Raw genomic sequence first — 115,343 nt, 5'->3', positions numbered from 1 at the left:
TATAATGGCAGCGAAAATATATTACAAATCGTTTTATTTGGACACAGTAATCTATGGGAAAATTTATTTTCAGGTGTACTTTGTGTAGGACTTATTGCTGCGGCTTATATCGCTGAAATTATTCGCTCTGGTATTGATACTATTAGCAAAGGCCAGTGGGAAGCTGCTGATTCATTAGGCTTATCAACATATAGTCGGTTTCGATTTGTAATATTTCCACAAGCCCTAACTGCGATCATACCGACACTTGCGGGACAGTTTATATCCATTGTAAAAGACTCTTCTATTATTTCATTGATTTCTATACAAGAAATGACCTTTACTGGTTCTGAAATCGCTAATTCCTCAGGGTTTATCTTTGAGATATGGCTTATTGTTGGAGCGGTCTACTTTATCTTATGCTTTAGTTTATCGTTACTCTTTAGAAAGCTAGAAAAATACAGTTCACGTCATTTACAACATTCATAAATATCATATGTAAAACCCAAAAATAATAAATATTCTTGGGTTTTATTTTTTGATATTCCATCTTCTCTATCTTCATACCTTGATATTAATAAATAAAATTATAACTGCGTATACAATAATTATATTATTTGTAAATATTATGTATTTGTTTACTACTTACTATTTTTATATATGCTGTAATTAACCTCTTAAGTTTATTCTTCATGATATCCCCCATGACTACCAATGAATATAAGTTAATTATAGTCAATATTTATACTGTAGGATGGAAATATTATTAATTGTTTGTGCAACGGTTCACTATTAACCATCGTAAGATACTTGGGTCTTCACACAAATCACTGATACACTCATGACAAACATTTAATAATGAGCACGAGCATGCAAGGTACACTCAGTAAAATGAAATCATCACTTGGAGACGTTGTTGATTACTATCTCCCTGTTGGCGATCAACAACTTCATCTTAATCCATTTATTGGTAAGCAATTAACCCTTACTCATACGGGTAATATTTTCTGCTGTTCATGTGGCAAGAAAACCAAAAAAAGTTATTCTCAAGGGCATTGCTTTCCTTGTATGAAAAAACTGGCTAGCTGTGATATGTGTATTCTGAAGCCAGAAACTTGCCATTATGCAAAAGGAACCTGCCGAGAGCCGCAATGGGGCGAAGATAATTGCATGGTGCCACACTATGTTTACCTTTCTAATACTTCAGCTCTTAAAGTTGGTATTACCCGCCACACTCAACTCCCTACTCGTTGGATTGATCAAGGTGCAACTCAAGCGCTTGCCGTATTAAAAGTAAAAACGCGCCAAATATCAGGCTTAGTTGAAGTTGCCATTGCTGAAATGGTGGCAGATAAAACCAATTGGCGCACAATGCTAAAAGGTAATAATGCAGATATCGATCTCCAGCAACAAGCTCAATTGTTATTACCAGAAGTAAAACAAAAGCTTGCTGAGATAACTGCAGAGTTTGGTGAAGATGCTATCGAGTATTTAGATAATGACATTGTTGATATTCATTATCCCGTTGATCACTTTCCAACCAAAATAGCGTCTCATAATTTTGATAAAGAGCCCGTTGTAAGCGGTATTCTTGAAGGAATTAAAGGTCAATATTTACTGTTCGATACTGGCGTCATTAACATCCGTAAATTTAGCAGCTATGAAATCATCGTAGCTGAATAATCTTTACTCATAAAAACAAAAACGGCATTCCTCTTTAATAAGGGGAATACCGTTTCTTATATCGTAATCGTAATAGAAGAAAATATTTATTTAGCTTGAGGTTGAATATATTTACGCTGACTATTTTGTACAGCAACATCACGCATAAAATTCTCACCTAAAACAACACCATTACCACCATCAATAAGTTGATATGCGACTTCATCATTACGATCACCCAATTTTGTCCGTAATAAAACGACGGGTAATCGCTTTTGATCATCCGATTTTTCCCATGCTTTTACTGGGTATTTATATTCTTTCGCTTGAAAAATAAATTTCACCCAATTATCACCATCACGCTCAAATTCCACGAGATCTTTAACACCAATTCGAGATGTTGATGATTTAGGATCGATATAAGCAGAAATATGTTGGGTACCTGATAATACTAGCACCCATTCATGATGTCCTAAAATTAGCATGCCATCTTTGGTGGTCTTTTTTGTAGTCGCCTTTTGCTTATGATTAACAGCCGCTAACTTTGCAGATGCGGTTGAAGCCGTGATTTTATCAGTTGTCACGTTTGTAGGCGCGAAGACCTGTTTTTTTATTTTAATTACTTTTTTTTCCGCCGCTTCTGTTTGTTCTTTTGCCGCCGCTTTTATTTCAGCAGCAGTCACCATTGAAATAAATGTCAATGGCTTAGTTATTGGTTTTATTGCTGGTACTGCCAGTTGTTGATCATCATTTGCAGCTAATTGCTGAGCACAACCAAAAAGAAACAAGGCTAATAAACCGACTGCAGTTTTCTTCATAAATTATATCGTCCTTTACATTTTCACAGATCATAACTAACCATAATACGTAGATTCATATTCTGCCAAATAATTCTATGCCATCAGATACATCGTTATTGTATAACTGACTCATATTGTGAAAATTTATTGGTTAGCCATTGTTCATTGTACCAACCCATATTACGGCTATGTTTAGCATCATCCCATAAACTAAAAAAATGACGACGCTCTTCAAAACCATCATCTAAATGACTTTTTTCTAGATAACGTTCAGCGATATGTAAATCACTTCGAACATCAAATAAATGAATTACATCCAATTCTCGATGTTTAAAACCGCTATCACAAGGATCCAATAATCCCGCGACTTTAAACGTTGTTGGATCAAAAAGTACATTGGCGATATGACAATCATCATGTACAAAAGATGATGACTCATGGGCAATCGGGGCTAAAATTTTGGTTCTATTTTCCCAAAGATCAGTGAATTTTTCTTTTAACTTCGAGCTAAAGGGTGAACCTGCACTCATTAAATAGTGATACACACTGCCCATCCAATCATCAAATGCTGAACCTAAATGTTGACTAAACTCACCATTTGAAAGTTCAAACCCTTGTGGATGCTGATGCTCATGCAGTGCTAATAAAATATCAGTATAGTCCTCTCTAAATATCATCACAGCTTTAGAATCATCAGGTAATTGATGTGCAGAGACCCCATCTAACCAATCTAAAACAATATAATCATATCCAGCTTCTCGGCCAAAAAAATAAATTTCAGGCACTGGGCATGATACAATTTTACGCAGCTGCTCTAAACTCGCGACTTCTTTTCCAATACGACCAATTTCACGCGAAAACTTAACCACAATTTTCGACTTCCCTGAGGCAAGAAAAACTACCCAACCATAAAAGGTTTCCTGAATATCACACACATCAGTTTTACGACGAAACATTGTAAAAAAAGCATTTTCAGCAATAGTTTTAAGTTGGGGTTTATTCATCTTTGTTACCTTGATTATCATGGTCACACAATACAGATGATTTATACCTATGTGGAATAAACCATTGGTTTTAAGTGACTTTTCGTTATTTTATGTTTTAAGAATGCATCATAACAGCGAAGATAACCAGTATTGACGAATAGAAAAGATGAAAATAGTTTACTTTTACTTACAATTTCATTTTTAGTGATAATAATCACTTTTTTTACTGATAATTTAGAATTCTAAACTATTTAATTTGTTTATATAAAAACAACCAATCTATAACATCAAAAAACAACTAAAAAACATATAGATAAAAGGTATAAATATGCTTTTTTGGTATGTATTCTATTGCAAATCTCTTGTGCGCTTAATTTGTGACAAAAAAACGTCTTGTTTTGTAATCATTCAATAAGAACTTCTTTTTTTTACTTACATAAAATAACTTTACATTTTCATTGTTCTCCTTGCTTAAAGTTGATCGTTATCTAGCTGTTTTTTGTGACCTAGATAAAGTTTTCATGCTAAAAGTCAGTGTTTAGTGTAATATCCAGCGACCAGAGCCAACCTCATTATGCGCTCTGTATTTAATAACGAACGATATCGGGGCGATATGCAATTACTCGAAGCCAAACTCCATAAAATTGACCGTCATAACTACCGCAGCTATTCAAGTATGCGCGGTGAATATCACTTTGTTGATTTCGACTTTTTTATCGATACCGTTCAGTCGGATCCCTTTGCGCCAGCTTCTCGCGTTCGTGCTCGTCGCGCTTGGTCATTAACTGACCTCGAATGGCTACGTGAAAAATCGACTGATTATCAACGTGCAGCTCGTGATTTTATTGCACGTTTCTTTGCTGAATTATCACAGCAAGACAATGCAGTCTTAATTGATATGCCAGGACAAACCATTCTTGATCGCACTTCAGTTGTGTTTGATGAAGAAGGTATTGAATTACGTTTCCGCATTAATATGCCTGCCGATGGCCGTACTATTATTGCGAAAAAAACCCTTAACCTATTGACGTTCTATTTACCAAAGATGATTCGTCGTGCCACTATCGCACGTGAATTGCCAATGGATGAGTTACAACGTCACTGTGAAGCGGTTGAAGATCAAGTTGCACTACGTAGCCAGCTTAAACAACATAAGCTGTTAGCCTTTGTTGCAGATGGCAGCTTATTACCTCGTATTGCAGGTAATAGTGATTTACCGTTAACAGACGCAATTCCATTTCTGAGTCCTGATAACTTAGCGGTAGAATTAGAAGCGCCTCATAAAGGTAAAATCCGCGGAATGGGTATTCCAGAAGGTATTACGCTTATCGTTGGTGGTGGTTTCCACGGTAAATCAACCTTATTGAGTGCCATTGAACGTTCAGTGTATGATCATGTTCCTGGTGATGGTCGTGAATATGTAGTGACTAATGATGCGGCGGCTAAAATTCGCGCTGAAGATGGTCGTTGTGTACACAATGTTGATCTATCACCTTACATCAGTAATTTGCCGATGGGTAAAGATACCACTGCGTTTAGTAGCCAAAATGCTTCTGGCTCAACCTCTCAAGCATCATGGTTACAAGAATCCATTGAATCTGGCGCTGAAGCCTTATTGATTGATGAAGATACATCAGCCTCTAACTTCATGATCCGTGATGAGCGTATGCAAGCACTGATCTGTAAAGAAGATGAGCCAATTACGCCATTAGTTGACCGCATTGCACTGTTACGCGATCAACACAACATCTCAGTAATGTTAGTAATGGGTGGTTCTGGTGACTATCTTGATGTGGCAGATACTGTTATTCAAATGCATAACTATGATGCCGTTGATGTAACAGAAAAAGCACGTGCAGTGGTTGCGTCTCATCCAACACGTCGTAAGCAAGAAGGAACAGAAGTTATTGTTCATCCTCGCACACGTCAAATCAACCGCAGTGCATTACAAGCAATGTTAGAAGAAGGCAAGTTCCGTATTCAAGTTAAAGACAAAACATCACTACGTTTTGGTCGTGAATACATAGACTTAAAAGCCTTAGAGCAAATTGCTCACTCTAGCCAACTATTAGCCATTGGTTACCTATGGTTCCAACTTGCGCAAACTAAGGGCTGGGAAAAAAATCCTACTCATGCGTTTGCCAATATGTTGCACGATAATTGGGCTGATATGATGCCTAAATATGGTGAAATGGCTAAACCTCGCGTTATTGAGGTTATGGCTGTATTGAACCGAATGCGAAAAGCTGAATTTAAGTAAGCTTTAAGCTGACCTCAGTTATTCTTTAAACCCCGCATAATGCGGGGTTTATGTTAACTCAGGATACGGTAGCGCAATAACTTACAATCAACTATAATATGCGGTCATTTTATTCGCAGATTACATTCATAAGCTTACCTTAATCATTAGTTTATGAATGTAATCGGCATAGGCCGACAGTTTAGGAACACAGCATGTCATTTTTATCTCAAGGTTTTTCTCCAGAACTTGTTAAAGCGTTAACCGAAATTGGTTACGAGAAATTAACCCCAATTCAGCAACAAGCAATGCCTCAAGCACGACGTGGTGCTGATATTTTAGCATTGGCACAAACAGGTACAGGCAAAACAGCCGCTTTTGCATTGCCTATTATTCAAAAGTTGTTGGACAAACCTGCAACAAAAAGTCGTTTTAACGTTCGTGCATTAATTCTTGCGCCAACCCGTGAGCTTGCAGAACAGATCTCAGTTAACATCAACGATTACGCTAAGTACACTAATATTAACTGTACCGCGGTGTTTGGTGGCAAAAAAATGTCATCTCAAGAAAGATGCCTAGAAAAAGGTGTTGATATTCTTGTTGCAACACCTGGTCGTTTAATTGAGCACATAGAACAAAAGAACGTTTCATTAGCGAACCTAGAATTTCTAGTGTTTGATGAAGCTGACCGCATGCTTGATATGGGCTTTATCGGTGCTATCCGCGTTATTCTAGAAGACATTCGTACCAAGCCACAAACAATGTTGTTCTCTGCAACCTCTTCTGCGCAGATGAATGCATTAGCCGCTGATATTCTACGTAAACCACAGCGTATTACTGTAACACCAGAAAACAGCACAGCCGCGACGGTTTCTCACGTAGTGTATCCTGTTGATCAAGACCGTAAACGTGAAATGCTGTCTGAATTAATTGGTAAGAAAAACTGGCCACAAGTATTGGTTTTTGTTAACTACAAAGAAACCGCTAACCAGTTAGTGAAAGAACTAAAACTTGATGGCATTAAAGCGGTTCTTTGTCATGGTGATAAAGCACAAAGTGCGCGTCGTCGTGCATTAGAAGAGTTTAAAGAAGGTAAAGCACGTGTAATGATTGCGACGGAAGTTGCGGCGCGTGGTTTAGACATTCAAAACTTACCGTATGTTGTTAACTACGACATGCCATTCCTTGCTGAAGACTATGTTCACCGTATTGGTCGTACTGGTCGTGCAGGACAAAAAGGCAATGCAATCTCATTTGTTAGCCGTGAAGAAGAACTGACATTAGTGCAGATCGAACGTTTGATTAACCAACGTATTCACCGCGTACAATTGGAAGGTTACGAGCCAAAGAGCCGTGAAGCGCTAGTCGTGCGTATGAATACTAAAGCCGCTTACCGTGATCGTGCAGGTCGTCAAAACAACCCGACTCAAGATCAATCAGCCGCTGAACGTCGCGCACGTTTACGTAACGCAATTAGCAGCAAAGCAACCAAGATCACTCGCTTGAAAAAGTAAGTTAAGTACATTCTTTAATGTATTAACACGAAAAAGCCGAGCTAAGATTTTATCTTACTCGGCTTTTTTATTTCATCTTTACCAATGCATATTAGCAATGTCGATTAGTCGTAACCATTAATAACAAATAATAGCGTATTAGCACTAGCACGGTATTACATCGCTAAAATCTAACTATAATGTTCGACGTTCAGCTTTAGTGGGGAAAATTTGACACCAATCTTTCTTCATATCAACCACTTGCCACTGATGCTGTTTTGCTGCTTGCATCAATGCAGGGGTAAATTTACCTTCAAAAGAATCAGCACCATATTGCCATTCCCGTGCGCTATCAGTGTGATGAATCAACATGCCTAAACTCGCGCCTTTTTGAGAGGTTGTCCATGACAACATCGCTTTATCACCCGTCGAATTACCAACCGCTAGAATAGGACGCTTACCAATGATCGTTGCAATATTGATCGCCTTTTGTGGGCCGTCATCAATGTATACCAACTTATCATTCTTAATTAATCCACCGTCTTTATAAGTATAACCAAACGCAGTACCAATCACATTTTCAGCAGGAATATGATAAATAGCCTCACTCCATGGCTTGATAAATGCACCACCAGCACCGGTTACAATAAATACTTTAAACTGATGTGCGTGAAGATAGTCAATCAACTCAATCATCGGTTGATAAACTAAATCTGTATATGGACGTTTAAAGCGTGGTGATTGGGCTGTTGAGAGCCAGTCTAAAACATCTTTACTATATTGCTCGGGCGTTAGTCCTGCTTGTGACGTAGCTAAAATAGGCAATAATGCCCCCCAGCCTTTCGCGAAAATAGCTTTAGTATTGTTATCGAGTACCCACTTATACGGTGTTTCTGTTTTCCACTCAGGATGCTGCGCACTTTCATGCTTAATTTGACTAAAAGCAAACAAGAACTGCGTATAAGTTGGCTTTTCAGGCCATAAAGTTCCGTCATTATCTAACACCGCAATACGTGCGCTGGGCTTCACGAAATCAGGATTTCCAACGGTTGTCACTTCATTAACAAACTGAGTGATCGCACTACGACTAGCACCATTGTTCCATAATGGCAGCACATCACCATTATTTAAACATGTTGCACTATAAGCAGACGTTGATACAGCAAGTAAGCTGGCAACACCAATCCAGATTGCTGCTATTTTTTGTCTAGTCACAAACCTATGATCCTTATTCTTCGTTTTTATCGTAATAAAAAGCAGGCCATAAATAACCTGCTTTTTTATTTCTTATTTTCTATTTCTTATTTGATTCTAGTTGTAATCTGCGTAAGGATTAACACTACTTAATGTAATTGCATGTTCAAACGCAGACAATTTAATCGCATCAGGTGTAATAGTAACTGAATGCTCATCCATTACCGCTTCACCAAACTGATAACGAATAGTTTCTTGCCCTTGGCATGCGTTAGTATCGTTACGTATTGTAACCGCTTTAACAGCCTGATTACGCACCTGATAAGCGGCTATTGCATCACTACCGTATTTCGCCGTTAACATTGCAACGGTTTGTTGCGGTGATAACACAAGTCCGGATGCATTGTTACCACCAAAGCCTTTCGCATTAAGAATAACAGCTTTGTAAGCTTGGCCGCAATCACCCGCGAAAGTGTGCTCGGTAAGAATATTCAGATTTGAACAATGAACATCATCAGCAATATGATCAATGGTATTAATCGCAGGTAGCCAACCGTATTGCCATACACCTAATGAAGCGACAAGCTGATCCCCAGCGGCTGCACTCATTGAATGACCTACATACGATTTAATCGCTGCGACAGGCCAGCTTTCAATACCAAATGTTTTAGCGACTTCATTAAGAATATGGCTTTCAGTCACGCGGTTTTGCGGTGTGCCTGTACCGTGAGCTTGGACAAATGTTTGCTTTACGCCCTCTTCACCAAGAATCGCTTTTGCCAATGCCGCAGCTTTCGCGACGGTGACATAGTTACCAACACCAGGCGCTGAAATTGACTTTTTATTCGCATCAGCATTCACAAACACATCAGCCACAGAACCATAAATATTAGCCCCTAGCTCAAGTGCTAATTCGTCATCCATTAGCACCACAAATTGCGCAGATTCCGCCATGGTAAAACCTGCGTTTGATGAAAATGGACGACAAGCACGACGATTATCAACACGATCACAGCCATCAAGTGCTTTTAATTGCTCATCTTCAGCCAATGCGCCCATCACCCGGAAGCCTTCCATGATTTCAGGAACAACAGGTGCTTCAGCATTACCGACAATCACAACTTTCGCTTTGCCATGTTGAATATCGTGCATACCTTGACGTAGATTATATAAGAACGTTGCACATGCCCCCATGTTTGTACCCGTTGCGCCAATACTGTTAATCACATAGCCATTAATAAAGTCAGCGGGCATTTGCGCTAATGATAACGCCATCATCTTAGAACTTACACGACCGCCAGTAAGATGCGCCGCAATCATGCCACCTAGCGAGTTATCATCAATTTGCGCTAAACCACTGCCCGCATAGACTGACACTTCGTCGGGTTTGATGTGGCGTAAAACTTCATCCCACTCAAAACCTAACGAGTTAAGTGCATCTGAAGCACCATATATTGTGAGCGACAAACCACGCGGATGAAAACGAGAATTATATAATTTACTAGGATCAAAACCGGCAGGAATATTACCGCCACTAGAAACAGGAAAAGCAACTCGCCCCTCAACTAAGGCATCAAAATCACCATTAACAGTAATAACGGCTTTTGCACCTTGAATATCAACCTGCCAGTTGCTTGGAATATGATTAGGTAATTTAGATTTACGTAAGGTAAATGTGATTTGATCATCTGCTGAATTGAGATTCGCTTTATATTGATATAACAGATTATCAGGATCAAACGAATCAATACGGCGTACACACGTACCCGCTTTAATTGCAGTAATAATATCTTCAGTAATAGCGCCATCATCACTCAATCCCATTCGACGAGCGAGATCTTGCCATGTTGATTGCATTGTATCTTCAGATAGCACATCAGCAATCATAAGTTTATAACTATGAAAGCCAGAACTGCGACCAGCGGCATTGATGCCACCCAAACCAACAATTAGCGGTAATTTTGCCATTTTAATATCCTGAGATCGATTTAATACATCGTTTGAATCAGAATATCAGTATTAATCTGTGATTCACTCTATATTTATGCCAAAATCACTGCCATTACAGCCAAAGATGCGAAAACATTACAATGATGTGTGTTTTATGCACAATTATTGTCAGAGGTAGAATAATGAAAGTAGGTTTTATACTTTTTCATAGAGCATTAATTACGGGCATTTCATTAAGTGCTGAAATGTTAACCAGTGCCGCCAGCCTTCGTGATCGTAAAACTCAACGACAGTCACCCTTTGATATTAAGCTTATTGCTCCAACACTCACATCGCCAAACTTAACCGCAGGTATTCGCATTCAGCCTGATATTACATTTGAAGACCCCGCAAATTTTGACATTATTATTGTGCCACCAATGTGGGGCAACCCAATATCTGCACTGTCAAAACACCCCGAAATCCCCCCTTGGTTAATTAAGCAATATCATAATGGTGCTCAAATTATTGCAACAGGAACTGGCGTGACTTGGCTGGCTGAAACGGGGTTACTAAACCATCAAACTGCCACTACCCATTGGTATTTTTATGACAAATTCTCGCAACGTTATCCACAAATAAAACTTAACCGTAAAGCCTCTATTACTTCAGCGAATGGGCTTTACTGCACCGAAAGTATTAACTCACAAACCGAAATGGTGTTGTATTTAATCTCTAAATATTATGGGCAGAAAATCGCCAACACCATTGAAACCCATTATGGTCATGAAATCAGTAAATCGGGTCATCAACCTTTTTATGAAATTGGCGGCCAAGTGCAATTTGATGAATCAATCGCCCAAGCACAAGATTGGATGCAACGCTATATGTCGCAGCCATTAACCACCCAACAAATAGCACTGCATTGTGAATTACCATTACGCAGCTTTAATCGTAAATTTAAAGATCAAGTCGGCCAAGCACCCCATCAATATCTACAAAAAATAAGAATGGAAACAGCCAAAGAATTATTACGGGATTTTGGAATGTCATTGTCTGATGTATCAGAACAGGTGGGATATAAAGATGCTTACCATTTTTCAACACGATTTCAAAAAGAATTTGATATTACACCGTCACAATACCGCAATATGGTAAAAGCCAAAGCGTACAATGTTCAATAACCACAATTAAATAATAAAACAAAAACGCCTAACAATAATTGCTAGGCGTTCTTAGTATAATAAGTGCTTTTATGACAGCGATTAAAATTTTCGACTGGTCACATCTTCGTACTCACCATCAATCACGTTTGCTGTCGTTTGACGCTGCTGACGAAACACATTGTTCATAGTTTCATCTTGCCCAGCAAAACCTTCTGTGAAATTATTTTCTTTAAATTGCATACCTTCGGCAGCAAGTTTACGTTTAATAAATGGCTTCGCAATCATTGCTGCAAGGCCAAGAAACAATGCCATAATGGTAGCAAAAGAAACTGCAAATAAACCGATTACAACAGCAAAAAAACCAGTAAGTAAATTTCTCATGGACACGCCTCTCTAAATCATATCAATCAGGCTATTAGGTTATCCTAATGTTTATTTCATACCTGATAAGTTCGCTTATTTTAACATCAATTCAATACTTTTATTATCTATGTAGATAATAGCTTTTTATAAATGAACCAATCATGAACACAAGCATTAATTTGTTATATAAAGTATGTTTTATTATACTTTACAGTGAAAGGAAAGATAATTTTTATTCATCGATAAAATGTTACTATTCGTTTGCTGTAATAATGGCTTAAACGGCTAACGTCATTTCACTATAAATATCGCACTGAATACGACTAATTTTATCATTAGCCAATAAGAAGTAAGCATCTTGAGGTAAATCTTGAGAAAACACCTCACTATAAGTCATCCCTGCATATACGCCGCGAAATACAGCACCGGTTAAACCATGAGAGATAATAATTATATTCTCAGGCACTGAAACATCGGCTAAAAAATCTTCAATACGATCTTTAACGCCATAGTATGACTCCGCATTTGGCGCCATTAAATACCAATCACGTTGTTCGCAAAGCCGTGGTTGCTGGGCTTTAAGATCAGGAATATATGCTTTTTCCCAATCGCCTAAACAAAATTCTTGTAAGCGTATATCTTGCACTATCTTATCTGAATCAATACCTATTTGTTCTGCAACGATTGCAGCAGTTTGCATCGCACGACCTAATGGACTTGAATAAATAGTCCACTGCCGTTTGTTTGCTAATTTATTTTTTAAAGATAAACCGATCGTCGTTGCTTGTTGTTGTCCTAAATCTGTTAGACTAGAATTACAATGTCCTTGTAAGCGTTGTTGTGCATTAAAAACTGTTTGACCATGACGTAATAAAAATATGCTTTTTGACATTATGCCCCCTTGTGTAGCGCTTTAGATTATACTATCAAGGCATCACCAACAATATAAAAACCAAAAACAAACACTAACGCCTGTTTTTATTTTTAACTCATTCTTGTCATCAAAAATAAAATAAACAAACCAACGCAAACGATTACCTTAGCTAAGATATTGATCTTAAATAAAAAAATAAAATAATCACAGACAATAGCACTCTTTATACCCATAAAGCATCATGTTATGATGCCGTCCCTATTTAGCCAATGAACATATAACAGACAATTTAATACGTCTAACCTCTGCTTTGTTATAAGCAATTCGCATCTTTGGCTTATACGGATATAGCCTTTAAGTAATTCATAAAATAATTAAAAATCACTGAGAAACACTAACGATATCAATACAAATTTGTTCTCAGTAGATAAAAAGAATAGAGACTATTAATGGTAAATATCATTATTAACGGTAACACATTCAAGGTAAATCAAAGTCTAACCTTGCTCAACGCTGCAGAAGAATGTGGCATTACTATTCCATCGCTATGTGGTATCGATGGTTTTCATCATAACTGTGATTTATGTGACGTTGAAGTTGAACATCATGGCACGGTGAAAGCGTGCCGCACGTATCCTACCGAAGGGATGATCGTTACAACAACGTCAACAGCATTAATTCAACGGCGCAAACACGCATTAGAGCAGATATTATCCGCCCATAATATCAGTTGCAGTGTGCCACCATGCCAAGTCGCTTGCCCAGCAGATGTTGATATTCAATCTTATCTCTATTTTATTGCGACTAATCAGCCTCAAAAAGCCATTGAAGTCATCAAAAAAACACTACCAATGCCACTGTCTATTGGTCGAGTATGCCCCGCTTTTTGTGAAGCTAAATGTCAGCGTAAATTAGTGGATGGTTCAATTGCGATTCGACAGATAAAACGCTATGCCGCAGATATTGATCTAGCATCATTACATGCTTACACCCCAACAAAAAAATCCACTAAAGCACAGAATATTGCCATTGTTGGTGCCGGTCCTGGTGGATTAAGTTGTGGTTATTTCTTAAGTAATGAAGGTTACAACGTCACTGTGTTTGAATCTATGCCTCAAGCTGGCGGTTGGTTACGCTACGGCATTCCAGAATACCGCTTACCTAAAGCTATTTTAGATCAAGAAATTGACATCATGTGCCGTAATGGTATGACGATTGAAACCGATAAAAAGTTGGGTACTGATTTTACGTTATCGTCATTACAACACAACTATGATGCCGTCTGTTTAGCGGTTGGTGCTTCACTCGCCAGTGAAATGAATTATCAAGGTACCGATCTTAATGGGCATTATCTTGGTGTCGACTTTTTAAAAGATCAGATGCTAGATCAACACTATACCATCGGTAAAAAAGTAGCGGTTATCGGGGGGGGGAATACAGCAATTGATTGCGCACGAACAGCATTACGTTTAGGGGCACATACCACCCTTATCTATCGTCGTACCCGTGATGAAATGCCGGCTGAATTATATGAAATTGAAGAAGCAGAACACGAAGGGGTTAACTTCTTATTTTTAACTAATCCGGTGGAAAATATTGCCGATGAAAATGGTCATATTTGCCAAGTAAAATTAGAAACTATGGCGCTTGGTGAACCTGATGCGACAGGTCGCTGTTCTCCGAAGGCGACCGGTGAATATGTTTATGCTGAATTTGACACAGTGATTGCTGCTGTCTCACAGAAAACAGATACGCGATTTTTAGATAACGATACTGTTCAATTGCCTATCAACCATAGGAATACACTCGATACCGATGAACAAACAATGTATTCAGGTGTCGATAAGATTTTTGGTATTGGTGATTTTCGTCGAGGTCCAGCAACGGCTATTGAAGCGATTGCTGATGGACGTAAAGCTGCCCAAGCGATTGATGCGCAATTTGGTGGCAACATGGAAAAACTCTACACCGAGTCATTCCGTGAACGCAATGTGGCGCGTGGACATTTAATTCGACCCGACCATGTCAATAAGCTCAAAAATGTAATGCGTTCATTACTTTCAAATTCAGATAATAATGCAACTGATATTGAAGCTCAGCTTGAACATGTATTAAAACAAGTCATGCGCAATAAAATGTCAGAGTTGAATGTTGATGATCGCCATTTGAGTTTTAATGAAGTTGAAACAGGCTATAGCCATCAAGCTGCTATTGATGAAGCAAAACGTTGTCTAAGCTGTGGTTGTCACGATGGTAATGACTGTAAATTACGTCATTACGCGACCGATTATCATGTTGATAAGCAATTGATCATCAGTGGATTACGTCCTATTAGTGCTTAATCAAATTTAACCCATAAACAAAGTACAAATAAAAAAGCCACACTCATATTGATAATAATCATAAACGAGCGTGGCTTTTGTTTACATTAATACTTTCGTCGTTATTATCTTAACAAATGACGTTAACGAGTTACTTTAACGGTACTGGATTTTCAGCAAAGTAACGTTCAACAATATTTATATCTGATGCGGGACGAGGTACACGCATATTGTGCGCAATACCATTGTAAAGATCTTCTCTTGGCGTTTTATAAAAACTATTAATATTATCATCTAAATATGGCAATTCTTGGCGACGAATCATCATTTGTTGGATATCTTGTGACATCCGTTGCATCCCAGTGGAATATGACGAAAAACTACTCGAATGGCTGCCCCAATGATGACCGAACTCGTGGCCTACAACGCCTATACCTGATTTGTAGTAATGAGCATAATAGTTCCAAGTATCAATACCTAAAACATCGCCACCACCCAAACCACCACCGATGGTTGTAACACCTAATCGAATACCACCACGTTCCATAAACTCTTTGAATATACGTTGGTAATCATCACTACTAAAATAGCCACCTGGCGCATAAACAGGACCTGCATTACCGTAAAACTCATGCTCACCGCCACCAATACTTTGCTTATAATTAAACCATAAATGTTCAAACTCAGGGCTGTTAATCACATAAGCAAAGTTAGCCATGATAATCATCCACTCACGCGCATAAACAGGCGTTATTTTCTCCCAATGGCCATCTGCTCGAGAATATTTACCAAAACTTAAACTCCACTTCATACGGAAATCAGTGATCTTTTTAACAAACTCATCAGTTTCAGATGTTAAACGAATATCAAATAAGTCACTTGGTAGATAACTAACATCGCCAATACCATAGAAAGTCACTGATTGCGTGCCATCAGAAGTAGGATAAGCATAATTATCAACTACTTTTTGTTCTATCTTATATTGGTTAAAAGCAGGTAATTGCTCGACAGAACCCAATGTTAACCAAGTATCACTGCCTTTAAACTGTGCTTCCACATTAAGATTTGATGTTTCTTGAGCGGCATAACTTGTCAGTGCCAAATGGGTCTTATCTTGTTTACCTGATAGTAAACGATTAATTCGTACGGAGTGATTTTCAGTGAGGCTTTCCCAACGCTCTCCATCAAATAATAATGGCGTTCTAACGACATTTTCAGCCATAAGATCAATAGCCGTCGGCGTTTCGCCAACAGTATTCGACAAATGCATTTTTATTAATTCAATATCAGCCAATAATATTGTATTACCTTGTAGCATTGCTAATGTTTGATCTTCTGCTGCTAAATCAAAAGATGCTGTTAACGTCTTTTCTTTATTTTCAATTTGATCAAAATACTTAACCATATTTTGATCTGCTACTGCGATATTTTCAGGATCATTAAAATGTAATTTACCCTTTGAATATACATTTAATTGACCATTTTTATCTGCTGTATAAACATCACCATTCTTTGTTTCATAAACATTACGTTTAAAATGTGTTGTATATTTTGGCTCAACTAATTCAGTACTCTTTTCAAGATTCGCAATGTCATAAACATAAGTTGCTGTATTATCAAATGAAGCAATGAGTTCATTACCAACAACTTCTAATTTTATATTGCGTAATATATTATTACTTTCAGGCAAACTTAAAAAAGCATATTTTGACGCACGTTTATGATTACTTTCCGTTACATCACTTTGATTATAAACAGAAATCTTACCTGTAATGTCTGCAACAAAAACATAATTATCATTTGCTGCGACAGCATAAGGATGCGTTAATGTCGTGTTGAATGTATTACCAGACCATGTCCCTGTACCTAATGACATAATAATTTGGTCGTCATTCTGTGTATCATAAATATCAACACGGTTTGACGATAATGACGCAACATATAATCGATTTTTATGCTCTGTAATATCACTGACTATACGGTATGTTTCCGCAACACCATTTTTAGTAAACCCGGTAATTGGCGTTAATGGTTGCTGAGTTTTTAAATCAAAACGATCAACACGAGAAAATGTACTATTTGTATTACCAACATACACTTTATCATTAATCACCGCGATCGATTCAGGCACAAAGTCGCGGGCTTGTTGATAACCAAAACTAGAGAAGTCGAGTTTTTTTGCCGAGCCTAAAAATTGGGTAATAGATAATTTTTCATTATCTTCAATAGCACATGATGCAGTCTCAATAACAAGGTGACTATCCCCGACTGGCGTGGCAATTAGATTATTAGGTGAATATTCAATTAAACAGCCATTACCATAATCATAATTACCAAATGTTTTATTAACCATCACGATACCAAGATCGTACCAAGTCAATTCCCAGTCTGATCCTATAAAGTCAAACACATTTCTAAAACGCGTTTCATCAGTAAAAGTAGGAGTCGGAAAATCAAACTGAATATAATTATCATTATTAAGATGATAGTTTATACCGTTAATGCTGATATTACGCTGACCATCAATAATAACTATATTATTTTCATCTTGAGCTAATAAACGAATTTCTTCTATTTTATCATTAACTTTATTATAAATAGTTTGAGATTCAGATTTAATATATTCGTCAGAAGTAATATAGTTAGACGCAGATACATTAATACTTAATAATGCTGCTGCAATGGATAATACAATCACTTTTTTTTTCATATGCCTAGCCTCGATGTAATATTTGGCCAGTATGCATGCTACTTTTTACTTTGTAATGTGATTTTTCTTCTTCATTGAAAGTAGTTTTAATTCGTATATCTTTTTTATAATTAATACCTTACAAGTATACATGCGACAATTAAAATAACCAAAGAGAATGGTTCAGGTTAGACCTATATGATAAATTTATTCAATTAATAAGATAAAATCATAGGTAGTATATGTATCATTAATATTTTCTAGCCATAATAAAACTTAAACTATTACGTAATATTATGGGGAAAATAACGATCATCATATATGGATATGGATATGGATATGGATATGGATATATTACAGTATGTTTTATAAAAAAATTGCCAGTAACTATTACATATACTGGCAATTATAAAAAATTAACCTACCAAATTCATTGGACGTAATTTTACATATTCAAACAATTTGTATTCTTCAGCTGTCGTTAAAAAATTCTGAAAATGTGTACTTGCTAAATGCTCATCAAGGTGGGCTTGAGAAAGCCACACTTCTTGCATCACAAATAAACCCTCTACATTTTGATCAGTGAACAACTGATAACTCTCACAGCCTTTTTCTAAATGCGTCGGCGCAATCAGTGATTCTAATAGTGCTTGTGCTTTTTCAAGACAGTTAGGATTTGCTTTAATTTCTGCTAATAAATAGATCATGGGTTAACACTCCGTAAAAATTTTTTCATCCGACCAACGTGATTTCGGCACATTAGCATTAAAATCATCAGTACTATGATAGCCAACAGGCACTATCACTAAACTGGTAAAACCTTGCGCGCTTAGATTAAATTCTTTATCTAAAACATCACAATCAAAACCTTCAATAGGCACAGCATCAATGCCCATGGCAGCAACGCCTAATAATAATGAACCAATGTTAAGATAGACTTGTTTTTGCATCCAATGATCAGCATCACCTAGGGTTTTTCGATGTAAATCAACAAAGAAATTACGTCCATCAAACATGCGTTGTTTTGATTGTTCATTAGAGAAACGGCCATCTTGCTGTTCAGATGTTAATAAATCCTTTAGATAATCATCATCAATTGTCGTTTTTGAGCAAAAAACTAACACATGTGATGCATCCAATATTTTAGGCTCATTAAAAACATAAGGGCCTTCAGTCGCTTTTGCTATACGCTGCTTGGCATCATCAGTTGCAGCAACGATAACATGCCAAGGTTGTGAATTCACACTAGAAGCACTTAGCCGAATCAACGCTTTAATTTGTTGTAATTGATCATCAGTTAACTTACGAGAAGGATCAAAAACTTTGGTTGAATAGCGTTTGTTGGCAGCATCAACAATACTCATATTATTTTCCTAGTGCGGTATATTCGTTAAGTAGACACCATACTCTTTCATGATAAAAAGGAAAACCTATCTAACGACTCGATTTTCCAAACTCATATTTAATATCATGTAGCAATACGACTATTGATTAACTCTGCTTTAAATCATCATTAATCATCTTAAATCCAGCTTGACGCCCTAATTCATAGCCTATATTTAGTTTATTTACATCGCGCGTTAATCGCTTAATCAGAAAGTGTTTATTCGGTACAATCGCAGTAATGCGACAATCAGCAGGAGGATTACGGATAAAATACAATGCCTTGTTATAACGCGATTCTTTGGTGAGAAATTCTTGACCAAATACTGGTGTTGTTTTGAATATTTTATGTGTTAGCCAAGGAACTTGATGGCTATGAACAAAATTAGCCTGTGCATGCGATAAAATAACCGTAATATCACGCGCGCCACGACGATAAGCTTCAATAACCGGAATAGGATCAGCGATACCACCATCACTCATGGCAATACCATCCACTTTAGGGAAATTACGGTAAACAATCGGTAATGCACATGTTGCTGTCATCAAACTTTGTAAGTTATCGCGCTTAACTTCAATATAATCAGCATCACCCGTGACAATATTTGTCGTTGTGGCAAATAAAGGGATACCTTGGCTTTCATATTTATCGATTTCTAGTGGCAGATTATTAATACTTTCAGACCATAGCCAATCAATATCGATAAGATTGCCGCCTTTGGCAAAACGAAAATAATTAATAAATGACTTACTACGTGCATACTCGGTAATTACTTGATAATTGCGCTTATGATTTTTACACAAGTAACCCATTAACACCATTGAACCCGCAGAAACACCAATCGTAAAGTCGAACGGGTTATAATCTTTTTCAAGGAAAGCATCTAAAACACCCGTAGCAAAAATACCACGCATTGCTCCACCTTCAACAACTAAAGCACGTTTAGGTGTATCATTCATAAACATTGATCCTTATAAGTCATGAACTGAATAATATTCAATTATGTATGGGATTAGAATATCAATATAAGACTAATATTACTGCACACAACTATAGAAAAAATCAAAAAAAACGCCATACAGTCTCTATAATAGAAAATAGATGACGTTTTCATTTACTTATTAGTCCTATTTTTGACGACCAAAAACTTTAACACCAGCACGCGTACCGTCAGAATTACCATACACTTCTAGCTTCTTCACACAACGTTTATATGAGAATTTACGCCAGCTTGTTTCTTGATTTTTTTTCAGATCACGATAGAAAGATATATTACGTGTTTCGCCATTTCTAAATGTTACTTTAATGCGTTCAAGACGTAAGTTACGTTCTGCCTTTACTTTAATCGCATCGGTATTACGACACACTATTAACGGAATTTTTGCGCCATGATTGCCGATTTCAAGTAAAATAGTACGACCAAGTGTAATTTGATCATAAGCGTGAGCTGCTGATATACTACCGAAAAAACTTAGGCCAACAAATAGGTAAGGAAGCGCTTTTTTTATATTCATGATCTATTAAATAAATGAGCTAAAAATAGCCGCTATCGTAGCGTATATTCATAAAAAAACGAGCAAATAATCACAATTTCATTCCGTATATATCTTAAATACGGCAATATTAACAACTAAAGCGAATAAATATCTGTCTCCATCATTAACACATCAGAATAAAAACAATTCGCCCACTTATTTAACGAATAGATCACAGGTTGATCGTTACCAAATAAAATCAGCAATACGTTCATCTGCAATGTAATAAACAATATCACCCGCTTTAATTATCGTCGCTAAACTTGGGTTAATTTCACAGGCTTTATCGTGCTGATGTACCGCAATAATGATCGCTTCATGCCGTTTTTTAAACGTATAATAAATGGACTCCAATGTCATATTTTCAATATTTTCAGGTACTTTAATTGAGTATTGTGTTTGCCCTTTATGTGCACTCACCAATTCAGAATGAATAAAACTTGAACCTTTATCTATTACAGATTTAGCGACTAACTCTGTTGATAATGAAGAAATACATTCTGAATTAGGACAATATTTATGCAATAAATCACGCTTAATTGAGTCATCAAAATGAGCAACCAAATGTGCATCACTATTTTGTTCTGCAATAAATAAGCTTACCGTTAATGTTGCGTCATCTAAATCAGTATCAACAATCACAGCACTTGCCATTGAAAGGCTCGCTCGCTCCATTTCTATCGCATCAGTAAAAGAGTTAACTCGGACAAAATAGATGTCAGTATCAAATGGTGATTCTTCATACTCACACGATACCACCACAATTTCACGTCGACCTTGTTCTTCTCTTCTTAACATTTCCAACAAATGCGGTGTACGACGACTATTGATACCAATAATAATAATATGATTTTTTAATTTCAAATGTTGTTTCCCCCTTCGATTTGCACGCCAAAAATCTGTAAAAAAGACTGCTATTTTACCAATCAATAATGCAAATAAACCCACACCACACGGAATAATAAATAAAGCACTAAAGAGTTGTCCGTATATTGTTGTTGGGCTTAAATCACCATAGCCAACGGTGCTGCTGGTCGTTACTATATAGTAAATAAAACTCACAACGTTATTCGTTAAATGACGCTCATTGGCAAGAACCAAGCCCACCCAACTCGATATCACATAACCACTGATAAGTAATATCAACGTATACCTATTAATTGCCATAAAATGCTTATTAATGACTTGTTTTATGACTTTTAATAGTGCATGCATGTCGTTTCCTTTTGATTTACATCAGATTAACAGTTTAACGAATCCTTACTATATTGTATGTATAATCAGTAAAATAATGCTAACTAGATCTAAAAATGTTTTTTCATCAAATTTAGATTTAAGTTTATTAATTTTCATATATAAGCAACTTACAAAGCTATTATGAATTTATTTCTAAGTTAATATGAATATTAAAAATAATAAATTTATATAATATATTTACAATAAAAAAGAGCAGTAGAATTATAATAATGCCTATGTTATCTTTATATTAAATTCAATAATAAATATTAATCATGTACTTTATAGTTAAGAATTTAAATAACACATCAGATATTGAACTTAAATTCCCAGTTAATAATAACTTTATCGGTTTATCTGCAATTGAGCGTTCTAATTGTATTCGTTTAATACTCGCTATTTTTGAATCTGCAACAGAAGTGATTAATGATATTATATTTGATGAAGTTTCATTATTCATAAATAAAGAGAATACTATCTATCAAATAACATATACAAAGAAAAAAAACAACTTATCTTATTATGTACACATTAGTAATAATAAAGACCACCCTTCACTACATAAATTCATAGAATAAAAAGCATGCCGATAATCATTAATAATTATCGGCATGCTTTTATTTTACACAATCCAAAATATTACCCATACACTTCTACCTTCTCTGAATAATAAGATTCGCCCTTTTCATCATAACTTTGGCGTTCAGAACAAATAGAAACAGTTCTAAAAGATATATTTTTACAGATAACGCACTGGATTGTTTGGTTTTTACAATTCCAATATATATCTTCATCTACGCTAGTTGTACCAAATTGTTCAATTGACGATAATACATAATGATCGGTTATTTTCTGACACTCATTACAATTTATTTGATGTTTATTTTTATCACACTCTATAATATTAGTATCATATGTTATTTTCATATTTCTATACCCTAGATACTTTTTATTATTACTCTTTGATTACTAAATAAAAAATTTAATTCTAATCATCCTTCTTGTTTTGGCTTTTTTGTTAAGCATCTGATTTTTATGTCTAAATTTTTAAATAACCACCATTAAAATTCTGCAACACTTCAACTGGCACCTACTTAATAAACAATTTCAATATTATACAATATAAATGATTAATTTGTTAGATATTAACTTTGATTACAACACGGATGATTTTAATATATAAATTTAATAATCTATATTGCTGTTATTTATAAAACACAACGACAATTATCTTAATAATAATTACATCATTAATCATTTGTTGTAAACACTCTTAACCAATACAATAATCCCGCTATACACCAAGATAATAATATAGGTATGATTAATGCGTAACTTATTGATAATACCATCAATTGACTACCAACAATCGCGCCAATGAAAATAGATAACCATAAACAGAACTGTTTAATCAAGACGTTTTTATCACCTTGTCCCAATAACAACATAGCCAACTCTCGTCCTGTATTTGCTAGGAAAGCCGTTGCAAATGTTAATGGCATCGCTTTACTTATCGTGATCCTTAATGCAATATTTTGTAACCCCATAGCAAAAGCTAGTACAAAATTAGTTGCCATCGGGATAGTAATTTGTTCAATAAAAACAGCGCTGCATAACAATATAGAAACTGCACTCATCACCAGCCAACGATAGTTTTTTTTCTGCAATACTGCAATCATTTCACCGACAGTGATCCCTGAAACAAATAGCAAGATCACACCAATATAAGATATTGATTGACTATATTGATGGCTAGAAAGCAGCATCGCTACATGTGTTGTATTACCACTCATAAAAGAGACAAACAGACCATTTTTAAGATGAATAAAACCAATCGCATCAATAATACCTGCGACGAATAACAACATAAATGGCATTGCGGTAAGAATAGCTGGCTTAATTACGGATAGATTCAATGGGTCATAACATAGGTAGTAATAACAATATGTTATGTATTACATTAAATTTTGGTATTTAACAAGGTATGAGCAGTCAAACTTCTGTTTAAAAACATAAACTGCTCATCATTAAAGATAAATAGATTTACCTGATTACCACTATTTAACAGCTACTGTTAAATTATCTCCTATACTTCAATATATTGAAGTATAGGAGTAACGTTATACTTAAGAATTCAATCCAATTTCAGAAAGGCTTTTCTATACCCGAATTTATGCAAATGTACGGGACAGAAATGCAATGTAGGGAACGTTTATTTCATCTTCGATGGGAAAATGGTTACGTTTGTCCCGACTGTGGGTCTAAAAGCTATTGTAAACTTAAATCACGACCATTATATCAATGCAATAAGTGTCACTATCAGACGTCTTTGACAGCTGGTACTCTATTTTCGCATTCAAAATTACCGTTAACCACATGGTTTTTAGCTATTTATCTCATCACTCAAGATAAAAATAGTATTTCAGCATTAGAACTAAAACGTAAATTAGGGATTTCTTACAACGCAGGATGGCGAATAAAACATAAGCTCATGCAAGTGATGAAAGAACATGATGATAATCGAAAGTTAAGCAATATCGTGCAATTGGATGATTCATATATTGGAGGTAAACAAAAAGGCAAGCGAGGACGTGGTGCCGAAGGCAAAACACCCTTCGTATCAGCGATCTCTTTGAATGGAGAAGGTCATCCTATTTATATGCGGCTAAGTGTTGTTTCTTGTTTTAAAAAACAAGAAATTACAGATTGGGCCAAAAAGCATTTAAAAGAAAAAAATTAGTTATATCAGATGGTTTACCCTGCTTTAATGGCCTGGTAGCAGCAGATATTATTCATGGTTCCTTATCAAAAAATGGTAAGGAACTTCATCAATATGAAGCTGCATTTCATTGGGTCGATACCATGATTGGTAACGTTAAAAATTCAATAAAAGGGACGTATCACGCAATTAGAGAAAAACACATTCCTCGTTATTTTGGTGAATTCTGTTTTCGATTTAATTATCGCTTCCGAATTGAAGATATATTCAATACGCTGATTAAATGTGGTACAAAATCACCACCGATGCCAGAGAAGTTATTAACATTGGCTGAAGCTCGGTGGTAATCAGGTAAATTTATAATTCATTATATAATCTCGAATTAAGGATATGATATATAATAGGGATTATAAATAGCACTATATTAAAATATTTATTAAGAATAATAATGTCAATTTTCATCGACATTATTATTCTATTAAAAGACATAATTACATATTTGAAAATACATTCATAATTACACCACCAGAAATAATTAACACCATAGCTATAATTGCTGGTAAATCCGGTTTTTGTTTATATAGGATCATTGACATAAAAGTAACACCAACGATACCAAAACCACACCATAATGAATATGCTATACCTACAGGTATATATCCCATTGCTTTTGTTAAAGCAAAATAACAGATAGAATAAGCACAAATAACAAGAACTGAAGGACCTAGTTTACGAAAACTATTTGTTTTCTTAATAAATGAAGTACCTGTTATTTCTGAACAAATCGACAAACCTAACCATAAGAAACCAGTACTTAACATTTTACATCTCCATCTTTATGCGTTAATTTTATATCATTTTCAACTTCGGGGACTTCTTCACCCATCTTTGAAAATAAATTCATTATAATAATACCGCTTGCAATAATGACCATTCCAATTACTGCTGCCATATCAGGATGTTGACCATAAAAGATCATTCCTAATGTAGATACAAGCAAAATACCCGTACCCGACCATGTCGCATATGCTAAGCCAACAGGTAAATATTTCACTGCTTGTGAAAGCGAGTAATAACAAACAATATAGAGTAAGACAATAACAGCTAATAATACTGTTTTTGTCATACCAACACTTGTATCAAACATTTTTAAAGTTGAAGTAGCTGACGTTTCTGATGCTATAACTAACACCATCCATAACCATTTTTTTATAGACTCAGGCATTTTAAGATCCTTGCTTAATTAAAGTTTGTTTAATGATTGGATAAATAAATTACTGTAATTGTTGTTCTTTAATATATTCCGCAGCAAGATCTGTTAGATTATCTTGTAGCGTATACGCACTTACTCCTTTATTTTTTACCTCATTGAGAGTTATATATCCAGATGGCATTGAAGACACTAATACTGAATCACGTTGTTCAGGTATTCCCAACATGTAAGCCTTAATAGTTAATAACGAACCTATTTTCGCACCAAGCTTCGTTATATTACTAAGTTGTAACGCTGTACGTTTACGCATGGCTACATTACTAGAAAGTCCTAATAATTGATTTAACTCGTTATTTAAATCACATTGATAGTCCAAAGCATATGTTGGTATTCCTTTCATTAACGCATATTGAAATAATTGGCTAGCAGGCGTTAAATACAAGCCATTACTCACTTCACCTAACGTGGCAAAATCCAAAAATGGAAACAATATCTGCTCATAGTGATTTAACCATTGAGATGGATTAACACCATCCCAATGAACTTGATTACCAAGATGATGAACTGCGGCTAGTTCACCAGTTGATAGTTGGTTAGCTAAAATATGCCACTGTATTCCTGGCCAAATTTCAAGTTGAGTAGCGATTTCTTGGTGATAACCATTCGCGGTAGTAAGAACTATCAACGTTGACTTACCCATTTTGGCTAACACTTGTTCAACAATAATATCAATATCTTCTTGGTTAAGATTTTGTCCGTTCATATTTTACTCCGTCAGTCAACGAGATAAACTGAATCACCAGAACGAATACCTGCCGCATTAGCTTCATCAGTATCAATATGAAATTCAAGGACATAACGATCATCAATGCGAACCACAACCTGCTCAAAGACTAAACCACATTGCTGACCAGCACTCACCCGAACCTTTTGACCGTGTTCAACCCCTAATAACTGCGCATCTTGTGGTGACATATGAATATGTCGCTGTGCACAAATAACTTTAGATTGTAGGTTGACGTGTCCTACAGTACCGACAAGCAATGCATCTGCTGATTGGAATAAATCCCCCGATTCACGTACTGGAGCTTTAATCCCCAAGGCGTAACAATCAGCTTTTGATACTTCAAGTTGTGTTTCAGATCTTGCAGGCCCCAGCACGCGAACATTATTAATACTACCTTTAGATCCTACAACCATAACGCACTCTTTCGCAGCAAACTGACCAGGTTGACTAAGCTCTTTTAAGGGCTGAAGTTGATACCCCTCTCCAAAAAGTGCCTCAATATCAGTTTGAGAAAGATGAACATGACGGTTTGATACCCCTGTAGGGATCCCAACGGTTACACCGGGTAACAAAGTAGGCAGCACAACAGGAGTCCATAACCTTGATGCGGGTAGTCGATCCTGAATATGAGTCATTAATAGGGTATTGATCATTTTTTACTTCCCTGCGATTTTGATGTACTACCTCGTTTATTACACGTAATCGTAGGCTTTTGATTAGGTACCATTAATGCCGGTATCACTGCTACTAATGATGTATTTTCACCGTCAAATTGATCTGAGATCACTGGAACTTCTGTAACTGATTCTGAAGTTGAAATATTACCATCAGACATATCCTCTTTTTCTACATCATGTAAATGAGGAACCTTAGATAGACAACCCTGCGTCAGCATTGTCAGTACACTCGTATCTGGTCTTGCCATAACCAATGACATGCAAAGTTCAGCACTATCACGGATAGCATCAACACCACTATCAACAGCTACCATTACAGCACTGATCTCGCCTTCAAAATAAACTGAAACCAAGCCCGAACCTGCTTTACGATAGCCTGTTAAGTGTACACCAGCGGCTTTACATGCAGCATCTGCAGCATGGATAGCCGCCGTTAAGCCGATCGTTTCTATTACCCCAAGACTTACAGTCATATTACGTCCTTAATGTCGAACCAACCGGATATCAAAATCAAACTGAGTAAAGAAATCACTCAACTTATTTAATTCTTCATCGCTATAGCCAAGGTTTTGAGTGATAGGATAAATCATGTCGAGCTTTTCATATTTAGTCTTACCAAACTGATGATAAGGCAAAACATCAATCCGCTGGATATTACTATTATCCCGTTTGGCTAATTTCATAACGTATTCAAAAGCCCCTGTGATTGAGTCAAACGAATCGTTATAACCTCGGATTAGTGGCATTCGAATAACAATATTGGCACCAAGTTCAACTAATCGCTCAAGATTACGTTTTATATCTTCATTACCAATACCGAATAAGTTTTGATGCTGATTTGTATTTATTTGTTTAATATCAAATAAAAATAAATCAGTACATTTGGCCAGCTTTTCATAATTAGCAAGACTTGTTGTCCCTTGCGTCTCGATAGCTGTATTTATCATCTGCTTTTTACAGTCAGTCAGTAATGCCACTGCAAAATCTGTTTGTAAACTCAGTTCTCCACCACCTAAAGTAACACCACCACCAGATGACATGTAAAAGTCATAATCTTGCATAACAACCGCCATCAACTCAGGTACTGTTACATCTTTACCCATAATGTCTAACGCGTTACCCATACAAACGTCTTCACACTTTCGACAACCAATGCAATCTACATTGCGATCAATAGTATGTACTGCGTTACCATCTGTATCGACTGACATAAGATGTACACCAGCAGGACAAACCTCGGCGCATTTCCCACAAGCAATACATTTATCATGGCTAAACATAACTTGAAACTTACTACTCAATCCTTCAGGATTTGCACACCAATCACAACGAAGATTGCACCCTTTAAAGAAGATAAGCGTACGAATCCCTTCACCATCGTAAATTGAGTACTTTTGAATATTAAAAATACGTCCTTTCAATTCGGTTTTTTTATTCACTTCAGCTATTCCAGTCATTATTATTTATCCTCACCTTACCTGTATATATTTGCCATTACTTAGGCATAGTGATGTTTTAAATTAAGGAGGCTTTTACCTCCTTAATTACTGGATTAGAATTTTTCGATAACTGTACGGCTAATAATTTCATCCTGAACTTCTTTACAAAGTTCAACGAAATAGGCACTGTAACCAGCAACACGCACAATTAAATCACGATATTTTTCAGGCTCAAGTTGCGCTTTCTTCAACACTTCGTTATCAACATAGCTAAACTGCATTTGACCATTACCAAGAATTGAAGCCGTACGTAATAAAGTAATTAGACCGTTTTTACCTTCAGGGGTATCCAACAAACCCTTCAAGAATTTAAAATTGTGAACCATACCAATATTCATAGTTTCAACATTCATCTTACTAACAGATTTAATAATGGCTGTTGGACCATGTTTATCGGCACCCTGCGTTGGGCTAATACCATCAGACAATGGCATCCATGCTAAACGGCCGTTCGGTGTTGCATTAGTTAATTCTCCGATTGGTGTATTATTAGAAATTGATAACGTGCCATGGCTCATGGTTGAATACAGCATTTTGTAATCACGACATTCACGCTCAGTCCACTCAGTAATATCTAACGCAAATTCATCAGCATAATTATCATCGTTACCGAACTTAGGCGCGTTAAGACAATCACGACGAAGTTCTTCAAAGCCTTCAAAGTTCGCCAACATCGCATCGCGCATTTGTACTAAAGTATATTTCTTATCATCAAAGACTAATTTTCGAATTGCAGCCATTGAATCAACATACGTTGCCAAACCAGAAAAAATCAAACCTGGACCGTTGTTAATAACCGCACCACCAGCAGCAACGTCTTTCCCTTGTTCCATACAACCTTCAACCATCAAAGACATCAGAGGCTTAGGTGCAACATCACGGTGAACTCGTTGACTAATAACAGTACCAATTGCAGATAATTTAATAATATGAGCCACTTGCGTTTTTACAGCTTTATCAAACTGCTCAAAGGTGTAGATACTATTAAGATCGCCAGTATCAATACCTTGGTAACTATCAAACAACACCATTCGACCACGATTTAATACAAACTCAATAGCAATTGGCCATTGGGTATAACCTGTTGATGTCCATTGGTAAATACGCCCCGATTTTTGAGGTTCCACACAGCCCATTAAGCAATAATCACGTGCATCTTCGAAATCATAGCCTTTACGTAACATCATCTTGATGTGTGAATCATCAAAGTGACAAGCAGGGAAGCCCATACCCGCCTTTACCACATCAACTATTTTCTCAAGATAATGTTGAGGTGATTGATTGTGAATACGACAAGCGAGTGACGGTTGATATACTTTTACATAGCGTACGGCATCCATAATCATGAGAGTTAACTCATTAGTAGCATCACCTCCTTGGCGCTTTTGGCCACCAACGGTTAAATTAATGAATGGTTGGTAACCCGCGAAGTACTTTGCTCCTAATTCACTCGACATCCACATCAATTCAGCACACTTGATGATAAAAGCTTGCATCATTTCAAGTGCTTGTTCTTCTGTTAGTCGGCCTGAGTCAATATCTGCACGGTACATTGGGTAGCAGTACTGGTCTAAACGCCCTAAAGATAGACCAGTTTGGTTTTCTTCTACCTCAAATAGCGATTCAATGGTCCAGACACTTTGCAATGCTTCCTGCAGTGTTTTTGGTGGATTTGCGGGTACATTCTCATTGGTTTTTGCAATAGTCAACAGCTCAGTTCGGCGTGTTGGATCCGTTTCTTTCTCGGCTAATTCCATTGCAAGAGCAGCAATACGATGAGAGTAAGACACCACGCCTTCACAGGTTTCAATCGCTGCTTTATAAAAATAAATCTTATCAATATCGTCTGGATTTTCCATGCTTAGCGATGCAAGTTTTTCCTCTGCATCTGCTTTAATACCATTCATACCTTTAGTAAATAAAAGGATGTCGTATCCTGGACACGTATCACCACCACCATTAATTTGATGATAAGACAAATCACTAACAAAAGTTTCACCACTAAAAGCCCAAAGACCGGCTTCACGATATTGTGCTTCACAAATCTCATCCAATGAGTGGCCTTCCCAAAATGGTACAAGCTCTTCACGGATAATGCGTTTGTCTTCTTCTGAAATTTCAAATGGGTCTTGTGCACGAGTACTCATAGTATCAAGCTCATCACGAACCCAGCGCCATGCGATATCTGGCGAGAATGCACCTGCACGTGGTTTGCCACATGGATGACCAACGATCAACTCTTCATTTTGGATCAGTAATGGTGCTGTTTCACAAGCATAGCGGAATGCTTTTGCTCGCAGAAGAATAAGCGGTAAACCTTGATGCTTCTTCGTCACTTCAGTGAAAGCTTGCGCACGGTAGATGGACATACTTGGACGCGCTTTTAGGTAATTGCTACGCAGACGTTGCATACGTGGCGTTAAGCCTTCCATTTCTTTCTCATCACAATCAGCAACGGTAGTGAAACATGACGCTTCCGTTGTCGGTGACATTGTAGTTACACTACCTTGATATAAGCGCATTTGTAGTACACTATTAAAACTCGCTAGATTGTTGCGGGCCGCTAATAGCATCGTTGAAAGTTCATTTTGCACTAACTGATCATCAGTCATGTTTCCGCCGTGTACTAACCAATCAAACATTGGGTAGCCAGCACCTGAAACATTTGCTCGTACTTCAGACAGCTCAACTAATTTCAACCATAAACATTCAACGATTTCGTAAGCTTGCTCTGGAGTGATCACCCCTGCGTTAATGTCACGTTGATAGTAACCATATAACGCCTTATCAAATCCGATATGGCCAATAGCATAGCCACCGTTATCAAGGTGCATCATCAATTGGATCAAATAAAACGCTTGACATGCTTCTTTAAACGTTCTAGCTGGCTGACCCAATATATGACGTAATGTTGTTGCGGTCTCTTGCAACTCAACTTTACGATACGGATGATTTTCTATATTCGTTTTCGCTTCTAGTTCCTCCGCTAAACGTTGTGTAAAAGTATCTGCGCCTTTACATGCTAATAACATGGATTTGCCTTGATTAACTTCATCCATACCATTACGACTGATCGCACTACCAATATTTTTTAGCCGTGATTCCATATGCTGTTCTAGTACATTAAGACCAACACTGATCATTGCCATATAATCTGGTGTATGCGTTATTTCACTATTTAAAAAGCCAAATACAGAAGGGCTATTTAGTTCATCTTCAGTATGAAAAATTGCACCACGCAATGCCGATGACTGGCTACCTACAATCAATTCATCTTGACCGATATAAAGTGGTAGATCCGACATCAATTGGCTAAAATGTTGTGCTTTTTTTACCAATGGTGGCATACCTGCAATTTCTTCACCGATCGATGCCAAAATGGTTGCACGTTCTGAATTAATGGAGCTGTTTTTTGCGAGTAACTTTTCTGCCAGCATTTTCACGCGTGGCGTTAAAGAATAATGGGCCATCGTTAGCCTCTCCTACTATATTGTTTCACTATGGTCAACCTTGACTGACCATCTGAATATTGGAAAATTAATACTGTATAATTACGTTAAAGATGCCGTTAGAAAACTCTTTCTATACAAGGTTTCTAGCTCTATTACACTTACTGTTCGTGGGTTGGTAAGGGTGCAATTATCATGTATAGCTAACGTCACCATCGCAGTTATTGCGATGTTAAAATCTGACGCGGTAATACCACATGCTTGAATATTCGCAACCTGACCTAATTGCTCACGCAATACATCAATTGCCACCAGCAAACTACGTACTCCTTCACGATAATCCGTAGCCGGTAACCCAAGCAGAGTCGCTAAACGAGTATATTTTTTCGCTGCAAAGGTATTACATCCACCAGAAAAATCAGCATTAAATGCGACAACATGGCTCATCAGTAATGCATTTGCACGTCCATGCGGCACACCAAAATTTCCACCTAGCGCATGTGCTAAACTATGTGTAATTCCTAAAGATGCATTAGTAAATGCCATACCCGCAATACATGATGCGTTATGCATTTTTTCGCGCGCTAATAAGTTATTACCTTCCAAGTAGCAATCTAACAAATGAGCAAAAACAAGTTGAACCGCTTTTTCTGCTAACGCATCACTAAAGTCCGATGCCTGATTAGATACATATGCTTCTAATGCATGACACAACACATCCATTCCTGTGTCTGCAGTGATAGAAGCAGGTACTGACGTCACCAATGCAGGGTCGAGAATTGCTAGATCTGGCAACATATATTCATCTACCACTACCCATTTTTCAGTTTTTGATTTAATAACTGAAAACGCTGTCACTTCTGAACCAGTACCACTCGTTGTCGGGATTGCCACAAAATACGGTTTATCCGCTAACTGACCACCTTGTGACAACGTATAGATAACCCCTTTTGCGGCATCAATAACGGATCCACCACCCACAGCAATCACTATATCTGGTTTTGCTGTGATAAAAGCTTTCATACCATTAGCAATCACAGATACATCAGGATCTGGGGTAACATCAGCAAACAATTCAACTGTCATGTGATTAGCTTGCAAGTGTTGGCTTACCATCTCAGCAATACCGAACTTAACCATGGATTGATCGGTAATAATTAATACGCGCTGTCCAGTTAAGGTTCTCAGCTTATTTAGCGCATTAGCTCCAAATTGAATAGTGGGCTTGATCTGAAATTTATTCATCTTTCTGCCTTTCCTATTGTTCCTGCAAGATTTTCTCAACGATGGCAATTATCGACATTGCCTTGTATTGCTGCTTATGTAATGCAAAGTATTCTTCTACTAATACTTGATCGTGAATTCCAGCCCCAACACAATCAACAGCTACATACGTACGATCTTTGAGGGGTTCCAAGTCATCACCAAGTGCGGTTACTAGTAATAAATTTGATCCGCGTAATTCATCACTTTTTTGGGTAGCGACAACCCGCCCAGTTACTGTTGCAAGAAGCATATTTTCACCACCTTCATTATGTATACTATGACGCGAGACGGCCCATGACTTGCTTAATAATACGCTCAACTTGCGCAGCATTAATTTCATCATTCTCTGGCGTAACTACTGAAGAAAAGCGATCATCACTCAGAATTGAGGACACAGTATTTACCGTAGCAACTGAAGTTGTTGGTGCCGCCCCAATGAAACGTGTATCTTCGAAAATACTAACAGATTGATCTAACACGACAGGTGCGGCTAATGTAGGCTCAGCATACGAAACGTAAGCAGGCTGACAGGCAGGTGCCAACATTAATACAGCAACTGATTGACGAAGATCTTCAATTGAACGCACACCATAACCCACTCGTCTTACATTCAGTAAGTTCATTGGTCCAACATTATCAGAGCTAGAACCACCACCGAGTGCACCACATCCTAAGGTCAAAGCTGGTGAAATATTGGTTGTAGCACCAATGCCACCTAATGCTGCGGGAGTATTCACCAATATTCGGTATACTGGCTTTTCTAGCGCGAATTCACGTACAATGTCAGGATTCTGTGTATGAATAACGAGGGTATGACCCATACCTTCATTTGTGAGCAATTCTAAAACGCGTTCACAAGCTGCATGCCAATCATCTTCAATATACAAGCCTAATACTGGGCACAGTTTTTCACGCGAGTATGGGTTTTGAGAAGAAACCGTTGTTTGTAAAGATACCAGTACCGTTGTTATTTCCGGAACAGTAAAGCCTGCTTTCTGAGCGAGTGTTAACGCACACTGACCAACAATAGCAGGGTTAATCATGCCATTAGGGCGTAGTAAGATAGCAGCAAGTTTGTCTGATTCTTGCTCATTCATTAGATATGCACCTTGACGTAATAGCTCATAATGCACTTGTTCATAAATACAACGTTCAGCAATAATCGACTGCTCAGAAGCACAAATCACACCATTATCAAATGTTTTACTAGTGATAATATCTTTCACTGCTTGTGGGATGTTAGCACTGCGTTCAATAAATGCAGGTCCATTACCCGGACCACCACTTATTGTAGGCGTACCTGATGCATATGCAGCACGTACCATTCCTTCACCACCTGTCGCTAAAATCAAAGAGATATCTTTACTCTTCATCAGCGTTTCAGTCGCCTGCATTGTCAACAAGGTTACTCCGTCAATAATTCCTTCTGGGGCACCTGCTTCGAGTGCTGCACGTTTCACAACATCAATTGCTTGTTGACTACACTCTTTCGCATTTGGATGCGGAGAAAAAATAATAGCGTTACCTGCTTTTAAGGCAATTAACGTTTTGTAGAAAATAGTCGACGTTGGATTCGTCGATGGAACAAGTGCAATTATCACACCCAATGGCACACCAACTTCCATAATCTTATTCACTGAGTCATCAGTAATAATGCCTACGGTTTTAATATCACGGATATGTTCATGTACTTGTGTTGAGGCGAAAATATTTTTAAGCACTTTATCTTGCCAGCGTCCAAAACCCGTCTCTTGATGCGCTAACTTTGCCAAGACTTCAGCATGTCGTGCAGCTTCAATGGCAATATGTGCAACAATTTTATCAACTTGTTCCTGAGAAAATTTAGCAAACTGATGCTGGGCCTTTTTCGCATTCATTACCAACTCACGAGCTGACTGAATGGACTGTAAATCTTTATCTAATATCATGACCAATAATCCTTCACCTTATTTCTTACTAGTGAGGTATTGCCTCACTAGCAAGATCATGTTTATGCTTTATGCTTTATGCTTTATGCTGAGAGGCTATTTTTTCAATATCATTATGTGGACGAGCAATTATACGATGAGAGATCACGACGCCAATTTTCTGAGCCGCTTCAATACCAGATTCCACAGCAGCATTCACTGCTCCTACATCACCTTTCACCATGACAGTAACTAAACCAGAACCTACATTTTCATAACCAATCAGTTCGATATTAGCTGCTTTACACATAGCATCAGCAGCTTCAATTGCAGGAACAAGTCCTTTTGTTTCAATAAGACCTAATGCATCTTTCATCGAATATTCCTCTATTCAGTCATCGTATATTGAGAAACAATTTTCTCAATATCAGTATGTGGACGTGCAATCACTAATGATGTAACAACTTCGCCAACTCGTTGTGCAGATTCAACGCCAGAGTCAACGGCAGCTTTTACTGCACCCACATCACCACGAACCATTGCGGTAACTAAGCCTGAACCTACATTTTCATATCCAATTAAATCAACATTTGCTGCTTTACACATAGCATCAGCAGCTTCAATACAAGCCACTAATCCTTTAGTTTCAATAAGACCTAATGCATCTTTCATATTGACTTCCTTATTAACCTTTATGCCTTATGTTTAATAATGATTTTGTCTATATCATTATGAGGACGTGCAATTACAAGAGAAGTCACGACTTCACCAACGCGTTTCGCTGATTCAACACCAGAGTCAACGGCAGCTTTTACTGCTCCAACATCACCTTTCACCATTGCTGTTACTAAGCCTGAACCAACATTTTCATAACCAATTAGCTCAACATTCGCTGCTTTACACATAGCATCAGCAGCTTCAATACACGCTACAAGACCTTTTGTTTCAATCAAACCTAATGCATCACCCATGTTTGATTCCTCCGTTATTCATATTAAATGTTGTTATTAGAAAGCTACCAGAACGAGGCAACTTACTTACTCAAGAACGTTGTAAAACAAGTTACTAGCAACCACGAAACAACCATAACGGTAAAAAAAACAAAATGGCATATTACTCCTAAAAAAATCCATATTTAGATGATTACTCTAAAATTAGTCCTGATTAATACTTATATTCACGAAATTCATCTGCTTTTTATATTTTTACAATATTTAGAGAATAGAAAATTCAACATTCATCCTATTACTTAATAGAATCATCACAATTTTAAAGTAATTGTTATTTATCAATAAATTAAAGGTAATAAGTGTGAACTAGGACAATAGCTATTTAGATAAGGATGCGGACAAAAGCAGTCATTGATGAAAAACAGATATACTATTTTCAAATAGCAGAGATGCCTGTAAACACATCTCAACTCGATATAATAGTTTAAAGGGTAATCCCAGCATTGAGGCATTGAGAAAGTAAAGAGGTACATAACAAGCAGGAAACAAATAATATACTCTGAAACAGAATTATCTACTGCAAATATGAGTAGATAGATAACAAAGACAATGAAAGAACAATCACTAAAATATAAGAAAATAGGTAGACCAAGAATATTGGAACGCTATATAGAAAAAGCATAGTGGATTAACTTCAAATAAAGTTAATCTTTGTAAGTACAGGAATTTAGATTGAAAATATAAAAGCAATATACTTAATGAAATAAAAAAGAAGTTAAGCTAAAAAAAGAGATGTCATCTCCACGCTTAGTTAACTTAAATATAATCTGCTGGTGGCAAACTACAGCGCAGAGAAATAACAGATAAAGATGGTTCTATTCAGATAACGAACAGATGAATAAAGGAGAGTTAATTGAGCTTAATAATACTGTACTATGATTTAATTTTTTAACATGAATTTGTAACGCATGATTACTATCGGACATTTCACGCATGAAATAATCAAAAATAACATCCGGTGCTTCATCTATAGATGATTTACTAGATGACCACTTTTTTACCTTATACATGCGTTCTAAATTAGATATTTGTTGACTATCATATTCAAATTTCACATAACGCTGAAGATATAACCATCCAGCTTTTGAGTCAGAATAACCTTCCACAACCATAGATCCTTGTCCTTTAGATGCAAAATGGAAGTGGATATTAGCATTTACCGTTTCTATATTAGGATCCTCAAAGTGCATAATTGCACGCGCAATACACTTCATTTCTCCCCTATTTTCTAAAAGAACTTTAGAAAAAAAAGGTAATGTACAAAGAAAAAAAAGAATCAACATATAAAAGAAAAATATTTTACCGTTTTTTTTAGATTTCATTCTTATTTCCAAGAGTAGTAAAAATAATTATCGCAATAGGCATAAGGATTATTTTCATTCTTTGCACAATGAGCCATAAAAGTACGCCCTAAACCTTTATTCTTGAATTTATCACTATAATAAAAAACAAATCGTCGATCTTCATTACATTCTAAATTCAGTTTTTCACGTACCACGTTAAAGCTATTTCGATAACTTTTACTCATTTCAGAGTTAATCATATTTTCATTAGAAAATAATTCACAAATACCCGCTGATACTTGATTTAATTTGACAACATTGATGGAGTGTTCAGAAACAATTGCCGTCCACAATAATATTAATGCTGCCGTAAATAAAACGGCACAAGCTATCATCCAATTACGCTCTTGTCTTTGGCCTTTATCTATTACTACCTGATCTACATCTAGTTTATAATCATTATTTTTAGTTTTTATATTTTTATCTAACTGTTTTTCTTGATTAAAAAAAAGCGGATGTAATTTATTATTATCAATAATTTCAATACATATATCTTTATTTATTTCTAATCGCCCACGCGCAATAGTAATAATTATATTTTCTATTTGATAATTACGAAATGATTTTCTTAACAAACTTAAATATTGATTAAGATTTCCATTTGATGATGTTAACCCATTATCATCCCATACTCTTTTCATTATTTCATCACGAGTAATGATGCTATCATGCTGTAATAAAAAATATAACAATGCATTAGCAGTAATTGAAAGATGAGTGTCAGAAATACCGTTATCATGAAGACTCAACGTTGCATCAACAGCATCATAATAGAGGAAATTATTTATTATATATTTCATCAACGTCTAACGATCTCAATTAGGTATTAATACTTATAATAATACCTAACTAGGAGTAAAATAGTGATGCAGATCAATTCATATTAGTCTATATTTTATCATTATGTAAAGTAAATCACATTTATAATTAATAAATCAACATTATTACCACGATTTAACAATAACTGTTAAATAATATCCTATATTACAACATTTTGAAGTATACAAATATGAAATAGCCAAATAAAACTGAGCACACAATAAACTATATATATATCACTATTAATGTTTTAGATTAGTATTACTAACTATTGAACTAACCTTGTAATCCGCTGTACCTAAAAAGCATACATTAGAAAGGCTGACTTCCTACTCAGTTTTAAAAATTAGCCATTAAACATTTATATTTTATACCTAGGAATTACACCCTTATTAATTCTGCTCATAGCAGAAAATTTCATTCAACCACTACCACTCAGAAACCAATAAGCGACTTTTCACGCCTTTAACTTGTAAACCCATTGCCTCAAATACGGCTTCAAAGTCACTACATTGTGCAGGTAAGTTTGGTAAAGAAAGCGAGGCTTCGGTAAAGAAACGTTGCTGATTAGCGCCCCAAGCTAACTGCCACCAATCAATAATTCGTCGCTTCGAATCATATAACCGTTTAGCCGTTGGTAATTTATCGCTTTTGGAAAGGTTTTCCTTGGCTGTCGTCGGCAATAAATTCCATTTATCATTATTAGGCCAATAAGCAAATGGTAAACAATGATCAACATGATATTGATGCTTTAATGCGCAACCACTCCAAACACTATGTATCTCTTGCCCTGCATTTTTTAACTCATCAACACGTTGACGAACATCACGAGTATTATGTAAAGCATCAATCCACACTAAACAGTCATAGTAAGTTTGAAGGGATATTTGTCGTTCACGGTTTAACTTAAAACGCTGCATTTCTTTGATCCACTGATTAACCACCAGCGGTTCTATCCAAGAATGATATATTCGAAAACAATCCCAAAGCTTCTCACTTAAAACAAAGTGGCCATAACTTGTAAAAAATTCATTATCTAATATAACTGCTTCAGCTTTATTTCTACGTAACGTTGGTGGTACAACCTCAAATAAATGGTTGTTTTTATCACCTTGATAAGTAAAGGTAACAGGCCCTACTTTTATAGTACTTATGGTATGAGAAAATAGCTTCTGCAACGCAATCGCATCATCTGCAACAAACATAGCGCCAATAGAAAAGTCATCAGCAGAAAGGTGTTTTAATTGATTCCAACCATCTGGTTTTACAAAACCAAGTCCTTTCGTTGTATTAACACTTTGTTGAATACCAGCGCCTTCAATATCAACATCTATTAGCCGTTTAAATTGGCGGATCCAATATAAAGCGACTAATCCCATAGAAATCGCGATCTTACCATTTTGACGATCCAGTACAGCACCAGGATGAACGTCGGCAATACGAAGCAATGTTCTCAATAAAGCCAGTTTGTAAGTGGCTGATTTACTATCATTAACAATAATTCGACGCACAGTATTAAGATTACCAGAACTATCATCAGGTAAGCTTAAAACCACCGTCTGCCAATAAACATCATTACGGTTTAAATGATCGGGACTATCTGACACTAACTGGATTTGTAATGCATGATCTTTAGCAAGCTTTTCTAGTTCCTCTACCGAAACAGGATAACCTTCACGTCCATCAGTAAATGATCCATGCCGTAAACTAATCACTAATTTACCATTTGGGGCTAATAAATTAGAAAGCTTACGAAACGCACGTTCGCGCTGGCTCATTGCAAGGTGCATCCAGACGGCACTAACGAGAATAAGGTTAAAACGCATACCCAGGCTTAATGTCGCTTTTAATTCAGGTAAGTAATCATTAAGCCAAGTTACGCTGGCATCTGTATAATGCTTTCCTAGTTGCCGTAAAGCATCATTAGGCTCAACAGCTATAACATCACAACCTTGATGACTCATCCATTTAGCATCACGGCCAGAACCAGCACCAATATCTAAAACATTATCACCCTGTTTAGGCCAATAATCTTGCCAAGATTGATGTACAGACTCAAAATCAAGTGCATTATATTGTTGCGCTAATTCTTCGGCATGCTGACTATAAAATGTTGAGGTGAGATTCATATGATTTGCCATAAATCAGCTAATTAAGACCCAATAAAGTCTACTCTAATTTAAAGGTTTCAAAATGGCTTATTTTTATTCTCTTAAATTATGAGCTTGATATTTGTAATTATCTAAGAACTCATTAACACTGACGACACGCCACCCATTTTTGGTTGCATCCTCAATATCATTTACCGATATAGCAATACCAAAATTATGCTTAGACCATGCAAGTTCAAGACGCGCAGCGAAATCACCAAAATCATCTTCTACAAAGTAATTAATCTCAGGACGTTTTAAATAAGCTTGTTGGCAAGCGTGTAATACACCATGAACGCCAGGATCTGAATAATCAAATAGCTCTTTCCATTCACCCAATACACTTAATAACCCTTGTTGCTTACGTAAATCATTAACGATTTGTCGCTCTCTATGGCTAAGAGCCATATGCTCATGCTTAGCCTGCTTACTATGGCAATCAATGCATAGTGCTTTTAAATTAAATGGTCGGTTATCCGATTTAACACCACTGACATGATGAACGTGTAACAACGCTCGGTGAGACCGCATATTCACGCTACACGCTTCACACTCAAAGTTTTTTTCTACTCTGTAATGAGATGATATTTTAGACCAATTATCGCTATACCCACTCTTTGCAGTCTCTGCTAGTCGAGATGGCATATGAGGAAAGAAAGAACTATATGTAGCGAAAAACTCAGCCATATTGAAATTCTGCACTATAGGATGAATTTGAGTCGCCGTATTACACCCTCTATAATTAAGCTTACGCAAACAATTCTGGCAAACCTTTAATCTTGCTTTGGTCTCACCGTAGTTAGTATCAATAATAAATTCGCCTGATATATTGTTTGTTACAACATAACGTTCAAATCGACCACTAGAGCGCATACTTTGCAAAGTTGAACAATCCGATACATGGAATCTCGCATTAGATCCATTCGCTTTTATATATAACGAGACATGCCGTCCTTGATAACTTAATAAACCCGATTCAATCTCAATATCTTTAAGTTCAACATCCTTTCCTTGCTCTAGCTCAGCAGAAATTTTATCAATATGACTTTCCTGAAGCGCCAAAGTAAATTTACCTTTTTTCTCTGGCTCCATTATTTCAATAGCATGCATTAAAGAATGAAGGCTAAACAGCAATTTCATTATGACCCCAAGATCTTTAATATTTGCTCTTCAGCATTTGTTATTACTCGGAACGATACACGACGAGAACGTTCTTCATCTTCTACACCGTCATTAGATACAGCCTTGGATGACGCATACCCTACAGCTGCCACGTTATTTTTTACCCATCTGTAATGTTCCATACGTACTTGTTCTAATTGCATTACATACCCAAGAACAGCGCGAGTTCGTGATTGCGACAAGCTCATATTATTAAAATATGCTTCATAATCACTAGAATCCTGACTCCAACGACTAGAGGTATCCCCTTCAATTTTAATTTCTTGAATAATAAGCTTATATTGCTCTAATACCTGAAGGTAACGAGGAAAAAAATCATTAAGGATAGTCTGAAATTTTCGAGTTAATCTTGCTTCTCCATTAGCAAAAAGTACATCTGGAGCTGTAAAATTCACACTCAATGTATTTCTATCAATTTCAGCACCCCACTTATCAAGATCCTTCGCAAACTCCTCTAATAATGAGATATAAATCGCTTGCTGCGTTTTTTGATATGTCTCTGCAACCTCTTTAATTTTGTCACGCTCAACTACCGCATCACGCATCAGAGCGACAGATATAAATAAAAACACCATCATCAGTCCTGCCATAAGATCTGAGACAGACATCCAATGCTCACCGCTATCACTCGTTGAGTTAGTCTTACCAAATAACTTTTCCATTCTTAGGCTGCAACTTTACTATTAACAACATTAGACATTTGAACAAACCAAAAAGCTAGAAGCTCGTAAACAGCAAGCAGACACCTTTCTAACCATCGCTGAATTATGGTTTGAGCGCAAAAAAGACAACATCACGCCAGAACACGCTTACCGTGAATGGCGAACATTAGATAAATATATCTTCCCTCACCTTGGCAAAACGCCAATCACGGCAATTAATGCTATTGGTACTATTGCGGTATTACGCCCTTACGCCCATTAGAAAAAGACGGTAAATATTCAACCGTTAAAAGAATATGCCAGAGTGTTAATCAGATAATGGATTTTGCGGTTAACCACGGCTTAATACATGCCAACCCACTCGCAAAGATCATTAAAGTATTTCGCAAAAATACCGTATTACACATGCCAACAATACGGCCAGAACAACTGCCAGACTTTTTAGAGCGCTTAAACGCCTGCGCAAGAGTTCAAACGAAAACCAAATTACTCATTCTGTGGCAATTGCACACAATGACGAGACCTAAAGAAGCTGCTACAACACGTTGGGCTGATATTGATTTAGAAAATCGAGTATGGACGATTCCAGCTGAAAATATGAAGCGTCGAAAAGCGCATCGTATACCGTTAACGCCACAGGCTATCGAGATTTTAGATCAGATACGTCCGCAGAGTGAGCAGTACGATTATGTCTTCCCTGGTGAGCGTGATACAACAAGCCATGTAAGCCTGTTTACAGCGAATGCCGCTATTAAACGTAGTCTAGGGTTAAAAGATAAATTAGTCGCTCATGGACTGCGCTCAGTCGCATCTACCGCCCTTCATGAACAAGGTTTTGATAGTTTGCTTATTGAAGCGTGCTTATCACATGCCGATCAAAATGAAGCAAGAGCAAGTTACAACCGCTCTGATTACTTAGAGCAGCGTAAAGAAATCATGAGCTGGTGGAGTGCATATATAGAAAACACTTAATATAAGTAGAAAAGAGGTCTAGTAAAGCACCTCTTATACTATGAAAAATAACCAAATGATTATTAGTAGTATCTATTACATTGTAACTCCAAATATACTTAATAATTATTCATACTTTTACAAAATACATTAAGAGTTAAACTTGTATCAGTTTTCTTTAATATCTTCCTTAATAGATAAACTAGAAAAACAATCAGAAAAAAACTGTTTATCGGCCCAAATGAAAGAATCTCCAACAACAAATACATTTTTCTTAGCTCGTGTAAGAGCTACATTGAGAAGATTTGGTTTCGATGATGCCCAAATAGCCCCACCTTGATTATTTCTATCACACCCTAATGCAAGTATAACAGTATCACTTTCTTTTCCTTGAAATGTATGAACTGTTCCCACATTATTTTTTAAAAATGAATTTAGATTTTTATCTTTTTCTAATTCTTTACCATTTTGTCGAATAAAGTTTTTCAGCTCACTTTTAACCGCTTTAAACGGTGAAATGATATAAACATTTTTAAGTACCCCACCGTTATCAACAATATCAATCAATAACTCTAAAACTTTCTCTCCAAGCTGTTTACTATATTGCTTATAAGTACAATTTCCCGTCACTTCGACCCATCGATTAAGTTTAAGTTGAGGGTGCTGAACAACAGGAACATCTTTATTAGATTTGTAATTACCATGAATCATTCGTTCTTCATAAGCGATCTTATTTGCTATATCAAACATTGGATTTATACAACGACGGTGTACCCATAACGGAATACCTATCCATTTTTCTTCATCTTGTACTTTTAACATACATCCATATGGATTTACTCTATCTGCAAGCTCTTGTACAGACCAAGATGCAGGACTCCACTTATCTTTATCGCTACCCAATACTGACTCCATAACAAAATCAACTAAAGCAGGAGAAGAGGTAAAAACAGGTTCAATCTGTAGAGGATCACCAACAACAATCGTTCTTTTCGCTCGTAATAAACCGCCAATAGCTGCTTGAGGTACTGCTTGCCCAGCCTCATCTATCATCAACCAACCAATTGAATTATCATTAAGTTTTGAAAACATTCGACCTAATGAAGCAAATGTTGTTGAAATTACAGGAACAAACATAAAAATAATTTGCCATAATTTTTCATCATTAAGCCCATCTTTCGTTGCTTTTAAACAATCTACTAATTGAAACATTTTTGATTTAAAAGATGCAATCGTTCTAACCTCATATAACCATGCTTGATGTAACTTAAGAGCAGAAATGAAGACTTTAGATCGCAAGTCATTAATATTCTTATCTTGCCAATAAGCATTTTGCTGCAATTTAGCATCACTTATCATAGCTGTAGCATCAGGTAATATACATTCTCCCATAGCCTCTGCTAATAATGAAAGTTCTTGTTCTTTTGATGCTTTTTCAGCTGTAATCTCAACAATTTTACTCAACGAAACTTGTCGCTTTTTTTTAAGTCTCAATAAGTAATGATTCAGCTCTTCTGAATGTGAATCAGCAATTAACAATTCTTTTTTTATTAATTCCAGAGATGATATTTTTTGATGTAAATTAGATGTGTATAGTTTATTTTTCTTCGTATTAAATAATTTTGATAAAAATCCTGGTGGGTACAATTTTAATTTATCCAGAGCTAATTCTGAAATTTTTTCCTTCTTATTAAAAACATTAATAGAAGTACATGTATCTTTTAAATCTAAATTTGCTAGATCTATTTTTTGATCATCACTAATAATGTTTTTCTTAAGAATAAGTATCTTTTGTTCATATTTTTCAGCACAGAAATTCGTACGTAGATTATCAAATTGAATATAAATAGAGTTTATATTATCAAAATCTTGAATTGAGGATAAAAAATCCTTCTTTGCCTCATAAAAAGAAATACTTTTAACATTTGAAAATTGTTGCCAAATAGGTAGAAAATTTATTTCTTCTGCTCTATCTTTAGGTACGTCATTACCAAAATGTTTATGGAAAAAAAATCGATTAGAAAAGTCATCTCTTTTCTTTTTTGCTCCCATTACTGCAGATATAGTACCCCAGCATTGTTTTTTTTCTTCTTTTATTGGAAGAAGCTTTTCTTTATATTTTTTTGCATTCAATTGATTTGCTACTGATTTTAAATATTCACAATCAGTATATCCATCCCATAAAGAGTCTTTTTGCGGTAGTTCTTTAGAAATATTTTCTACTGCTGCATTATTTGATGACGCAACAACCATCTCATAACCTGAAAGTGATTCAATTAAAAATCCATCTTTATCAATACCTTCACTAGCTTTATTCAAGCATGCTAATACCTTAGCCCGCTCTACAATATTTTGAGCAATTACATCTCTAAGTAAGGTGGTTTTCCCCGTTCCTGGAGGACCATTAACTGAAATTATACCTCCTGCTGATAATTCTTTATAAGCCGTATTAACAGCGAATTGTTGCATAAGTGACATATTATATTGAGGATCACTAGGCCAACGTCCTTGTGGAGTATTTATGGGGTGCAAATTTTTCGCAATAAGAGAAATGGCTTTATCGCTATATAAATCAGTATGACGTTTACCAGGACTACTTAAGTATTGCAATAAGCCTTTGCTTGCCGTTCCAGCTTTAACACTATTAATTGCATTTTCAAGATCACGAATATAAAAACTATTTAAAATCGGTAACTTAGTTTCATCAAGTTTAGCGGTTTCATCCTCATTTTCATCATGCAAATCTTTAATTATACTTCCTAATTGTTTCCGCTCTCTTTGATAATATGCAAGCCTAAAGCAGAAGATATCTTCTTCAGTCGAAAGTGAAAGATCGTTAAATTTTAATCCAGCCCAACTATAGATTTGTTTAACCAACGCAGCAATAATCTCAGAATTAAGTATATTGTTTTCTTGATTTCCTATAGAGATTCGATCAAATGCTTCCATCAACATTACACTATGACCATCAAAATTAGATAGCGTAACTTTGTCTATTGAATTATTTAGTAAATGTCCCAAAGCCCATGGTAATGTACTAATTGAAAAAGAATGCCAATCAGGTTTACCAAACTCATTGAGTCTCAACTTAGCAAAACAACTATCACCCTCACTATCTAATCGTTGTTCAATTTCTTCATCCATGATGTTATGATTATAATGAGATAAACTATAACATTTTTCCGCAACACGAGATAAAACAGCTTTATCAAACAAACCAAGATAAAGTGTATATGTTGTCTCTTTTGAAGGATCTAATCCTAGTTGACGTTGAGTATAAACATTTAACCATGGTAATAACGTATCACCACATCTTTTTATTTCATTAAAACTAATATCTATAGGTATAAGCTCTTCATCTTTCTTATCAGGTAATGAATAAGTTTGAAAAAATTCAACTCGATGCCAAGCACCTAAAACTTTTATCGCCTGTTCTTTGTCAATCATCTCATCATAACCTATTAATAAATAATGTAATTATTCTTTTATATTTAACTAACTCTAGTATCCGCATATACAAACTTATGGATAGTCAAAAATGTAGTAATATAATAAACTGTCTTAATCTTTCTGTTAAACAATGAGTTAAAATTAGATATATGAATATTTAGTAACTAGCTAATGACGTACTTTTTCGTCCATTAGACAGTTCTAATCTGTGAAAGACTTGTTCTATTGATAATCTTATAAAAATACAGTTGCATAATACCGTAACTCAAATCACTTGCCATTTAAATTCAACAAAAACATTAGTTACGACTCGTTTTATCTGCACTACATTCTATTATGTAGTTCTTTCCGCCACTTTCTCTGTTATCCATAGCTTAATATCACTCTCTATCCAAGTCACATCTCTGACACCTAATGGTATTGTTTTAGGAAATATAAACTGAAAAGAATTCGGAGCTATAGCGGTATTGTGGCATTCCATGAAAAAGAAAAAGATACTTTTAATAAAACTTTGCTGGTATTTTTGCTTTCTTCGGCCACTGAATCCCTTTCTCATCATCTTTATCACTAATAACAAATGGAACGACCCACAGCTTTAAGGTTTTCTCACCTTGAATCGGAAAATCAAAGCTATGTGGTATAGCTTGCTGAAAACCTGAATGAGAGGGATATACCAAGAACATTTCTGGATTTTCTATTTCAGTATCAAAGTAGTGATGACCGTATGCCAACATCTGATAAAAATCACTTTGTGATAAGCCATATTTATCAGTGCCATTGGCTTTTGCTAAATCGAGTAATTTCCACTTAGTATCTAATACAGTCACAACTTTACTATTATGCTCAATTACCATATCGGGCTTAAGCTTGAACCAGCTTGAACCATTGTGGGTAACTAAACTCTTACTCTGTATCTGTGCTTTCAAACGATGAGTTTGCTTCAAAGTTTTACTGAGTGATTGAGCAACATAGTCCTCAAATACACGCTCCATTGGAAACAATAATGAAGCAGCATGATGATCACCTTTCATCGTTTGCGGTGACAACCCATCTAAAATTAACTTCGCCCACGCTAACGGCAATTCATAATGGTTCATTCCCCTACCTAGCGCCACCAGCGAGAAATCATGCTTATGATTATGACTGACTGGTATATCAAGAAAGACGAACATCAACTCTTGTAATAGCTTTTGATTTACTGCACTTCGCACAACGTCATTCACTTTCGCTAGTGCGGCATGAATTAATCGATTTGCTGGGCGATCTAACAAAAACTCATCATATTCACAGTAGAATTTATGCTTATTAATCACATTATGACGAAGTTGCTTACCAACATTGAGCTTACCTTTTAAAAAGGCAAGGTTATTCTCCTGACGCACATAATCACTACGTAAACCACGTTTAATAAGGACTTTAACCGACTCTAAAAACTGACTAATGAACACTTCAAGCAGTGGCATTTTACGACTGACAATATTAGCGTTAGAGGTTTGAATATGCTGAAAACCTTTTAACGTCTTTAACATGATCAATAACGACTGACGAGCATCCTCTGCAGCTTTTTGACTCGCTGATTGGTTTTTACCAATTTTAGGTAAGATCTCAAGTTGCGTACCGTCAGGGGTAAATAATACCCCTGCATAGTTTTGTACTTGTAGCACTTCCATACCATAAACGCTTTTTAGTTTAAGTAAGTTACGCTCCCGCTCATCACTTAAGCACATACCTTTGAAGTACAAGTAAGCGTTATCTGAAATAACCTGAATATGATCATGTTCGTTCGCTTTACGATCGTTGGTAATATAGCCAAACTCAAATAACGTAACGATGTTTTTCACTTTCATGCTCAACCATTAGCCCTTGGTATAAATGGCAATATAAGCTTCAGGTTGATCCCATACAGAATCATCACCACAAAAAGACGCAAGCTGGAAAGTTACTTTTGTATCTTCATATGTATTAAGCCCGTGATCAGCACCAAATAAAGATTCATAGCTATCTTCTTGTTTGGTCACAAAACATAACGCTTCTTCTTTTTGATTATCCCCCAGTACAAGACGGATCTTGTTCCAGTCATCAAAGAAGTACTCTTCTAACAATGGAATAATTTTGTTTTTAAATGCAGCTTTTAGCAGTCCAAAGGCATTATCTTCGTCTTGCTCATTGTACACAGGAAATAAAAAGGCATGACCAAGGGTATGCTCGCGATCATAAAGCACTTCAATACGTTTATTGAGTATGGTTAATAGTTGAGTCAAATCGATATTTTTAATTTTTCTATTCTCGAATAACTCAGGCTTTGGCATCATTTCAACAAAATCAAAACGACGACGCAGTGCCGTATCCATTAGCGCCAAAGAGCGGTCAGCCGTATTCATGGTACCGATAATGTATAAGTTATCGGGTACCGAGAATACATCACCTGAGTATGGCAACGTAACTTCTAACGCTTCCTCTGCCCCTTTACGTTTAGATGGCTCAATTAGAGTAATCAATTCGCCGAAAATCTTAGATATATTACCGCGGTTTATTTCATCAATAACTAACACATAGTTCTTAATTTCTTCTAACTCTTGCTTGGACTCATTTAAAAGGTGAGACAATTTCTCCCGTGAGATCACAGAATCTTTTAGATTATATAGCGTCATTTGAGAAAGCGACGATGAGAATAATTCATCAACTGGACGAGCTTCATCAAAAATCATTAACCACTTTACATCTCTCTTTTGGAAGTACCAATCTCTATCATCATCAATAAATGAGTAATTAGAAGTAATTTCAGCAATCGCTTTAAACTTATGATTCCCATCTGAAATGATAACAATATCGCCCACTGACATCTTATTAACTAAGGTATTTACTGACGTTACGTTGTAATCTTGAGGTTTCAATTGATAACCCGCTTCAATAAACTTTTCTTTAATTTTTGATGTTGAATTACAACCTTCAAAATTAATATTTCCACCATAGCCTAAAAGAAGGTAATTATTTTCAATGCACTCATTAAATACCATTTCACCTTCATCAGTTTGCGTATTACCTAATGACATCTTCCAAATTTTACGTTTGGATAAATCATAGTGAGACGATAAATCCAACTGGCTGACACGCTTCGCACGTGCACTTTCAACTGCTTTTTTAAATACACCAGATTCAATCTTGTAATTAATTTCTCCGTCAACAGTCTCAGCTTTTACGCCCTCAACAAACTCTTCATAACCGTAACTTTGGTGGAAAGTCACAAAGCGGACACGTTTCTCTTTAACTAATCGCTCGTACTCAGCTTTTAACTGATCACGATTAGCCCACTTAAAATAAGGCTCAGCAGCTTTAACTGCCGCATCCATAGTATGAAAAGTTTTACCTGTACCTGGAGGGCCATAAAGAATTTGATTTAATGGTGATAATTGCGTCATCGTATAGATCTCTCCTTGTTCAGCCACTTCGTAGTCATCATCTGTAATATCAGCATCACTATCATCGAAGTAGCTCTCCGGCCAAAAAGGTTTACGTGTTATTGGGTACTGTTGTGAAAACTCAGCCAGTTTTTTTGATTTACGAGTATGTAAATAAAGTTCGTTGGTAACTGTGGAACACTCATACCCATCACGATGTTGGTAACGAAGTTCATAATTAATTTTATGCAGTATTGGCTCAAAGGTTGCGAATACCTCTTCTGCTCGAAATGCGCCTAGCTCTTTTCTACCAATACGGATCATTGCACCTGTATCCATCGCAGTAGTAAAAACATCGAGCTTGTTATCGTAAGCATTCTGAATCAAATCACAGAAAGTGGTTACTGTCTCAGATGACCACTGTTCAACGCCTCGATTAAAAGCATCAATATGAGAAAATTTATCTAAGATACTTTGCTGATGAATATCTTTACTTTTTTGAGCCGCTTTATTCCAACATTCAGCACCGAACTGTAATAAATTCAGCTCACCCTTTTCAGCTATCAATTGCTGATACATGCAAGGAGATGATGTTTTACTATTACTACTTGTCAGCACTTCTAACATCGACTTAGAAAATGTATTGATCAGTACAGGGCTATCTTGGTTCTGATAAAGAAAAGCAATCTTCCATTTAATCAAAGGCGCAAAATTAATCTTGTCGATTTCAGCTAAGTTACCTTCATATGCGGCTTGTGATATTTGGATTAATACACTTTTTACATAATTAAAGACTTCGGACTCATTATTCCCGTAGCGTGTACGCCATGTATAAACATCACCATGACCAATACCACTCTGCTCTTTTCCATCCCCATTACGCTTATAAATACCAAACTTCGCAGACGTATTACCTTGAATAGAGCCCAATTCCCTCGTCTTAGTTTCTAACCAATAAGTAAAAGTATCTTGGTCATTAACAGATACATATTGTTCTAACGTTAATTGATTAAGATTTTCACGAGGCCAACGACGAAGGAAGTCATTCCATAGCTGCTGATGTTTATTTACGAAGCTTTTCTGCAAGGGCTGGTCTAATGCCATTGTGATATACATCCAAAATTAAAATCTGAATAAGCATATCTACTCAGGTTTATAATTTCTTTGACCTAAATAACAGATTAAAAAACTTAATGAACAATAATCATCATATTTTGTACTTAAATATTGATAGATTACTTTTATAAAACAAAAAAATACAACGTCTAAACATCATTAAGAAATATTACTTTCCTCCTATCTCATGTGGCATTTATCGTTATCCACCAACCCAAGCCACCGCACAATAACTAACCATGCTACAGCTCAGCAACGTCTAAATACATTAACGGGCAAGCATCCCCTAGCAGTTATGGTAAACTCTATGCTAAGTATTTGTATGTAAGCGATCACAGCATCGGTGTTGTTGATAACAAACGTAAACCACCGCTATCGTTTACAGTAATTTTTAGTGGCCAAGATAATAATATTTAGGCTAACTAAGAAAAATAAAGAGTATAAAAATCAAATGACTAGTCAAACAATTCAGTGGTTCCCGGGGCATATGCATAAAGCCCGTAAAGAAATTGAAGAGGCAATGCCAAAAGTCGATGTGATCATCGAAGTGTTAGATGCCCGTATTCCTTTTAGTAGTGAAAACCCACTGATCAAGTCGTTCCGTGAAACTAATGATGGTAAACCTGTTGTTAAAGTACTGAACAAGCGTGATTTAGCTGATCCGGAAATGACCCAATTATGGATCAATCACCTCGAAAAAGAACAAGGTGTAAAAGCAATTGCGATTACGACAGAAAACTTGAACGAAGTTAATCAGATTCTGGATCTCTGCCGTAAGCTTGCACCACAACGTGAAGATGCGGGTAAGAAAATTCGTACGATGATCATGGGGATTCCTAACGTAGGTAAATCAACCATTATCAATGCCCTTGCGGGTCGTTCTGTTGCAATTACAGGTAACCAACCTGCCGTTACTCGTCAGCAACAACGTATTAATTTAGATAATGGTATTTTACTGTCTGATACTCCAGGGATTTTGTGGCCAAAAGTAGAAAACCCGCACAGTGGTTTTCGTTTAGCGGCAACAGGTGCGATTAAAGATACTGCCATGGATTATATCGATGTTGGCTTCTTTGCTATTGAATACCTGATTAAAGCCTACCCTGATTTGATCAAAGCACGTTACAACCTTGACGATGACTTACCTGAATCTGCAATTGAATTAATCGAAGAGATCGGTCGTAAGCGTGGTTGTTTAAAAGGCGGTGGTCGTGTTGATTTACACAAAGCCTCTGTTATTTTGATTAATGAATTACGTAATGGCACCTTGGGTCACATCACGCTTGAACATCCAGACATGATCACTGAAGAATTGATCAATGTTGCGATTGCATCTGAACGTAAAATAGAAGAAAAGATTAAGAAAAAAGAAGAGCGTCGTAAGCGTTACCTTAAAAATAAACGCTAAGTAATAAAACAATATTTTTTTACACAAGTTTTAATAGTCACTTCTATCTGTTTATTAATTTATATCTGATAGAGTGACTTTTTTTATGCTTTTAATAAACCCAGATATAAAAGAAAACTTTTTATTGGTCAGCATTAATTTTTTTCGTATTAAATCTGAAATCACGACACCTCAAACTCAATTACAACACTAATGATTTTATTGTTATTTATTGATTTACCCACCCAATAAACAAATATAACCCATTAAATAATAAGTTCTTTTGTTAATTAATTATTCTATTAAAAGCATGTGATTAAATTCACCTCTAAGCATTTTTTCTATACCGATACGATTATAAATAAAAGCATCATTTCGGATTAGTTTTTCTCATTTTACTCGCGTCGCCGTTGCGTGAATAATCGCTCCGCTTTCAGTCGGAAGCAAACTTAAACAGCACTGTCTCTTCCTCCCTCCTACCTTTTTCGGTCGGCGGGTTTTTGACTACTCTTTACAGGGTTACTCCTTTATATAAAGAGACAGATTATCTAAACCGAATTTAATGTGGAGAGTACGGTAGTGCAACACACCACTACTTGTCATAAAAGTAACGGCATGCTTGTGCCCGTTGCTGGACTAACTGTATTTGCAATCGCTTCAGGCTACTTAATGAGCTTGATCCCACTATCATTAGCAAATTTTAATATTGATAGTAGTTATGCCAGTTGGTTAGCGAGTATCTATTATCTTGGCTTATTAATAGGGTCATTAATGATCGAACCTATTATTGCTAAAATAGGTCACCGCATTGCCTTTATTAGCTTTCTTACATTATTAGCGTCAACGGTTGCTGTATTACCTTTGTTTCCACATAAAGAACTATGGCTATTTTCACGTTTAATTGCAGGTATGGCTGTAGCCGGTATTTTTGTTGTTGTTGAATCATGGTTATTGATTGGCGACAGTGCAAAAGAGCGAGCTAAACGTCTTGGGTTTTACATGACGTCATTGTATGGCGGTACGACTATCGGTCAGCTTGCTGTGGGTTACTTTGGTGTACAAGGTTTTGTACCTTTTATCGTGATCTTAGTCCTATTATTTATTGCCGTTTTGCCCCCCTTGTTTATTAAGCAAGGTCAGCCAGACAGCCATGGACACCAAGTGCTTTCTCTTAAACAAATTTCACGTTTAAGTAAGCCAGCAATTATTGGTTGCATCACATCTGGTGTGGTGATGGGAAGTATTTATGGTTTGATGCCATTAGCGCTTAAAGCCAGCTCACTTTCTACCAATCAAGTTGGTGTATTAATGGCGGCGATTATTCTTGGCGGCATGGTTATTCAGCCAATTATTAGCAAGCTTTCTATTGTAATGAGCAAGACGTTATTACTTGCGTTAATGTCATTACTTGGTGTGTTTGCAATGGGTTTAACCTATTTATCGTCAGATTACATCATGCTGGTTAGTGCATTAGCGTTATTAGGTATGTCAGCATTTGCGTTGTACCCAATTGCGATTACGCTAGCATGTGATAATTTAGATTCGTCTTACATTGTTGCTGCCACCCAAGTAATGCTATTTAGTTACAGCATTGGTTCAGCATTAGGTCCTATTGGTGCGAATAGCTTCATGGCGGAGCAAAATGGTTTGATGGATTTCTTCTTTATCGTGCTACTAGCAACCGCTATTTATATGCTATTTGCAAGTTTACAACGCAAGCCTCAAGTATTGGCAAGCTGATACACAGTATGCGTAAAAAAGGGCACAATGGTTAATACCATTGTGCCCTTTTTGTTATGTTGTTAGTTAGTTTGGTCGATCTTATTTTACCAATGCCGCAGCACCAAAGACACCTGCACTATCACCTAAATCTGGCTTCACAATCTGAGTGTTTAACTCACCATTAAATAAATGTGGCAATATGGCTTGCTGTGCTTGTTGGTATAAAACATCGATATTACCCACACCGCCGCCAATAACAATTACATCAGGATCAAGCACATTGATAATCTGTGCAGCAGCAATACCAAAATAATGCGACATTCTGGCCAATGTTGCTTGAGCATGAAGATCATTTCCAGCGGCACGCTCCACTATTTCTGGTAATGATAATTCGACGCCAGATTGTTCAAAGTAGAACCGTTCTAAGCCTTTACCTGAAATGACGGTTTCTAAACATCCTGATTGACCGCAATAACAAGGTGCACCATCAGGATCTATAACATTATGTCCCCACTCTCCGGCAATGCCATGACAACCATATAGACATTTACCATTAACGACCACACCAGAACCAACACCAGTACCCATGATGATACCAAACACGACTTCAGCATTAGGCTTTACTCGCTTTGCTGCACCAAAATGTGCTTCAGCGAGAGCAAAGCAATTCGCATCATTGGCTAATACAACTTGTGCATCTAATAACTGAGAAAGATCTTTATCAAGCGGTTTGCCATTAAGTGCGGTTGAATTACAATTTTTCATCACTCCATGACGAGGATCTAACGTCCCTGGCGTACCAAAACCAATCGCTAAAGGTCGTTGCTCTAATTGTTCAGCACATCGATCAATCAGTAATTTAATCTGATTTAAAATATGGGCATAGCCTTGATCGCTTTCTGTTGCTATACGTTCTCTGACGATACATTTATCGGTACTACGCTCAATCACTGCACATTCAATTTTTGTGCCGCCTAAATCAACACCCCAGTAATAACGATCCATTCCTACTCCACTGCGATTTTATTATTTTCAGTTATTATATTAAGCCATAGTATTAAATACTGCGACGTTGTCGAAAAAACACTCAATCACCATGATTATTAGCAGTATTTAAGACAATAATTTGTGTATTTATTAGGTTAATGCAACAGAAACACATTTTATTGCAAAATATATCTTGTAGCGAAGCGATAATATTTTAAAGTAGCGGTAATTATCATCGATGCGCAATTACGCGTGGTTTACAGTAGTACTTAATGAATAAATACCGTCCTTATCTTGATCTACCACTTTGTATATCAATTCTTCTTCTAATCACGTTTAGTTCATTAACAGTATGGAGTGCAAGTAGCTTTAGTGTTCCTATTATTGAACGTCACCTCATTCGAGGTATATTGGCTATTGGTGTATTAATTTTAATGTCGGCCATTCCTCCGGCTATCTACCAACGCTATGCACCTTATTTATTTGTTATTACTGTGGTTTTCTTACTTGGTGTGTTTGTTCTTGGTGATAGTACGAATGGTTCTCGACGTTGGTTAGCCCTTGGCCCTATTCGTTTTCAACCCTCAGAATTGGTTAAAATTGCTGTTCCATTAATGATTGCATGGGTATTAATTGCAGAAGCTGGGCGTCCAACGCTCAAAAAAGTACTGATTTGCCTGATGATCACCGCTATTCCTGCGGGACTTATTTTTATCCAGCCCGACCTTGATGGCGCTATTTTTACTATTTTGTATGCTTTGTTTGTACTTTTCTATGCAGGCATGAGCTGGAAGCTAATTTCGACAGTATTAGGGATTATTGGTGTCATCATACCGCTAGCGTGGTATTTCGTGATGGAGACTTACCAAAAAAAGCGGGTATTACAGTTTCTTGATCCTGAATCTGACCCCCTTGGTTCTGGTTATCAGATCATCCAATCAAAAATTGCCATTGGGTCTGGCGGCATACGCGGCAAAGGCTGGACAGATGCAACTCAAGGTAATTTAGGATTTATTCCAGAAAGCCACACTGACTTTATTTTTTCAACTTTTGCTGAAGAATGGGGGTATTGGGGTAGCGTCTTTTTGTTGGGGATCTACGCCTTTATGACATTTAGAGTGATATGGTTAGCAAATCAATCAGAATCACCATTTGCACGCTTAGTCAGTGCCGCTTTCGCGTTAAGCTTCTTCCTTTATAGCTTTATTAATATCGGCATGGTGAGTGGCGTATTACCTGTAATGGGAAGCCCGCTGCCTTTCTTTAGTTATGGTGGTTCTGCCATTATTACGCAAGGGGCTATATTTGGCATGATCATGTCACTCTGCCTGCGTAAAAAATCTATTTGTGCGCCATGTAAATAAATCCATTAACGCTCAAATTATCAAATAAAAAAGGCCTGCTATGTTTATTTCAACATAACTGGCCTTTTTATTGATGCTGTTTTTATTACTGCTTTTTTATTACCGCAATTTTTATTAAATAACAGGTTCTTCAATAACAGCCGGTTTTAATAACACAGATTAACGCTCAGATGCGGCTTCTGTTGCAATTTTCAGCGCTGGCGATGTAATTTCTACACGACGGTTTTGCGCTCGACCTTCAGCCGTTGCATTGGTTGTGATTGGATGTTGTTCACCCATACCTTGTGCTGTCACTTGATCAGGGTTTGTCACGTATTTTGCTAACTCAGATGCCACAGCATGAGCACGCTTTTCAGACAACGCTTGGTTATAAGCCGCAGTACCTGTATTTGAGGTATAACCTGTCACAACAATCGTTGCGCTTGGGTAACGAGTTAAGCGTTTAGCCATTGGCTGTAGTGCTCTCTCATTCGCTGCGGTTAATTTATACTGATTAACACCATAATCTAATGATAATGTTGAAGGCTCAATAGTCACTGTTTGCGCCATCGCAGGAGCAATCGTATCAACAACCGGTGCTGCACCCCAGTTGTAAACAAGGCTTAGACCATAGAAGTTAGTATCAAAGTTATACGCTAAATCAGTACCACGAGGCTTTGATGATAAATCATGATAATACTGATACTCTAAACGTGTTGATAGATGATCCGTTAATTGATATTCAACACCTGCACCAACAGTGCCCACAAGGTGATCATCAGTATCACTTACGCCATTACCATGGTAAGCCGTTAGCATGTAACTACCACCCGCTTTCGCGAATAAGCCCCAGCTATCATTAACATGCCATGTTGCTTTACCTGTTAAATCAAACGCGTGTTGCTTAATATTTTGATGGTTAACTTGTGCATCACCTAACCACGTATAGCCAGTCTCAACAGCAAACCATGGCGTAATATTATAGCCAGCAAAAATACCAGCACCAAGATCGTTTTGCTTTAGACCAAGGTTAGAAGCATGATTATTTTGTTCAAAATGAGAATAGTTAGCATCACCTAAACGAACACCAACATAATAAGGATTAGCAGGTGCTGCTTGAGCAACACCTGAAATAAGAACAGCGAGTGGTAATAGTGCAAAAAATTTATTAGACATACTATTTACTTTATAGTGATTGATATTAAATAAGTTCTGAATGCAGTTGTCTGCAAACGGAGTTAATAATGCCAAAATAGCATTTCATTGTCATAAGTAAATAAAACTTAAATCACCGAAGCATATCCAATATCAGTACCCGCTCATAAAATATAAATATTCAACCAACAAATCAATAGTGTGTGATTGCAATACCTATTTCAGTCGCCAACTGCTGCAATTGTTCATCAGTATCTAATTTAATTGACCAATTTAAACCACTGCCAACAGCCGTGATCACATTAGCGCCACCAATTAATGTTAGTTCGTCGACTTGTGCTTGCATCATCATTCGACAACTGCCATCAATACGAATAACAACTTCATGTTGCGTTGCAATAATTTTGCCTTGAGAGAAAGTAATGATCATTATATTTACTGCTTTTTATGTTTTAAAACGGCCATCGTCAAACGGCTAGTACAGACTAAACGCTGACGTTCATCGCGAATTTCAATCTGCCATACCTGCGTTGTTGCGCCAATATGTAACGGTGTGGCTTTTCCTGTCACAAAACCACTACGAACCGCACGAATATGGTTCGCATTAATATCTAAGCCCACACAATAATATTCACTGCTAACAGCAAAGTTTGCAGCTAATGATCCCAATGTTTCGGCTAATACCACGGACGCACCACCATGTAACATACCTAACGGTTGATGCGTACGAGAATCAACAGGCATAGTGGCTGATAATGATGAATCATCGACAGCAACGTATTCAATCCCTAAATGCTCAACTAATGTATTTTTAGAGGTTTGATTAAAAAGTGCTAATGTAAACGGTCGTTGCCAAATCGTCATAATATTCTCCACTTATGGGCGCTTTATGCTATTTATTCAATGAGCAATGATAACACTCTTAGAATAAGTCATAAAAATAATACTCATACTCATGTTATGTGCTACAAGCCAATCACCGAATGATATAAATAGCCTTTTAATCAAATTTTAATTAGCTACTTTCGCTTTACCTTATTACAACGTAAAATGACGAATCTTATCCATTCAAAGGATTTATAGCGCATGTCGTTATTAAATAAATCTTTTTGGTGTTTTTAGCTGATTTACGTGCTCAAGTATGATGAATTTAATTGAAAGTAAAACGACATCCTTGCCCCACTCAGATTTACCGACAACCGTAGGTATTATTGGTGGTGGTATAGCAGGATCAACTATTGCACTTCGATTAGCTGAACAAGGTATTCATGTTCAACTTTTTGAGGAAGGAAAAAGCTTAGTTAATGGTCCTCCAATTTGCCACTTGCATGCAGGTGGTAATCTTTACCGTGAAATATCAGATCAACAATGCATAACGTTACTCAAGCAATCTATTGATACGTTACGCGTTTATCGCCACACAACCAATATTAGACCCACCGTTATTGCAATCCCTTGCAATGATGTCGGCAATCCTAATGACTTATTACCCCGTCTCGCGTTATTACAACAAACTTACCAAACACTTGTAGAACAAGATCCTAAAAATGGTGTTCTTGGTGATCCAAAAGATTACTTCAAATTATATCAACGCCATGATTTAGAGCGCCTTGCATTACGCGCTAATCCTGAGCATCCACTAACACCCGATCAATGGATGATCCCTGTTGCTAAATCTATCAATCTAGATCAGTTCAAATATCCATTAGTCATGGTGCAAGAATATGGTTTAAGTGTGTTTAGAATTGCCGCAACCTTGACCCTTGCATTGAACAAGCTCACACAATGCCATGTACATACCAATACTAAAGTAACGTCGTTAATTGAAAACGAACAAGGTCTGGGCTGGCAAGTCAGTTATCAAGATTCAGCGAATCAACAACATCAAATCAATGTTGACTATTTAGTGAATGCTGGCGGTTACCGCACAGGCACTATTGATGACTTGGCACATATTCCACGTCAGCGGATGGTTGAATTTAAAGCGGCTTATATTACTCACTGGTCACAATGTGATGCGCAATGGCCAGAAGTGATTTTCCATGGCGAACGAGGAACGCCAAATGGTATGGCGCAATTAACCCCATACCCTGATGGATTTTTCCAATTACATGGCATGACGCAAGATATTACGTTATTTAAAAATGGATTAGTGTCATCAAATGAAGACAGTGCTCAACCACAGTTGAATGCGTCTTTTAAAGAGAAACTACAACAGCATTGGTCACAGCAAGAGATTGAACAACGCACTCAACGCGCGATTAATCATATGGCGCAATTTGTGGGTAAGTTTGAACAAGCAACGGTGGGTGGTAAACCATTATTTGGAGCACAACAGATTCCAGGTAATGATCCGACATTACGCGCAGCTGATGTCTCTTATTCTCATCAACGTTATGCTCGCTCTGAAATTGTAAAAGCATCGTCGGCGTTATCTGTTGCTGATGCCATTATTGATCAGCTTGCGGCATTACATTTAATTGTACGGCCTACACAGCAAACCCGTGAAAGTGAATTCCCAATATCTCAACAATTAAGTTTGCACGATATTGTAGCGTATGCTGAAAAGTTAGCCGCAGAGCGTGGTTTTCCGACCTCACTTGCCCGCCCTATTGGTCACAATATAAAATAGCCCTTAGATAACAATAAAAGTAGCTGTCATAGCAGCTACTTTTAATCTCTATACTTCAAATAGAATACGATTTATTTCTTACCTATTTCGGCATTAATGACAGACAAAGCCTGCTGTTGAGAACCTAATAACGCTTGTTTATCTTTTAATAGCCCTAACTGCTGATCATAATTATCGCAATCTTTTTGTGACACCCAATTCCAACTGTTACCCGATTTAAATTCATCACACGCTTTTTTAAAGCCTTTTGCTGCTTGCTTTAACTCTGCAACATTAGCTTCGGTTGCTTGTACATTGGCCTGCATTTCAGCTTGACGTTTAAAATACTGTTGCGATTTATCAATCACCACTTGTTGTTTGGTGGTGGTGGTTTGTAACTTAACCACTTCAGTGTCTAATTTCTTTTTCGTTACTTCTAGCTTTTGTTTGGTTGCCACTAATTTTTGTTTTTTTTGCGTAAGCAATGCTAACTGAGCTGAAAACTCCTTTTTTTGCTTATCCATTAATTCTGTCATTACCGTTAAATCTTTCGTTGTCTGCTCTAACTGCTGACTTTGTTTCTCGTTACTTGCCACCAATATTTGATATTGTTCAGTACTGTGATCAAGTCGCTTCATTTGAGACTGTAAATGTTGTTGGCAACTAAGAAGATCAGGAGCGTTAGCCTCTTTTTCAACTTTTATACCGACACCATAGCCAATGGCACCACCAGCAATAAGCGCTAAAAGAGAGAATAACAAAGGGGTTTTGCTTGTCGTTATCATAGACATAATCACTTTCTCTATTTTATTTTTCGGATTAAGAACAACTAATACATTTACCTATTGATGAGGTTAACACTTTGCTTATGATACATTGTTAACGCTGTATCAAATAATGTTATGTCTTTAGTAAAAAACGTTAATAATTAACAAATTCGACTAAATTATCACTCACGTCTCATTTTTAATAATGTGTTGCAACCATAATATCTGGTGATATTAATTAATAAATACTCCTCAATCAAACTAGGATTAATTTAATCAATTTCAATTCACATTATCATTAATGGTACTTTTATGATCACACCACTGTTTTTTTTAACTGTATCAGCATTTTCATTACCTTTGCTTGAAAACTCAACCTATAGTCAAACGGATACTCATTGTACGCTCACGGTAAAAGAAGAGCGTTTGCAAGATAATATCGTGTTAACCATGTCAACCAATAACAATAATCACTACGATGTTAAAATCTATCATCTTAGCGATCTTCAAGCCCCGTCTCGAGGTCAATTAACACAGCAGGCTATTGATAATATTGAACAACAAGAAGAACTTAACTATGTCGTTGATCACAATTTATTTAAGCGCATAGACAATAAAACCGTTATTTATACCACCACCATTGCTAATGATGCTAACAACATCAGTCCTCAACAATTCACTGAAGCATTCAAAGCTCATAGCTATCGAACAAAATTGCACATTACAGGACTTAATCCTCTCGCTTTTATTGCCAGTCAACGCCAAGCCGATGCTTTTTTTCGATGTGCCGAACAACAACAAATAGCGACGTTAGCTAAGCGTTAGCAACCCGTATGGTTAACAATAACGACGACGAGGGATTGCTAACCATCGCTGTTAGCCTAATTTCAGCACTAAATCACTGTCTTTAATCCAACCTTGGCGACGCATGATATACGCAATAAAAAGTGTGATAACGGCAGGTAAAATAAAGTGCATTAATACGATCAACCCGTAAATATAGCCACTACTTACTCCCGGCTGTTCCATCGCTATCAATGTTTGAATCTGTCCTACTAATCCTGACGTTCCCATTCCAGCACCCAGTGGCGTATTTTCCATATGAAACACAACGGTTGCTATTGGGCCGAGTATTGCAGAAGCCACAATCGGTGGGATCCAAATTTTATAATTCTTAACAATGTTTGGCATTTGTAACATCGAAGTCCCTAGCCCTTGAGCGAAAATACCGGCCCAACCGTTAACCCGATAACTCATGACGGCAAAACCCACCATTTGCGCAGCACAACCAACAGTAGCAGCACCTGCCGCTAAACCATTTAAACTCAGCATAATTGCAATGGCTGCACTACTAATCGGTAATGTTAACGCCATCCCCATTAACACCGCCACTAATGCTCCCATCAATAACGGTTGTAATTGAGTAGTAGACATAATCAATTGTCCAAACTGAGTCATTACCGCACCGACCAATGGCCCAATCCAACTACCAATAAACACTCCAACCAAGACGGTTACAGCAGGCGTAACCAAAATATCAACCTTGGTTTCACCCGCGACCAATTTACCGCACTCTACCGCACAAATACTGGCAACATAAGCACCTACAGGCCCCCCCATTGCCGCCCCCGCAGCACCAGCAATTGTGGATGAAAACAAAACTAATGGTGGCGCTTTTAATGCATAAGCAATAGCCACACCAATAGCGGGTCCCGTCATTTGCTTTGCTATTGGCCACAAGACATCACTCAAGAGTGGGAGTGCAAATTTAATCCCAATCGTATTTAAAATCGAGCCAATCAATAGTGATGAAAATAAACCTAGTGCCATAAAGCTCATTGCATGAATAAAATAGCAATGAAAAGAAATGGTAATATTTTTAGACACAAGAAAGTGATGGATACGAGCAAGAAGACGTGACAAAAAAGACTGCATTACGACAAAAACCACATAAAAGAGTTCAATAGTGGCAGAATTTTACCTCAGCATGTCTATAAATACAGTCAATAAGTTACTTTTTTTATCATTTAGACTATATTAATACTCAACATGATTAATTCAGATTTAGCACCTTTAACACATTAATTATGTAACTGTAACCTAATTCACATTCCGTAACTCTAACATCAACACAAACACAACTAAAAATAGAGCATAATAATTTACCCATTAATGGCGTTTATTTACTGTTATGACTCATGTGCTTACTAGGAATAAACACCATGCCATTAATACATCGTCAAACACTGCCGCATTGCAATAATAGCTTTAATTTTCAACAGATTAATAGACGCTTAACACCCATTGCCGCATTAATTAGTCTCTCTTTGAGTTTTCCTCTTTCCGCAGCACAACCACAATTAATGCTCGCCAAAAGCTTACCTAGCGAACAATTAAATGCAGCATATTATAGTGATGATAATCAAATTCACGATATTTTCACGGTTACTGATTATTTAGTAAGTGAAAAATTAGATGGCATTCGCGCCTATTGGAATGGTCAGCAACTTCTTACTAAAACAGGCAATATTATTCATGCACCAACATGGTTTTATGCCAACTTTCCAAGCACACCATTAGACGGTGAATTATGGATTGAACGCGGCCAATTTCAAGCATTAACCCGTATTGTGCTTGATAATGAACCTGATGATTTAGCATGGAAAAATGTCAATTATATGGTATTTGATCTGCCCCATAGCAGTGCTCCATTCAGCGACCGTTACCACCAATTACAAGTATTAATCGAACAACAACGCGATCAAAATAATCAACCCCTTAAACACTTACAATGGGTTGAACATAAATCACTCGATAATCTGGCAATCTTAGTACAATGGCTCGATATTATTAGTAGTCATGATGGTGAAGGATTAATGCTGCATCATAAATCTAATAATTACACATCAGGGCGAACTGAACATTTATTAAAACTTAAAAATCATCACGATGCAGAAGCGATAATCATTGGTTATGAAGAAGGTAACGGTAAATATCAAGGCATGATGGGATCGGTGTGGGTGAAAACAGCGACAAATAACACCTTTAAAATAGGCTCAGGTTTTAATGATCAACAGCGACAAACACCACCCGCTATTGGTTCAACCATTCAATATCGCTATAACGGCTATACCGATCGCGGGATCCCTCGTTTTGCGCGTTTCATTCGAGTTCGTAATAATCCTGATAGCTAATTTCGTAAAGAGTAACAACACAATCAATGTAATTATTTATGACATTGATTGTTACACTTTTTAAGCAAAAATGCCGATTAAGTCATTGATTAGTTGTGGTATCACTTTACTATGACAATCATATTCCTTACAACTGATGGCTTATAATGACATACCTATTTAACGGTTTTCGCACTCTAACAACCGCTATACTGCTTATTATCGCGATGAGCAGTAATGCTTACGCCATGCCCAAAGGTGATGCAAGCAAAGGAGAACTAAAAACCCCAAGTTGCCGTTTCTGCCATGGTAGTAATGGTATTGCGTCACAGCCCAATTACCCCAACCTTGCAGGTCAACAACAGCAATACCTTTATGATGCAATGCTTGCTTATACTAATGACATGCGTCTTGGTCCAATGGCGGGCATGATGAAAGGTCAATTACAAAATCTAAACGCACAAGATCTGGCGGATATCGCCGCTTATTATTCAGCGATGAAATAACCGCTACCGCTTAAATTAGAGTACCTCATTCTTAATCGTTTCAAATTGGCACAACCACTCAGAAAGCTCTGCAACCTGACGTGCCAATTCTCGATTAAGCCATAAATAGCCGTAATAGCTAATATCAGTTCGACCATCAACACTCGGTGCTAACTTTGGATATAACGCCAAAATATCCAGTTGTTTTTTATTGAGCACCATTAACGGCTTTTGAGGTGATAATAAGTCTTCACCCAATAACTCACACATCTGTGATAACTGCTCTTTTGCTTGCGACAATGCCCGTATTTCTTGTACTTTCTCTTTGCTGTATTGATGACGCCATTGTGTTTGAATAATATTTTCAAATAAATTGAACATTCTCACCTGACAGGCAATCGCTTTTTTAACAGACAATTTCATTTCAGGTGATTCATGCCCAATACTCGATTCTAATGACGTGATCTTATTTAAGGTTTGTCGTAGCTGAGATAGCTGAATTTCACGATAAGCATCATCACTATTAACCAATGCATTATGCTCAGAATAGTTTTGATGAAATATACGTAAGAAATCACCACAGGCTAATTTAAAATGATCGGTTGCTTTAGCAGGGAATAAATATTGACTCGCCATAATCGCCACTAACCCACCCCATAACACATTGGTTGTACGCCATAATGCGATATGTAAATCCCCAGGACCACTACCTGCAACCAACACCAATGTCACCGAGGTTAAAATAGCACTGTATGAATATTTACCTAACGTAAAGTACAGTGACACACTGAGCATCACAATTAATAAGCCATAGTGCCAATAGACATTATCAATCGGGAAAAAATACAACGACAACCCTAAAATTGCCCCGATAGTCGTCCCCAATATTCGCTGGCTGGCTTTATCTGATACCTCACCTGAATACTTCGCCGACATCACCACTATAATAGTGATCGGTGCCCAAGTACCGTATGGAAGCTTAAATATAATATCGATCGAAAAAGCAATAATAGAAGCGATAATAATGCGTAGTACATGAAATAAGCGCATGTGCTTGATGATCTGTTGATGAAAAGTTTTCATTTAGTGTTGTAACCACACAAAGATTTAATGTTGAAAAAAGATACAAATAACACACGATTTTTAAAATCACCAGCCACAAAATATAAGCGCCCACCACAACAAATGCATAACTTATCACTTCAAAAGCCGACTTAATCACATTATCGTTCTTTAATTGCTGTTTTAATACAATCTATGCATTTTGTTTTAAATTATATTAACCAGTATTATTAGATTCCAACAACACCTAAAACATAAACTTGTCACCACCATTTTTACCGATCTATCACACAAAACAACGCTATTGATGATTAATCACTCAATCTAACAATGAAACCTTATTTTGATGAACAAAAATCATTATCGATTACAGTAGTTTGTGATAGCCTAATTAAATACTTATAAATATAACGAGCAAACACCATGAAAATTTTCAGTAACTTCGAAAGCGGTAGCATCAATGTTGTTAAAGCTGATAGCAAAGACGACATTCAACTGAGCATTCCTAACGATAACCAATCTGAACTTCATCAGTGGTTTCACTTCCGTTTAGAATCAGAAGCTCAACAACCTCATACTATTAAGTTATTAGATCTGGCTAACTCAGCCTACCCTGAAGGTTGGAATGGCTATGATGTTGTGGCCTCTTATGATCGTGAAGAGTGGTTCCGTATCCCTTCAGAGTTTGATGGTGACACATTAACGTTCACTGTTATTCCTGAAAATGAATCAATGTACTTCGCTTACTTTGCACCGTACAGTTACGATCGTCATCAAGATCTATTGCATCTTGCGCAAAGCCATTACAACTGTCGCCTAGAAACATTAGGTCATACGCTTGATAATCGCGATGTGAGCCTATTAGTAATTGGTGATGAAGACGCAGTAGATAACGAAGAAGCACCAAAGAAAAAAATCTGGGTAATTGCACGTCAACACCCAGGCGAGACTATGGCAGAATGGTTTGTTGAAGGCTTAGTACAACGCTTGTTGGATGAAACTGACACTGTGGGTCGTGCCCTATTAAACAAAGCGGTATTCTATGTTGTACCTAACATGAATCCAGATGGCAGCGCACGTGGTCACCTACGCTTAAATGCCATTGGTGTGAACCTTAACCGTGAGTGGCAAACACCATCACTAGAAAACAGCCCTGAAGTTTTCTATGTACGTGAGAAAATGCTAGCAACTGGCATAGATATGTTCCTTGATATCCACGGTGATGAAGCAATTCCATTTAACTTTGTTGCGGGTTCTGAAGGTATTCCATCATACGATGCGCGCCTTGAAAATCTTGAAAATAAATTCAAACAAGCGTTATTAACAGTAACGCCAGAGTTCCAAGACGAACACGGCTACGGCAAAGATAAGCCAGGCGAAGCTAACCTAACAGTGGCATCAAACTGGGTTGGCGAGCAATTCAACTGCTTGTCTTACACTGTTGAAATGCCATTTAAAGATCATAATAAACATCCAGATAGCCTATACGGCTGGTCTCCAGAGCGTAGTATTGGTTTTGGTCATGACACCCTAGCAGCAGTACTTGCTGTTACTGATGATCTTCGTTAATACTGATTATTGATAGGTATAAAATTAGCGGCTGCCTTTGGGTGGTCGTTTTTTATTTGCTCATATAAACAACAAAATAAAAGTATTAAATTGGTACTATAAAACGTCTTTAGAGAAAAAACTCACAAGGGGCGATAACTAAATATTCATATGATTAATTTTATTTACTTCAGCTATCTTCTCGCCATCCCAAATCATTTCCAGAAGATTCGATTGCACAACATCATGAACAGGCTTTGGCGTAAACAGCGCCCAACAGATGCCCAACTCTGAACGTACTGAGGGATATTTTACCGCTTGGCAGTTATCTTTCTTTAATTCACGCGCTAATTGCTGTGAAGCAACATAAGAATTAAGGTTAAGTATGTCATCATCCTTATGTGTCACTTCATGGCAAGATTCTAGATTATAGCTAACAATTAAATTTCTAAATACGAAGCGATCATATTCTAAGCCTTCAATATTCGACCAATACTTTTCTTGATGATATTTAACTTCTAATGCGGCAGTCTCTTCACTTAATGCGATATACAACGCGCCAAAATACCCATCGTTAAATCGACCACCATTAGGATTAATATGTGTAAATGGGGCAACCGCATAACTACGCCCACGTTCGCAGTGAAATGGAATCTCTGATGTATTGATTAATGATATATTTCCCACTTCATCACGTAACCGAGGATTTGTCATTGCTTGAATTGCATATAACATCTCAAATTCTTCAGGACTCGCCACATCATCAAATAGATTAATCGTAGGATATTTAGTATTAATTAATCGATGGCCTTTCATCATTAACTGGCTATCTTCTATCCCCATAGCCCACCTCTCAACGCATCAACACGCCGTGCAACTTCATATAAATCACCAAACTTTCCTGATTCAATAATTTCCAGCGGTGAACGCCCTGAAAAATAATCATTGTTATTTTTCATCCCCATAAAATTACTAATATTAACTGGGTTACTAAATACAATACGCAATGCTTGATGCATATTTAATAGATAGCTGACACGTTCTAGTTGATCATCACTTAATTTGGTTGTTTCAGGCGTCGCTTTAAATTTATGATATGACGATTTTGACAGCTTTAAAATATGTTGGCTTTGCTGGGCAGTGCATCCCCATGCCGATAAAATATTATCGGCAGCTTTAAACCCAGCCATTGCTAATGCTTTAGCATCAAAACCGCTCTCTTTGGCTAAACTCATAATAAAATCCTCAAATGGAGCTTTATTATAATTTAGTCCAGATATGGACTAATGTAAATGATTTTAATACAACGATAATTGGATGCACTATTTTGAAAAAACGCATTTCCACCACCCAAAAAAACATAGGACACCCATATCTTTTCTTGAAAATTTCAGCACGCTGTAAGTAGATTCCCTATCGCCCTCACGGGCATTCACTGTAGAGAATAACGGTTAGTTATTAACTACCATATCGATACAATTTCATGGGTGTCCTATGTTTCTATTACACCCAAGTAGCCTACAGTTAATACTGCTGTTTGGTAAGTTTAAATAAAAACGGCCACCTAAAAAGATGGCCGTTTTTATTTAAAGCTAGATGGTTAGATAATAATTTATATGGTTCTATATTTTTTCTATTTATAATATCCGTAATAATTACTTTTCTAGTACTTTGAATAGATGTCGTCGACTCGGTAAATATTTAAATCTATTATAGAAAATAATTATCCAAGTATTAAAAAGCAAACATAAATAGATATCTTTTAATTAACAATTTAACTTTTAAATATAGATAATAATTTTATATAATACGAACCAATTTTCTTTTTAACTTTATCTGAAGAAGTAAATATTGATAAAATCAAAGATACCAAAAAGAATGGCCATAAATTTGAATATAAATCATCATTAGACATAAATAAAGAAATAAGAATCATGAATATAGATAAAAATAATACAATTGATAAAAGATAAGAACCAATATTTATTTTTACATCTTTAAAACTAACTATTGAAAATTGATTAGACTTCAACGGTTTCATTATTGGTTTTTTAATATCATTAAGACTATTAATTTTACATAATCCATTCCAAATTTGAGAACTAAATGTCCCAGAAATTGATGGAATTTCACCAACGATAAAGCTTTTTATTGCATCAAGATCAAATGGAATAGAAGATAAATATCTACATTTAAAACTCACTGCTCCATTGCGCATAATTACAGACGGATCATCAAATACTTTATTAATGAAAAATCCAGTTATTTTATCTGATATACCGTTATCATAAAGAACATCAACTAAATATTGTGTTGCTTGAAATGATGTAGTATCAGTTTCAGCAACAATAATAATATCATCAGCAGACCTACATACAGTTATAGATTCTTCATCAATACCACCACGACAATCTATAACAATATAATCAAATATATTTTTTTCTTTAATTATTGTTAAAAAATCATCAAAGTATTCATGAAAAAAATTCTGCCCTCCAGATTCTTTATAACGCCTATGGTCTCCAACACCAATAAATGAAGTATTCTTGTAAGAATTTAAATTTTCAATTATATCTTCAGAATCAAGAGATGTGGATTTTTTATTAGAAAATATATTAGTCAAGCCTACACTAATATTTGATACTTCATTCAATCCTAAATAATATGTAAGTCCTGCCGTACCAAAGTCAGCATCAATTAATAAAACTGATTTCCCTGATTCATCTAAAATACTAGCGATTGTAGATGTAAGCATCGTTTTACCACTACCGCCTTTACCACTAACAATAGCTAACACCTTACAAGATGTACTTTTATCCTTACACATATTCATCCCTTAATACCTTTATCTTTTAGTTCTATAATTCGTTGCTCGTATTCATTTTTATTTTCAATAAAGCTTGAACCATTTTTCATACTAAAAGTATAATGAATCACAAAAAAAATAGCAGTCCATAATACCGTCAAAAAGGCACCAAAGAAACAAATAGATTGGAATTGACCAGGATCAATGCCAAAATTAATTTTAACTAAAGCATAAACTTTTTGACCAGCAAATACTCCTAATATAAATGTAGTTATGATAAAACCAGCGAAACCTAAAATAACCTCATTACCTGTAGATTGAATCTTTAAGATCTTTAGATTAATTTTAAACAACTGTTCAGATGCAACAGATAACGCAATAGGCTGAGCTAGAAGCTTTCCAGATACAATAACTGAAATAGGTAATAATATTACCCAAGAAAAAACACCTTTGACTAATTCGCTCAGCTCAGAAAACTGATCCATACAAATCCCTAAAAAAAGTCAATAATTAAATTAATGACGATTTTATCACAAACATTTCCTTTAAACATCAGATAATTAGATGGTAAAATCTTTCATATAACCGCTTATCCTATTTTACTTATATCTATATTTATATCTAATTAAAAACACAGGACACCCATATCTTCACTCTTTAATATCCCAACACGTAGGGACTAGATTCCCTATCGCCCTCGCGGGCATTCACTGTAGGGAATGACGGAGGTTGGCACAGTATTTTCTATTTAAAATAATGGATAACAATCAAACTTATGGCTGTCCCATCTTTTTATCTTTAAGCACACACCATTGATTTCAGGTGCAAGGTGTTGAGAAATAGCCTTGGGTCGGCAATCTTATTTAATATTGATTGGGGCGGTAAGCAATCATCATCAACGTAATCGACATAATCAGCTGCTGAGTCAAAGATCAAAATATCCAATGCTAAACGATCTAAGCCGTATAAGCCTCGGTGGATCATATCAGCTGAAAACACTAACAAGTCACCCGCTGCTAACCCAATTTGTTTACCGCCAGAGATGCTATCATTGCTGACTTTACCATTTTCTTCTTGGCGAACATTGTGCTCTTCTTCGTTGTCCCATCGCTTGTGCGTACCGGGGATGATTTCCATGCCAAGTTCATCAAATAAAGGCACTCGAAGATGTAACACTTGCGTTTCTAATATGACTTTCATTTGGTCTTCAAGATCATAGTCATATTGACAGTCACGATGCCAAAAGTCTTTTTGTTGCGGATTTACGGGGTTGAAAAACAGTTGTGTATTCATAAATGCAGGATTTTCAGGTATCACTGCATCAACAACGTCCATGATCTTTTTTGAGCTGATAAAGTCAAAAAGTACCGTTCTATCATCGATGGGTAGATATTCGCTGCCCGTAATTAAAGACGAGTTAAATGCTTCTTCATGATAAAACTCTGTGTTGTCTGCTTTCCACAATTCATGGAACTTTAGCACCACTTTTCTAAGTAATGAAATCTGAGCTTCGTCGAAATAATTTCTAATCACAAAGTAACCATGTTCATCATAACGGTTACTTAATTGCTGGCTGTTTTCTATCACTGACTACCTTCACACTCTCGGTACCGTTTACTGACGACGGTATTCTTGGGCGCATAATGCCAGACTGGTGGTATTCAACCAAGTAATAAAATCATCATTAAAAAATACAGGACACCCATATCTTTATTCTTTAAGATTTCCACACACAGTGAGTAGATTCCCTATCGCCCTCGCAGGTATTCACAGCAAATAATAACGGTATTATTACCCGTCATATTTAGCGTAATTTTATGGGTGTCCTATCTTTTGTTGTTTGTATCTTTTGTTAAAAATTAAAGATGTAACCACGATCTTCTAAACGCTTTTTGCTTTTTGCTAAACGAGGCCAAAGCGCATATTGTTCAACACCAAATGGGTTTTCACTCTTATCGTCATTATCAACGAATTCCTGAACGTTCAGGATATACACGCGAGTCTGTTTGATAAACATCGATGATTTAGTCGCTAATGAGCCTTCTGACTCTGGACGTGAAATAATTTCTGGCTTTAGTGTGTAAAAATCTGTTGGGTTGTTCATGATCTTATAAACCTATTGTTATGGATAGCGTGCTATTTCAATTTACCTATAATGCGAAATATATCACGTCAGTATGAGAACCCACTGACAATATTGATATATCGTAAAAATAGCGTTATCAGTGAGAAAAACAGGTGCTATATCGCAGTTAATCTAAGCATTGTTTAGCTTTCGTTACTATACTTTATAAACATAACAGCAAACGGCCACCTAAAGAGGTAGCCGTTTGTTAGTGTCATCTAATAAATAACAGATAAATTAACACATCTAATTATTTTAGATTCTGTTCAATCAACACTTTTGTATTATCTAACCACTCATAGCGTCGACGATACATTGCACGTTTAGGGCGTGAAATATCTTCAGGATTACGGCGAATATCTTCAAGCGTTAATTGATATAAATGCTCATCAAACTCAGTTGCACCTAATGCTAACCAATGCTTATCGTAATCCATCTTGATTTTGCCGGTAGCGTAACGCTTTGCTGAATAAGTATGGGCACTATTCTTTATAGCAAGCAGTGTGTCTACCTGCCAAACATTTGCGAGCAGTGTGACCATTTTAATCATTAAATCTTTTGGACGTTGTCCGAATAATGCTTTAGTCAGTAATTTTATTTTTTGGTTATTTTCAGGGCTACTCGCAGGGCCTTGTAAACCACCAATCACTAATTGACGCTTCCCTTTTACTTCTCGAATCGCAAATGTCAGGGTATAAAAGTTTTCATCCGCATCATTAAAGAGCGTTAAACTCATATCACCCTCTTTTTGATAACGAGCATAGAATGTCAATTTAAAACAATAATCGACATCATCAACAGTAAAGTTACACAGTGTTAATCCATAACGATCTTTATAAATAGCGTCACGAATATGTGCTGGTAATTGAGAGACAAACTTAAAATGCTCTACAACAAATTTTGCCCGTTCAGTCGCATTTGTTCCATAAATCACATAGGGACGAAATGGTTTTTCTAAAAAACGAGGGTTACGTTGACATAAAGTATCTAGCAAAGAAGGATCAATTTCAGAAGTGATATGCTGGAAAGCTTTATGATAGAACATTGCGCGAAGAATAAATTTCACTCTATAACGCCATAATGGTGAGTATTTTTTAGCTTGGCTATCTGGATAAATAATTTTTGCGTGGTTACTAAGAGATATATTTGACTTTATCACGCCGTTAATTCTTATGTGGCATATTGAATATGCTATTATCAATTAGTAATATTTTTTATCAACACATTTATTCTTTACGACGATTGCACGATTAATCTGCACGCAAAACGCTCGACATTACAACAATAAGAGCAATTGATTTTATATAATTTGCTATTTATATGCTAAAAATCGATATAATCAAGTCACTATACCTGTAATCGGCATGATTAATTCACTATTGCCATGGTATAATGACAAAATAATGTTTTTATTTTTGGTTATTTATATGGCTGAGCAACTTCATTTCCCAAAACTACATCGCTTAATTCACTGGCTATTAGCATTTTCTATTCTTTTTATTTTATTAACTATTTTTTTACGTTCGACGTGGATGGATAAAACACATATAGCTGCTATTATCCAATCTGGATTTAACAGTGACAGTCTTTCCATTACACAACAACAAGCAATTACAATAGCTAAATCAATCCGTAATGAAATGTTCCAATGGCACTATATTGTAGGTTATTTCGTCGGTGTACTCGTATTTCTACGCGTATATTATTCTAAAAAAGTGGGGCTTTTTATGCCTAACCCATTTAAAAAGAATAGCTTACATGACCGTCTTCAAGGGTTGTTATATATAGCATTCTATTTATTCTTAGCGAGTATTGTAATAACAGGATTAGTCATTCACTTCTTAGGTCACGACTTTATTTTATACGCACAATGCAAAACATTTCATAAACTATCATGGTGGGGTATTTTAGGCTTTATGCTAATCCATATTGGTGGCGTTATTTTTGCTAATGGTCGTGATAATAAAGATACAATTACAAAAATGATTAATGGCTAAAATATATTAAAAAATACAACAAATAATAACAATAAAAAGCTGAGTTATTTAAATACTCAGCTTTTTATTTTTAGTCATAAATAACCATGCTAACTTATTTGTTATTCTTAGGCGTACCAACAACAAGTCCAAGAATAATACCGTAAACCATATGTCCCATTAAAGCGACCATTGACATTGGCATGCTGTGGAAGAATATACCTTTACCAGCCATTGGCATTACAACTAACATCGCACCAAGGTAAATTGGAATTAAGAATAATAGACCACGTAACCAACCAGAACCGGGTAAACGACTATAACCAATTAATAGATAACCAATTGGGAATACAATTGTACCTACCATGAAGTGCATCATCAGGCCAACAGTGTCAGAAGTTCCTAACATATGAGCAATAATCGCGGCAACATTCATTGAATGCCCAATAAGATGCGGCGCAATAAATTTACCCATTAAAGTAAATGCTAATGTACCTAAAAAACCACCAATCAGTGCTTTTACGATATTACTTGTACTTACGTTGTCTTTAAACATACTGTGACCTAAAGAAGTTATTGAATATTTTTCTAGAATAGACATTCCCCTTACTAGAAGGTCAACAAAATTATGCGTTTAAAAGAATAAAAATGTCATTACGCATCTCAATCCCACAATAATAAATATGAGAAAATCAATATTCTTACCCTCTGAGAGAATAAACAATGAAATGTTCTGTCTTTATCATTACCAGTGTTGACGGATTTATTGCAAGAAAAAAAGGTTCAGTTGATTGGCGACAAACTGCGGGTAATTTAACGACTCAAGTTAGACCAACTTCACCCATTTAATGTAATTGTAGTAAATATTTCATTGCCTGTTTCACAAAACATCACATTTTCTAACGGCTTTTTCATGTTTATAGTGTAACTATGCACTGTCTTTTTTTTATGGTGTCTATCTATAGTGATAATTGAATTTTTAAGAAACCCTAAAAATACGGGTTCTGTTATATCAAGCAGTCAATTTTTAGTTCAAGAGATGATTTCACATATATCGCCAGAAAATACTATTATTGAATTAGGTGCAGGCTCCGGAGTGATCACTCGTAAACTTGCTGAAATTCAATCGGTTGATACTATTTACACTTATGAAAATAACCCTATTTTTCATAAGTCACTAATAAAAATAGATAAGACTATTTGTGTCTCGGATCTTTTTACTATGAAAGACAGGCATCAACACCAAAAAGTTAAAACGATTATTTCAAGCATCCCTTTTGTCAATTTTTCAACGGAGACAAAAGCAAAGGCGCTAAATGATATAAGTACCGTTTTAGAACATGGTGGCAAACTGATTCAATATACTTATTTAAATCGTTGTCCATTTGGTGCAGATAATCTTCGCGAAAATAAGCTGATGCAAACCAACATGAAAAAGGTATGGCTTAATTTCCCCCCTGCTACGGTTTTTGTTTACGAAAAAAACAATAATTTGTAATATCCCACCCTATAAATTTAAAGGCTATCAATCATAGATAGCCTTTATTTAAAAATGTCTTACACCGTTTTTATCTTATGATTTATGTGCGTAATCGATAATTGTCTTTCGATATAAATCTAATAGTTGTGCAGCATCAACACTGATACCCACGGCTTGGGCTGGCATTGATGACCATTCATCAGTTTGATAACGTCTTTGATCTAGTTTCTGAAGTGTCATACCGCTCGCTGCCCCGTCACAAACAACACGCACAGGCCCTTTTCTTGTCGTAAATAACGCAGAATTAATCACATAAGCAATCGCAGATGGATCGTGTACATGACAGCCATTAAGCCCCACTTTCTCTGAATAGAAACGTAAGTAATAACGGCTGATATCAAAAATAAACTCACCCACATCAGCAGCATCATTGCGTAATTGTTCTAGATAATGCGCACTAAAGAAGCTTTCCTCTGTCACATCAAGCCCAATAATAGTAACTGGCCAAGGTGCACAAAACACAATATCAGCAGCATGAGGATCGTCATGAATATTCGCTTCGGCATAAGGTGTGACATTACCGCGATGATCATTCTCGCCAAATGCGCCCCCCATAATTACAACTTGAGCCACTAATTGTGCGATTTCTGGTGCTGCTTGTAAGGCTAAAGCAAAGTTTGTTAATGGACCAACAGCCACCAGCGTAATTTCGTGAGGATAAGCTTTTACAGTATCAATAATATATTGATACGCTGGTCGTGGATCTGGGTGGCCAACAAAATCATCAGGCACATGAAAGTCACCTAAACCTGTGACGCCATGAACAACTTCAGTAGGGCCAACAGGATCACGAACTAACGGTTGACTCGCACCCTGAGCAATATCTGCCGTCATCTTAAATCGTTGTTTAAGATACAACGCATTACGGGTACCATTCTCAATAGTCGCATTACCGAAAACAGTCGTAAGTGCCATTAATTCTATATCAGGATGTGCTTCAGCAAATAAAATTGCCATTGCATCATCAATACCAGGATCAGTGTCTAATATAATTTTCTTTGCCATGATTTATTCTATCCGCTCTTTTTTATTAACCACTACAGATTGATGCGATAGGATAAATGACTACCAATATTGTTACTGTGATAGTTGTAGATAAATAACTATGGCTTTCTTTTTTAACAACAGTTAGTTATATTTCGATAATAACAGAAATAAATACCATAATAAAAGGTTAGCTTTACTATGACGTGTCATCAAATAGATATTAATCAAATTGCCAAATCCCTTAAAGAATTAGGCCATCCAACCCGTTTAGCTATTTTTAAACGCGTCATTAAAGCAGGCTACCAAGGTATTGCGGTCGGGGATATTCAACAACAACTGGCTATTCCAGGCTCAACCCTTTCCCACCATATTTCTAGCCTTGCTTCGGCGGGATTACTCACTCAACGTCGTGAAGGACGTACACTCTTTTGTGTCGCACACTATGATGCGTTAACCAGTGTCATCAGTTTTTTACAAGATGAATGTTGTATTGACGAACAACAATAGTAAATAAAATCTTAATTTTCAATATCTTAATTATTTTACACTTTCCTTAATAGATATATTTCCATAATTATAGAAATATATTTTTGACAACACTCTCGTTTACCTTTATATTTCGACAATACTAGAAATATAGAGAATAAATATGTTTACAATAACATCCGAAATGATAACCAATACCTTACAAATGTTTGGTTTTCTTGCCGTTGAACTTACCGTACTATTTCTTGCGATTAGTTACCTAGTCGGCATATTACAGGTGTATATTCCACCCGCTAAAATTCAAGCCATTCTTAGCGGTAAAAATGGTAAAGGTTATTTCATTGCAGGCTTACTTGGCGCTATTACTCCTTTTTGTTCATGTTCAACCATTCCATTTTTAAAAGGATTACTACGAGCAAAAGCAGGATTTGGCACCATGATGGTGTTTTTGTTTGCCAGCCCACTGCTTAATCCCATCATTATTGGTTTATTTGCGGTAACATTTGGTATAAAAGTCACCGTGTTTTACTTTGTAATCGCGATGGGTGTATCTATTATTGCAGGGTATTTACTGGAAAAATTAGGTTTTGAAAAATACATCAAAGCAGAAGCCTATAGTGATCCTAAACCATCATGTTGTGGATCAAGCTGTAATTCGACACCAAAACCAATCAATAAATGGCTTCAAATTTGGCAAACAACATGGGTTGATTTTAAAAAAGTATTACCCTATTTAATTGGTGGTATTGCATTAGGTTCAATGATTTATGGCTTTATGCCAACAGAATTTGTGGCTAAAGTTGCCAATGAAAATAATCCCTTTTCGATCCCTATTGCAGCCATCATTGGTATTCCACTTTATATTCGTGCAGAAGCCGTTATTCCATTAAGTGCTGCATTAGCCGCAAAAGGCATGGGATTAGGCGCGGTAATGGCTTTGATCATTGGTAGTGCGGGCGCAAGTTTAACCGAGGTGATCTTACTTAAATCAATTTTTAAGAATCAAATGATTATCGCATTCTTAGTGGTAATTCTTGGCATGGCTATCGGTGCTGGATATCTGTATCAATTTATATTTTAACTTACACAATAAATAAAAATCCCTCAGCGTAAATAGCTGAGGGTTTTGATTAATTAATGTTCATATTGTATTAACGGTAACTATATTGACCAAGATTACTTGAGAATGTCCAATGGTTACCATTTGACCATTGAATGCCAACAACTTGAGTACATTGCCCACCAGCATTTACAAAACCAGCGCCATAAAAACCACTGCGAGCTACGCTACATAAATTAGCATCACTGCCTTCAACCGCTTTTACTCGTTAACCAACTTGTTTGGGATTATTTAAAGACATCCACTCAAATTGATTAACGACTGATAATAACGGTTGCTCACCTTGAGTATCTTTAACTCAATATCACGCCTACACTTAACAACACCATTACCATTGCCGTTAGGAATCCTAACAGTGGTCCAATAAAGCGTAACCATGTTGAGTAACCAATACGCCCAATCGCCAAGCCCCCCATTACAACACCCGATGTTGGCGTTACTAAATTAGGCAAACCAGAAGCAGATTGAAAAGCCGTGACAACCAACTCACGACCAACCCCTGCAAAATCAGCCAATGGCGCTAAAATTGGCATCGATAATACAGCTAATCCTGAAGATGACGGCACCACTAAACACAAGACAGCTTCAATCCAGTAAATAGCGTTAATAAATAAGATTTGTGGCAAACCAACTAATAATCCTTCCGCGAAATTTAAAATAGTATGAGTGATATTACCGTCGTCCATCACTACCACTAACCCACGAGCAATAGCAATAATTAACGCGACACCTAATAAATCTCGCGCACCATTAATAAAGCTATCGGTGATTTCAACTTCAGATAATTTACCCACTAAACCTGCAACAATACTTGAACCAATAAATAATGCAGAAAGCTCAGCCATCCACCAGCCTTGGGATGCAACACCCCACATCATAATCGCAAAGGTTAATCCAAAAATAGTTAATACAATTTTACGGGTTAAGGTGAGTTCTGGTGCGCTTTCACCACGACCATGTAAAAAGTATTCTCTATTCGCTTCACCTTGCTCTGCAACTAAAGATTGCGATGGATCGCGTTTTACTTTATCAGCATAACGCATCACATAAATCACACATGCAAGCCAGCCAATAATGAGAATAGCCAGTCGTAGCCAGATACCATCAACAAAGTTAATTTCAGCAGCATTAGAGGCAATCACCGTAGCAAAAGGGTTAATGGTAGAGCCTAAACACCCAATTCCGGCACCCACCATAATAATCGCAACCCCCACAATGGAATCATAACCCGCAGCAATCATCACGGGAATCAGTAAGGCATAAAATGGAATTGTCTCTTCCGCCATACCATATACAGTGCCACCTAGCGCAAATAACCCCATTAAAATAGGGATCATCCAACGCTCTTTGCCCCCTAAGCGTGCCATGGTTTTCGCAATACCCGCATCAATTGCACCCGTTTGAGTAACCACAGCAAGATAACCGCCAATCACAAGTACAAATAAAGCGACATCAACCGCTCGCGCCATATAATTGGCCGGATCATAAAACCCTTGAATCGGTGCCATTAATATATCAAGAAAGCCTTGAGGATTTGCGTCAACGGTTTGGTAAGAACCAACCAACGGCACCATCTTACCCAAGGTTTCATTATTCACCATTTGATACTGACCCGCAGGGATCAACCATGTTAATGCAGCCATTAAGACGGTAAGTAACATTAAAATTGTGTAGGCTGAAGGAAATTTAAGCGTTTTCATACAGATATCCTTAAATTATTGGGACGCTATTCCCAGCGTCCCATTTAGAGATGGTTAGGCCATCTTCTTGTTATGCAACGAAAGCCATCATGTCAGCAGTTAGCATTCCATCGAGCCCCATTTGCTTTAATGTACGACCATCTTTAAAATAATCAGCATTGTTATAGGCATTATCAATATGTAAACAAGCGGTAATAATCGGTGTTTCAACGCCTGTTAATTGCGCAAATTCATAACATGGAACCAATAAGTAAGCGGCATCTTCAGTGATATAACGGTTACTTGAAGAATTAGGTGCACTGTTTAACTTACCATGCGTTTCTGAGGTACGATTAACGTCGTAAACTGTTTTACACTCCATGTCATATAGCGCATTCATCGCCTCTAATTCAGTCTTTAAATTCAAGCCCAATGCTTGACCAATGGCTAATCGCTCAGCTTCCATTACCGCGGCAGCGCGCGCCGTAGATACTGAACAGCAGTCTTTGTAATAGTTAAATTGGCCGTCAAAGTTTTCCAGTAGCCCCATACTTAAAGTAGTAAGCAATGGATGGCCGCCAAAGTTAATATTTTCTAATCCCGCCATAATTACATTGTCTAAAGCTGTTAATGGTAATGGCATCAATGGTTGTAAACGAGTAATTGCAGCTTGTGTGCGACAGCCCGGAAAAGCCGCAACAGGAAGGTGCGTTTTCATACCTAAAATAGCCAACTCAGCAGGACCAACAATACGTGTCGCCCATGGAATAGAAATCGCATCAACGAAGGTAATGTCGACATCTTGATAGCCTTCATCACACTTAATTTTATTTAACACCAATGACCCATAATTACCCGGCATTAACATGATTAACTGTCCGCTTTTTAAATGCGGTAACATTGAGCGAAACAAAGGTTCTTGAGCAAAAGAAGGCACAGGTAAAATCAATATATCAGCGTAATCAACTGCTTTTTTTAAGTCACGAGTGATCGTATCAATAGCTTGAAAGCCTGCAAAAGATAATTCAACGTCATTACAAGAGGCTAATGCCGTGATCCCACCTTGTGCTTCTATGTCTGCGAGTGGTTGATCAAATCCTTTTGCGCCATATAAACACACCTCTGCACCTTGTAATGTCAGATGATATGCTGCTGTCAGCCCTGCGTTACCTGATCCAATAATAGAAACACGCGTTGTCATAATTATTCCTTAAGATGATGTTATAAGACAAAATCACATTAAGAAAAATGGCGAACAAAAAATAATACTATAACCTAAACAGGCTATGTCTTTAGGTTATAACCTAACCAGAAAAACAATATAAATATATTAAATACAAAAAGTTACACTAACGGCCATCAAAATCATGATCATCACTGTAATGTGATCTGTTCCTCTTTAGCATTATAACAAGCTATGCATAGGCCCTATTTTTAGATAAATATCCATCTTATCGGCGGTTAACATAAACTGTTCAATAAACCGTTCAGCATGACGGTGGATCGGTCTTAACCCTGGATACAAAATAGTAAACTCAAACGGTAAATTAAAGGCTAATGGACGCATCACGACATCACGTCTTTCATTGGCTAAATATGCAGTAAATGGATCAGTAATGGCGATCCCCACCCCTTCAGCCACTAGAGCAGCAGCAGTACTGGCTAATGAGACCTCAATTTGTTTATTCATCTTAATGTCGTGACGGCGTAATAAATTATCAATACAGCGCTGAATCATGTCTTTTTCATGCCGTATCACACATTCATTACTGAGATCTGTCACTGAGATTATTGTCTTACATGCTAATGGTGAAGATGCAGGAATTAATGCAACACACTCACATGTCACCGTCTGGCTATTGACCCCTGCAATATTTTCAGTCGTAAATGCAAACCCAATATCTGTCGTTTGTGCTTGAATTTGGCGCACAACATCTTCAGAACGAAAAGTCTTTAGACCAATTTTAGTTTGACAATTATGTTGTAAAAAATTGGCTAATATACGAGGTAAAAAAGCATGAGAAAGAACAGGCATAGCCGCAATTGTTAATGATCCTAAATGATGAGTTCGAATTGCTTCAGCTGCGCTATCTAACCCATTCACAGCATCCAAAACTTTGGCGACCTCTAAATAAAAAGCTTGACCTTCCTCACTTAATATCAGTCGACTACGTTGACGAATAAACAACTTAAATTTTAATTGTTCTTCTAAACTGGATAATAAACGGCTTACCGCCGGTTGACTAATATTCAATAACTCTGCCGCTGCAGTAACAGTTTGACATTCAACAACAGCACGAAAAGCATGTAGATAAGATAACTTCATAAGCATTGAAACACATATAAATAACAGTACATCATAATAAACATTATTGTTAATAAAAACATTGAGGTGTAAAGCAAACTGGCGATTCAAATCGTGACTAGTATAAAAAACGCAATTCGATTACACTCTAGCCACATAAATTAGTGCTTATTTTGTTATTTTAAAAGGAATCATTCATGGGATTTTTTAATGCTATCTTAGGTAATGCTGGCGAGATGGATCTTGCAGATGCAACTGAAGAATTATCAACGATTCTTGGTCAAGGTGAGCACATCGAATTAGCTTATAAACTTGTTCGAGATATGATTATTTTAACCGATCGTCGTTTAATTTTGATTGATAAACAAGGTATGACAGGAAGAAAAGTGGAATACCGCTCAATACCTTATAAATCAATTACTATGTACACAGTTGAGACAACAGGTCATTTTGATTTAGATGCAGAATTAAAACTGTGGATTTCAGGCCAACATGAGCCAATGACACTTGAATTTAACGGTTCAACCAATGTTTATGCCTTACAAGGTCTATTAGCCGCTAAAATTGCAGGTAAATAAACCTTTATTGGGGATAAAAACAAAGGGCGCAATATTATGCGCCCTTCTGTTATGACTGATATATTTACTATAACATTACTAAGCAACCGTCATTAATGCAGTCGCTAAAGCATCTATTTGTTGTTCTTGTAGCCCTGCAACATTAATACGACCATCACCCACCACATAAATAGCAAATTCATCACGTAAACGCATAATTTTCTCAGGCGATAAACCTGTCATAGAAAACATACCTTTATGATCAGCAATAAAACTAAATTGATCGCAACCCTTAGCCGCTAAGGTGTTCACTAAACTCTGACGTAATCCAATAATACGTTGTTGCATCATAACCAATTCTTGTTTCCACACCGCCGTTAACACGCTATCTGTTAATATATCAGCCACTAATGCTGCACCGTGATCAGGTGGCATGGTGTAACTCGCTCGTGCTAGCGTTAAAATCCGACCTTTGGCTTTTTGCGCATTTGGCAACGTATCACCCACCAACAATGCGGCACCAGTACGCTCTCGATATAATCCAAAGTTCTTAGAGCACGAAGTGGCGATCATCATTTCTTCAATGTTATCAGCCATGAACTTCAAGCCCGCGCCATCTTGCTCAAGCCCATCACCAAAACCAATATATGCCATATCAACAAACGGCATAAAGCCATTCTTATTTGCTAATGCGGTGATCGCTTGCCACGCTTCAAAACTAATATCAGCACCCGTCGGGTTATGACAACAACCATGCAGTAATACCACATCATTAACCCCTGCTTGTACTAAAGCTGATAACATTGCATCGGTATTTACTTGTTTCGTATCACGATCAAAATAAGGATAATATTTAACCTTTAATCCTGCCGCTTCCATTACAGGTCGATGGTTAACATAACTTAAATCAGTTAACCACACGGTAGTATTTGCATTAGCAACATGCATCAGATCAGCCAGCATACGTAATGCGCCACTACCACCAGGGGTTTGAACCCCCGCAGCACGGCTATGAGCAGAAGTATCCGCTAATAACAGATCAATCATGCATTGATTAAAAACTTCACTCCCCGCAAGACCAACATAAGATTTTGTCGTCTGAGTTTGAAGTAAGCGGTGTTCTGCTTGAGAAATTGCGGCCATAATCGGTGTTTGACCGTGATTATTGCGGTAAACACCAATACCAAGATCCATCTTATGATCACGCTGATCGGTATTATAAATTAACGATAATGACAATATTGGATCAGGTTGTGCAGGAGAAAGTTGTGAAAACATTAAGCAAATTCCGTTTATAAAAGCATGAATTTAAATTAGCACTTCAACTTCATGGCGTCATTAGAAAAATAGCATCACACACTTTAATTATTATTGAAAGGTAAGGAATTGATTAAGCTAATCCATATAACTTAATCAATGAGTAGCCATGATTACCAAAGCGTTTTATCATTCGGTAAATGCAGTAACGCTTTTAACGATGGTGCCGCTTCAAGTAAAGAATATAAACGTTCACTGTGTTCTTCTAATAACTGACACGCTAATTCAGCATTACGTGCTAACACTGCTTTCATTAGTGCTTCATGCTCTCCATTATCATGGTACTGTTTTTCTGGCGATAAACGGGTATTCAATAAGAAGTGACGATAACGTTCTTGCTGATCATAAATATGTGAAATCATATCTCGAATAAATTCAGATCCTTCGCACGAAATTAACGATAAATGAAATTCTTTATGGCGTAATTCCCATATGTCATAATCAAATAATGCAGATTCTGGATTTAAGCGATTAAGTTTATGAAAAGCAGTGAGGATCTGTAATTCCCAAACTTCATCACCTTTTTTGATCGCATCTTGCAATGCCGCATGCCCTAACGCTAATCGTGTTTTTAAAATTCCGCGTAATTCATCAAGCGATACTTTTGCAACCCAAAAACCTTTTTGTGGCTTCATTGTGACGTATTTTTGCCACGACAATTGCACCATCGCCTCTCTCAATGGTGTACCGCCAACTTGATAGCGTTCTTTTAACTCATGTAGAATAAGCTTCTGCCCTGCCTCAAATTCACCACATAAAATGTCATGCCGAATTTGATACATGACTCTATCACTTATGGTTGTAAAATTATCTTTATTCATATCAATTAGTTAATCTTTATCTCATCACATAAAATACAGCTTAATACCACAAAGGTATATTAATCTACTGTATATAGATATAAATACTGTCGATATTATATTTATGCCCACAATCTTTAAAAATCGTTTCTTTTATGCTTTTTTATGAGTGATATAGCGTTATTTCTGCCAAAGAGAAAATATAATACTCAACATTGATGTCTAACTTAACGCTTATTTATGACTTATCGTGCTTATTCTATTTTTAGTATCTTTATTCTTAATCTTATTCTATTTAATTGGCATAGCCAGCGCGGTATATTTAGCTTAGCAATCATCTTGTGGGCATTAGTCCCTCTATTTGGACTGCATTATATTATTAAACAATATGAATGTTTTCATAAAAATGCTCTCACAATGATTAGATCATATTCTGCATGGATATTATTTTTTGCATGGATAACCTGTATAGGTTTTTCTACAATAATTCCTTATGCTCTGAATATTATTAGTGATTCTAATAGTCATTATATTTCACTCTACATTTTATCGCCTGCTGTTACGCTTTTCATCGCAGCGATTACTGCATTTATCGCAAGTATGATGATGATTATCATCACTTACTTAATACGTTAATATTTATCCTTTTATAAGGAAGACGAAACACTGGACGAATGCTATCGTAACAATGATGTTGTGATCATTGATAAACGACAGATGATCTATGGGTTGTTTTTTAACCTGACCCAGTACGTTAATTTAAGAGATAGATGTCGTGATTTGAGCTTTAATGAGCGTATATCGCTTTCATATTAACGTGCAAAATAGAACAAAATTCTATGTCTTACGATAAATTTCACAACCACGCTGTTGCAACAATTATTTTTAACATGTTGCATTACACGGTAAAAATGTTGGAATAACGCATCATAAAAACACAAGTTAACCCTCAAAAAAATAACATTAATCATCTAATTGGTGGTTTCTTATCCATAATGGTATACCCCTCCTATCTATATGTTTCATTAGGCTTATTTGATTCATTGGCAAGCCTCTTTAAACGTGGTAAAAATACAGTAGACAGATTAACGACTGCTGTACGGTGTTAGTTGCCACTCTTAGTTTTCACGCTTGTGTATCCTAATGGCTTTATCCCTGCTTTAGATACCGCAGAAATTTTCTTAATAATCCTAGCCATACCATTTCGTGTGTTTACCCTTAAAAAACTTCCGTGGTAAACAACATTAAATTGAATATAATATGGCAACAAATAACATGGCGTTATTTGTGGTAGAATTTATTAGTCTACAAATCATAATAAACCAGATACTGACATTGAATAATGCCGTACCTATTAATTAAACGTAAATAAAATGATTATTGGAGAATACATGAATCATTTGAATTTAATTCAAGAGCTTAAAGATCGCGGTCTGATCGCTCAAATTACGGATGAAGAAGCTTTAAGCGAGCGTTTAGCAAAAGGTCCGATTACATTATATTGCGGCTTTGATCCAACGGCAGATAGTTTACACCTAGGTCATCTGGTACCTCTACTTTGCCTTAAGCGCTTCCAAGAAGCGGGCCATAATCCAGTAGCTTTAGTTGGTGGCGCTACTGGTATGATTGGTGATCCAAGCTTCAAAGCGACTGAGCGTTCACTTAACACTTTAGATATTGTTGCTGATTGGGTGACTAAAATCCAACGTCAAGTTTCTCCTTTCTTAGATTTTGACACTGCAACTAACCCTGCTCGTATGGTAAACAACCATGACTGGTTCGGTAGTATGGATGTATTAACATTCTTACGTGATATTGGTAAACACTTCTCTGTTAACCAAATGATCAGCAAAGAGTCTGTTAAGCAACGTATTAACCGTGACGAAGTAGGTATCTCTTTTACTGAGTTCGCTTACAGCTTATTACAGTCTTATGACTTTGCAAGCATGAACAAAGAAATGGGCATGGAACTTCAAATTGGTGGTTCTGACCAATGGGGTAACATCACAGCAGGTATCGACCTAACTCGTCGTATGAACCAACAGCAAGTGTTCGGTATGACTGTACCGCTAATCACAAAATCTGATGGTACTAAGTTTGGTAAAACTGAAGGCGGCGCTGTTTGGTTAGACCCAAGCAAAACGAGCCCATACAAGTTCTACCAATTCTGGATGAACACGGCTGATGCTGACGTATACCGTTTCCTACGTTTCTTTACTTTCCTTTCTGAAGAAGAAATTCAACAGATCGAAGAAGCTGATCGTAATAGCGGCAAAGCACCTCAAGCACAACGTGTTCTTGCAGAAAAAGCAACGGCACTAGTACACGGTCAAGCACAATTAGAAGCAGCACAAAATATTACACGCTGCCTATTTGAAAATGACCTTGAGCATTTATCAGAGTCTGATTTTGCACAACTAGCACAAGATGGCATGCCAACAGCGGCTGCATCTGGTGAAGATGATCTTCAGCAAGTACTTGTTAACGCTGAACTTGCCACATCTCGTAGCCAAGCTAGAACACACATTACATCAAACGCTATCATGATTAATGGCGAAAAAGTAGGTGATGCTTACTACGCATTCCAAGATACTGACAAGCTGTTTGGTCGTTATACACTTATCCGTCGTGGTAAGAAAAACTACAGCCTTATCGTTTGGGGTTAATCCTAAACTGATAACTGTTATCTAGCTTATAGATAGCACTAAAAACCACCGTTACTATAATAACGGTGGTTTTTTATTATCATCTTCCTCTCAAAGTCTCGCACTTCGTCCCTCTTATCTCAAAACCTTGTATCTCTTAACCTTATACCTCAACCTTCGAAAAATAAGACTCACCCTGCATAATTTGATATTTTTATTAATAAATCCTCATTTAATTTGATTTAGCCCCAAGCTCTACTCGCCTGTTTACGTTTACAGTCATAACATCCAATGACTACTTGAAATTAAAATTATGTCTACCATTAATCAACAACGCCTTATTAACCATTTCATTGAACTGATCAAAATCAACAGCGAATCACGCAATGAGAAAGCGATTGCCGAAACACTGGCCGAACAATTAGGTGAATTAGGTTTTAGCGTTCATCGCCTACCCGTACCAGAAGCTATTTCTAATGGTTTTAATATTTATGCACGTTTAGACGGCAATATTAATGACACTATTGCGATTAGTTGTCACATGGATACGGTGAATCCGGGGAATGATATCGAACCTATTATTGAAGATGGTATTATTCGTTCAAAAGGCGATACCATTTTAGGTGGGGATGATAAATCAGGTATTGCTGCCGTTATGGAAGCGGTACGTTGTATTCAAGCAGATAATCGTGATCATAAAACAATTGAGCTTGCTTTTACCGTTCACGAAGAAGGTGGTTTACAAGGTTCAAAACTGTTTGATATGAGCTATATCACCGCAAATAAAGCGATTGTATTAGATTCAGGCGGTGCCATTGGTGCCATCGTAACCACTGCACCCGGTCAGCAAAGCTTGCGAATTACAATCACAGGCAAATCAGCCCACGCAGGTTTAGCACCAGAAGACGGTATTAATGCGTTAACCGTTGCTGCTGACGCTATTACTAATATGCGTTTATCACGTATTGATGAAGAAACGACCGCTAATATCGGTGTGGTTCAAGGTGGGCAAGTCACTAATATCGTGATGCCGTCACTTTATCTTGCAGCAGAAGCCCGTTCTTTAAATGACACCAAGCTTGAACGCCAAACCGCACATATGATTGAGACATTTGAACACGCAGCCGCAAAACATGGTGCGAGTATTAAGATTGAATCAAACCGTTCTTACAATGCTTACCACATTGAAGACAATGATCCCCACGTACAAAGTATCATGGCGGCGTTTAATGTTAATGGCTTAACACCGTTTACCAAATCAACAGGTGGTGGTAGTGATGCCAATGTGTTTAATGGTAAAGGTTTAAAAACAGTCAATTTATCAACAGGTATGAGTAAAGTTCATACAACGGAAGAATTTATTACTGTTGATGACATGACAAAAATCACCGAGTTCATGTACACTTATTTATGCAGCAATAACTAATATTTACTGCAAATATAACAATATCAAACAAAACAACAACAATGTCTTACTTGTTTTTATTAATTTTAACAATAAGCGAGACATTGTATTTATAAATATACTTATTAAGCTAAATAACAAATTAATATTATTAACAATTAACTTTATCATACTGCATAAATAACCCTCTATCAGAATAGATTTAAATAGCATATACTCTGAAAGCCTATTTTATTATTACACTTGTTGAATAATAAAATACTATAGATAAATTTTATAGTTACCATAAAAAATATTTTAGATATAAATTGCAATACCCTAAATAGAAGATTTAACGATGGATATTAAAAAGCTTACACCTAAAGAAAAAGATCTATTTATTAAAGTATTATCTGGGTGTTATCAACGCTTAACAGCCGCACAAATAGAAGCAAATGAACTCACAAAAGAAGGGTTTCAACTACTGTTTAAATCTGTTTATAAAGATATGAATAATACTAATAAATTATAAAAATATCATGAAAAAGTCCATTCAATAATGAGGCGTACAAGCTCATCAAGCCACTACATATATACGCCTCAATAAAAATGCTTATTTACCACGAAAATAGTGTTGAGCAACAAAAGGCATTTTCGTCACCGTCATTGGTAATCTTTTTCCGCGGACTTCTGCAAATAAAACCGTATTAAGCTCGCTATACATTGTAGCAACATAACCCATCGCTACAGGCATCGCTATTGATGGTCCAAAAGTTCCACTGGTTACAACCCCTACTTGATTATTATTACTATCAAATAATAGACAGCCTTCTCGTACAGGTGCTTTAGTTTGTCCAACCAAACCTACTCGCTTACGACTTATCTTTTTAGTTTCTATCTGATCTAAAATAATATCAGCACCAATAAACCCCCCCGTACGATCACCATCAGCACGACGACTTTTACTTATTCCCCATAATAAACTCGCCTCAACGGGTGTGGTAGTATTATCAAGATCATGACCATATAAACAGAGTCCACATTCTAAACGCAGTGAATCACGCGCCCCTAACCCTATCCATTCAACATTTTTATCGTCAAGTAATATGGTTGCTAATGCTACCGCATGTGAATTTGGCACTGAAATTTCAAAACCATCTTCACCCGTATAACCTGAACGACTGACATAACATTCCTGACCTAACAGTTCGATACAAACCGCATCCATAAATACCATGTTACGTACCTGAGGATTTAATTGAGCCAATACATCAACCGCTTTAGGTCCTTGAAGTGCTAACAATGCTCGATCGTGTATGACTTCAAGTTCAACATCTGCCAATAAATGAGCCTGTAAGTGATCAATATCCTCCATTTTACAAGCGGCATTAACCACAACAAACAGATGATCCCCGAAATTTGTCACCATTAAATCATCTTTAATACCCCCCATGTCATTGGTAAAAAAAGCATAACGCTGTTTTCCTTTAGGTAAATCGACAATATCGACAGGTACTAATGTTTCAAGCATTTTAGCTGCATTTTCGCCATGTAACCGCAGTTGTCCCATATGAGAAACATCAAATAATCCCACTGCATTACGACAATGAAGATGCTCTTTTTTAACGCCTAATGCATATTGAACCGGCATTTCATAACCAGCAAATGGCACCATTTTAGCGCCCATATTGACATGCATAGAATACAACGGGGTCTGTAATAAATGTTGAGACATGATGATCTACTCCCAGTAGCAACAAAGGTTATCCAATGATTGTTTTACCCTACCAAAAGCGCTATAGGAACGGAAAAGCCAAAGACTGATATCTTGATCAGATCCGCAATATTGTTAAATAGCTATGACAACAAGCAAACGCTTACGTAGAATTTAACCCAATGTAATAACATTCATGCTTTAAAAATAAATAATCGCAATATTAATTAACATAACGTCTCAACAATATGGCAACTAAGGAGTATATATATGGAAATGACACTAAAATTCACAGCTAGTCATGAGTGGGTACGTGATAACGGTGACGGCACCATTACAATGGGCATTTCAGATCATGCACAGAAATTATTAGGCGATGTCGTTTTTGTTGATCTTCCTGATATTGGGGATGTAACTGATGCGGGCAAAACCTTTTCATTAGTAGAATCGGTTAAAGCGGCGTCTGATATTTACGCACCGGTAAGCGGACAAATTCTTGAGACCAATAGCGCCTTAGATGATAGTCCTGAGTTAATTAATGAAGACCCTTATAATGGCGGTTGGATTGCGACCATTAAATTAGATGATATATCGCAACTCAACGAGTTAATCGACAGTGATACTTACCTTGCTTCCATCGTTGAAGAATAATCCACCGCCAAGGAAAGAAAGATGACTTCGACCACACTGCTCAATGCCCTCAGTGATGATACTAATTTTGCTCAGCGCCATAATGGTCCTAGCGTATCGCAACAACAGCAAATGTTGGCGACAATTGGTGCATCCAGTATAGAACAGCTCATTCAACAAACGCTGCCAGCGGCCATCGCATTACCCCAGCCAATGGCATTACCACCCGCTCAAAGCGAAGCGAATATGCTTGCATCACTCAAGCAAATTTCGGCTAAAAACATTGTTAATAAAAGCTATATTGGACAGGGATATTATAATACCCATACGCCAAATGTAATTTTACGCAATATTCTAGAAAATCCAGGTTGGTACACCGCTTATACTCCTTATCAACCTGAAATTTCACAAGGCCGCTTAGAGTCATTGCTTAATTTTCAGCAATTAGTCATGGATATGACGGGCATGGATCTGGCAAATGCTTCACTACTTGATGAAGCAACGGCGGCCGCAGAAGCGATGACGTTATGTCTTCGTGCTGGTAAAAGTAAAAGCACGCAGTTTTTCATTGCCGCTAATGTTCATCCGCAAACTATTGATGTTGTTAAAACACGTGCGCACTTTATTGGGGTGGAAATCATTATTGGTGAACCTCAACAATTGAATGATCACAATGTGTTTGGTGGTTTATTACAATACCCCGCCACCAATGGTCAAATTGATAATTTAACCGATATTATTACCACCGCGCATAACAACAAAACCTTAGTTACCGTTGCCAGTGATTTACTCGCACTAACACTATTAACGCCACCGAGTGAAATGGGTGCTGATGTGGTGATTGGCAGCGCACAACGTTTTGGTGTTCCAATGGGGTTTGGTGGACCACATGCTGGCTTTATGGCAACCAAAGATCAATATAAACGCACCATGCCAGGCCGCGTGATTGGAGTATCTAAAGATGCCAAAGGTAACCCCGCACTTCGAATGGCAATGCAAACCCGTGAACAACATATTCGTCGTGAAAAAGCGACCTCTAACATTTGTACCGCTCAAGCCTTACTTGCCAACATGGCGGCTTTTTATGCTTTATATCATGGACCTGAAGGCCTTAAAAAAATAGGACGGCGGGTACATCACCTTACCGCGATATTAGCCGCAGGCTTACGTGATAATGGCTTTATCATTGAAAATAGTACCTTTTTTGATACCCTGACTTTACTCACCGCCGAACATACTGACAGCTTATACCAACAAGCATTAGATGCTGGTATTAACCTTCGTAAATATGATCATAAACTCGGCATTAGTATTGATGAAACCACATCAGCCGATGACATTGAAATGTTACTCACGTTATTAACTGGCAAAGCCTTATCAATTGATCATTACAGTAGCCTAATTGCCAATGACGAATTTGCTGCAATTCCAACGCGTTGCCAACGCCAAAGTGATTACCTAACGCACCCTGTTTTTCATCGCTATCATAGTGAAACCAACATGATGCGATACATGAAGCAACTTGAAAATAAAGATTATTCACTGACCCACGGCATGATCCCGCTCGGTAGCTGCACCATGAAACTTAATGCCGCCGCTGAAATGATCCCTGTCACGTGGCCTGAATTTGGTCAATTACACCCTTTTGCGCCTAATTCTCAAACATTGGGTTATCAAGAATTAGCCCAAAAGCTATCAGCCATGTTATGTACCATCACGGGTTACGATGCCGTATCACTGCAACCTAACTCGGGTGCACAGGGTGAATATGCAGGTCTGATTGCCATTCAGCGTTACCATCAAGCCAATGGCGACAGTCACCGTAATGTATGCTTAATTCCAAGTTCAGCACATGGCACTAACCCTGCTTCTGCGGCGATGGTATCAATGCAAGTTGTCGTCGTGGGTTGTGATGAACAAGGCAATATCGATCTTAATGATTTACAAACAAAAATTGATCAGTACCGCGATAATTTATCCTGCATTATGATCACCTACCCTTCAACACATGGTGTTTATGAAGAATGTGTTCAACAAGTCTGCGAACGTGTCCATGCCGCTGGTGGTCAAGTGTATCTTGATGGCGCAAACATGAATGCCCAAGTAGGATTAACCAGCCCGGGTTTTATCGGCTCAGATGTCTCACACCTAAACCTCCATAAAACTTTCTGTATTCCACATGGCGGTGGTGGCCCTGGTGTGGGTCCTATCGGAGTTAAATCACACCTAAGTCCATTCTTACCCGGTCACATTGATAGCCACCAGCCACAGAACAATCAATATGCCGTATCAGCAGCAGCGTTAGGTTCTGCCTCTATTTTACCTATTTCATACGCTTATATTTCAATGATGGGTGAGGCTGGACTAAAACAAGCGACTGAGTTAGCCATTTTAAATGCTAACTATGTGATGGAACGTTTACGTCCACATTACTCAGTGTTATATCGAGGAACACAAGGTCGCGTCGCCCACGAATGTATTATTGATATTCGTCCGATTAAAGCCGCCTCTGGTATTTCAGAAGAAGACATCGCTAAACGCTTGATGGACTACGGCTTTCATGCGCCAACAATGTCATTTCCTGTTGCTGGCACATTAATGATTGAACCAACAGAATCAGAAGATTTAACCGAGTTAGATCGTTTCTGTGACGCGATGATTGCCATTCGTGAAGAGATTAATCAGGTACAAACCGGAGCCTGGTCTTTGGAAGATAACCCATTAGTCAATGCACCCCACAGCCAAGTTGATTTACGAACCGCTGAATGGACACATTGTTATAGCCGAGATATCGCTTGCTTCCCATCAGCACATACAAAAAATGCCAAATACTGGCCAAGTGTCAATCGGGTTGATAATGTTTATGGGGATCGGAATTTAGTGTGTTCTTGCCCTAGTATTGATAGTTATATGGATAAGTAATAATAACTATTAATACCTTTATAAGATTATGATAATGAAGGCGACTCAATATCTTAATTCGTCTTCATTATATTTGAACTGCCGTTTTTGATAAATACATCAAAAATAAAATCCACAATACATATCAAAAATTTTAACATTACCTACAAATATTGACACCAAAAACAAACAAATCACTATACAAGTTACGTTCTTTGATCAAATATAAATCAACATGCATATGATCATAAAAGGACTTATTGATGTATTCATTTCTCAATACTAAACGTTCACTCAATGAACGGCTAGACCTCTTTACTTCTTCCGTTCAAAAAATTCACCCTGAAATTATAGGTATTGCAGTTACACGTATGGACGATCACGATAATCTATATTCAGTCTATCGTAGCCCTGATTATGGCGATAACTTTCCCACTTTTATTGCCTCTATCGCTCAATCACCGCGCTTAAGTAAAATGCGTTCATCGTTAGAACTGAATATTATTGATAACATGTTGTCTCATCAATCGTCGGTAAAAAAAATTCATTTACGATTATTACAAAGCCACTGTATTTCAAGTATGGCATGCCCAATTTATACTAACGATACCTTTATTGGGGTGTTATTTATCAATGCTAAAATAAAAGATTTCTTTAGTGATAAAGTTGATTATTTCACTACTTTTTCGATTCTAATTACCTTACTAATCACTGATGATTTCAATAATAAAAAAGCATTTCATTCTATTGTTAAAACCGTTTTGTTATTAAGTCATCATAAAGATCCTGAAACTCAAAATCATTTAAAAAGAGTTGCTGAGTATAGTCGTTTAATTGGGCTTTACTTGGTTAAAAAAGGCAAATGTAATGGTGATTTTGTTGATTCGGTTTATCATTTTTCTGACATGCACGATGTGGGGAAATCTTTAATTCCAGAAGAAATATTATATTCAACAGAAATATATACTGATGAAGAAAGAGCAGTTATGAATCAACACCCAGAATTAGGGTGTCAACTTCTATCAAATATACTCACCACCTTTAAATACGATAATCATCAAGAGCTCAATATTATTCTTAATATTATTCGGCATCATCATGAGCGTTACGATGGTAATGGTTACCCCGATAAACTAGAAGGCATCGAGATCCCATTAGAAGCGCGTATTGTGACAGTTGCAGATGTTATTGATGCGCTATTAAGCCATCGGCCTTATAAACAACCGTGGTCAATAGAAGATGTTGAACTGTATTTAATCAATGGATCAGGAACACTGTTTGATCCTCTTTGTATTGATGCCATTTTGCATTCTCTCGATAAAGTGACATTGATTCAAAGCCGTTATCCTGATGTTATTGAAGAAGAACTACCCGTATAGCACTTGAAAATAACAATTTTATCCTTATTTAATGCTATACCATCTAATGGTATAGCTGCTTGCTAATACCAGATTAAAGCAGCATCACCAAAATATTAAAAGCCTGTTATCGCTAATTTTTCCTTATTTTCATTAATAATCATAATATTTAGCCGAGAATACGAAATTAAATTTGTGATTTCGAGCTAAAATTAACGAGGTAAAATTGATAAAAATAATAAAAAACAGAATAACGAATACATATTTATAAAAAATAACTCATTAAAACTTTGTATTATTCCTACAGCCAATAAATATTCACCTATACGATATGAAATGTAATATTACTTATGGTAACGACAAGAAGATGAAATTGATAAATAACGCATAATAATTGATATTTTATGCATACATTATCAATTTATAGCGAATTATATTTTGCACAATTCAATCGATCATCCTAAAGCACCTGATGCTGAAAAATCATGGCAAATACCTGACACATTAATCATCATTTTTATCGTTGGCGTATTAGCAACTATCCTCACTTATCTCATTCCAGCAGGCAGTTTTACTCAACATGCAGTAAGCTTTATTGCTGATGGTGTAGAAAAAACACGTGCCGTTATTGATCCGGCTTCTTTTAAATATGCTATTGATGCTAATGGTGAAAAAATATATAACACCGTTGGATTTTTTAGTGCTGGAGGCGGTATTGGCTTAATGAACTTTATGTTCGAAGGCTTAGTTTCTGGTGATAAATGGGGCTCAGCCATTGGCGTGATTATGTTCATGCTCGTCATTGGTGGCGCTTTTGGTGTTGTCATGCGTACTGGTGCCATCGATGCTGGTATTCTGGCGCTGATCCATAAAACAAAAGGCAATGACTTTTTATTCATTCCTGCTTTATTTGTCTTGTTTTCATTGGGCGGTGCTGTTTTTGGTATGGGTGAAGAAGCGATTGCCTTTGCCATCATTATTGCACCCTTGATGCTGCGCCTTGGTTACGATGGCATCACCACGGTAATGGTCACTTATGTCGCCACTCAAGTCGGTTTTGCATCATCATGGATGAACCCTTTCTCTGTCGCTATCGCACAAGGTATTGCTGGAGTGCCCGTACTTTCTGGTATGGAAGTTCGCCTTCCACTATGGGTAGGTTTTACCTTGATGGGTATTATCTTTACCATGCGTTATGCAGCGAAAATCAAACGTAATCCAGAATTATCTTATAGTTTTAAAACTGATCAATTTTTACGTGAAAAAACAGCAGAAGTTCAATCATCACAATGGAATATTGGTTATACCTTAGTCATCGCAACAGTAGCAATCACAACCGGTTGGGTGGTATGGGGCGTTGTGGCACACGCATGGTATATTCCTGAAATTGCATCTCAATTTTTCACTATGGGTTTTATTGCCGGTATTATTGGTGTTATCTTTAAACTTAATAATATGAAATTAAATAATATCGCAACCTCATTTAAAGAAGGTGCTGTTGTCATGCTTGCCCCTGCTCTACTTGTTGGTTGTGCTAAAGGCGTATTAATCATTCTTGGTGATGGCTCAGCCGATGAACCCAGCGTACTCAATAGCATTTTAAACAGTGCGGGTGGCGCAATCAGTGGTATTCCTGATGTAGCAGCAGTATGGATCATGTATCTATTCCAATCTGTGTTTAATTTCTTTGTAACATCAGGATCAGGTCAAGCTGCACTTACAATGCCATTACTCGCCCCCTTAGGTGATATTGCTGGTGTTTCTCGTCAAGTAACCGTACTGGCGTTCCAGTTAGGTGATGGTTTTACCAATATCGTGGTACCAACATCAGCATCATTAATGGGAACATTAGGGGTATGTCGTATTGATTGGGGTGATTGGATCCGTTTTAGCTGGCGCTTTATGTTGCTATTGTTCGTTACTTCAAGTGTGACGGTTGTTTGTGCTCACTTAGCTGGATTTAATTAATCATATGATCAATATCAATATCAATACCAATATAATAACGACCCAACTCACGGGTGACATTATTAATAATATTGCGGTGATTTCAGCATTAAATGTTGACGATCTCGCTATTGGGCAGCATCAGTTTTGGTTCAACGTTGCAACTAATGCATTAAATCAAGATCAACATTTACCCATATGGATATTTAAAGGCCAGCAAGCGGGTAAAAAAGTAATGATCACCGCAGGCATTCATGGGGATGAACTCAATGGTATTTTAACCGCACAACAACTGGCTCGTCAGCTACAACATACTGACATTTGTGGCAGCGTGATAATTGTTCCAGCGATTAATCTATCGGGTATTGTTCATCACCATCGTGATTTTCATGGTGCTGATCAAGATTTGTCTACCGTGAATCTTAATCGCTATTTCCCCGGTAACAATCAAGGTAATGCCGCTGAACGTTACCTTGCTCAATTGTGGCAGCATTTATTATTACCAAATGCCGATATTGCGATAGATCTCCACACTCAAACCACGGGAACCTGTTACCCATTGTATGTGTTTGCTGATTTCCGGATTGAATCAGCACTGGCGATGGCACGATTAATGATACCAGATGCAATCTTAAATGATCCTGGCGATCACGGTGTATTAGAAACTGTTTGGAATCAACATGGCGTTAGCGCGATTACTGTTGAAGTGGGTAGTGGCAAGATTACTCAACCAACGTTAATTAATCGTGCTGTTATGGGGGTTATGCAAATTATTAAAAATCAACACCAGTTAACAGCAGCAACCATACCACCTTGCACAATAGAAGCTAATAATGTGACCTCTATTCAGGCTGATGTTGGCGGAATAACACTCGCAAATGTTGAGATGCTAGCGACTGTAAGCAAGGGCGATATTATCGCAACGCAATATGATCTGTTTGGTAATGAAATTAAACGTTATACCGCTCCTCGTGATGGCATCGTATTAAGCCATAATACGGATGCTTTACGTGACGCAGGGGCGTTAATTGTACGTCTTATTCACGATTAACCATTAAGTTCTACGCCATCACAATACCCATGCTAGATGAATGATTAGCATGGGTTATTATTAATCTAACACTCATTTCCATTAAGTATTTTACCCACCTAACCGCTCTCTCTTTCCACCAAGATCATATAAATAAATACCACTAACCGTTAATTTGTCATAATTATCAAAGATCATTTACCAATAATGGTGCAATGTATGCTTTACTTGAGCAATAATAACCCTTTAAAGCATAATAGAAGGAATCTTATGGTGAAATATCTCAAATCAATCAAATATCTGTTTATCGTGTTACTGCTAACACAACTAACAGGCTGTGGCATCAATACCATCCCGACCCTTGATGAACAAGCTAATGCTGATTGGGCACAAGTGCAAAATAACTATCAGCGTCGTGCAGATTTAATTCCCAATTTAGTTGCAACCGTTAAAGGTTATGCTGCTCACGAAAAAGATACCTTAACCGCAGTGACAGAAGCTCGCGCTAAAGTTTCATCGATGCAAGTCACGCCGGAAACATTAAATAACCCACAAGCCTTTAAGAAATTCGAAGCCGCTCAAGGTCAACTAAGCAGTGCGTTATCTCGATTAATGGTTGTATCAGAACGCTATCCTGATCTAAAAGCTAACCAACAATTTATCGCACTTCAAGCACAGCTAGAAGGTACAGAGAATCGTATCGCTGTTGCACGTCGTGATTACATCAATGCAGTGAAAGCCTTTAATATTGAAATTCGCACTTTCCCTGGTCGTTTATGGCACTGGGCAATGTACAGCGATCTAAAAATCAAACCTAACTTCACAGCAACAACACTTAACGCTGATGTTGCGCCTAAGGTTGAATTCTAAATGAAAAAAGTCCTACTTATCTGTGGGCTTTTGTTGTTTATCAGCCAGAGTGCATTGGCTGCAATCACTTTCCCTGTATTAACAGGGAGAGTGGTCGACGACGCTCATATACTGAATCAAGCTCAAACTCAACAGCTTGAACAAACGCTTGCCGCAGAAGAAAAATCATCGTCCAACCAAGTGGTGGTAGTCACCGTACCTTCAACCAATGGCATTCCAATTGCCGATTATGGCTATCAACTCGGTCGTGCTTGGGGGATTGGACAGAAGCAACATGACAATGGCGTATTGTTAATTATCGCTAAAAATGACAAAAAGATGCGTATCGAAGTCGGTTATGGCTTAGAAGGTGCATTACCTGATGCGATTGCAATTAACATTATTAATAATCACATTAAACCCGCTTTTAAGGCCGGTAAGTTCGCAACGGGAATCGATAATGGTGTAACTGCAATCATTGCTGCTATCCATGGTGAATACAAACCTGTTGCGACAGAAGATAAACCACCCTACGATTTCTATTTGTTTATTTTACTTGTAGTGATCATTCAAATTGTTGCCTTTAGCCGTCGTCGTCGCAACCGTTCAACCTATTATGGCCGCAATGGTGATGTTTTCACCAGTGGTGGCTTTGGCGGTGGTTTCGGAGGAGGTAGTAGTGGCGGCAGCGGTGGTGGTTTTAGTGGTGGCGGCGGTGGCTTTGGCGGCGGCGGTGCATCAGGAGGATGGTAATGAAATTATTTACAAATGAACAACTACAAACAATTAGCCAAACCATCAGTGATATGGAAAAAACCACCGATGCCGAGTTAATTACCATAATGGCAACAAAGGCTGATGACTATTACTTTGTCCCAACCTTATGGGCGGCCATTATTGCGCTATTTGTTCCTGCACTGTTAATCATTACTCCATTATGGTTAGAGCTAACGGATATTCTATTAGTGCAATTAGCTGCTTTTGTTGTTCTTACATTGATCTTTCGTATTCCAGCTATTAAGTATCGTTTATTACCAAAAGTAGTTAAACATCGCCGTGCAAGTCTGGTTGCTCGTGAGCAGTTTTTAACCAATGGTGTTCATCGTACTAAACAGCATTTAGGGGTAATGATCTTTGTTTGCGAAGCTGAGCATTATGTTGAAATTTTAACAGATTATGGCATTAATGATTGTATCAGTGATGAAGCATGGCAAAGCATAGTCCGAGATTTCACCAAAGATGTTAAAGCAGGAAAAACGTTTGAAGGCTTTATTCAGTGTTTACAGCAATCTGGTAAATTATTAACTAACGCCCTACCGTACACGGAAGAAAAAAATGAATTACCGAATTGTTTAGTCGTTATTGATTAACGTGTGAAACAATTAACCACTAATATTAATTGTTGAAATAGCCTGAGGTTATTTCAACAATTTATTTAAAACCCTAGCTTTTTATTTTCCATCCCTGTTCAGTTTTAATCATTGTTAACTTTAGTTCTTGAGGCTGTATATCTCCAGCCTTAAAATTACCATATTGCATAGAAAGAGCCATTGTTCCAAAGGAAGACATTAGAGAATTACCTTTACTCTCTTGTTTAATTTCATTTAATCCCTTTAGAAAATGAATATCATAAGTAATATCAGCAATATATATCTTATTACTTTCTTCAAAACCATTTACTTTTTTAATGTTTTGAAACTCAAGAATATTTGAGAACTTAGATTCTTGTAACCCTTGTTCAATTTCATTTTTAATTACAGAGGTACTTGGAGCATCACTGCACCCATAAAGAAAAATTAATGATATAATAATAAATACCTTTTTCACATAAAACTCCATCTTTATATTTATCATGCTTATTACCAAGCACCTTATCCATTTCCTCTTATAAAATAAATGCCTACGAATTAATGATAGCTATAATCGTGTACTTCATCACAATAATTATTATTTTTATGCATCAATAAGAAAATCATAAAATTATGATAAAAAGCATAGAACAAAGATGATTGGACACCCATATGTTGTAATTCGCCCGCTATAAGTAACCTTGATGTTACTGTAGTCACTCACAATTGTAATGCAACGTTATAACGACCATCTCATCTAGATTTGCATGCATATATTTATATTTCTTTGATTGATTTATATCAACAAAAGCCTATTTTATGGTATTACCTCACAGATACAGATAGAATGCCCCCTCAAAAATTACAAGAAAAGCATTGAGTGGGTTATTTCGCATGAGTAGAAAAATAGAATTATTGGCACCGGGTGGTGACGTAGAAGCAATTAAAGCGGCGATTGTTGCTGGTGCAAATGCTGTCTACTGTGGTTTAGATATGTTCAATGCCCGTAACCGCGCCTCCAATCTTTCATATGATGAGCTAAATGGCGTATTACGACTGGCACATGAGCACAACTGTGAAGTCTTCTTAACGCTCAATGTCGTGATATTAGAACACGAGGTTGTTAGCTTGGTACGCTTGCTAAATAAACTGGTTAACAGTGGCATTGATGGCATCATCGTACAAGATTTGGGTATCTTCAACATTGTTAAAAAACATTTCCCATCATTACATATCCATGCTTCTACTCAGTTAACAACCCACAACGAAGGTCAGATTTTATTCTTACACAAAATCGGCGCTACACGAGTTAACTTATCGCGTGAGCTCAACCTTGGTGAGATTAAAGCATTAACAACCGTCGCTCATGATCATGATGTATTAACCGAAGTCTTTGTCCATGGCGCGCTATGTATCGCCTTCTCTGGTCAATGTTACTCAAGCTCAGTCAGTGTCGGTAACTCAGGTAACCGTGGTCGTTGTAGTCAAGCTTGCCGTGACGAATACGAAGTGACCGCTGAAGGTCATCGCTTCCCACTTAACTTAAAAGATAATTCAGCCTACTTTGATTTACCTGAACTGGTCGATGCAGGGGTTGATTCGTTAAAAGTCGAAGGCCGTATTAAAGGCGCTCATTATGTTTACACCGTGGTTGATACATGGCGTAAGCAGATCAATAACTTCATAGAATCGGGTAAGTTATTAGCTGACGACAGCAACTTACATAAAGTCTTTAACCGTAGTTTCACCAACTCATTTTTACAGGGCGATCTCAACAAGAAAATGTTTACCGATAACCCGCGTGATAACAGTGTCAATTATGCAGTTGAAAAAAACAATGCCATTTCTGTTGTTCAAATCCATGATATAAAACAAGATCTTTATAATGAAAAAAATGCATTAGGTGCTGAATTAGCCGATAAGATTAAAGATTTAAACATTGATAAAGTCACTCTAACATTTGCTTTCACTGCCAAAGAAAACACGCCGTTAACGCTTAATATTATGGCGGGTAACACATCATTTGAAGTAAAAACTGATTCGTTATTACGCGTTGCCGATGAGATTGCAATTACGCCAGAAACCATTGATAAACGCTTCCGTAGTTTTAGTAATGCGACGTTTGATCTTGCGCCAATAAACTTTGACAACTTTGACGCCAACTTAACGGTGCCGTTTAAAGAAATTACGGATCTAAAAAACCAAGCAGCATTCTTATTAAATGGCTCTCGTAACGTAATTAACCATGTTGATGTACCTGCATTGCCTAAGCACGAGAAAGTATCATCAACACCTAAACTATCGTTACTGATTGCCAATGAAAAAGATTTACACCTTGCTGATGTAACAGATGCTGATATCTACTTCAAACTCCCTGAAAGCTTGAAAAAGAACTGTCTTAAACACATTACGTTATTACAAGAAAACCCACGTTTGATTCCTTGGTTCCCGGCAGTATTAATTGGTAAAGATTATTTAGAATCAGTCAAAATCCTTGAGCAAGTGAAACCTAAGCGTATCGTAACTAACAATACTGGTATTGCTTATAAAGCTTATGAAATGGGTATCGAGTGGGTCGCAGGACCGTTCTTAAATACCACCAACTCACACGCCCTTCTTACGTTAAAAGAAGAATTAAACTGTGCGGGTGCCTTTATTTCTAACGAGATTAATCGTGGTCAAATCAGAAACATAACCTGTCCAGAAAACTTTAAGCTCTGTTACAGTATTTATCATCCCATTCTGATGATGACCAGTCGCCAATGTTTCTTCCAACAAACCGTTGGCTGTAAGAAACCAGCCATTGACGCTGGCTGTATGCTGAAATGTGAAAAAGCAACAACCATTACTAATGTGAAAGGTATTTCGTTTGCGGTTGATAAACAAAAAGGTGGCTACCCAAGCATTTATAACCATGAGCAATTCTTAAACTTTAATGCAGTGAATGATTTCTCGCATTTATTTGACGAGTTCTTTGTTGATTTAACCAATATCGGTGCAGGTTCTAAGCAAGAACAAGACAAAGTAGAACTAATCAAACACTTTGAAGCACTACTTGCTGGTAATGATGATGCTAAAGCTGAACTGGATAATTTAGTACCTATATCAACTAATGCCCAATATGTTCAAGGTTTATAAGCGTTAGCGGTATAATTTAGTCTCAAAACAACAAAATAAAATAATATTAGACAGCCTGCTATTTTAGGGGCTGTTTATGTGCTTTATGCTGGAATATGTATCGACGGTACAGCACAATCAGCTTTAAGATATACAACCGTTTTGTTCCACATTGACGTCAATTTCACTCAATTATTCTCAATATGCACTTCTGCTCGTTTACGCTGCTTATTCGATATAATATCAATCTGAGTACTCACATATTTCAATTACTATAATTAATTCATAGCTACCCTATGTTTATCATATTTCCTGACTACCACTATTTAACAACCATAATTAAATAGTGGTAATCAAGTATTTTAAAACTAATAATACAAACGAATTAATTGAACTTATAGTTGTAACTAATTAGTATTATCAACTTGAAATGCATTATGGCTAAACAAAGATGACACAATGTCAGCAGAAGATGCTCCATCAGCTAGGCCTAAGTCTTGTTGTGGATTGATATTTTCTAACACAATATGTTGCGACTTACCTTCAAAGCTACTCACATCAAGATTGACATTGCCTTTACCATCTACATCAGCACTTACATGGCTTAATAAATCATCCATATTTAAATTAGCATTTTCATCATCAGTCAGTAAATCATGGATATTGATTTGATCTTTATCTAATTCAAAATCGGTAATGGTATCAGTATTTGATATGGTAGAAAGCGACGTTTCATGCCATGTAAATACATCATCACCACTACCGCCAGTTAAAATATCATTACCTTGGCCAGCAACAAGAATATCATTACCATCAAAACCAAATAATGATTCGCCTTGGTTATCAGCAATTAATGTATTGTCCTGTTGATTACCAAAGTTATCACCCAATTCAAGATTACCGCTATTAAGTAACGAATCCAGTTTATCTTCGTTAGTCATACTGGTAGTATTGTCACCAAAGAGATCATTGTGACTAACACCATTCAAAATGATATTTTGCACCACTTGATGTTGGTCATCAAAAATCTGAATTTCGGTATTACCTTGTTGCTCAATAATATTTAGACGATTGTTAAGGTCATCTAAAGATTGAATATTTTGGCTCTCAAGTGCATCACCCAAACTAATGGTATCAATACCCACTTCAAAATCCATGATAGTATCAGTTGCTGGCGCATTAGCAGTACCAAAATCACTGTCAGACCATAGGAAGGTATCTTTAACACCATCACCATTGCCATCGAGATCACCACCCCATAAGATATCATCGCCTCGACCGCCAACTAAAATATCAGATGCTAACCCACCGACCAAAATATCATTTCCATCACCGCCCAATAACGTTGCTTGTGCTGTACTATCAATCACTAAATTAGCTTGGTCAGAAGCACTATTCTGACCAATCACATTATTAGTAGCACTAAGGTCATCAACAACCACATTGATGTTTACTGGTGGTGATATAGCTTGGGAACCATCAGATTCTGTTGATACTGCTTCCATGCGTATAGTATGGCTACCTTGATCAAGATCTTTAATATAAACGTCACTTAAATCCTGAGCTGTAATCTGCCACTCGCCATTGCCTAAATCAGTACCAATAACATTACCCGCTTTATCAACAATCGATGCTGAGCCTAAATCACTAATTTTTATAGTAAGTGTCTCAGAAGCATCAGCCGATGCCGCAACAATTAAGCCAATCAACGGTAACATTGTTCCTAATGAACTTTGAATCGCAGCAGTTTGAAGATGATCGGTACTTAAACTCAATGATGGCGCATCTGCTTTTGGCGTTACTGTAATATTAACTTTATTGGTAGTAGATAAACTACCACCGGTTCCAGTGTTGCCACCATCCGTTGTCGTAATAGTCAGTTCATCACTGCCACTAAAGTTTTCAGTTGCGGTATAACTTACACCACTATCAAGCACAGTATTAATATCTGCCATTGAGCCTTTCAGTACCACATTACCGCTACCATCATCAGTAACTTCAACGCCACTGTTGATAGGTAAAGTAATTGATAATGAGCCGTGGTTAACGGATAAAGTAACTGACATTCCTTCGTTATTAGCAAGCTCATTAAAATCGACATCTGTTACTGTAAGCCCATCAACAACCGTAGCCGTATCTTCACTCGCAGTAATGGTTGTTGGTACTTCGTTTACTGGTGCATCATTTTCAGCAACAACAGTAATATCAACCGTACTTACATCTGTTAATGTACCGCCACTACCAACATTACCATTATCCAATGTGGTCATTGTTAGCTGATCATTACCGTTGAAATTCGTATCACCCGTATATTTAATCCCGCCATCTAACAAGGTATTAATCTTGTCAATATCGCCACTGATTACGAGCTTACCATCACCATTATCGGTAACCGTTAACCCTTGTGTATCAGCTGCAATAATCGATAGCTGTCCATGTTCAACATTAAGCTCAACCGTCATTTGACCAGAAGTACCACTTTCTTTGGCATCAACATCGGCAATGCTCAATCCGGCAATAACATGGCTACCATCTTCATTAACATCAAATGGTGCGGGTACGGTATTAATTGGCGCATCGTTAACAGGAGTAACCGTAATATCAATGCTATCGGTGTCAGTTAATGCACCACCTGCGCCTGAATTACCGTTATCGTCGGTAGTCATAGTAAGACTATCTGTTCCATTAAAATCTTTATCGCCAGTGTAATTAATACCTTGATCTAATAGTTGATTAATTAAATTTAAATCACCACGAATAACTAATTTACCATCGTTATTATCGGTAATCGTTAAGCCAGAGATATCGGCACCCGCAGCAATAGCAAGTTGCCCATGTTCAACACTTAACGTAACGGTCATGTCCATTACAGCATCATGGTCATTGCTATCTACATCTGTGATTTGTAGATCTTTAATCACTAACGTCGCATCTTCATCTACCGTTAGTGGATCTGATGGTAAATAGTTTACTGGTGCATCATTATCCGGTGTTATATCAACGTGAATCGTCTTGTCAACAGCAACACTCTCCGTACCAACAACCCCATTATCCACAGCTCGAATATCTAGATTTAAGTCGCCATTCCAAATACTACCATCAATAACGGTTTGATTATTGGCGTCACCTGGATGGAAAATCAACGTATCCAAATCTGATCCTGTTACTTTAATAATCCATGAGCCATCAGGTTGTTTTTCTGCACTACCAGCAACGCCATCAGGAAGAGTAAATGAACTTGAATCTGGCACATTAGTAATGGTGATCTGTAATGATTCTGCACCATTCTCATGCACATTTGTTCCTGGATTATTAATGGTTTTTTGATCATCAAAAGCTTGAATACCCAAATCCAGCGTAATAGGACTGTTCTCGTCACCACTTACATTTTGATCAACATCGGTATCCACTTTATCGGCAATCGGATTAACATCAATAGTGATCGTTTCACGATTTTCTGCGGGCTTATCAAGTGAGTCTTCTTTTGAATAAACCACTATATCAAAATCAACGTTACCACTGAAATCATGGGGTGGACGAACTTTAATATCACTTAAATCAAAACTCTCACCTGATGCTGTAATCGTCCATACGCCATTACCATTATTGACTGCCCCTTCAATAATAAAGCCTTCAGGTACATTCTCTAACTTAATAGAAACGATACGTTCAGAACCATCAATATCTTCTAACGATCCACTGATTCCAGTAAGCGGAATAGCAGTATCTTCATCTCCAACAATCGGAGTATCAATACCTTGCCATTTAACTTGATCATTTACGGCAATAACATCAAAACTAACAGTATTATCAAACACTTTACTGTCTGTAACTGTTACTCCTGTCGTTTGGTCATAAATAGCGGTATCAACCACGGTTGTACTAACATTAATATCCACCTTGCCGCTAAAATCTAATGTCGGGCGGAAATGGATATTATCAAGTTGACTTTGTTCAACCGTAATTGATGTTCCTAATACGTTACCATCCGCATCAATAAATACCCCATCGCTAGTGTTAGCTAATGTCAGTGTTACTGATTGCACTGTTTCTTTACCACTGGTTTCAGAGGTATCAAGATCTTTTAAGCTAACAGAAAGATCAAGTTTGATATCACCATCTTCATACGCAATATTATCGTAAACTTGCTCTTGTTTATCATCTGAGGTTGAGATTGGTTGCTTATCTGCATTCAATCCTTCGGTTTCAACAACTGTAACTGTGACCGAACTAGGGCCATCTACTTGAGGGGCTACTTGAACCGCAATAGTGTCGTTTTGCGTTTTATAGTCACCGCTTTCAGTATCAGTGGTGACATATTTAACATCAAATTTAAAGTCTCCAGCATAGTCAACTGGAAGGTTTAATTTAACATCTGAAAGATCAATCGAGCCATTAAGATCAACAAATACTTTTAATACATACTCACCAGTAACATGATTAAATTCAGCGCCAGAAATAGACGCTCCAGCGGGTAAATCATTGGCGTTAATTACCAAGGTAAAATCATCATGTACCTGCTCGCCGCCAGCGGTACTTACCTTAACGATATGATCCATCATCTGCTGACCGAGATCGATAGAATGATCTTCGTCACCCGTTACAATATAGTTATCATCAACAATAATATCAGCCGCTTGCTTATCATTAGTTTCAGTATTAGCGCTAAAATCAAGTGTAATAGTGCCTTTCTCTTCAACTTTATTACTAACGTCACCGTCATCACTCATATCTTGAACAAGCGCATTGATATTCAGTGTTAACTTATCGTTATAGCCTTCTGGTGCAATAATTTTAAGATTATTTAAAGCGGATTGCGGTACTGTCCAACTGCCATCACCATTATTGATACCACCAATAATCACAAAGCCTTCAGGAATAGGGTCTAATACAATTTGAGTGATCACTTCAGAGCTTGAAGTATCATCATTTTCCCATACAATTTTACCATCAGAATTGGCATCATTTGACAGGTCAATAACACCATTACTACTAGATGCAATTGTTGTAACCACCGTACCGTTATCATCAATAATGAGATTACCATCAGGCTCAACGACAGCTTTAATATCTACGTCTAATGTACCTGTAATATTTTTGGTAACGGTTTCTTTATCACCATCAACATCCGTTTGAGACACGGTAACCGTCGATGTTAACTGAATATCTTGATCTGAATTATGAGGTGCCGTTACTGTAAGCTTACCGCCATCAAGTAATATCTGTAGTTGTTGATCTGTAAATTCAACACTACCTGTTCCACCATTTGCCAATAATGTTCCATTAATAAATAATTGATAACCTACTGGTAAACCATTTAAAACTAACCCTGTAATATGTTCTTGACTGTCAGAAAGAGAAGGCTGCCAGTTAACTACTGTCGACTCATCTTCTAAACCATTTGAGACGATCTCATAATCTATCTCATCAATTTCAGGGGTAATATGAATCACTAATTTGCCGTTAAAGCTCGTACTCGCACCATCATTTTCAGTAACGACTGTTCGTACATCAAGATGAAGATCTTCAGTACTATTATGAGGCGGCTTAATCACTATATTCGTTAATGAGGCAAGATTGACCTGATAAATTGGCTGACCATCACTGTCTTCACCTGCATAAACCAATGTTTGAAAATTACCTTTAAAATCATAAAGTTCCGTACCTTCTGGGATTCCTGAAATAACCACACTTAATGTTTCCGAACCATCGGTATGACCATCAGCATTGGTGTGCTCACCAGAGATGACTTTAAAGTCGAATGTCGCTTCACTGTCTTCTTTAATGGTGGTTTGTAACCCGTGTTGACCATTATCCAATGGTGTCCAATCAGGATTATCAATATTATCAGGGACGATTTCAGGGCGATCAACAACCCCAGTTAAAGCAACATCAATCGTTTGAGGACCGATGATTTTTTCACTGGTCTCAGTCGTCACTTGGCCGTTAGCATCTGTCACTTGTGCGACATCACGCACAACACCATTAACGGTAATACTGAAATCAACATTGCTGTCCAATGGTGGTTGCATTGATAAGCCGCTGAGTTCTTGGTATAAAATCTCATATACACCATCAGCATTTGGAGTCAGTAACTGATCATTAACATACAACACTGCCCCTTCAGGCAGGGCTGAAATTTGCAGATATAAAGTCTCAGATCCATCAGTATTATCATCCAATGATATCAACGTAATATGGCTTGATAAATCAATACGCTGATCTTCATCTGCTTCAACACGCGTTACTTTAAGTTCACCATTATCAGCATCAGGATTTACATTAATAATGACTGTTTTCTCTGCAGAATCAGCAAATTGATGTCCATTTACAAAGTTATTATTTTCTTTACTTTGTGCTTGAATGGTTAACTTAATATCACCACTGAAGTTATCAACTGGATTAACTTCAACTGATGCCATCTGACTCACTGTCACTTTATATACACCAGAACCTGGTGAAGTTTCAGTTAATAACTGACCACCAATTTCTAAAGTACACTTATCTTGGTATTCAACCGGAACAGTAATGAAATAAAATAGCGCTTCTGAACCATCAGTATCTTGTAAATCAGCGACAACATTGAGCAAGACATTATTCTGATCTTCTGTAGTGACATAATGATCAACCGAACTTGCATTCCAAACAGGTGTATCTGCAATCCCTTGAACATTAACGGAAAACTCACCATTCATTACTGGATGATTACCGCCATCGGTAGTGTTAATTTGTGCAACCACATCAAATTTTATGCCCGCAGCAGAGGTTGAATAATCTTCATCAGGAACAAAAGTAACCCCTTGTAAAGTAAACGTCACATCCGGTGGATTGGTATTATCAACAATAAATGCGGCCGGTGGTAACGTCACACTGCCATCACTATTAACCGTAAGTGGTTGACCGTTATACATAAACACACCATGTGCTTGTGTTTGCGGTTGAATAGTTACCGTACCAACATGTTCACCGCGGTCGTTATCCCCACCGTCAATGGTCATATTGATTTCAATACCACCACGATTAGGATCAACGTTGTCTGTAGCATCGGTAGAATGACGACCATCCTCTTCTTCACCGATACTATTTTCAACTTGTAATGTGGCGTCTTTATCGGAAATATCTAATGTAATTGTGCCCGTTGCGGTATCACCATCGCCATCTGTGACCTCAAAACCAATCTCTTTAATCAGATCTTCTTGGGTTTGAGAGATGTTATCTTTGGCTATAAAGTAAGTATCACCGTTAGGCTTGATCATCAGATCGCCTAATACTTGCGTACCATCTTTCACTTCATAGATTCGATATTCACCAGATTGCTCTAAGCTAGACAACGCAATATGCTGACCATCAACAATCAATGCTGTCACTTCAGCACCATCAGCGCCCGCTGCTGTAATCACATTTTCTTGCGTTGTCGAACTATCTTCTACCGTCGCTAATGTCACATTGTGAACCGATGGAATATCATCTTTCACGGTGACATCAATATTAACACTACCACTTACGTCGCCATCTTTATCAATGGCGTACACCGGAATTTCAATGGTTAATTGATCTTCACCTTGGGTTGGATGATCTATAGTCCCATGCAATTGGAAAATATAGCGCCCTGTTGGTAACAAATAATAGGTAAACACAACGTTACCATCAGCAATACCTTGATAAGTACCTTCACTTGATTGCGATAACGTTATCTTATTTCCATTCGAGGTTATGTCATTTTGTTGATTAAAAGAGTCAACATCCACTTTAAAGTCAACAACATAGTCACTACCAGAATTAACGATAATATCGCCTAATGCTGATTCACCCTCACCTGATGGTGTTGAGCCTGAAGCTAAATCACTCTCCTCAACGGTTAAAGCAGGAGCCGCAGTGATCACTGGGCCAGTACCATCATTAATGGTGATTTGAGCATTAATATAGTTATCGCTATCACCACCAAGATAATCACCATCGGTATCTTGTATCTGTACTGGTACATCAATGACGATTCTATCGCCATCAACAGTAACCAATCCACCGTCAGTATTACCACTATGATCAAGAGGGGAATACTGAGTAATAGATACCTTAATATCAGCATCATGACCATTCGTTGCTTGGGTTGCCGACACCGTGACTGTAATAACAACATGTCCGCTAGCGGTACCCGTTAACACACCAGTACTATGATCATAATTAAAGCTGATCTTTGCGCCATTTGCGGTTAATTCTGATTGTAATTCATCAATCAATGCCGTGAGTTTAGTACTATCAATGGTCGCAGTGGTTGGATTAAGGCGATCCACCCCAGCTTTAACGTCAATATTAACATCACCTGAAACAGGATAACCTTGTTGACCAGTAGCAGGGGTTAAATCACCTTCAGTAATAATAATTGAACCTGTTTCACCACCTACCGCATTATTACCATCATGAATATTGATCGTAATCTGGCCTGGCTTACTGACATCACCATCATGATCTTGTGCATAAACGTTTAAGTCGATATTCTCATTATCAGCCGCTTTATCATCAACTTGATCAATCGGTTGTTGTTGGGTAACGGTATAATGACCATCAATATCAATACTCACTTCCATCACAACCTGAGACGGATCACTTTGCAGTACAACAATCACACTCGATCCATCAGCGCTCAAATGATAACTCGTAGCATGGCCATTACTAGTTAAACCATTTAATGATGCTTGCTCGCTGCCAAAATAGACTTTTGCTATTTGGTCACTTCCAGTATCAACATTGATTGTGCCAGAACCAGTTGCCTGACCTGATGTACCTTCTTCTAAGGTTGCTGACGTATCGTTCCCAAATGACGGTTTCTGCCCATCTTTGATCGTGATGTTAACATCAACAGGTTTATCTAACGCATCCCCATCAGTATCTTGCATTTGAACAGGAACATTAATCGTGATCTTACCGCCTCTGACATCAACAAATGTACCGTTAGATTTCAAATGATCTAATGGTAGTGATTGTTGAATAGTCATATCGACACTGACATCACCATTTGCTAATGATGATGGTGTCATCGTAATAGTCACTGCCTCGTGTCCGCCTGTTGCGGTTACACCAGTAATGGTAATGACGCCATTCGCTCCAATCTCAACATTAAAACTTAACGTTTCACCATCAGATGTAAGGCCATTTAATTCAGTTAACAATGTCGACTTAACACTATCAGTAATTGTTAACGAATTAGCGACTAAGTCATCATCAGTTGCATCAACAGTAAATTGTCCGGAGCCAACAACAGGGTAACCTTTTCCTGGGCGAGGATTTTCTAAATCCCCTTCTGTAATAGTAATATTGGCTTGAACGCCTTCACCTGTAGGGTTTAGACCATCCTTAATATGGATCTCTAATTGACCCGTATTACTCGTATCACCATCGTCATCAGTCGCAACAACACCAAGCTCAATATTAACACTATCGCCCGCGGCATTATTTTGCTCAATAGGTTGATGTTGTTCAACAATATAATGACCATCATTAGCAATAGTGATGGTTAAGACTGCTTCGCCATCATTCGTACCGCCGTCAATAACAACCTGAATTTCATTACCATTAACAACATAGCGAGTCGCTTGATTATTAGAAACAAGATGCTCAAGAGTCGGCTGAGACAATGTGAAATTAATATTTGCGATGTCATCTGAGCCCACATCGAGTGGAATCTTTCCAGTTGCAGTTACACCAGTTTCTGTTTCCGTAATAGTAGTACCGCTATCGATACCGAATACAGGGTTCGCACCATCTTTAATCGTAATATCAATCGTGGCTGGGTTATCTAATGGATCACCGTCAGTGTCTTTGGCTTGCACTGGGACTTTAATCGCAATGTCATCACCATCGACAGAAACATAAATACCATTACCTGAATCTTTATGATCAAGGGGAAGTTCTTGGATGATTTTGACTTCAACGTTAACGTTTTGGCCATCTTGTGTTGGTGTTAATTCAACCCGCACTGCAACGGTATCAGTCCCTGCAAGAGTACCAACCAAATTACCATTCGCATCAACCGTAAATGTCAACGCGTGACCGCTAGATGTCAGTTCAGCGTTAAGCTCTTTAATTAAGTCCGCTTGTTGGCTTGCATCAATCGCAACGGTATTTGGGTCAAGACGATCTTCACCCGCAACCAGTGTTAACTGTCCGCTTTGTTCCACAGGGTACGTGGTATCGACGCCACCGGTGCTAGTACCGCTGCCATCAACATCACGATCACCTTCTGTCAGCGTGATATCAATATTCTCGCCACCAACCGCATCACTGCCGTCGTTGATAGTGATATTTAATTCACCATTAGCGGTATCACCGTCTTTATCGGTTGCCGTCACAGCCAATTTAATGTCAGCAATATCGGCACTGTTTTGATCAATAGGTCCGGTCACTTCAACAGTATATGAACCATCCGTGGCGATAGTCACCACCATCACTGGTTTATTATCACTATCAACAACCGTTAATACATTGCCGGTGACCGTAAATGTGGTGGCTTCACCGTTACTGCTGATATTGGCAAGACCGTCTTGCGCCGTATTAAAGTGAATAGATTGGATATCATCAGAGCCCACATCGAGTGGGATCTGACCTGCAATGATCTTATCTGCCTCGGTGGTTTCATTAATCGTAATACCGCTGTCGATACCGAACACAGGGTTCGCACCATCTTTAATCGTAATATCAATCGTGGCCGGGTTATCTAATGGATCACCGTCAGTGTCTTTGGCTTGCACTGGGACTTTAATCGCAATGTCATCACCATCGACAGAAACATAAATACCATTACCTGAATCTTTATGATCAAGGGGAAGTTCTTGGATGATTTTGACTTCAACGTTAACGTTTTGGCCATCTTGTGTTGGTGTTAATTCAACCCGCACTGCAACGGTATCAGTCCCTGCAAGAGTACCAACCAAATTACCATTCGCATCAACCGTAAATGTCAACGCGTGACCGCTAGATGTCAGTTCAGCGTTAAGCTCTTTAATTAAGTCCGCTTGTTGGCTTGCATCAATCGCAAC

At 37.2% G+C, this 115,343-nt stretch carries 94 protein-coding genes and 2 pseudogenes (1 of these 96 running past the window's edge); 36 read left to right on the top strand and 60 right to left on the bottom strand.

The genetic code is table 11. From position 1 onward, the window contains the following. Positions 1–468, top strand: partial view of an amino acid ABC transporter permease gene (locus tag CIK00_RS04390; RefSeq protein ID WP_101767709.1) — the 3' portion only. It extends 474 nt beyond the left edge of the window; 468 of the gene's 942 nt are visible here — the last part of the coding sequence; the start codon falls outside the window, past its left edge; it ends in the stop codon at positions 466–468. A 369-nt stretch (positions 469–837) separates the two neighbouring features. Next, positions 838–1,662: a DUF2797 domain-containing protein gene (locus CIK00_RS04385; protein ID WP_373322853.1), complete on the top strand. Its 825-nt coding sequence runs from the start codon at positions 838–840 to the stop codon at positions 1,660–1,662. Positions 1,663–1,748: 86 nt separating this feature from the next. On the opposite strand, the gene CIK00_RS04380 is transcribed toward CIK00_RS04385, so the two are convergent. Together CIK00_RS04380 and CIK00_RS04375 are read right to left on the bottom strand one after the other, a co-directional pair. Then, positions 1,749–2,459 carry a putative ATP-dependent zinc protease gene (locus tag CIK00_RS04380; protein ID WP_232579059.1) on the bottom strand — a complete coding sequence of 237 codons (711 nt, stop codon included), beginning with the start codon at positions 2,457–2,459 and terminating at the stop codon, positions 1,749–1,751. Between the two features lie 95 nt (positions 2,460–2,554). Beyond that, the gene (locus CIK00_RS04375; protein ID WP_101767707.1) at positions 2,555–3,445 is read right to left on the bottom strand and encodes a phosphotransferase; all 891 of its coding nucleotides are present in this window, start codon (positions 3,443–3,445) and stop codon (positions 2,555–2,557) included. A gap of 595 nt (positions 3,446–4,040) precedes the next feature. Here CIK00_RS04375 and CIK00_RS04370 point away from each other — a divergent pair. Together CIK00_RS04370 and CIK00_RS04365 are read left to right on the top strand one after the other, a co-directional pair. Beyond that, positions 4,041–5,687 (top strand): ABC-ATPase domain-containing protein, encoded by a 1,647-nt coding sequence (locus CIK00_RS04370; protein ID WP_045036806.1) that lies wholly within the window; start codon positions 4,041–4,043, stop codon positions 5,685–5,687. A 194-nt stretch (positions 5,688–5,881) separates the two neighbouring features. Beyond that, positions 5,882–7,180, top strand: a complete 1,299-nt coding sequence (locus CIK00_RS04365) for a DEAD/DEAH box helicase (protein WP_101767706.1) — start codon at positions 5,882–5,884, stop codon at positions 7,178–7,180. 174 nt (positions 7,181–7,354) lie between these two features. Here the strand turns inward: CIK00_RS04365 and CIK00_RS04360 are convergent, their stop codons facing one another. Next, a complete protein-coding gene (locus CIK00_RS04360; protein ID WP_233426530.1) occupies positions 7,355–8,374 on the bottom strand; it encodes an HAD family hydrolase in 1,020 nt (339 codons plus the stop codon). Between the two features lie 96 nt (positions 8,375–8,470). After that, entirely contained in the window at positions 8,471–10,321 is a 1,851-nt protein-coding gene (locus CIK00_RS04355; RefSeq protein ID WP_101767705.1) for a beta-ketoacyl synthase, read from the bottom strand. A 164-nt stretch (positions 10,322–10,485) separates the two neighbouring features. On the opposite strand from CIK00_RS04355, the gene CIK00_RS04350 reads away from it, so the two are divergent. Then, positions 10,486–11,466: a GlxA family transcriptional regulator gene (locus CIK00_RS04350; protein ID WP_101767704.1), complete on the top strand. Its 981-nt coding sequence runs from the start codon at positions 10,486–10,488 to the stop codon at positions 11,464–11,466. Positions 11,467–11,547: 81 nt separating this feature from the next. Here CIK00_RS04350 and CIK00_RS04345 read toward each other — a convergent pair whose 3' ends face one another. Together CIK00_RS04345 and CIK00_RS04340 are read right to left on the bottom strand one after the other, a co-directional pair. After that, entirely contained in the window at positions 11,548–11,829 is a 282-nt protein-coding gene (locus tag CIK00_RS04345) for a hypothetical protein (RefSeq protein WP_101767703.1), read from the bottom strand. A gap of 259 nt (positions 11,830–12,088) precedes the next feature. Then, positions 12,089–12,703 carry a histidine phosphatase family protein gene (locus CIK00_RS04340; protein WP_101767702.1) on the bottom strand — a complete coding sequence of 205 codons (615 nt, stop codon included), beginning with the start codon at positions 12,701–12,703 and terminating at the stop codon, positions 12,089–12,091. Positions 12,704–13,134: 431 nt separating this feature from the next. Between CIK00_RS04340 and CIK00_RS04335 the strand changes: the two genes are divergently transcribed. Further along, the gene (locus tag CIK00_RS04335) at positions 13,135–15,027 is read left to right on the top strand and encodes an FAD-dependent oxidoreductase (protein WP_101767701.1); all 1,893 of its coding nucleotides are present in this window, start codon (positions 13,135–13,137) and stop codon (positions 15,025–15,027) included. Positions 15,028–15,157: 130 nt separating this feature from the next. Here the strand turns inward: CIK00_RS04335 and CIK00_RS04330 are convergent, their stop codons facing one another. From CIK00_RS04330 to CIK00_RS04290, 8 genes are all read right to left on the bottom strand, one after another. Next, positions 15,158–17,716 (bottom strand): NHL repeat-containing protein, encoded by a 2,559-nt coding sequence (locus tag CIK00_RS04330; protein ID WP_101767700.1) that lies wholly within the window; start codon positions 17,714–17,716, stop codon positions 15,158–15,160. Positions 17,717–18,111: 395 nt separating this feature from the next. Next, the gene (locus CIK00_RS04325) at positions 18,112–18,402 is read right to left on the bottom strand and encodes a putative quinol monooxygenase (protein WP_101767699.1); all 291 of its coding nucleotides are present in this window, start codon (positions 18,400–18,402) and stop codon (positions 18,112–18,114) included. Positions 18,403–18,405: 3 nt separating this feature from the next. Further along, positions 18,406–19,059, bottom strand: a complete 654-nt coding sequence (gene nfsB / locus CIK00_RS04320) for an oxygen-insensitive NAD(P)H nitroreductase (RefSeq protein WP_101767698.1) — start codon at positions 19,057–19,059, stop codon at positions 18,406–18,408. Between the two features lie 127 nt (positions 19,060–19,186). Continuing rightward, entirely contained in the window at positions 19,187–20,038 is an 852-nt protein-coding gene (locus CIK00_RS04315; RefSeq protein ID WP_101767697.1) for a patatin-like phospholipase family protein, read from the bottom strand. A gap of 168 nt (positions 20,039–20,206) precedes the next feature. Continuing rightward, the gene (locus CIK00_RS04310) at positions 20,207–20,593 is read right to left on the bottom strand and encodes a DUF2541 family protein (RefSeq protein WP_101767696.1); all 387 of its coding nucleotides are present in this window, start codon (positions 20,591–20,593) and stop codon (positions 20,207–20,209) included. Positions 20,594–20,800: 207 nt separating this feature from the next. Beyond that, positions 20,801–21,829 (bottom strand): ion channel, encoded by a 1,029-nt coding sequence (locus CIK00_RS04305; protein ID WP_101767695.1) that lies wholly within the window; start codon positions 21,827–21,829, stop codon positions 20,801–20,803. A gap of 660 nt (positions 21,830–22,489) precedes the next feature. Next, positions 22,490–22,777 carry a hypothetical protein gene (locus tag CIK00_RS04295; RefSeq protein WP_101767693.1) on the bottom strand — a complete coding sequence of 96 codons (288 nt, stop codon included), beginning with the start codon at positions 22,775–22,777 and terminating at the stop codon, positions 22,490–22,492. Between the two features lie 323 nt (positions 22,778–23,100). Beyond that, positions 23,101–23,766 (bottom strand): YoaK family protein, encoded by a 666-nt coding sequence (locus CIK00_RS04290; RefSeq protein ID WP_227990377.1) that lies wholly within the window; start codon positions 23,764–23,766, stop codon positions 23,101–23,103. Between the two features lie 206 nt (positions 23,767–23,972). Between CIK00_RS04290 and CIK00_RS04285 the strand changes: the two are divergent. Continuing rightward, positions 23,973–24,916, top strand: a pseudogene (locus tag CIK00_RS04285) (IS1595 family transposase). Between the two features lie 144 nt (positions 24,917–25,060). On the opposite strand, the gene CIK00_RS04280 reads toward CIK00_RS04285, so the two are convergent. From CIK00_RS04280 to CIK00_RS04195, 18 genes are all read right to left on the bottom strand, one after another. Next, positions 25,061–25,390 carry a DMT family transporter gene (locus CIK00_RS04280; RefSeq protein WP_101767691.1) on the bottom strand — a complete coding sequence of 110 codons (330 nt, stop codon included), beginning with the start codon at positions 25,388–25,390 and terminating at the stop codon, positions 25,061–25,063. Beyond that, complete coding sequence (locus CIK00_RS04275) at positions 25,384–25,794, bottom strand: DMT family transporter (protein ID WP_101767690.1); 411 nt, start codon at positions 25,792–25,794, stop codon at positions 25,384–25,386. The genes CIK00_RS04280 and CIK00_RS04275 overlap by 7 nt, the downstream gene beginning before the upstream one ends. A 49-nt stretch (positions 25,795–25,843) precedes the next feature. Further along, a complete protein-coding gene (locus CIK00_RS04270) occupies positions 25,844–26,545 on the bottom strand; it encodes a hypothetical protein (protein ID WP_101767689.1) in 702 nt (233 codons plus the stop codon). Positions 26,546–26,556: 11 nt separating this feature from the next. After that, positions 26,557–27,222 carry a phosphate propanoyltransferase gene (locus CIK00_RS04265; protein ID WP_101767688.1) on the bottom strand — a complete coding sequence of 222 codons (666 nt, stop codon included), beginning with the start codon at positions 27,220–27,222 and terminating at the stop codon, positions 26,557–26,559. Next, the gene (locus tag CIK00_RS21675; RefSeq protein ID WP_101767687.1) at positions 27,219–27,719 is read right to left on the bottom strand and encodes a BMC domain-containing protein; all 501 of its coding nucleotides are present in this window, start codon (positions 27,717–27,719) and stop codon (positions 27,219–27,221) included. The genes CIK00_RS04265 and CIK00_RS21675 overlap by 4 nt, the downstream gene beginning before the upstream one ends. Before the next feature lie 9 nt (positions 27,720–27,728). Next, complete coding sequence (gene cutD / locus CIK00_RS04255) at positions 27,729–28,703, bottom strand: choline TMA-lyase-activating enzyme (protein ID WP_101767686.1); 975 nt, start codon at positions 28,701–28,703, stop codon at positions 27,729–27,731. Between the two features lie 95 nt (positions 28,704–28,798). Next, a complete protein-coding gene (gene cutC / locus CIK00_RS04250) occupies positions 28,799–32,215 on the bottom strand; it encodes a choline trimethylamine-lyase (RefSeq protein ID WP_101767685.1) in 3,417 nt (1,138 codons plus the stop codon). Between the two features lie 81 nt (positions 32,216–32,296). After that, positions 32,297–33,439 (bottom strand): 1-propanol dehydrogenase PduQ, encoded by a 1,143-nt coding sequence (locus CIK00_RS04245; RefSeq protein WP_101767684.1) that lies wholly within the window; start codon positions 33,437–33,439, stop codon positions 32,297–32,299. Between the two features lie 13 nt (positions 33,440–33,452). Beyond that, positions 33,453–33,710: a EutN/CcmL family microcompartment protein gene (locus tag CIK00_RS04240; RefSeq protein ID WP_101767683.1), complete on the bottom strand. Its 258-nt coding sequence runs from the start codon at positions 33,708–33,710 to the stop codon at positions 33,453–33,455. 25 nt (positions 33,711–33,735) lie between these two features. Next, positions 33,736–35,388, bottom strand: coding sequence for an acetaldehyde dehydrogenase (acetylating) (locus tag CIK00_RS04235; protein WP_101767682.1), 1,653 nt, complete (start codon positions 35,386–35,388; stop codon positions 33,736–33,738). A gap of 76 nt (positions 35,389–35,464) precedes the next feature. Continuing rightward, the gene (locus CIK00_RS04230) at positions 35,465–35,743 is read right to left on the bottom strand and encodes a BMC domain-containing protein (protein ID WP_065192215.1); all 279 of its coding nucleotides are present in this window, start codon (positions 35,741–35,743) and stop codon (positions 35,465–35,467) included. Positions 35,744–35,754: 11 nt separating this feature from the next. Further along, positions 35,755–36,039, bottom strand: a complete 285-nt coding sequence (locus CIK00_RS04225; RefSeq protein ID WP_062689453.1) for a BMC domain-containing protein — start codon at positions 36,037–36,039, stop codon at positions 35,755–35,757. A 20-nt stretch (positions 36,040–36,059) separates the two neighbouring features. After that, entirely contained in the window at positions 36,060–36,338 is a 279-nt protein-coding gene (locus CIK00_RS04220) for a BMC domain-containing protein (RefSeq protein WP_065192216.1), read from the bottom strand. Between the two features lie 854 nt (positions 36,339–37,192). Beyond that, on the bottom strand, positions 37,193–37,699 hold the full coding sequence (locus CIK00_RS04215; protein WP_101767681.1) for a FidL-like protein: 507 nt from the start codon (positions 37,697–37,699) through the stop codon (positions 37,193–37,195). A gap of 2 nt (positions 37,700–37,701) precedes the next feature. Beyond that, on the bottom strand, positions 37,702–38,520 hold the full coding sequence (locus CIK00_RS04210) for a winged helix-turn-helix domain-containing protein (RefSeq protein WP_101767680.1): 819 nt from the start codon (positions 38,518–38,520) through the stop codon (positions 37,702–37,704). A 447-nt stretch (positions 38,521–38,967) separates the two neighbouring features. Beyond that, positions 38,968–40,668 carry a class I SAM-dependent methyltransferase gene (locus CIK00_RS04205; RefSeq protein ID WP_101767679.1) on the bottom strand — a complete coding sequence of 567 codons (1,701 nt, stop codon included), beginning with the start codon at positions 40,666–40,668 and terminating at the stop codon, positions 38,968–38,970. Positions 40,669–40,743: 75 nt separating this feature from the next. Beyond that, positions 40,744–41,829 (bottom strand): HNH endonuclease, encoded by a 1,086-nt coding sequence (locus CIK00_RS04200; protein WP_101767678.1) that lies wholly within the window; start codon positions 41,827–41,829, stop codon positions 40,744–40,746. Then, entirely contained in the window at positions 41,829–42,533 is a 705-nt protein-coding gene (locus CIK00_RS04195; RefSeq protein WP_101767677.1) for an OmpA family protein, read from the bottom strand. The genes CIK00_RS04200 and CIK00_RS04195 overlap by 1 nt, the downstream gene beginning before the upstream one ends. Positions 42,534–42,627: 94 nt before the next feature. Here CIK00_RS04195 and CIK00_RS21460 point away from each other — a divergent pair, with 94 nt between their 5' ends. The 3 genes and pseudogenes from CIK00_RS21460 to CIK00_RS04190 all read left to right on the top strand — a co-directional run bounded on the left by CIK00_RS21460 (position 42,628) and on the right by CIK00_RS04190 (position 43,505). After that, positions 42,628–42,795, top strand: coding sequence for a phage integrase central domain-containing protein (locus CIK00_RS21460; protein WP_202820801.1), 168 nt, complete (start codon positions 42,628–42,630; stop codon positions 42,793–42,795). After that, a pseudogene (locus CIK00_RS21670) lies at positions 42,774–42,851 on the top strand (hypothetical protein); the annotation flags it as partial. The gene CIK00_RS21460 and the pseudogene CIK00_RS21670, both read left to right, overlap by 22 nt. Further along, the gene (locus tag CIK00_RS04190) at positions 42,852–43,505 is read left to right on the top strand and encodes a tyrosine-type recombinase/integrase (RefSeq protein ID WP_202820798.1); all 654 of its coding nucleotides are present in this window, start codon (positions 42,852–42,854) and stop codon (positions 43,503–43,505) included. A gap of 147 nt (positions 43,506–43,652) precedes the next feature. On the opposite strand, the gene CIK00_RS04185 is transcribed toward CIK00_RS04190, so the two are convergent. The 4 genes from CIK00_RS04185 to CIK00_RS21485 form a co-directional block, all read right to left on the bottom strand. Then, complete coding sequence (locus CIK00_RS04185; RefSeq protein ID WP_101767676.1) at positions 43,653–46,931, bottom strand: AAA domain-containing protein; 3,279 nt, start codon at positions 46,929–46,931, stop codon at positions 43,653–43,655. A 337-nt stretch (positions 46,932–47,268) separates the two neighbouring features. After that, entirely contained in the window at positions 47,269–47,415 is a 147-nt protein-coding gene (locus tag CIK00_RS04180) for an AlpA family phage regulatory protein (protein ID WP_101767675.1), read from the bottom strand. 19 nt (positions 47,416–47,434) lie between these two features. Next, complete coding sequence (locus tag CIK00_RS04175; RefSeq protein ID WP_101767674.1) at positions 47,435–48,781, bottom strand: McrC family protein; 1,347 nt, start codon at positions 48,779–48,781, stop codon at positions 47,435–47,437. Between the two features lie 9 nt (positions 48,782–48,790). Further along, the gene (locus CIK00_RS21485; protein WP_233426529.1) at positions 48,791–51,436 is read right to left on the bottom strand and encodes an AAA family ATPase; all 2,646 of its coding nucleotides are present in this window, start codon (positions 51,434–51,436) and stop codon (positions 48,791–48,793) included. A 463-nt stretch (positions 51,437–51,899) separates the two neighbouring features. Between CIK00_RS21485 and ylqF the strand changes: the two genes are divergently transcribed. Together ylqF and CIK00_RS04160 are read left to right on the top strand one after the other, a co-directional pair. Continuing rightward, entirely contained in the window at positions 51,900–52,856 is a 957-nt protein-coding gene (gene ylqF / locus CIK00_RS04165) for a ribosome biogenesis GTPase YlqF (protein WP_101767673.1), read from the top strand. A gap of 558 nt (positions 52,857–53,414) precedes the next feature. Continuing rightward, the gene (locus CIK00_RS04160; protein ID WP_227990375.1) at positions 53,415–54,575 is read left to right on the top strand and encodes an MFS transporter; all 1,161 of its coding nucleotides are present in this window, start codon (positions 53,415–53,417) and stop codon (positions 54,573–54,575) included. Between the two features lie 81 nt (positions 54,576–54,656). Here the strand turns inward: CIK00_RS04160 and CIK00_RS04155 are convergent, their stop codons facing one another. After that, a complete protein-coding gene (locus CIK00_RS04155) occupies positions 54,657–55,562 on the bottom strand; it encodes an ROK family protein (RefSeq protein ID WP_101767672.1) in 906 nt (301 codons plus the stop codon). A gap of 254 nt (positions 55,563–55,816) precedes the next feature. Here CIK00_RS04155 and rodA point away from each other — a divergent pair, with 254 nt between their 5' ends. Further along, positions 55,817–56,908: a rod shape-determining protein RodA gene (gene rodA, locus CIK00_RS04150; RefSeq protein ID WP_101767671.1), complete on the top strand. Its 1,092-nt coding sequence runs from the start codon at positions 55,817–55,819 to the stop codon at positions 56,906–56,908. 159 nt (positions 56,909–57,067) lie between these two features. Here the strand turns inward: rodA and CIK00_RS04145 are convergent, their stop codons facing one another. From CIK00_RS04145 to CIK00_RS04135, 3 genes are all read right to left on the bottom strand, one after another. Continuing rightward, entirely contained in the window at positions 57,068–58,063 is a 996-nt protein-coding gene (locus CIK00_RS04145) for an outer membrane beta-barrel protein (protein ID WP_101767670.1), read from the bottom strand. 172 nt (positions 58,064–58,235) lie between these two features. Continuing rightward, positions 58,236–58,472, bottom strand: coding sequence for a DUF3389 domain-containing protein (locus CIK00_RS04140; RefSeq protein ID WP_101767669.1), 237 nt, complete (start codon positions 58,470–58,472; stop codon positions 58,236–58,238). A gap of 5 nt (positions 58,473–58,477) precedes the next feature. Next, a complete protein-coding gene (locus CIK00_RS04135; protein ID WP_101767668.1) occupies positions 58,478–58,906 on the bottom strand; it encodes a hotdog fold thioesterase in 429 nt (142 codons plus the stop codon). Positions 58,907–59,186: 280 nt separating this feature from the next. Here CIK00_RS04135 and CIK00_RS04130 point away from each other — a divergent pair, with 280 nt between their 5' ends. Then, positions 59,187–60,674, top strand: coding sequence for an FAD-dependent oxidoreductase (locus tag CIK00_RS04130; protein WP_101767833.1), 1,488 nt, complete (start codon positions 59,187–59,189; stop codon positions 60,672–60,674). A 71-nt stretch (positions 60,675–60,745) separates the two neighbouring features. Here CIK00_RS04130 and CIK00_RS04125 read toward each other — a convergent pair whose 3' ends face one another. Further along, a complete protein-coding gene (locus tag CIK00_RS04125; protein ID WP_101767667.1) occupies positions 60,746–61,444 on the bottom strand; it encodes a hypothetical protein in 699 nt (232 codons plus the stop codon). 288 nt (positions 61,445–61,732) lie between these two features. Here CIK00_RS04125 and CIK00_RS04120 point away from each other — a divergent pair, with 288 nt between their 5' ends. Continuing rightward, complete coding sequence (locus CIK00_RS04120) at positions 61,733–62,245, top strand: hypothetical protein (RefSeq protein WP_101767666.1); 513 nt, start codon at positions 61,733–61,735, stop codon at positions 62,243–62,245. Between the two features lie 51 nt (positions 62,246–62,296). On the opposite strand, the gene CIK00_RS04115 is transcribed toward CIK00_RS04120, so the two are convergent. Beyond that, entirely contained in the window at positions 62,297–63,355 is a 1,059-nt protein-coding gene (locus CIK00_RS04115; RefSeq protein ID WP_101767665.1) for a PTS transporter subunit IIC, read from the bottom strand. Positions 63,356–63,642: 287 nt separating this feature from the next. Between CIK00_RS04115 and CIK00_RS04110 the strand changes: the two genes are divergently transcribed. Together CIK00_RS04110 and CIK00_RS04105 are read left to right on the top strand one after the other, a co-directional pair. After that, positions 63,643–64,614, top strand: a complete 972-nt coding sequence (locus tag CIK00_RS04110) for a DNA ligase (protein ID WP_233426528.1) — start codon at positions 63,643–63,645, stop codon at positions 64,612–64,614. Positions 64,615–64,760: 146 nt separating this feature from the next. Next, on the top strand, positions 64,761–65,099 hold the full coding sequence (locus CIK00_RS04105) for a c-type cytochrome (RefSeq protein WP_101767664.1): 339 nt from the start codon (positions 64,761–64,763) through the stop codon (positions 65,097–65,099). Between the two features lie 15 nt (positions 65,100–65,114). Here the strand turns inward: CIK00_RS04105 and CIK00_RS04100 are convergent, their stop codons facing one another. Continuing rightward, a complete protein-coding gene (locus tag CIK00_RS04100; RefSeq protein ID WP_101767663.1) occupies positions 65,115–66,161 on the bottom strand; it encodes an FUSC family protein in 1,047 nt (348 codons plus the stop codon). A 402-nt stretch (positions 66,162–66,563) separates the two neighbouring features. Here CIK00_RS04100 and CIK00_RS04095 point away from each other — a divergent pair, with 402 nt between their 5' ends. Beyond that, positions 66,564–67,709 (top strand): M14 family metallopeptidase, encoded by a 1,146-nt coding sequence (locus tag CIK00_RS04095; RefSeq protein ID WP_101767662.1) that lies wholly within the window; start codon positions 66,564–66,566, stop codon positions 67,707–67,709. Positions 67,710–67,847: 138 nt separating this feature from the next. On the opposite strand, the gene CIK00_RS04090 is transcribed toward CIK00_RS04095, so the two are convergent. The 7 genes from CIK00_RS04090 to CIK00_RS04060 form a co-directional block, all read right to left on the bottom strand. Then, on the bottom strand, positions 67,848–68,531 hold the full coding sequence (locus CIK00_RS04090; protein ID WP_101767661.1) for an RES family NAD+ phosphorylase: 684 nt from the start codon (positions 68,529–68,531) through the stop codon (positions 67,848–67,850). Continuing rightward, the gene (locus CIK00_RS04085) at positions 68,522–68,923 is read right to left on the bottom strand and encodes an MbcA/ParS/Xre antitoxin family protein (RefSeq protein WP_101767660.1); all 402 of its coding nucleotides are present in this window, start codon (positions 68,921–68,923) and stop codon (positions 68,522–68,524) included. Before CIK00_RS04085 ends, CIK00_RS04090 begins: the two co-directional genes overlap by 10 nt. Positions 68,924–69,462: 539 nt before the next feature. Next, complete coding sequence (locus tag CIK00_RS04080) at positions 69,463–70,515, bottom strand: ParA family protein (RefSeq protein WP_167388513.1); 1,053 nt, start codon at positions 70,513–70,515, stop codon at positions 69,463–69,465. A 2-nt stretch (positions 70,516–70,517) separates the two neighbouring features. Continuing rightward, complete coding sequence (locus CIK00_RS04075; RefSeq protein ID WP_101767658.1) at positions 70,518–70,979, bottom strand: hypothetical protein; 462 nt, start codon at positions 70,977–70,979, stop codon at positions 70,518–70,520. 313 nt (positions 70,980–71,292) lie between these two features. Continuing rightward, a complete protein-coding gene (locus CIK00_RS04070) occupies positions 71,293–72,081 on the bottom strand; it encodes a phytanoyl-CoA dioxygenase family protein (RefSeq protein ID WP_101767657.1) in 789 nt (262 codons plus the stop codon). A gap of 265 nt (positions 72,082–72,346) precedes the next feature. Next, positions 72,347–72,598, bottom strand: a complete 252-nt coding sequence (locus tag CIK00_RS04065) for a hypothetical protein (RefSeq protein ID WP_101767656.1) — start codon at positions 72,596–72,598, stop codon at positions 72,347–72,349. Between the two features lie 271 nt (positions 72,599–72,869). Then, complete coding sequence (locus CIK00_RS04060) at positions 72,870–73,775, bottom strand: VirK/YbjX family protein (RefSeq protein WP_101767831.1); 906 nt, start codon at positions 73,773–73,775, stop codon at positions 72,870–72,872. 271 nt (positions 73,776–74,046) lie between these two features. Between CIK00_RS04060 and CIK00_RS04055 the strand changes: the two genes are divergently transcribed. Continuing rightward, complete coding sequence (locus CIK00_RS04055; protein ID WP_167388512.1) at positions 74,047–74,616, top strand: cytochrome b/b6 domain-containing protein; 570 nt, start codon at positions 74,047–74,049, stop codon at positions 74,614–74,616. A gap of 94 nt (positions 74,617–74,710) precedes the next feature. On the opposite strand, the gene CIK00_RS04050 is transcribed toward CIK00_RS04055, so the two are convergent. Further along, entirely contained in the window at positions 74,711–75,196 is a 486-nt protein-coding gene (locus tag CIK00_RS04050; RefSeq protein ID WP_144043148.1) for a DUF6789 family protein, read from the bottom strand. Between the two features lie 122 nt (positions 75,197–75,318). Here CIK00_RS04050 and CIK00_RS21605 point away from each other — a divergent pair, with 122 nt between their 5' ends. Both CIK00_RS21605 and CIK00_RS04040 read left to right on the top strand, forming a co-directional pair. After that, a complete protein-coding gene (locus CIK00_RS21605) occupies positions 75,319–75,444 on the top strand; it encodes a hypothetical protein (protein WP_265576741.1) in 126 nt (41 codons plus the stop codon). Positions 75,445–75,559: 115 nt separating this feature from the next. Further along, positions 75,560–76,093 (top strand): class I SAM-dependent methyltransferase, encoded by a 534-nt coding sequence (locus CIK00_RS04040; RefSeq protein WP_045039825.1) that lies wholly within the window; start codon positions 75,560–75,562, stop codon positions 76,091–76,093. Positions 76,094–76,168: 75 nt separating this feature from the next. On the opposite strand, the gene CIK00_RS04035 is transcribed toward CIK00_RS04040, so the two are convergent. Further along, positions 76,169–77,140 carry a nucleoside hydrolase gene (locus CIK00_RS04035; protein WP_101767653.1) on the bottom strand — a complete coding sequence of 324 codons (972 nt, stop codon included), beginning with the start codon at positions 77,138–77,140 and terminating at the stop codon, positions 76,169–76,171. 180 nt (positions 77,141–77,320) lie between these two features. On the opposite strand from CIK00_RS04035, the gene CIK00_RS04030 reads away from it, so the two are divergent. Beyond that, the gene (locus CIK00_RS04030; RefSeq protein WP_268833467.1) at positions 77,321–77,629 is read left to right on the top strand and encodes an ArsR/SmtB family transcription factor; all 309 of its coding nucleotides are present in this window, start codon (positions 77,321–77,323) and stop codon (positions 77,627–77,629) included. A 142-nt stretch (positions 77,630–77,771) separates the two neighbouring features. Beyond that, positions 77,772–78,689: a permease gene (locus CIK00_RS04025; RefSeq protein ID WP_101767652.1), complete on the top strand. Its 918-nt coding sequence runs from the start codon at positions 77,772–77,774 to the stop codon at positions 78,687–78,689. Between the two features lie 332 nt (positions 78,690–79,021). On the opposite strand, the gene CIK00_RS04020 is transcribed toward CIK00_RS04025, so the two are convergent. The 3 genes from CIK00_RS04020 to CIK00_RS04010 form a co-directional block, all read right to left on the bottom strand. Next, entirely contained in the window at positions 79,022–80,428 is a 1,407-nt protein-coding gene (locus CIK00_RS04020) for a YfcC family protein (protein WP_101767651.1), read from the bottom strand. A gap of 70 nt (positions 80,429–80,498) precedes the next feature. Then, a complete protein-coding gene (locus tag CIK00_RS04015) occupies positions 80,499–81,608 on the bottom strand; it encodes an NAD/NADP-dependent octopine/nopaline dehydrogenase family protein (RefSeq protein ID WP_101767650.1) in 1,110 nt (369 codons plus the stop codon). A gap of 204 nt (positions 81,609–81,812) precedes the next feature. Continuing rightward, positions 81,813–82,733: a LysR family transcriptional regulator gene (locus CIK00_RS04010; protein ID WP_101767829.1), complete on the bottom strand. Its 921-nt coding sequence runs from the start codon at positions 82,731–82,733 to the stop codon at positions 81,813–81,815. Between the two features lie 176 nt (positions 82,734–82,909). Here CIK00_RS04010 and CIK00_RS04005 point away from each other — a divergent pair, with 176 nt between their 5' ends. After that, on the top strand, positions 82,910–83,290 hold the full coding sequence (locus CIK00_RS04005) for a PH domain-containing protein (protein WP_101767649.1): 381 nt from the start codon (positions 82,910–82,912) through the stop codon (positions 83,288–83,290). 78 nt (positions 83,291–83,368) lie between these two features. On the opposite strand, the gene CIK00_RS04000 is transcribed toward CIK00_RS04005, so the two are convergent. Next, complete coding sequence (locus tag CIK00_RS04000) at positions 83,369–84,547, bottom strand: amino acid aminotransferase (RefSeq protein WP_101767648.1); 1,179 nt, start codon at positions 84,545–84,547, stop codon at positions 83,369–83,371. 152 nt (positions 84,548–84,699) lie between these two features. Next, positions 84,700–85,407: an FCD domain-containing protein gene (locus CIK00_RS03995; RefSeq protein WP_101767647.1), complete on the bottom strand. Its 708-nt coding sequence runs from the start codon at positions 85,405–85,407 to the stop codon at positions 84,700–84,702. Positions 85,408–86,777: 1,370 nt separating this feature from the next. Between CIK00_RS03995 and tyrS the strand changes: the two genes are divergently transcribed. The 3 genes from tyrS to CIK00_RS21260 all read left to right on the top strand — a co-directional run bounded on the left by tyrS (position 86,778) and on the right by CIK00_RS21260 (position 89,947). Next, the gene (gene tyrS, locus CIK00_RS03985) at positions 86,778–88,052 is read left to right on the top strand and encodes a tyrosine--tRNA ligase (protein WP_101767645.1); all 1,275 of its coding nucleotides are present in this window, start codon (positions 86,778–86,780) and stop codon (positions 88,050–88,052) included. 292 nt (positions 88,053–88,344) lie between these two features. Next, the gene (locus tag CIK00_RS03980) at positions 88,345–89,457 is read left to right on the top strand and encodes a M20/M25/M40 family metallo-hydrolase (RefSeq protein ID WP_101767644.1); all 1,113 of its coding nucleotides are present in this window, start codon (positions 88,345–88,347) and stop codon (positions 89,455–89,457) included. Between the two features lie 316 nt (positions 89,458–89,773). Next, complete coding sequence (locus CIK00_RS21260; RefSeq protein ID WP_167388511.1) at positions 89,774–89,947, top strand: hypothetical protein; 174 nt, start codon at positions 89,774–89,776, stop codon at positions 89,945–89,947. A gap of 81 nt (positions 89,948–90,028) precedes the next feature. Here the strand turns inward: CIK00_RS21260 and gcvT are convergent, their stop codons facing one another. Further along, a complete protein-coding gene (gene gcvT, locus CIK00_RS03975) occupies positions 90,029–91,150 on the bottom strand; it encodes a glycine cleavage system aminomethyltransferase GcvT (RefSeq protein ID WP_101767643.1) in 1,122 nt (373 codons plus the stop codon). A 249-nt stretch (positions 91,151–91,399) separates the two neighbouring features. Between gcvT and gcvH the strand changes: the two genes are divergently transcribed. The 8 genes from gcvH (at position 91,400) to CIK00_RS03935 (ending at position 101,214) form a co-directional block, all read left to right on the top strand. Further along, positions 91,400–91,780, top strand: a complete 381-nt coding sequence (gcvH, locus tag CIK00_RS03970) for a glycine cleavage system protein GcvH (RefSeq protein WP_101767642.1) — start codon at positions 91,400–91,402, stop codon at positions 91,778–91,780. Positions 91,781–91,801: 21 nt separating this feature from the next. Next, a complete protein-coding gene (gene gcvP / locus CIK00_RS03965) occupies positions 91,802–94,681 on the top strand; it encodes an aminomethyl-transferring glycine dehydrogenase (RefSeq protein ID WP_101767641.1) in 2,880 nt (959 codons plus the stop codon). Positions 94,682–94,923: 242 nt separating this feature from the next. Then, positions 94,924–96,039, top strand: a complete 1,116-nt coding sequence (locus tag CIK00_RS03960) for an HD-GYP domain-containing protein (RefSeq protein WP_101767640.1) — start codon at positions 94,924–94,926, stop codon at positions 96,037–96,039. A gap of 471 nt (positions 96,040–96,510) precedes the next feature. Beyond that, entirely contained in the window at positions 96,511–97,986 is a 1,476-nt protein-coding gene (gene yfcC, locus CIK00_RS03955) for a putative basic amino acid antiporter YfcC (RefSeq protein ID WP_233426535.1), read from the top strand. Between the two features lie 34 nt (positions 97,987–98,020). Next, positions 98,021–99,016, top strand: a complete 996-nt coding sequence (locus tag CIK00_RS03950; protein ID WP_373322866.1) for a succinylglutamate desuccinylase/aspartoacylase family protein — start codon at positions 98,021–98,023, stop codon at positions 99,014–99,016. Between the two features lie 249 nt (positions 99,017–99,265). Then, a complete protein-coding gene (locus CIK00_RS03945) occupies positions 99,266–99,865 on the top strand; it encodes a LemA family protein (RefSeq protein WP_101767637.1) in 600 nt (199 codons plus the stop codon). Beyond that, a complete protein-coding gene (locus CIK00_RS03940; RefSeq protein WP_101767636.1) occupies positions 99,866–100,597 on the top strand; it encodes a TPM domain-containing protein in 732 nt (243 codons plus the stop codon). Beyond that, entirely contained in the window at positions 100,597–101,214 is a 618-nt protein-coding gene (locus CIK00_RS03935; RefSeq protein WP_101767635.1) for a TPM domain-containing protein, read from the top strand. The genes CIK00_RS03940 and CIK00_RS03935 overlap by 1 nt, the downstream gene beginning before the upstream one ends. A 73-nt stretch (positions 101,215–101,287) precedes the next feature. Here CIK00_RS03935 and CIK00_RS03930 read toward each other — a convergent pair whose 3' ends face one another. Further along, complete coding sequence (locus CIK00_RS03930) at positions 101,288–101,671, bottom strand: hypothetical protein (RefSeq protein ID WP_144043147.1); 384 nt, start codon at positions 101,669–101,671, stop codon at positions 101,288–101,290. Positions 101,672–102,087: 416 nt separating this feature from the next. On the opposite strand from CIK00_RS03930, the gene CIK00_RS03925 reads away from it, so the two are divergent. Next, a complete protein-coding gene (locus CIK00_RS03925; RefSeq protein WP_101767633.1) occupies positions 102,088–104,331 on the top strand; it encodes a peptidase U32 family protein in 2,244 nt (747 codons plus the stop codon). A 386-nt stretch (positions 104,332–104,717) separates the two neighbouring features. On the opposite strand, the gene CIK00_RS03920 is transcribed toward CIK00_RS03925, so the two are convergent. Then, the gene (locus CIK00_RS03920) at positions 104,718–115,268 is read right to left on the bottom strand and encodes a T1SS-143 repeat domain-containing protein (protein ID WP_233426527.1); all 10,551 of its coding nucleotides are present in this window, start codon (positions 115,266–115,268) and stop codon (positions 104,718–104,720) included. Positions 115,269–115,343 lie beyond the last annotated feature (75 nt).

The sequence above is a fragment of the Photobacterium carnosum genome, from assembly GCF_002849605.1.
GTDB lineage: Bacteria > Pseudomonadota > Gammaproteobacteria > Enterobacterales > Vibrionaceae > Photobacterium > Photobacterium carnosum.
Note: the sequence above shows the minus strand (reverse complement) of the source record. Positions and strands in the feature narration are given on the sequence as shown.

Excerpts from the sequence above, each read along its gene's own strand:
- CIK00_RS04140 (WP_101767669.1), bottom strand. The coding sequence starts at position 58,472 with ATGATCATTACTTTCTCTCAAGGCAAAATTATTGCAACGCAACATGAA.
- CIK00_RS04310 (WP_101767696.1), bottom strand. The coding sequence starts at position 20,593 with ATGAATATAAAAAAAGCGCTTCCTTACCTATTTGTTGGCCTAAGTTTT.
- CIK00_RS03940 (WP_101767636.1), top strand. The coding sequence starts at position 99,866 with ATGAAAAAAGTCCTACTTATCTGTGGGCTTTTGTTGTTTATCAGCCAG.
- CIK00_RS04030 (WP_268833467.1), top strand. The coding sequence starts at position 77,321 with ATGACGTGTCATCAAATAGATATTAATCAAATTGCCAAATCCCTTAAA.
- CIK00_RS04230 (WP_065192215.1), bottom strand. The coding sequence starts at position 35,743 with ATGAAAGATGCATTAGGTCTTATTGAAACAAAAGGACTTGTTCCTGCA.
- CIK00_RS04220 (WP_065192216.1), bottom strand. The coding sequence starts at position 36,338 with ATGGGTGATGCATTAGGTTTGATTGAAACAAAAGGTCTTGTAGCGTGT.
- CIK00_RS04050 (WP_144043148.1), bottom strand. The coding sequence starts at position 75,196 with ATGTCTATTCTAGAAAAATATTCAATAACTTCTTTAGGTCACAGTATG.
- CIK00_RS21485 (WP_233426529.1), bottom strand. The coding sequence starts at position 51,436 with ATGGCATTAGACCAGCCCTTGCAGAAAAGCTTCGTAAATAAACATCAG.
- CIK00_RS04130 (WP_101767833.1), top strand. The coding sequence starts at position 59,187 with ATGAATTTAATTGAAAGTAAAACGACATCCTTGCCCCACTCAGATTTA.
- CIK00_RS04245 (WP_101767684.1), bottom strand. The coding sequence starts at position 33,439 with ATGAATAAATTTCAGATCAAGCCCACTATTCAATTTGGAGCTAATGCG.
- CIK00_RS04090 (WP_101767661.1), bottom strand. The coding sequence starts at position 68,531 with ATGGGGATAGAAGATAGCCAGTTAATGATGAAAGGCCATCGATTAATT.
- CIK00_RS04005 (WP_101767649.1), top strand. The coding sequence starts at position 82,910 with ATGGGATTTTTTAATGCTATCTTAGGTAATGCTGGCGAGATGGATCTT.
- CIK00_RS04265 (WP_101767688.1), bottom strand. The coding sequence starts at position 27,222 with ATGATCAATACCCTATTAATGACTCATATTCAGGATCGACTACCCGCA.
- CIK00_RS04020 (WP_101767651.1), bottom strand. The coding sequence starts at position 80,428 with ATGAAAACGCTTAAATTTCCTTCAGCCTACACAATTTTAATGTTACTT.
- CIK00_RS04380 (WP_232579059.1), bottom strand. The coding sequence starts at position 2,459 with ATGAAGAAAACTGCAGTCGGTTTATTAGCCTTGTTTCTTTTTGGTTGT.
- CIK00_RS04115 (WP_101767665.1), bottom strand. The coding sequence starts at position 63,355 with ATGCAGTCTTTTTTGTCACGTCTTCTTGCTCGTATCCATCACTTTCTT.
- CIK00_RS04155 (WP_101767672.1), bottom strand. The coding sequence starts at position 55,562 with ATGGATCGTTATTACTGGGGTGTTGATTTAGGCGGCACAAAAATTGAA.
- CIK00_RS04215 (WP_101767681.1), bottom strand. The coding sequence starts at position 37,699 with ATGAAATCTAAAAAAAACGGTAAAATATTTTTCTTTTATATGTTGATT.
- CIK00_RS21260 (WP_167388511.1), top strand. The coding sequence starts at position 89,774 with ATGGATATTAAAAAGCTTACACCTAAAGAAAAAGATCTATTTATTAAA.
- CIK00_RS04305 (WP_101767695.1), bottom strand. The coding sequence starts at position 21,829 with ATGCATGCACTATTAAAAGTCATAAAACAAGTCATTAATAAGCATTTT.
- CIK00_RS04375 (WP_101767707.1), bottom strand. The coding sequence starts at position 3,445 with ATGAATAAACCCCAACTTAAAACTATTGCTGAAAATGCTTTTTTTACA.
- CIK00_RS04095 (WP_101767662.1), top strand. The coding sequence starts at position 66,564 with ATGAAAATTTTCAGTAACTTCGAAAGCGGTAGCATCAATGTTGTTAAA.
- CIK00_RS04025 (WP_101767652.1), top strand. The coding sequence starts at position 77,772 with ATGTTTACAATAACATCCGAAATGATAACCAATACCTTACAAATGTTT.
- CIK00_RS04055 (WP_167388512.1), top strand. The coding sequence starts at position 74,047 with ATGGCTGAGCAACTTCATTTCCCAAAACTACATCGCTTAATTCACTGG.
- CIK00_RS04370 (WP_045036806.1), top strand. The coding sequence starts at position 4,041 with ATGCAATTACTCGAAGCCAAACTCCATAAAATTGACCGTCATAACTAC.
- CIK00_RS04035 (WP_101767653.1), bottom strand. The coding sequence starts at position 77,140 with ATGGCAAAGAAAATTATATTAGACACTGATCCTGGTATTGATGATGCA.
- CIK00_RS04080 (WP_167388513.1), bottom strand. The coding sequence starts at position 70,515 with ATGTGTAAGGATAAAAGTACATCTTGTAAGGTGTTAGCTATTGTTAGT.
- CIK00_RS04205 (WP_101767679.1), bottom strand. The coding sequence starts at position 40,668 with ATGAATCTCACCTCAACATTTTATAGTCAGCATGCCGAAGAATTAGCG.
- CIK00_RS04145 (WP_101767670.1), bottom strand. The coding sequence starts at position 58,063 with ATGTCTAATAAATTTTTTGCACTATTACCACTCGCTGTTCTTATTTCA.
- CIK00_RS04385 (WP_373322853.1), top strand. The coding sequence starts at position 838 with ATGAGCACGAGCATGCAAGGTACACTCAGTAAAATGAAATCATCACTT.
- CIK00_RS04075 (WP_101767658.1), bottom strand. The coding sequence starts at position 70,979 with ATGGATCAGTTTTCTGAGCTGAGCGAATTAGTCAAAGGTGTTTTTTCT.
- CIK00_RS04120 (WP_101767666.1), top strand. The coding sequence starts at position 61,733 with ATGATCACACCACTGTTTTTTTTAACTGTATCAGCATTTTCATTACCT.
- CIK00_RS04345 (WP_101767703.1), bottom strand. The coding sequence starts at position 11,829 with ATGAGAAATTTACTTACTGGTTTTTTTGCTGTTGTAATCGGTTTATTT.
- CIK00_RS03925 (WP_101767633.1), top strand. The coding sequence starts at position 102,088 with ATGAGTAGAAAAATAGAATTATTGGCACCGGGTGGTGACGTAGAAGCA.
- CIK00_RS04190 (WP_202820798.1), top strand. The coding sequence starts at position 42,852 with ATGGATTTTGCGGTTAACCACGGCTTAATACATGCCAACCCACTCGCA.
- CIK00_RS04175 (WP_101767674.1), bottom strand. The coding sequence starts at position 48,781 with ATGAAAGTGAAAAACATCGTTACGTTATTTGAGTTTGGCTATATTACC.
- CIK00_RS04200 (WP_101767678.1), bottom strand. The coding sequence starts at position 41,829 with ATGAAATTGCTGTTTAGCCTTCATTCTTTAATGCATGCTATTGAAATA.
- CIK00_RS04105 (WP_101767664.1), top strand. The coding sequence starts at position 64,761 with ATGACATACCTATTTAACGGTTTTCGCACTCTAACAACCGCTATACTG.
- CIK00_RS04330 (WP_101767700.1), bottom strand. The coding sequence starts at position 17,716 with ATGAAAAAAAAAGTGATTGTATTATCCATTGCAGCAGCATTATTAAGT.
- nfsB (WP_101767698.1), bottom strand. The coding sequence starts at position 19,059 with ATGAGTATTGTTGATGCTGCCAACAAACGCTATTCAACCAAAGTTTTT.
- CIK00_RS04280 (WP_101767691.1), bottom strand. The coding sequence starts at position 25,390 with ATGTTAAGTACTGGTTTCTTATGGTTAGGTTTGTCGATTTGTTCAGAA.
- CIK00_RS04325 (WP_101767699.1), bottom strand. The coding sequence starts at position 18,402 with ATGATCTATTTATTAGCAGAAATTAAAGCAAATCCTAACTGTCTTGAA.
- CIK00_RS03935 (WP_101767635.1), top strand. The coding sequence starts at position 100,597 with ATGAAATTATTTACAAATGAACAACTACAAACAATTAGCCAAACCATC.
- CIK00_RS04100 (WP_101767663.1), bottom strand. The coding sequence starts at position 66,161 with ATGAAAACTTTTCATCAACAGATCATCAAGCACATGCGCTTATTTCAT.
- CIK00_RS04235 (WP_101767682.1), bottom strand. The coding sequence starts at position 35,388 with ATGATATTAGATAAAGATTTACAGTCCATTCAGTCAGCTCGTGAGTTG.
- CIK00_RS04135 (WP_101767668.1), bottom strand. The coding sequence starts at position 58,906 with ATGACGATTTGGCAACGACCGTTTACATTAGCACTTTTTAATCAAACC.
- CIK00_RS04180 (WP_101767675.1), bottom strand. The coding sequence starts at position 47,415 with ATGGAATGCCACAATACCGCTATAGCTCCGAATTCTTTTCAGTTTATA.
- CIK00_RS04295 (WP_101767693.1), bottom strand. The coding sequence starts at position 22,777 with ATGAAAATAACATATGATACTAATATTATAGAGTGTGATAAAAATAAA.
- CIK00_RS04125 (WP_101767667.1), bottom strand. The coding sequence starts at position 61,444 with ATGTCTATGATAACGACAAGCAAAACCCCTTTGTTATTCTCTCTTTTA.
- CIK00_RS04110 (WP_233426528.1), top strand. The coding sequence starts at position 63,643 with ATGCCATTAATACATCGTCAAACACTGCCGCATTGCAATAATAGCTTT.
- cutD (WP_101767686.1), bottom strand. The coding sequence starts at position 28,703 with ATGACTGGAATAGCTGAAGTGAATAAAAAAACCGAATTGAAAGGACGT.
- CIK00_RS03980 (WP_101767644.1), top strand. The coding sequence starts at position 88,345 with ATGTCTACCATTAATCAACAACGCCTTATTAACCATTTCATTGAACTG.
- CIK00_RS04185 (WP_101767676.1), bottom strand. The coding sequence starts at position 46,931 with ATGATTGACAAAGAACAGGCGATAAAAGTTTTAGGTGCTTGGCATCGA.
- ylqF (WP_101767673.1), top strand. The coding sequence starts at position 51,900 with ATGACTAGTCAAACAATTCAGTGGTTCCCGGGGCATATGCATAAAGCC.
- CIK00_RS04315 (WP_101767697.1), bottom strand. The coding sequence starts at position 20,038 with ATGAATGATACACCTAAACGTGCTTTAGTTGTTGAAGGTGGAGCAATG.
- CIK00_RS04225 (WP_062689453.1), bottom strand. The coding sequence starts at position 36,039 with ATGAAAGATGCATTAGGTCTTATTGAAACTAAAGGATTAGTGGCTTGT.
- CIK00_RS04085 (WP_101767660.1), bottom strand. The coding sequence starts at position 68,923 with ATGAGTTTAGCCAAAGAGAGCGGTTTTGATGCTAAAGCATTAGCAATG.
- CIK00_RS04270 (WP_101767689.1), bottom strand. The coding sequence starts at position 26,545 with ATGAACGGACAAAATCTTAACCAAGAAGATATTGATATTATTGTTGAA.
- gcvT (WP_101767643.1), bottom strand. The coding sequence starts at position 91,150 with ATGTCTCAACATTTATTACAGACCCCGTTGTATTCTATGCATGTCAAT.
- CIK00_RS21605 (WP_265576741.1), top strand. The coding sequence starts at position 75,319 with ATGAAATGTTCTGTCTTTATCATTACCAGTGTTGACGGATTTATTGCA.
- CIK00_RS04195 (WP_101767677.1), bottom strand. The coding sequence starts at position 42,533 with ATGGAAAAGTTATTTGGTAAGACTAACTCAACGAGTGATAGCGGTGAG.
- CIK00_RS03960 (WP_101767640.1), top strand. The coding sequence starts at position 94,924 with ATGTATTCATTTCTCAATACTAAACGTTCACTCAATGAACGGCTAGAC.
- tyrS (WP_101767645.1), top strand. The coding sequence starts at position 86,778 with ATGAATCATTTGAATTTAATTCAAGAGCTTAAAGATCGCGGTCTGATC.
- CIK00_RS04350 (WP_101767704.1), top strand. The coding sequence starts at position 10,486 with ATGAAAGTAGGTTTTATACTTTTTCATAGAGCATTAATTACGGGCATT.
- CIK00_RS04275 (WP_101767690.1), bottom strand. The coding sequence starts at position 25,794 with ATGCCTGAGTCTATAAAAAAATGGTTATGGATGGTGTTAGTTATAGCA.
- CIK00_RS04010 (WP_101767829.1), bottom strand. The coding sequence starts at position 82,733 with ATGAAGTTATCTTATCTACATGCTTTTCGTGCTGTTGTTGAATGTCAA.
- CIK00_RS03945 (WP_101767637.1), top strand. The coding sequence starts at position 99,266 with ATGGTGAAATATCTCAAATCAATCAAATATCTGTTTATCGTGTTACTG.
- CIK00_RS03995 (WP_101767647.1), bottom strand. The coding sequence starts at position 85,407 with ATGAATAAAGATAATTTTACAACCATAAGTGATAGAGTCATGTATCAA.
- gcvP (WP_101767641.1), top strand. The coding sequence starts at position 91,802 with ATGACTTCGACCACACTGCTCAATGCCCTCAGTGATGATACTAATTTT.
- CIK00_RS04000 (WP_101767648.1), bottom strand. The coding sequence starts at position 84,547 with ATGTTTTCACAACTTTCTCCTGCACAACCTGATCCAATATTGTCATTA.
- cutC (WP_101767685.1), bottom strand. The coding sequence starts at position 32,215 with ATGGCCCATTATTCTTTAACGCCACGCGTGAAAATGCTGGCAGAAAAG.
- rodA (WP_101767671.1), top strand. The coding sequence starts at position 55,817 with ATGAATAAATACCGTCCTTATCTTGATCTACCACTTTGTATATCAATT.
- CIK00_RS04210 (WP_101767680.1), bottom strand. The coding sequence starts at position 38,520 with ATGAAATATATAATAAATAATTTCCTCTATTATGATGCTGTTGATGCA.
- CIK00_RS04065 (WP_101767656.1), bottom strand. The coding sequence starts at position 72,598 with ATGAACAACCCAACAGATTTTTACACACTAAAGCCAGAAATTATTTCA.
- CIK00_RS04365 (WP_101767706.1), top strand. The coding sequence starts at position 5,882 with ATGTCATTTTTATCTCAAGGTTTTTCTCCAGAACTTGTTAAAGCGTTA.
- CIK00_RS04355 (WP_101767705.1), bottom strand. The coding sequence starts at position 10,321 with ATGGCAAAATTACCGCTAATTGTTGGTTTGGGTGGCATCAATGCCGCT.
- CIK00_RS21675 (WP_101767687.1), bottom strand. The coding sequence starts at position 27,719 with ATGACTGTAAGTCTTGGGGTAATAGAAACGATCGGCTTAACGGCGGCT.
- CIK00_RS04340 (WP_101767702.1), bottom strand. The coding sequence starts at position 12,703 with ATGTCAAAAAGCATATTTTTATTACGTCATGGTCAAACAGTTTTTAAT.
- CIK00_RS04335 (WP_101767701.1), top strand. The coding sequence starts at position 13,135 with ATGGTAAATATCATTATTAACGGTAACACATTCAAGGTAAATCAAAGT.
- CIK00_RS04240 (WP_101767683.1), bottom strand. The coding sequence starts at position 33,710 with ATGCTTCTTGCAACAGTAACTGGGCGGGTTGTCGCTACCCAAAAAAGT.
- gcvH (WP_101767642.1), top strand. The coding sequence starts at position 91,400 with ATGGAAATGACACTAAAATTCACAGCTAGTCATGAGTGGGTACGTGAT.
- CIK00_RS04015 (WP_101767650.1), bottom strand. The coding sequence starts at position 81,608 with ATGACAACGCGTGTTTCTATTATTGGATCAGGTAACGCAGGGCTGACA.